Here is a 113,354-nt window from a genome sequence, read left to right as displayed (position 1 = left end):
CCCAGAACGGTTCGGTATTGATGCCCGGGCCGCTGGTAACACGGGTGATCTGACGCGAAGCCATGTTCATCACGTAGATATCCGGATTGCCATCTTTAGACAGCACAAACGCCAGGCGCGAGCCATCCGGTGACCAGGCAGGCGCGCCGTTAAGGCCTTCGAAGTTGGTGATCTGCTCACGGCGACCGGTATCGATATGCTGCACAAAGATACGTGGGCGCTTCTGTTCGAAGGACACATAGGCAATACGCTTGCCGTCCGGTGCAAAGCGCGGCGACAGGATCGGCTCGCGCGATTGCAGCAAGGTCACTGCCCGCGCACCGTCGTAGTCCGAACGTTGCAGGGTGTAGCGAGTGTTATCTACCGAGAAGCGTTCAGCCGTTACATAGAGCAGACGCGTAGAGAAAGCACCTTTGATGCCGGTGAGCTTTTCAAACGACTGGTCCGAAATGTAGTGGGCCATGTCACGCAATTGTTCGGTGGTGCCCGACACGCTGCCGGTCAGGACCTGCTGCTCGGTGGCCACGTTGAACAACGCGTAGGTGATTTGCAAGCGGCCGCCAGCCGGCACAATGTTGCCGACCATCAGGTACTGGGCGCCAACGGCTTTCCAGTCACGGAACACGACTTCGCTGGCCTGGTTTGGCTGGCTGATCATGTTGCCTTTTGGAATTGGCGCGTAATAACCGGAGTTGCGCAGGTCGTCACTGACGATCTGTGCCATGTCGTCCGGCAATACACTGCCGCCTTGCCAACCGAACGGCACTACCGCGATCGGAGTGGCCCGATCGCTACCGCTGGTAACCAGGATGTTCTTTTCATCCGCCGTCGCTATCCCTGCCATACAGCAAATAACGACAAGCATTCCTCGAAGAAGGTTTCTCACAAGGCTAGATCCTCAGGTGTGAATGTCATCTTGAATGAACGATAGGGAGCGAAGTCGCTTGGTTTCATTCCCTGCATCTCGGTCAACCGGCCAATGTTCTTGACCGCGGCAACCGCCGAACTGTCGAACGAACCGTCACCACTGGACTTGGCTACGCTGACCGAAGTCACCGTACCGTCCGGCAACATGCCGATCTGCAGCACTACTGTCATGCCTTTGCGTGCCGAAGGTGGACGTGTCCAGCCTTCCGCCGCCCGCGCCCGAATCAGGTCGTCGAAACTGCCCGCGACTTCATCGCCACGCTCATCGGCCAAGGCTTGCTGACGCTGCGGCGTGTCGGAAAGCAAATCTGCCAAGGCCTGGGCCTTTTTCTCTTCGGCGGATTTACGCGCTGCTTCCTGAGCCTTTTTCTTCTGGGCATCGGCGGCAGCTTTCTTCTTCGCGTCGTCGGCGACTTTCTTCTTCGCCTCGTCTGCTTCAGCTTTTTTCTTGGCGTCTTCGGCGGCTTTCTTCTTCGCGTCCTCGACTATCTTCTTCTTAGCTTCCTCAGCGGCCTTTTTCTTGGCCTCTTCTTCGGCAGCTTTTTTGGCTTCTTCTTCAGATTTCTTCTTGGCTATATCAGCCAATTGTTTCTCTTCAGCCTTTTTAGCTTCGGCAGCTTTCTCGGCTTTCTTGGCTTCATCAGCCTTTTTCGCCTCGTCGGCCTTCTTGGCTTCGTCAGCCTTTTTCGATTCCTCGGCCTTTTGAGCCGCCTCTTCTTTCTTTTGTTCCGCAGCAGCCTTCACCGCTTCCTGCTCGACCTTCTTCTGTTCCATCTGCTCGACTTCAGTCTGGCGCGCAGCCGACTTCTGAGCCTCACCCGCAATCTTCTGATTGGTCTGGGTAGTGGCCTGACTTTTCGATTTCAGCTGATACAGGGTCGCCTGCACGATCGGCTTGGCTGGCGGCAGGTCCGGGGTCATGGCAAAGCTGACGAACAACATGCCAAACACCAGCACATGCAGGGCAATCGCCCAAACGCTAGGCCAGAAGTAGCTTTCCGAGGCGGACGGCTCTCGCTGTTGGTGCATCAGGGCGCCTCGGTAATCAAGCCAACATTACCGACGCCGGCCTTCTGCAGCCCGCCCATGGCACCCATGACGGAGCCATAGTCGACTGCTTTGTCACCGCGGATGAATACTTGGGTGTGCTTGCCACCTTCGTTACCGGCGCGAATGATCTTGGTCACCGCATCGGTCATCGCCGGCAACGTCAGGGCCTTGTCCTGTTGCTTCTGAGTGTCGACTTCGCTGCCAAGGTTCCAGTAATAGGTCTTGTCGGACTTGATCGAAATGGTCAGCACCTGAGTGTTGTTGTCTTGCGGCAAGGCTTCGCTGGAAACCTTGGGCAGATCAACCTTCACACCCTGGTTGAGCATCGGCGCGGTCACCATGAAGATCACCAGCAGCACCAGCATCACGTCGATGTAAGGCACTACGTTCATCTCGGCGACCGGCTTGCGCTTGGTTCGAGCTCGAGTGATTAAAGCCATCGGGAGGTACCTGCTTATTCTTCGCTGGTGTGCACTTTACGGTGCAGGATCGCCTGGAATTCATCGGCGAAGGTGTAGTAACGGCCAATCAGGTTCTCGCCGCGTGCGGCAAAGCGGTTATAGGCGATCACCGCAGGGATGGCGGCAAACAGACCGATCGCAGTGGCGATCAGGGCTTCGGCGATACCGGGAGCCACGGTGGCCAGGGTCGCTTGCTGAGCCTGGGCCAGACCACGGAAGGAGTTCATGATCCCCCACACCGTACCGAACAGGCCGATATACGGGCTGACGGAGCCAACGGTGGCAAGAAAAGGCAGGCTCTGCTCAAGCTTCTCTTCTTCGCGGGAAATGGCGACGCGCATGGCGCGGGCCACGCCTTCCATCACCGCTTCCGGGTCTACACCAGGCTGCTGGCGCAGACGGGAGAATTCCTTGAAGCCGGCACGGAAGATCTGCTCCACACCCGAATCCGGGTCCGGATTGCTGCCGGCCTGGCGATAGAGCTTGGACAGGTCGATACCCGACCAGAAGCGCTCTTCAAAGCTCTCCAGGGCACGTCGACCGGCACGCAGCAGGTTGCTGCGCTGAAAAATCATGACCCAAGAGGTAACCGATGCGGCTACCAGGGTCAGCATGACCAGTTGAACCACAACACTGGCATTGCTGACCAGGCTCCACATGGAGGAATGGTCGACGACGGTAGGTTCCACGCTAAATCTCCTGCTTTGATTGTTTACCCGCGCCGCTCACGGCGGCAAAGGCCACACGTAGAGTTTCGGGAATGGCCCGAGGTTTCAAACTGTTGGTGCGTACACACGCCACCAAAAACTGCCCCTCACAGAGCAGCGTTGCATCCGTTGCCCGCCTGACCTGCTGTTTGAAGCGCAGGCTGGCACGGTTCAATTCGATGACTTCAGCGCTAACCAGCAGTTCATCATCCAGTCGCGCCGGGGCGTGATAACGCGCCTCGCTGGAATGCACGACGAATAACAGGTCCTCCCCTGCCAGCTGGGATTGGGCAAAGCCCAGCTCCCGTAGCCGCTCGGTTCGAGCCCGCTCCATGAACTTAAGGTAATTGACGTAATAAACGATGCCGCCGGCATCGGTGTCCTCGTAATAAACGCGACAGCGATGTGCGAACGACTGATCCCCGTTTTGCGCGCGCATACTCTAGTGCTTACTCCTGAGGTTGCCAATCCGGCCAGGCAACTGTTTTTTCATTCTCTGAAACATTTTCACTGACAGAATGACGACGCCAGTCACTGGGACAGCACAAACCTCGAATAAATCGTCGAGCCAAGCGCTTTTAATCGTCCACTGCATCGAGGAATTCGTCTACTACGGGCATTTCGCCCAATCGTGACGGAATGTTTAATCCAAAATGCAGATAAGCATGACGCGTCACCACCCGCCCCCTTGGCGTGCGCATGATATAGCCCTGCTGGATCAGGTACGGTTCAAGCACATCCTCGATGGTATGGCGCTCCTCGCTGATGGCAGCGGCCAGGCTGTCCACGCCTACCGGGCCACCGTCGAACTTCTCGATCATGGTCAAGAGTAGACGCCGATCCTGATGATCGAAGCCATGTTCGTCCACATCCAGCAGGTTGAGCGCCAGGTCAGCCACCGCCTTGGTAATGTGCCCCTTGGCGCGCACTTCGGCGAAGTCACGCACACGACGCAGCAAACGGTTGGCGATACGCGGTGTGCCCCGGGCACGCCGCGCGATTTCAAACGAGCCTTCAGGGTCCAGCGGCAAGCCAAGGATGCTCGCCGAACGACTGACGATCGTGGCCAGATCCGCCGTGCTATAGAACTCCAGACGTTGAACAATCCCAAAACGGTCTCGCAGCGGATTGGTCAGCATCCCCGCTCGCGTGGTGGCGCCCACCAGAGTGAACGGCGGCAAATCGAGCTTGATCGAGCGAGCCGCCGGGCCTTCGCCAATCATGATGTCGAGTTGGAAATCCTCCATTGCCGGGTAAAGTACTTCCTCGACGATCGGCGAAAGCCGGTGGATTTCGTCGATAAACAGCACATCATGCGGCTCTAGGTTGGTCAACAACGCTGCCAGATCACCGGGACGTTCCAGCACCGGACCGGAGGTGGACTTAATAGACACCCCCATTTCCTGGGCAATGATGTTGGCCAGGGTGGTCTTGCCCAGCCCCGGCGGACCGAAGATCAACGTGTGGTCCAGGGACTCACTGCGCCCGCGCGCCGCCTGGATGAACAGCTCCATCTGCTCGCGCACGGTGGGCTGGCCGATGTATTCAGCCAGGCTCAGGGGGCGGATGGCCCGGTCCTGGATTTCTTCACGGTCGCGCGGGCCGGTGGCCGCGATCAGACGATCAGCTTCAATCACTTAAATCATTCCCTTCAGGGCGCGGCGGATCATGTCTTCACTGCTCAGGTTCTTATCCTTGATGGCCGATACCGCTTTGCTCGCTTCCTGGGGTTTGTAGCCCAAGGAAATCAACGCGCTGACTGCATCGCTTTCGGCGCTGGCAACCTGGGACGCCGGCATATCAGGCTGGTTCGGCACCAAGGCAAACATGCTCGGCACCACTTCCCAGGCTTTGAAGCGGTCCTTGAGTTCCACCAGCAAGCGCTCGGCGGTCTTTTTGCCGACGCCTGGCACCTTGGTCAGGGCCGAGGTGTCCTGCGCCGAGACGGCACGCACCAGTTCATCCACCTCCAGGCTCGACATCAAGGCCAGCGCCAGTTTCGGTCCCACGCCATTGAGGCGGATCAGTTCGCGGAAGAAGTCACGGTCGCGCTTGCCAATGAAACCATAGAGCAATTGCGCGTCTTCGCGCACCACCAGATGGGTATGCAGCGTGAGCGGCTCGCCGACCGACGGCAGGCGATACAGAGTGGTCATGGGCACTTCCAGCTCATAGCCCAGCCCGTTGACATCCAAAATAAGGTGCGGCGGCTGTTTTTCAGCCAGGGTGCCGCGCAAACGTCCAATCACGGTACAGATCCTTAACACTTAGGGTCAGATCAAAGCCTGACCGGAAATCACGATTGCGCTGATGCTATCAGAGACGCAGGCGACCGCCACGACTGCGTGCCGTACCCAGGCCATGAGGCAGCAGGCTGGAACGGGTGTGCGCATGGCAGATGGCAATGGCCAGGGCGTCGGAGGCGTCGATTTGCGGTTTAGCCGTGAGTTTGAGCATGTGCATGACCATCATCTGCACCTGCTCTTTATTGGCACCACCAGTACCGACCACAGCCTGCTTGACTTGGGTCGCGGTGTATTCGGCGATCTCCATGCCCTCCTCCGCGCCAGCAACAATGGCCGCACCACGGGCCTGGCCGAGTTTGAGCGCCGAGTCGGCGTTCTTGGCCATAAACACTTTTTCGATACCCATGGTCACCGGCCCGTAGGTCTGGATCACTTCACGCACGCCGCGATAGACGATCTGCAAGCGCTCGGCCAACTCCCCCGAACCGGTACGAATACAACCCGACGCGACGTAGACGCAGCCACGCGGAGTCTGCTGCACCACGCCAAAACCGGTGATGCGCGAACCGGGGTCGATACCTAGGATTAAAGTCATAACGCCTGCGGGTTGGGTTAAACACATTTTTTGATACAGGGAAGATTCAATGTGGGAGGGGGCTTGCCCCCGATTGCAGAGTATCAGTCGCCACATACAGCGACTGATACACCGCTATCGGGGACAAGCCCCCTCCCACAATTAATCCACATCGTGCTTCAGCCTAGCTGTTCGGCCACTGACTCTGGAATATCGGCATTCGAATAGACGTTTTGTACATCGTCCAGATCTTCAAGCATATCCAGCAGCTTCAACACTTTCTGCGCGCCTTCCAGGTCCAATTCGGCACTGGTCGTCGGCAGCATCACGATTTCTGCGTCGGTGCCTTTGAAGCCGGCAACTTCCAACGCATTGCGCACAGCGTAGAAACTGGCAAACGAGGTGAAAACATCAATGGAACCGTCGTCGTTGGTGACCACGTCGTCGGCATCCGCCTCCATCGCCGCTTCCATCAGCGCGTCTTCATCGGTGCCCGGCGCGAAGGTGATCTGCCCCTTGCGCTCGAACAGGTACGCCACCGACCCGTCAGTACCGAGGTTGCCACCGCACTTGCTGAACGCATGGCGCACGGCAGCCGCGGTGCGGTTACGGTTATCGGTCATGCACTCGACCATCACCGCCACGCCGCCCGGGCCGTAGCCTTCGTAGGTCAGCTCGACCATGTCGTCGGTATCGGCAGCACCGGCACCACGGGCCACGGCGCGATCAATAATGTCGCGGCTCATATTGGCGCCCAGCGCCTTATCCAACGCCAGGCGCAGACGCGGGTTGGAGCCCGGATCACCGCCGCCCTGACGGGCAGCGACGGTCAATTCGCGAATCCACTTGGTGAAGATCTTGCCTTTCTTGGCATCCTGACGCTCTTTGCGGTGCTTGATGTTCGCCCACTTGGAATGGCCAGCCATAACACAACTCCGAATTCTCTAGAAACCTGATCAATCCCGCCCCAGGCCGGACCTTTCTCTTTAAAAACACAACCCTTGTAACGCAAAGGCGCATCCGAAGATGCGCCTTTTTAGACCGCGTAAACCTCAGTGCGCTTTCACGCAGCGGCTTTACTCAGCCTTCGGCGTCTCGCGCAGGCGGATATGCAGCTCGCGCAATGCCTTGGCATCCACTACGCCCGGCGCCTGGGTCATGACGTCCGCGGCACTCTGGGTTTTCGGGAAGGCGATCACTTCACGGATCGACTGGGCACCGGTCATCAGCATCACCAGACGGTCCAGACCGAAGGCCAGGCCACCGTGGGGCGGGGCCCCGTACTTCAAGGCGTCGAGCAGGAAGCCGAATTTCTCTTCCTGCTCCGTCTCATCAATGCCCAGCAGACGGAAGACCGCTTGCTGCATCTCTTTACGGTGGATACGGATCGAACCGCCACCCAGCTCAGTGCCGTTGAGCACCATGTCGTAAGCGCGCGACAGTGCGCCCGCCGGGTTGGCCTCCAACTCGGCCGGGGAGCATTTCGGCGCGGTGAACGGGTGGTGCAAGGCGCTGAAGCTGCCGTCGTCGTTCTCTTCGAACATCGGGAAGTCAACGACCCACATCGGCGCCCATTCGCAGGTCAGCAGGTTCAGGTCGTGGCCCAGCTTGATCCGCAGCGCGCCCAGCGCTTCGCTGACGATCTTGGCCTTGTCGGCACCGAAGAACACGATGTCGCCATCGACCGCACCCACGCGATCGAGGATCACGTTCAGGTTGGCTTCCGGGATGTTCTTCACGATGGGCGATTGCAGGCCATCAACGCCGTTGGCGCGCTCGTTGACCTTGATGTACGCCAGGCCCTTGGCACCGTAGATGCCGACGAACTTGGTGTAGTCGTCGATCTGCTTGCGCGGCATGCTCGCGCCGCCAGGCACGCGCAGGGCAGCGATGCGGCATTTAGGGTCGTTGGCCGGGCCGCTGAACACCTTGAAGTCGACTTCTTTCAGCTGATCGGCCACGTCCACCAGTTCCAGCGGGTTACGCAGGTCTGGTTTGTCGGAACCGTAGCGACGCATGGCTTCTTCGAAGGTCATGTGCGGGAATTCGCCGAATTCCAGGCCCAATACTTCTTTGAACAGGTTGCGGATCATCTGCTCGGTCAGGCCCATGATCTCTTTTTCATCGAGGAAACTGGTCTCGATGTCGATCTGGGTGAATTCCGGCTGACGGTCGGCGCGCAGGTCTTCGTCGCGGAAGCACTTGGCGATCTGGTAGTAACGGTCGAAGCCGGCCACCATCAGCAACTGTTTGAACAACTGCGGCGATTGCGGCAGGGCAAAGAAGCTACCGGCGTGGGTGCGGCTAGGCACCAGGTAGTCACGCGCGCCTTCCGGGGTGGCCCGGGTCAGGATCGGCGTTTCAACGTCGAGGAAGCCGTTCTCGTCGAGGAAGCGACGGATGCTGGTGGTCATGCGCGAGCGCAGACGCAGCTTCTCGGCCATTTCCGGACGACGCAGGTCCAGGAAGCGGTAGCGCAGGCGGGTTTCTTCGCCGACGTCGGAGTATTCGTTGAGTGGGAACGGCGGGGTTTCCGACTCGTTCAACACTTCCAGTTCGTAGCCCAACACCTCGATACCGCCGGAGGCCATGTTCTTGTTCACGGCACCTGCCGGACGCAGCCGCACCTTGCCGGTGATCTTCACCACGTACTCACTGCGCACGCGGTCGGCGGCGGCAAAGCTCTCGGCGCGGTCCGGGTCGAACACCACTTGGGCCAGACCGTCACGATCACGGATATCGAGGAAGATCACCCCGCCGTGGTCGCGGCGACGGTGAACCCATCCGCAAAGGGTAATTTCCTGACCTTCCAGGGTCTCGTTCAGTTGGCCGCAATAGTGGCTGCGCATCATGGTCGTGGTTTCACTTCTCGTAATTCGAAATTCGGTGGAGGCCTGCCTCGTCACCGTTCATATAAGCCAGGTGACGGATAATGCAGGAGCCTGCGCGTAGAGTTCAACTCAGTCTGCTTTGTCGCCGCCCGCCAGATTCTTCTTGGCGCCGGTCTTGAAATCGGTCTCGTACCAGCCGCTGCCACTGAGGCGAAAGCCCGGCATGGACAACATCTTCTTGAGTTCAGGAGCCTGACAGGCCGGGCAATCGACCAACGGCGCGGCGCTGATCTTCTGGATGGCTTCCAACTGATGACCACAGGAAGCACATTGATAGTCGTACATGGGCATGGCGATGTCTCGGCGAACAGATCGTTACTGCGCCACGCCTGCCCGAAGGGTAAGCCCCGGCCTGCGCAGCAAAGCGCGGGATTATATCTGGTAAATCGAGCCAGCGCAGCCGGCTTTCTGCCCGGGAGCCAGCCCGCCAACACAGCGAGCCGACCCTGGGCACCTTTGTTTACTCCGGGTCGGGCGCAGCCGTACGGCCTTTTAACAGGTGAACCACGCACACCACCCTGACCAGACCACTGAAGTTTTTCACACCTCCATAACGCAAGTGCACTTCCCGATCGACGTAAGACAGTAACGCACTGACTGAACAGGCGTTGATCCTGGCGATTTCCGTAAGGATATTCCAATAGATCTGCTCAAGCCGCAGGCACGTCGAAAACCCGTTGAGCCTGACTGATCGGGACAATGGCCTTGCCAACCCCATATCGAACCCTTTGGCAAAGGGATCGATCTTTATCTGATGAAAGCCACAGGATTCCATGACTCCATTACTCACTGCGCGTGACATACACCTGACACTCCATTGCCAAACAGCAGCCCATGGGTCGCTCCCATTGGACAGTGGGCTTATCAAACAGCAGGAAGCGCGGGCTCAGCCAGAAGACAGGGAGTTGATACCTGTAGGACAACGCCAGGAAGCGTGCAGAAACGAGCGAGCGACGCCAGGACGGCGCCGCTCAGACTCGACTTACTTGGCTTCGAGCAGGGAACGCAACATCCACGCGGTCTTTTCGTGGACCTGCATACGTTGGGTCAACAGATCCGCAGTCGGCTCATCGCTGACTTTGTCGAGCAACGGAAAGATGCCGCGGGCAGTACGCGTAACGGCCTCCTGGCCCGCCACCAGTTGCTGGATCATCTCTTCGGCGCTCGGCACGCCCTCCTCCTCCTTGATCGAAGAAAGACGAGCGTAGATCGAATAAGCGCCCGGCGCCGGGAAGCCCAATGCGCGGATACGCTCGGCAATGGAGTCCACCGCCAGCGCCAGCTCGTTGTACTGTTCCTCAAACATCAGGTGCAGCGTTCGAAACATGGGGCCCGTAACGTTCCAGTGGAAGTTGTGGGTCTTCAAGTACAGTACATAGGTATCGGAAAGCAGCCGCGAAAGCCCATCGACGATGGATTTACGATCTTCTTCACTGATACCGATATCGATTGCCATGTTTATCCCCTTCAATTGACAAGCATTCATTGATCAGGTGCAACACCACTCTAGCAAGCGCACAGGTGACGCGCAGCGAGCGAGGTGCGACAAATCGCCCTTGAGTGGTAATTCGCCAATCAAGGTAGGAAATATCCTAAAAAGCCATTCCAAAACAAGCACACCTGTCTAGGACAAGCGTTTGCCAAGGAAATGCCCCGCCCCTTGCAACACCCCGAAATGCTTGATTTGAGAAGGCACGGCCTTTGCTGTTAAATAGGCAGCGTGTCGCCATCGTTAATGTCTGCGATGGCCGGCATAGGCTGATACCCGCGCACGTGCCCAACGCCTCCCATTGTTCAGAAGCGAACCGTGCCAGTCAGCTCTTCCTAGTGATCCGTCTTAACGTGAGTTAATCAAAATGTTGAAAATCGTCCACCTGCTAACGGGCGTTGCAGCTTTGCTGCTGTCCTTTATACCGAGCCTGCAACCAGAGAGCCTGCCGTACCTGCAACAACACGACGCGCTGTACCTGGCACTGTTCGGCCTTCTTAACCTGACGTTGGCACCCGTGGTCCCTTACTGGAACAAGGGCACTCGTCATCAACTGCAAAACCTGGTCAGCGCGCTGTTGGTTCTGACCGTTGTCGTACAAACCCTCACCCTCCTGGCACCCATGCCTGAAGTGGGCGGCCACCCGGCCATCCTGCTCAGCCTGGTCATTGCTGTGGTCGCCATCGCTCTTCATCTGGCCATCAGCTTCTACCGTGCATCTCCGGCGGCCGCGTCGCAAACCTACGACATGACCAATCGGGATACCGGTACCGTCAAGTGGTTCAACACCTCCAAAGGCTTCGGCTTTATTTCCCGCGATTCGGGCGACGACATCTTCGTCCACTTCCGGGCCATTCGCGGCGAAGGCCATCGCGTCCTGGTGGAAGGCCAGCGCGTGGAGTTCTCCGTAATGAATCGCGACAAAGGCTTGCAAGCCGAAGACGTGATCGCTGCACTGCCGCGCCGCTGACTCCAGCCCTGGCAGCAAAAAAAACCGCGATCCAGCCTGGCTGAGTCGCGGTTTTTTCATGGCCCCTCTTTAATAGTGAGGCGGTGGCGCTTCCTCTTCGGACGTTTCGAACTGGCCGCCCATCTCTTCCTGACGCTTGAGCAGCGCGGCTATCTGCAGCTGCAGACGCTCGACCGCGCGTTGCTGGGTGACCAGGATGTCGTTAAGGGTCTCGATGGTGTCATCCTGAAAGGCCAGGCGGCTTTCCAGGTCGGTAACACGGTCTTGCAAGTCCATGATTCAGTCCTGGGCAAAATTGAAATCGGCAGGCAGCAGCTCGCGCAGACGCGCACGCAAGGCCACCACCTGTTCTTCCGTATAAGGACGAGCCGGATGCTTGCCCCATACCGGAGCAGGCCAGGCGGTGTCGTCGCGTTTGCGCACGATCACATGCACATGCAACTGGCTGACGACGTTACCCAGCGCGCCGATATTCATTTTATCCGCGCCCAGACCATCGTTGAGCAACTGCGCCAGACCGGTCGTCTCTTCCCAGAGCTTTTGTTGATCTGCGACATCCAGGTGAAACACCTCGCTGATACCGTTGATGCGTGGGACCAGGATAAACCAGGGGTAGTTCGAGTCATTGGACAGCAGCAGGCGGCATAACGGGAAGTCCCCGATGACCAGTGTGTCTTGTTGCAGGCGTTGATCTAGGGCGAACACCGCGGGCACTCCATTCGGCAAGTCAGAATCAGGCCCCAGCATACCTTCGAATGCCGGCCGCTTCACAACGATTGAAGATAAGCCCGCGAGGCAGCCGGCTAAAAAACCTGCACCCTTTCGATGCAGGTAAATATTTGAGCTACGCTAGAACGGGCCCTGCCGAGACGCACCAAAATGACCCACCCGTGCCTCAAAGGGATCCGCCGATTACCCACTTATCGGGGTGAACCGGTAACGCTTCACACATGAACGGATTTTTTACACCTGGCAACAGGCATTCCACAGAGAGGTCAAGCCCTAACCAAACGGCGTAAAAAGCCTGTGTTTATGCGGTTTTTACAGCTACGGAACTTTTTTCACGAAAAAATGACATTGGGTTACCGCTTTGAGCACGCTTGTTGCATTCACACCCACATCGTCGGCAACGGCACGGGTTCGGAGACCGGTGTTTCGCGATAAAAAACAACAGCGAGTCAGTACAAGGCAAGGATGCATTCGAACTTCGAAGGGAGTTTTGAAACAGTACTGAAGTTGTCAGTCCAGATACATTTTGGGCTGTGAATTTGCGACATGGAGCTAGCAATTTACGACAGCCTCGTAAAGAAGCTGAAAGGAAAGATGGGTAAGTATCGTCAATAGGGTCTGCGTGATATAACTTTGCGCCGACACAAAAAAGAAAGAGCCGCCCAGATAAAAATACAGGTGGGACGGCAGTACTCTTCCGAAAACCAAAGGAGCAAATCACGATGCGCGTGATGAAGTGGAGCATGATCGCACTGGCTGTTTCAGCCGGTACCTCGCAGTTCGCAATGGCGTCCGCCCAGGACGATTCCAAGGGTTTTATCGAAGACAGTACAGCAAGCATTCTGACGCGTGCTTTGTACTTCAGCCGTGACCGCCGTAACCACGATGCTGAGCAAAGCCGTATCGAAGAAACGGGTCTGGGCTTCCATGGTCTGTTCAGCTCAGGCTACACCCAAGGCACCATCGGTGTTGGTGTTGATGTCATCGGCCTGCTGGGCGTCAAGCTCGATAGCGGCAAAGGTCGTGCAGGTACCGGCCTTTTCCCAGAAGGGTCCGACGGTCGTTCGCAAGATGACTACTCCAAAGCCGGCGCTGCCGTGAAATTCCGTATTTCCAACACCGTCCTGAAGGTTGGTGATCAATACACTACCGCCCCAGTATTCGCCTCCGATGACAGCCGCCTGCTGCCGGAACTGCCGCAGGGCGTTTCCATCACCAGCAACGAAATCAAAGATCTGAAACTGGAAGCCGGTCATTTCACCTCGATCGTTGCGCAGGATCAAACCTATCGCGACAGTATCGCCAGCTCTGAACCAGGCTCGAAACGCGGCCTGCGCGATGCCAACTTCTTGGGCGGCGTGTACTCTTGGACCCCTGAGGTCACCACCAGCCTCTACTACTCCAAAGTGGAAGACTATTGGAAGAAGATCTACGCCAACGTGAACTGGACCCACGCGCTCAGCGACGACCAGTCCGTGGCTGTCGACTTCAACATCTACGACACCAAGAGCGACGGCGCCGGCCTGGTACGTGCTGACAAAGACAGCACCACCAAGCTCGACAACCGTGCGTTCAGCCTGCAAGGCGCGTACACCATTGGCGCTCACACCTTCACCCTGGCAGCACAGAAGGTCAGCGGCGACGGCCAGTACGGTTACGGCGTAGACGGCGGCGGCACGATTTTCCTGGCCAACTCCATCGCCCGTTCCGACTTCAACGCTGAAGACGAGAAGTCCTACCAGGCTCGCTATGACCTGAACATGGCGACCTTTGGCATCCCAGGCCTGAGTTTCATGACTCGTTATGTGAAAGGTACTGGCGCCAACACCTCGACCACTAACAATGGTAAAGAGTGGGAACGCGATATCGAAGCCAAATACGTGATCCAGAGCGGTCCAGCCAAAGACCTGAGCCTGCGCGTACGTCAAGCGACCTATCGCTCGTCTGATCAGGTTTACTCGGGCTCTCTCGACGAACTGCGTCTGATCGCGCAATACCCGCTGAACATCTTGTAATTGTCGGTTTAATTACAACGATGACTTAAGGCCTCGGCCGTAAAATAGAAAGCCGGCCTTCTGTTTCCAGAAGGCCGGCTTTTTTTTGCAAAATTATTACATCGGAAAAATAACTAGCAAGCTAACTAACGAGATTAAGGTGAGACGTTTAACCTGACCGAATGGCCAAGTTAAACTTTCGCTCTTTTTATTACTTCGGCGCCGCTTCCTGCATTACACGAATAACCCGCTGCGGAAATGGAATATCAATCCCCGCCGCTTTCAAACGGTCACGTGCGAATTCATTGAGCATAAACATCACATCCCAATAATCCGCCGTTTTAGTCCAGCAGCGCAGCGAAACGGTGATCGAGCTATCCCCCAAGGTGGAAACCACGGCTACAGCGGCTGGGTCTTCCAGTACGCGTGGGTCCTTGGCCAGCTCCAGCAGAACGTCGCGGGCTTTCTGCAGGTCGGCTTCATAGTCCACACCGACGTCGAACACCACCTTGCGGGTCGGTTGACGGTTGGTGTTGGTGATGATCCCGTTGGACAGGATGCCATTCGGCACGATGACAGTTTTGTTGTCGCCCGTACGCAGCACCGTGTGGAAAATCTGAATGCTGTCGACGGTGCCAGAGGTACCTTGGGCTTCGATCCAGTCGCCGATGCGGAACGGGCGGAACAGCAGAATCAGCACCCCACCGGCAAAGTTCGCCAGGCTGCCTTGCAACGCCAGACCAATGGCCAGGGTGGCGGCACCAATAGCGGCAACGAAGGAGGTGGTTTCTACACCGATCATCGAGGCCACGCTGACAATCAGCATCACCTTGAGCACGATGTTCGCCAGGCTGGTGATGAAATGCTGCAACGCCAGGTCAGCGTTGCGTACCGCCAGCAAACGGCCCACGCGATGGGTCAATTTATTGATCAGCCACCAGCCGATGGCCAGGGTGATAACGGCGAGCAGAACCCGGCTGCCGTATTCCATGATCATCGGGATCCAGGACTGGGAAGTCTTGACCAGACGATCCACTTCAGCGTTCAAGTCCATTGCTGTTCTCCTATTTATGGACGGTCGGCGCTTAAAGCAATTGAGCCCCGTAGGGCTCAAGAGTAGGCGCAATTATTGGGGGGTGGGACGTCCAAAACGCCCTTGGGTTCCCCAGGCAGCCATCAGTCGCGGAAGTTATTGAACTGCAGCGGCATGTCGAAGGACTTGGCGCGCAGGGCCGCGATGGCCTCTTGCAGGTCGTCACGCTTCTTACCGGTGACGCGTACCTGCTCGCCCTGGATGGCGGCCTGGACCTTGAGCTTGGCGTCCTTGATATGCGCGACGATTTTCTTCGCCAGCTCCTTGTCGATACCTTCTTTGAGGATGACTTCCTGCTTCATCAGCTTGCCAGAGGCGTAGGCGTCCTTGATTTCCAGGCACTGCGCGTCGATCTTGCGTTTGACCAGGGACAGCTTGAGGATCTCGATCATCGCTTCCAGCTGGAAATCGGCTTCAGCGGTCAGGTTGACGGTCAGTTCCTTTTCCTTGAATTCGAAGCTGCCCTTGCCCTTCAGGTCATAGCGACGGTCCAGCTCCTTGACGGCGTTCTCGACGGCGTTGGTGACTTCGTGTTTGTCCAGTTCAGATACCACGTCGAACGAAGGCATGTGATTTCTCCAATATAAGGGGCGGGTTCAGTAGAGATGGAGCGCGCCCGAGCTAAAATGCCGGGGCATTATAGCGGTTCTTTCGTCCCGTTCACTGTGAGCGACCTTGCGGAGTACAAACTGATGTCGACCACCTGGCATATTCTCGGCGCCGGCAGCCTGGGCACACTCTGGGCCACACGGCTGGCGCGCGCGGGCGTGCCTGTGCGCTTGATCCTGCGCGACGAGACGCGCCTGGCCAGTTATCAGGCGGGCAACGGGCTGACCCTGGTGGAGCATGGTGAAGCACATACCTACCCGGTGATTGGTGAAACGCCCGACAGCTCGACGCCGATCCATCGCCTTCTGGTGGCGTGCAAAGCCTACGACGCCCAAGCGGCAATCGCACAGCTGCAACCGCGCCTGGTACCGGATGCCGAGTTGATTCTGCTGCAGAATGGCCTGGGCAGTCAGGACGCGGTGGCCGCGCAGTTGCCCCTGGCGCGTTGCATCTTTGCCTCCAGCACCGAGGGTGCTTTCCGCGACGGCGACTGGCGCGTGGTATTCGCCGGCCATGGTTACACCTGGCTGGGAGACGCCCGCCACCCGACGCCCCCGCTCTGGCTGGATGACCTGCACATCGCCGGCATCCCCCACGCCTGGAGCACCGATATCCTGACGCGCCTGTGGCGCAAGCTGGCGCTCAACTGCGCGATCAACCCACTGACCGTGCTTTACCAATGCCGTAACGGCGGCCTGCAAAACCATCGCTGTGAAGTGGCAACCTTGTGCAGGGAGTTGAGCGAACTGCTGAAATGCGCTGGCCAGCCTGCCGCAGCCCTGGATTTACAGGATGAAGTGGAGCGGGTGATTCACGCCACTGCCGCCAATTATTCGTCCATGTATCAGGACGTCGCCAATGCCCGACGCACCGAAATCAGCTATCTGTTGGGCTATGCTTGCCAGGCGGCAGCCCGTCATCAATTGAACCTTCCTCACTTGCAGCAGTTGTACGAGCGTCTGGTCGACGAGCTGCGCGCGCGCGGATTGCCCCGCGACTGAACCACGCGCTACCCTGCCCGCCTGTCTATCTCCTGGAAAAAACCTGATGCCGCTGCGCCAGCGTCTAGAAAACCTACCAGTCGGGCAGAAACTGCTGGCGGCCTTGCTGGTGCTGCTGACCACCGTCCTGCTGGTGGCCAACCTGACCTTTATCAGCGCCGCCTACTGGATCTCCCAGGAAAGCATGGCCCCCCAGGCCTTGCAGGCTATCGGGCGACTGGTCTCCAACCCGGCGCTGGCCGCCGAAGCGCTCGAATCTCCAGAAAAGGCCAATGCCCTGCTCAATGAGTTGACCAGCTACTCACCTTTGCGCGCCGCCGCTTTATATGACAGCGCAGGCAACCGCCTGGCACAGATGCAACACGGTGATCGCCTGCACCTGCCGGACAATTACAGGCATATCGAAGCCTGGCGCGTGACTGAGTTTCGCACTAACCAAGTGATCACCCTGCCCCGCCCTGGGCAGCCATCCGGGCATCTGCTGCTGGTCGCCAGTAGCGAACTGCCTGTAGCGTTTTACACCGGCACGCTGACCGCCAGCCTGGGCATCCTGATTTTCAGTGTGCTGCTGTGGCTGGTCATCGCGCGTCAGATCAAACGCCTGATCACAAAACCGATCCACGAACTGGAAGAACTGTCGCGCCAAGTGACCCGGGAAGAGAACTATTCCCTGCGCGCCCGGCGTGGCAATCACGATGAGATCGGCAGCCTGGCCGAAGCCTTCAATACCATGCTTTCGCGCATCGAAGCCCGCGAGCAACAACTCAAGCGTGCCCGCGACGATTCCCAGGCCGCCTACGATCAAGCCCAAGGCCTGGCGGAAGAGACGCGTCATACCAATCGCAAACTGGAATTGGAAGTCCAGGTACGCAGCAAGATCGAGAAAAAACTCACCGGCTTCCAGAATTACCTCAACAGCATCATCGACTCGATGCCTTCGGCGCTGATTGCCCTGGACGAACAGCTCTACGTCACCCAGTGGAACCAGGAAGCCAGCGCACTTTCCGGTACGCGGCTGGATGAAGCCTTGAACCAGCCGATCTACCTGGCCTTTCAGCCGCTCAAACCGTTCCTGCCGCAGATCAAGGCCACGGTCGAGCAACACACCGTGGAGCGCATCGAACGGGTGACCTGGGTCAAGGACGATGAGCCCAAACATTACGCTCTGACCTTTTACCCGCTGACAGGCGGTGCCGGTCGTGGCGTCGTGATCCGTATCGATGACATCACCCAGCGCCTGTCCCTTGAAGAAATGATGGTGCAGTCGGAAAAAATGCTCTCCGTCGGCGGGCTTGCCGCCGGTATGGCCCACGAGATCAATAACCCGCTGGGTGCGATCCTGCATAACGTGCAGAACATCCGGCGCCGCTTGTCTGCGGACTTGCCCAAGAACCTGGAACACGCCGAACAGGTCGGCGTCGAGCTGGCCATGGTCAACCGTTACCTGCAAAGCCGCGAAGTGCCGCAGTTGCTCGATGGCATCCAGCAAGCGGGCGCGCGGGCGGCGAAGATCGTGACCCATATGCTCAGTTTCAGCCGCCGCAGCAATCGACAGATGGCCCCTTGCGATTTGCCGGCGCTGATCGATCAGGCCGTGGAAATTGCCGGCAATGACTTCGACTTGACCATCGGCTTTGACTTCAAGGGCCAGGCGATCATCCGTCAGTTCGATCCGCAACTGGGCCCGGTACCCGGTACTGCCAACGAACTGGAACAGGTGCTGCTCAACCTGCTGAAAAACGCAGCTCAAGCCATTCACCTGCGTGAGGATGACCGCGAGCCGGGCCGCATCATCCTGCGCACCCGCCTGAATCCGCCCTGGGCCGAGATCCAGGTGGAAGACAACGGCATCGGCATGAGCGAAAACGTGCGCAAACGCACGTTCGAGCCCTTTTTCACCACCAAGGAAATCGGCCAGGGCACCGGGCTGGGGCTGTCGGTGTCGTACTTCATCATCACCAACAACCACAAAGGCCAGATGGAAGTGCAGTCCACCCTTGGCCAAGGCACCTGTATTACCCTGCGCCTCCCCTTGGCCGGCAGCCAACTGCCGGCCCACGAACTGACCCCACTGGAGCAATGACCATGGGCTTTCGCCTGTCGAAAATCTATACCCGCACCGGCGACACAGGTGAAACCGGCCTGGGCGACGGCCGCCGCGTTCCCAAGGACCACCCACGTGTCGAAGCCATTGGCGAAGTCGATACGCTGAACAGCCAGTTGGGATTACTGCTGGCCGGCCTTGAAGAGCAGAGCGGGCAGCATCCGGCGCTCAATGATGTGATCGAAGTGCTCGCGCCGTGCCAGCATCGGCTGTTCGACCTGGGTGGTGAGCTGGCGATGCCGGTGTACAAAGCGCTGAATGCGGCGGAAGTGGATCGCCTGGAAGCGGCGATCGATCGCTGGAACGAGGAAGTCGGGCCGCTGGAAAACTTTATCTTGCCGGGTGGTTCCGCGCTGATTGCCCAGGCCCATATGTGCCGAAGCCTGGCCCGCAGTGCCGAGCGACGGTGTCAGCACCTGAATGCTATCGAGCCGCTGGAAGGCGTGGGGTTGGCGTATATCAATCGTTTGTCGGATCTGCTGTTTGTGGCAGCGCGGGTGATCGCCAAGCGCCAGGGTGTCGCGGAGGTTTTGTGGCAGGCTGCGGCGAAGCCCCATTGATCATGATTCGGTGACCGGGAGGGCCTTATCGGGGGCGAACCCCCTCCCACCTTTGATCTGTAAAAACATTCCAATGTGGGAGGGGGCTTGCCCCCGATAAGGCCCGCCGGAGCAACCTCAAGCCTGCGGCCAGAACGCCCTGATACCCGCCACACCCTGGGCACCGGCTTCCCAAGCCCGCTCCCGCTCCGCAGGCCCGACCCCACCCAGCAAAAATACCGGCTTGTTGAACCCACGGATCAATTCCATCGCCTGCTCCCAACCCAATGGCTGCGCATCGGGATGGGTCTGGGTCGGCTGAACCGGCGACAGGGTGACAAAATCCACGTCCATCAATTCAGCCAACGCCAGTTCTTCAGCGTTGTGGCACGAAGCCGCCAACCAGCGATCCTTCGGCAAAGGGCGGCCCTTGCTTGCATATTTGCGCAGTTGGGCCGAGGTCATGTGCCAGCCGGCGGAAGGGAAATCCCCCAGCCACTCGAACGGCCCTTTGAGCATCAATTGCGCCTTGCCGGCGCAAAGCCCCACCGCATCCACCGCCAGGTCACGGTATTTGGGGTCGTAGCCATTAGGCGCACGCAGTTGCACCAGCTTGATCCCACCGGCGATGGCTTTTTGGATACCGCGCAACAGGGGCGCTGCGTCCAGCTCGCCGGGGGTGATCAGGTATTCAGCCGGCAACCGTGCGGCCGCAACGATCGGCGCGTTGGCCGCCGGGAACTCATAGTTGAGCAGATCCCGCGGGGCCACCCACTCCAACGGTTGCCCTTCGGCGCCATGGGGCTCGCCGGTGAAGGCCGAGACTTCCCAGACATCCAGTAACACCTGCTTGTCCGGATAGTCATGTTGCACGTTGATCAGCGGACGCGCCGTGGTGACCTGGATACCCAACTCTTCCTGCAACTCGCGGGACAACGCGGCGGCGACCGATTCATCGGCCTCCACCTTGCCTCCGGGAAACTCCCAGAGGCCGCCCTGGTGTTGGGTGTCGGCACGTCGAGCCAGCAGGATTCTGCCGTCGCCGCCGCGGATCACCGCTGCTGCTACATGCACGCGTTTCACCGTGTGTGTCCTCCGGCTATCAGGTGCGGTATTCCGCGTTGATTTTCACGTATTCGTGGGACAGGTCGGTGGTCCAGATGGTTTCGCTGCAATCGCCGCGACCCAGCTCGATGCGGATGGTGATTTCTTCCTGCTGCATCACCGCCGAACCCTGGGCTTCGGTGTAGCTTTCAGCACGGGCACCACGGCTGGCGATGCACACGTCGCCGAGGAATACGTCGATCTTGCTCACGTCCAGGTCTGGCACACCGGCACGGCCAACAGCGGCCAGGATACGTCCCCAGTTCGGGTCCGAGGCGAACAGTGCGGTTTTGATCAGCGGCGAATGGGCCACGGTGTAGCCGACATCCAGGCATTCCTGGTGGTTGCCGCCGCCGTTGACTTGCACGGTGACGAACTTGGTAGCACCCTCGCCGTCACGCACGATGGCCTGGGCCACGTCCATGCACACTTCGAACACTGCTTGCTTGAGGGCGGCGAAATAAGCGCCGCTGGCCTCGATGATTTCCGGCAGATCAGCCTTACCGGTGGCGATCAGCATGCAGCAGTCGTTGGTCGAAGTGTCGCCATCGATGGTGATGCGGTTGAACGACTTGTTGGCACCGTCCAGCATCAGATTCTGCAGCACGCTGCGCGAAACCTTGGCGTCGGTGGCGATGTAGCCCAGCATGGTCGCCATGTTCGGTCGGATCATGCCCGCGCCCTTGCTGATACCGGTCACGGTTACGGTCACACCGTCGTGCACGAACTGACGGCTCGCGCCTTTTGGCAGGGTGTCGGTGGTCATGATGCCAGTGGCGGCCGCGGCCCAGTTATCCACAGACAGGTCATCCAGCGCCGCTTGCAGGGCACCTTCGATTTTTTCCACAGGCAGAGGCTCGCCGATCACACCCGTGGAGTACGGCAGCACCTGGCTGGCGTCCACGCCGGTCAGTTGGGCCAGCTTGGCGCAGGTGCGCGCGGCGGCCACCAGGCCAGGCTCACCGGTACCCGCGTTGGCGTTGCCGGTGTTGGTCAACAGGTAACGGATCGGCCCGGCAACGCGTTGCTTGGCCAGGATCACCGGCGCGGCGCAAAACGCATTGAGAGTAAACACACCTGCCACCGTCGAGCCTTCGGCGCAGCGCATCACCACCACATCCTTGCGGCCCGGGCGCTTGATACCGGCCGAAGCGATGCCGAGTTCAAAACCGGCAACCGGGTGCAATGTGGGCAAAGGACCAAGACCAACAGCCATGAATGCGCTCCTAAAATAAGGTGATGTCTGTGCCGTCGCTATCGACGGTGGGAATTAATGGCAAAACGCCGCGACGGCAAAGGCCGGTCGCGGCGCGGGGTGCTGCAGCGTCAGGCAAAAATCTTAGTTGATTTCGCCGTGGCAGTGTTTGAACTTCTTGCCCGAACCGCACCAGCACAGCTCGTTGCGGCCCAGCTTCTGCTCATTGCGAACCGGCGTTGGCGCCAAGGCCACTTCGACCTCTTCACCCAACGCTTCCGGCTGATCGAGGCCTGGCGCTTCGTCGTGCTGGAATTGCATGCGCGCGGCCAAGGCTTCCGCTTCCTGGCGCAGGCGTGCTTCTTCCTCGGCTGGGTCTTCGCGGCGTACCTGGACGTGGGAGAGCACGCGAATCGAATCGCGCTTGATCGAATCCAGCAGCTCGGAGAACAGGGTAAACGACTCGCGCTTGTACTCCTGCTTCGGGTTTTTCTGGGCGTAGCCACGCAGGTGGATGCCGTGACGCAGGTGATCCATGGTCGACAGGTGGTCTTTCCACAGGTCGTCCAGCACGCGCAATACGATTTGCTTCTCGAAGGTACGCAGTGCTTCGGCACTTGCCTGCTCTTCTTTCTCGTTGTACGCGGCGAGCAACTCGGCCATCAGTTTTTCGCGCAGGGTTTCTTCGTACAGGTGGTCGTCTTCGTCGAGCCACTGCTGGACCGGCAGATCCACACCGAAGTCGCTCTTCAATGCAGCTTCCAGACCGGCCACATCCCACTGTTCAGGCAGCGATTGTGGTGGAATGTGCGCGCTGACGGTGGCGTTGAGCACGTCCTGGCGGAAATCGGCGATGGTTTCGCCAATGTTGTCGGCGGCCAGCAACGTGTTACGCATGTGATAGATCACTTTACGTTGTTCGTTGTTGACGTCGTCGAACTCCAGCAGTTGCTTACGGATGTCGAAGTTGCGCCCTTCAACCTTGCGCTGTGCCTTCTCGATGGCATTGGTCACCATGCGGTGCTCAATGGCTTCACCGGACTGCATGCCCAGGGCCTTCATGAAGTTTTTCACCCGATCCGAAGCGAAAATGCGCATCAGGCTGTCTTCGAGGGACAGATAGAAACGGCTCGAACCGGCGTCACCCTGGCGACCGGCACGGCCACGCAGCTGGTTGTCGATACGGCGCGATTCATGACGCTCGGAAGCGATCACTTGCAGACCGCCAGACTCCAGTACCGCCTGATGGCGCTTCTGCCAATCGGCTTTGATCTGGGCGATCTGCTCAGGGGTTGGGTTGTCCAGGGATGCCACTTCCACTTCCCAGTTGCCGCCCAGCAGGATGTCGGTACCACGACCGGCCATGTTGGTGGCGATGGTCAGTGCGCCTGGGCGACCGGCCTGGGCGATGATTTCGGCTTCTTTTTCGTGGAACTTGGCGTTGAGCACCTTGTGTTCGATGCCTTCCTTATTGAGCAGGTTGGACACATGCTCGGAAGTCTCGATGGTGGCGGTACCCACCAGGATCGGACGGCCCTTGGCCATGCCGTCCTTGATGTCGTTGATGATCGCCGCGTATTTCTCTTCGGCGGTCAGGAACACCAGGTCGTTGAAGTCTTTACGTGCCAATGGCTTGTTCGGTGGAATGACCACCACCGAAAGACCGTAGATCTGGTGGAATTCGAACGCTTCGGTGTCGGCCGTACCGGTCATGCCGGACAGCTTGTTGTACAGACGGAAGTAGTTCTGGAACGTGGTGGACGCCAACGTCTGGCTTTCCGCCTGGATGTTGAGCATTTCCTTGGCTTCGATGGCCTGGTGCAAACCTTCGGACAAACGGCGACCCGGCATGGTACGGCCGGTATGTTCGTCAACCAGTACGACCTGGCCGTCCTGCACGATGTATTCGACGTTGCGGTGGAAGAGCTTGTGAGCACGCAGACCGGCGTAGACGTGAGTCAACAGGCCCAGGTTATGCGCCGAGTACAGGCTCTCGCCCTCGGCCAGCAGGCCGATCTGGGTGAGCATGTCCTCGACGAACTGGTGACCGGCTTCATTGAGTTCGACCTGGCGGGTCTTTTCGTCAATGGTGAAGTGACCTTCTTTGGTCACCACGCCTTCCACTTCTTCGATGTGCTGGGTCAGACGCGGAATCAGCTTGTTGATTTCGGTGTACAGGCGCGAGCTGTCTTCGGCCTGGCCGGAGATGATCAGCGGCGTACGGGCTTCGTCGATGAGGATGGAGTCGACTTCGTCGATCACGGCAAAATTGAGTTCGCGCTGGAATTTTTCTTCCATGCTGAACGCCATGTTGTCGCGCAGGTAGTCAAAACCGAATTCGTTGTTGGTGCCGTAGGTGATGTCGGCGGCATAGGCGGCGCGTTTTTCTTCCGGCGGCTGGAACGGCGTTACAACGCCGACGGTCAGGCCGAGGAATTCATACAGCGGGCGCATCCAGTTGGCGTCCCGGCGAGCCAGGTAGTCGTTCACCGTCACAACGTGCACGCCCTTGCCGGACAGTGCGTTGAGGTAAACGCCAAGGGTCGCTACCAGGGTCTTGCCTTCACCGGTACGCATTTCGGCAATCATGCCTTCGTGCAAGGTCATGCCACCGATCAACTGGACGTCGAAGTGGCGCATGCCCATGACGCGCTTACCGGCTTCACGGGCAACCGCAAAGGCTTCGGGCAGCAGTTTGTCGAGGGTTTCACCTTTGGCTATGCGGGCCTTGAACTCTTGGGTCTTGGCGCGCAATTGCTCGTCCGAAAGGGCAACCATCTGCTCTTCGAAGGCATTGACCAGCTGCACCGTCTTGAGCATGCGTTTGACTTCGCGCTCATTCTTGCTTCCAAAAAGTTTCTTTAACAAAGGCGCAAACATATCGGCAGGTTCTTCCACACATAGGGATGGAGGGCGCACCGTCAGTGGCCCGAGCAGCCCTCACGGCCGCATGCGAACGCGCATTCTACCCGGAATCGTGGGTGAGGAAAGTGGCGTTGTTCCCCGATGCAGGCATGGGGCGGTGAGAGGGCTTGTTTAAAATAAGGGCTTTTACGCGAACTTCAACCCATCGGGCGCAGAAGTTACCGACTGATTTCGTTGGCTAAGTGTCGTCGACGCAGGGCCTGAGGGCCGGCCGGCGCTTTCTGCTAAGATGGCGGCTCTGTTACTTTAGGTGTCCAATCATGGCATTTCGCCCTGTCGCCGCCCGCGCCCCCGGCGTGTTGCTTCGCGAAGCCAAACCGTTGAAAGCCATTTTCGGCCATGCCCAACGCTTGGGCCTGTTGCAACGTCTGCTGGAAAGCCAATTGCAACCGGCTGCGCGCGAGCACTGCCGTGTCGCCTCTTGGCGCGAAGGCAATCTGCTGCTGATCGTGACTGATGGCCATTGGGCCACTCGCTTGCGCTATCAGCAAAAACGCCTGCAGCGTCAGTTGATGGCGTTCGATGAGTTCGCCAACCTGACGCGCATCCAGTTCAAAGTACAACCGCCGACTGTCCAGCCAAGTACTGCCGTGCACTCGCACGACCTGTCGGTGAACGCGGCCGAGAGCATTCAGGCCACGGCCGAGGGGATCCGCGATCCGGGTTTGCGCGGCGCCCTTGAGCGGTTGGCTGCCCACGCCAAGCCCAAACCCTGACCGTCTATTTGCGTTTGCTGCCCCCCAGTAGCGAGCCGAGCAACCCTCGCACCAACTGCCGCCCCATCTGATTGGCCGCCTGCTGCATAGCCGATTTGAGCGCCTTACCTGCCGCCGTGCCGAGAAACGCCCCTGCCCTGTCGGTAAAACTCGGCGTTTCAGCGGCCTGGCCGGCGCCTTCGGTCGGGCCCAGCTCTTTGCGCGCCATCAGCACCTCATAGGCCGACTCGCGATCAATCGGTTTATCGTAGCGACCCTGTAGGGGCGACGCGGCGACCAGCGCTGCGCGCTCTACCTCGCTCAGTGGGCCGATCCGCGATTGCGGCGGCGCCACCAAGACGCGCTGGACGACTTCCGGCGTGCCTTTTTCCTGCAAGGTGCCTACTAATGCCTCACCCGTACCTAACTCGGTCAACACCGACAAAGCGTCAAACGCCGGGTTGGGTCGAAAGCCCTCCGCCACCGCCCGCAGGGACTTCTGCTCCTTGGTGGTGAACGCCCGCAATCCATGTTGAATCCGCAGGCCCAGTTGTGCGAGCACGGTGTCGGGCAGGTCGCCTGGGGATTGTGTGACAAAGTACACCCCTACCCCTTTGGAGCGAATCAGCCGCACCACCTGTTCCAAACGCTCTTGCAAGGCCTTGGGTGTGTCGGCGAACAGCAAATGCGCTTCATCGAAGAACAACGCCAGCAGCGGCTTGTCCGCATCGCCGCGCTCCGGCAGTTGCTCGAATAACTCGGCTAACAGCCACAGCAGGAATGTCGCGTACACCTTGGGCGCCTCATGCACCAGGCGGCTGGCATCCAATAGATGGATGCGGCCGCGCCCATCGGCATTGGGTTGCAGGATGTCTTCAAGCTGCAACGCCGGCTCGCCAAATAATGCTTCGGCACCCTGCTGTTCCAGCACCGCCAGACGCCTCAACAGGGCCTGGCTAGAGCCGGTGGTCAGCAGCGCCGCGTCTTCGCCCAACAGCTCGGGGTGATAGCGCAGGTGGTTGAGCAGCGCCTTCAGATCTTTCAGATCCAGCAGCAGCAAGCCTTCGCGATCCGCCACTTTGAACGCCGCGTATAACGCCGATTGCTGGCTGTCGGTGAGTTCCAGCAGGCTGCCGAGCAATAACGGGCCCATTTCGCTGATAGTGGTGCGCAAAGGATGACCGGACTGACCGTGGATGTCCCACAGCGTTACCGGATAAGCCTTAGCGGTGTAATTAAGGAAGGGCATGCCGGCGATACGCTCGGCCACCTTGCCCTGAGGGTTTGCCGCCGCGCCCAGGCCACACAGGTCGCCCTTAATGTCTGCGGCAAATACCGCAACCCCCGCATCACTGAAGGCTTCGGCCAAGCGCTGCAATGTGACGGTCTTGCCCGTGCCGGTAGCGCCGGCAATCAACCCGTGGCGGTTAGCCAGGCGCATGGCCTGGGCAATAGGATCGCCGGACAGGTCAGCGCCGATAAGAAGTTGCGTGGAGTCAGGCATTTCGTCACCCATGGTTAATCTTTAATGCGGCAAGGTCGATACAGACAGAGTGAGACCCATAAAGTCGAAAAATAGGTCAGATAGTTCCCACAGGGACCACGGAACTGCGACAACAAATAGCACACCTTTTTTCCTACTGTCATTTCGCGCATCCCATGAGGACGCGCTTTGGATATAAAGACCTTAGCGGACCCTACAAGCCATGAATAAAAATCTGCGTTTCAGCCACAAAATCCTGCTTGCGGCCTCCCTTATCGTCATCGCCGCTTTTGCATTATTCACGCTGTACAACGACTACTTGCAGCGCAACGCCATTCGCGACGATCTGAACAATTACCTGCATGAAATGGGCGATGTCACCGCCAGCAACATCCAAACCTGGCTGACCGGGCGCATTGCCCTGGTCGAAAACGCCGCCCAGAACATCGCGATCAACCCGGAACCGGGTGTCGTCGCCAGCCTGCTGGAACAGAAAGCCCTGACGTCCTCCTTCATGGCCACCTACGTGGGCGACAGCCAGGGCGCGTTCACCATCCGCCCCGACACCAAAATGCCAGATGGCTTCGACCCACGTGTGCGCCCCTGGTACAAAGGCGCGCAAAGCAGCAACGGTTCAACCCTGACTGAGCCTTATATCGACGCGGCGACCGGGCAATTGATCATTTCCATCGCCACCCCCAGCAGCAAGGGCAGCCAAAGCATCGGCGTGGTCGGCGGCGACCTGAGCCTGCAAACCCTGGTGGATACCATTGGCGCACTGGACTTCGGCGGCATGGGCTATGCCTTCCTGGTCAGCGCCGACGGCAAAGTGCTGGTGCACCCGGACAAAACCCTGGTGATGAAAACCCTGGCCGATCTGTATCCGAAAAATACACCCAAGATCAGCCGCGACTTCAGCGAAGTCCAAGCCAACGGCAAAGACAACATCGTGACCTTCACGCCGATCAAAGGCTTGCCGTCAGTGCAGTGGTACTTGGGTATCTCGGTGGATAAAGACAAATCCTTCGCCATGCTCAGCGAGTTCCGCACGTCGGCGGTGATCGCCACCCTCATTGCGGTGGCCATCATCATCGCTCTGCTTGGCATGCTGATCCGCGTGCTGCTGCAACCGCTGCATGTGATGACCCGCGCGATGCAGGATATCGCCGACGGCGAGGGTGACCTGACACGACGTCTGACCATCCAGAATCACGATGAATTCGGCACTCTGGGTAATGCATTCAACCGCTTCGTGGAGCGGATTCACACATCGATTCGCGAAGTGTCCTCGGCCACCGAACATGTCAACGAAGTGGCGCTACGGGTGGTCAGTGCCTCCAACTCATCGATGGTCAACTCCGACGAGCAGGCCAACCGCACCAATAGCGTAGCGGCCGCCATCAACCAGCTGGGTGCAGCCGCCCAGGAAATCGCCCGCAATGCGGCGCAGGCCTCTAGCCAGGCCAGCGATGCGCGGCAGTTGGCGGAAGACGGTCAGCAGGTGGTGGAACGGAACATCAAAGCCATGACTGACCTTTCTACGATGATCAGCGCATCCAGCAGCAATATCGAAGCACTTAACAGCAAAACCGTGAATATTGGTCAGATTCTTGAGGTGATCACCAGCATCTCTCAACAAACCAACCTGCTGGCGTTGAACGCCGCGATTGAGGCCGCCCGTGCCGGAGAGGCCGGGCGCGGGTTCGCCGTGGTAGCCGATGAAGTACGCAACCTGGCCCATCGCACCCAGGAATCGGCGCAACAGGTGCAAACCATGATCGAAGAGTTGCAAGTGGGCGCGCGGAATTCGGTGACCACCATGAGCGAAAGCCAGCGCCACAGCCATGACAGCGTGGAAATCGCCAACCTGGCCGGCGAGCGTCTCAACAGCGTGACCCAGCGCATCGGCGAGATTGATGGTATGAACCAATCGGTCGCCACCGCTACCGAGGAACAGACGTCGGTGGTGGAGTCGATCAATATGGACATCACCGAGATCAACACCCTCAACCAGGAAGGCGTGGAAAACCTGCAATCGACCTTGCGCGCCTGCGCCGACTTGGAGCAACAGGCCGCACGGCTCAAGCATTTGGTCGGTAGTTTCCGCATCTGACAGCTCTCGCCCTGGGCAGCGGCTCATACCGCCTCCCAGGGCGGCAGCAAGGCAAAACGCCGCACCCGACATCCCGACCGAACATCTATTCTTGCCTAATGTCCACGTTAGGAGAGCCTGGATAGGAGGGATGTTCATCGTGCATATCGCCGACATCACCATGTTCTACGCCCCGGCCAGTGGCGGCGTACGCACTTACCTGGACGCCAAGCACCGGCGCCTGACGCTCAAGCCGGGCATTCGCCACAGCCTGTTGATCCCTGGCGCCCACTTGAGCGAACAGGATGGGGTGTTCAAGGTACCCGCACCTGCCCTGCCCTTCGGCAAAGGTTATCGATTCCCGCTGCGGCTGACGCCATGGCGAAATGTCCTGCACGATTTACAGCCCGATCTGATCGAGGTCGGCGATCCCTATCTCACGGCCTGGGCCGCTCTGGATGCCAGGCGCCAGCTTGATGTTCCGGTTATCGGCTTTTATCACTCCGACTTGCCGTTGCTGGTAAGCAACCGTATGGGGCCGTGGTTCACGCCAAATGTTGAAGCCTATGTCAGCAAACTCTATGGGAGTTTTGACCGAGTACTGGCGCCTAGTCAGGTTATGGCCGACAAGCTCATGGGGTTGGGCGTCAGAAACGTCTTTGTACAGCCGCTGGGTGTGGACCTGCAGACGTTCACCCCGCAGGTACGCGACCCCGGCTTACGCGCTGAGTTGGGAATCGCTGAGGATACGCGACTGCTGATCTTCGCCGGGCGCGGTTCCAAGGAGAAGAACCTGCCGGTGCTGCTTAAGTGCATGAAGCGCTTGGGAGATCGGTATCACCTGTTGCTGGTAGGGTCCGGCATGCCGGCTAAGGTGCCGGAGAATGTCACCGTGGTCGACGGCTTCCAGCCGGCATCGCAAGTCGCGCGTTTAATGGCCAGTGCCGATGCCCTGCTGCATGGCGGCGATCAGGAAACGTTCGGCCTGGTCATCCTTGAGGCCATGGCTTGCGCCATACCAGTGGTCGCCGTGGCCGCCGGTGCCTTCACTGAAATCGTCGACGAGCATTGCGGCTTGCTCTGCGCGCCCAACAATCCACGAGCGATGGCCGATGCGGTGCGCGAGTTGTTCAGCCGCGATCCTCAGCGTCTCGGCGTACAGGCTCGACGCCATGTGGAGCAGCAGTATGCGTGGGACACCGTGGTCGAGAGCCTGCTGGGCCATTACTACGCAGTGCTCGATAGCCACAAACCGATGCTTGCCCATGGTTAAGCGCTCGGTAGTGCTGGTATTGCACGATGTGGCCCCGCAAACCTGGTCCGACTATCGCCCCTTTGTGGAGGCGGTGGACGCTCTGGGCGACATCCCCATCACTTGGTTGGTGGTTCCGGATTTCCATCATCGCGGCACCTTGGCCGACCACGCCGAATTTCGCCGCCTGTTGGACCGCCGCGTGGCCAAGGGCGATGAATTGGCCTTGCACGGCTATTTCCATAGCGACGACCAGCCGCCACCGCGTACGCCCAAAGATTGGTTCATGCGCCGCGTTTATACCCATGAGGGAGAGTTTTACCAGTTGTCAGAGGCCCAGGCTCTGCAGCGGTTAAGCGACGGCATCGAGGTCTTCCGAAGCAATGACTGGCCGCTGCATGGGTTCGTCGCTCCGGCCTGGCTGATGAGCCAGGGTACCAAGGACGCCTTGCGCCAGTTGCCGCTGAGCTATACCAGCGACCCGCAGCAGCTTTATCGGCTGCCCGACTTTACCCGCGTCGGCGCCCCAGGTTTGGTGTGGAGCGCCCGCAGCGCTTGGCGCCGAAGCCTGTCCAAACATCTCAGCGATCAAAGGCAACGGCGCTGGCGGTCGGCACCGGTCATTCGCCTAGGCGTGCATCCGGTCGACCTGCGTCACGAAGGTGCTCGTCGCTATTGGCTCGATACCTTGCAACACCTACTGCAGACGGGGCGTACGCCATTGACCAAAGTGGACTGGCTCGCAACCCAGCCGTAATGCCCCGCCATGGCGACGGGACGAGTGTTCAAGAATCTTGCTGATCAGAAGCGGGCAGCTTCTCTGCCTCCTGCATCTGTTCCCACAACTGAGCCGCCCCTGGAAACTCTGTACCGTCTTCGGCATCCAGCGCATCAGGATCGTAGCGACTCAAGCATCCCTCGCCCAACGTCGCAGGCGCTTTGGAGGTGGCTTTATCGAGTGGGTCGGTCATGGTGCAGTCCTGACGTGCGGATAAATAAAAAGGGCCTGGAACGATTTAACGCCCAGACCCTTCGATATTCAATCCGCGCGCTTGAATCAGAACACAACGGTCTTGTTGCCGTGCACCAATACGCGGTCTTCGAGGTGGTAGCGCAGGCCACGGGCCAGAACCATCTTCTCGACATCGCGACCAAACCGCACCATATCTTCAATGCTGTCGCTATGGCTGACGCGCACCACGTCCTGCTCGATGATCGGACCAGCGTCCAACTCTTCGGTGACGTAGTGGCAGGTTGCGCCAATCAACTTCACCCCCCGCAGGGACGCCTGATGGTAAGGCTTGGCCCCGACAAACGAAGGCAGGAAGCTATGGTGGATGTTGATGACTTTGCCGGCATATTCGCGGCACAGTTCCGGCGGCAGGATTTGCATGTAACGCGCCAGTACCACGACATCGGCGTCATGATGCTTGACCAGGCGCGACACTTCGGCGAACGCCGGCTCCTTGTCCTGCGGGTTGACCGGCACATGGTAATAAGGGATGCCATGCCACTCGACCATGCTGCGCAGGTCGTCATGGTTGGAGATCACACAAGCGATCTCGCAGTCCAGCTCGTCGCTGTGCCAGCGATGCAGCAGATCCGCCAGGCAGTGGGATTCGCGGCTGGCCATCAGCACCACGCGTTTCTTCTGCTCGGTGTCGGTGATCTGCCAAGTCATCGAAAACTCTTCTGCGATCGGCGCAAAGGCCTCGCGGAAGGCTTCAAGACCAAAGGGCAGCGTGTCGGCACGGATTTCGTGACGCATGAAGAACCAACCGCTGAGGTTATCCGAGTGATGGCTCGCCTCGGTGATCCAACCGTTATGGGAGGCCAGAAAGTTACTGACTTTGGCAACGATGCCGACCCGGTCCGGGCAAGCAATCACCAGCCGAAAAGTGCGCATTAGGGGGGAACTCCAGAACTTCGCAAAGGCCGCCATTCTAGCGATTGCGAAGAAAAACTGCAGTATTGGTTAACGTTTATTCTGATGGTCGGCCTGGCTTTGCCCCTTAATGCCCTATGGTTTTACCACCCTTATATGAATCAAGGGCTACATCTGGAGCGCCGTCAAGAATTCGCGGGATTGATATGTAGCATTGCGCCCTTGTAATTAAGTCGATTGCAGGGCATCACTACAAACATTCAAAGTAATTCACATAAATGCATGCTTAAATGTTTACTTGGACAAACCGCCTGACTATTATTGGGCCATTATCCCTGTCAATCAGCGCTCTACATAAGGTAGCCATATGTCTCTGATCACCCAATACCGTGCTAAAGAAGAAGCCATCAAAGAGCTGCAAGCCCAATTGGCAGCAATGGAAAAAGATGGCAGCCTGAAACGTGAAATGGAATTCGAAAGCAAGCTGCGCACCCTGATGGGCGAATACTCCAAATCCCTGCGTGACATCATCGCGCTGCTGGATCCGGATTCGAAAGTTAAAGCTCCTCGCGGCGCCGTGAAAACTACCGGCACCAAGCGTGCGCGCAAGGTCAAGCAATACAAGAACCCGCACAACGGCGAAGTGATTGAAACCAAAGGTGGCAACCACAAAACGCTGAAAGAGTGGAAAGCCAAGTGGGGCGGTGACGTGGTTGAAGGCTGGGCTACCCTGCTGGGCTAAGCTCACCGGGCCCGTGCCCTGCTACGCAGCACATTAAAACGCCAGCTTGCTGGCGTTTTTTATTGCCCGTGTTATTGCGCAAAATCGACTACAGGTTCACACGAGCCGCTAAAGAATCGGCATATTCCTGCCACTGTGCCAGCACCTGCTGCTGAAACGGTGTCGCACTAACAGCCAACTCCTGGCTGGCCTGCTTAAATGCCTCTAGGGTAATTGGCGCACTCCATTGTGGGTCAGACAAACGTTGCTGACAGAAAAGTTTCCAGCGCTGTTGCTCCTGATTGTTCAAGGTGTCGGGAAAGTTACGCGCACGGTAGCGGAACAATAATTCAGGCAAACGCTGATCATCGAACGGCCACTGCTGACGCGCTAATTGAGCAGGCTCAGCCAGGCGGACTTGTTCACATAACCGCCGATCACGATCACCGATAAAACCGTCATACAGCTGCTGTTCCGGATCTGTCGTCGAAGAAAATTCTTCCTGCGCATAAATGGCCGCCAACTTATCGCACCAAACTTCTTGTGCGTCAGATAGCCGCAGCGCCCGCGCCTGGCAGATCTCCAAGTCCAGTTGCAGGCGCTCACGGTCTTCGGCCCGCAGCACGCTCAGCGGAGCGACCACTGGACAGCGGTTGATGTGCACCAGCTTGAGCGGCACCGGCAGCTCACCTTCGGGCAACTCATCCCGGCGGGTGTAAAGGCGTTGACGCAAGGTCTCTGCATCCAGGTCCAGCAGCCCCTGCGGATCGAGCCCGAGGTCGCAGACGATCAACGCATTGCGGTTGCGCGGATGCCAGGCCAAAGGCAATACCACGCCCAAATAATGACGCTCGGCGGAGAACCGCCCGGAGATGTGCAGCATCGGCTGCAACAGGCGCACCTGATCCATCACCCGTTGCTTGCTGCGCAATTGGAAGAGCCAATCATAGAGCTTGGGCTGTTTCTCGCGGACCAACCGTGCCAGAGCAATAGTGGCGCGCACATCGGACAACGCATCGTGGGCCTGGCCATGATCGATTCCATTGGCTGCAGTCAGGCGTTCCAGCTTGAGCGTCACGCGCCCGTCCTGCTGCGGCCACTCGATACCGTCCGGGCGCAAAGCGTAAGCGGTGCGCACCACATCGATCAGGTCCCAGCGGCTGTTACCGCCCTGCCACTCGCGGGCGTAAGGGTCGAAAAAGTTGCGATACAAGCTGTAGCGCGTCATCTCATCATCGAAGCGCAACGTGTTGTAGCCGGCACCGCAGGTCCCCGGGGCCGCCAGCTCGGCGTGCACGCGGGTCATGAAGTCGGCCTCGGCCAAGCCCTTTTGCGCCAGGATCGCCGGGGTGATACCGGTGATCGCACAGGCGGCGGGATGAGGCAGGATATCGTCGGCGGGCTGACAATAAATATTGAGCGCAGAGCCGATCTCGTTGAGTTCGAGGTCCGTACGAATTCCGGCTACCTGAAGAGGGCGATCACTGCGCGGATTGATGCCGGTGGTTTCATAGTCGTACCAGAAAATGGAGGTCACGGGCTGTTCCTGTACTGAAGATCGACAAAGTCTAGGCGTGGAACCACATCCGCGGCCAGCAGCAATTTAACTGTATAAACATCCAGCAAAATCTTGAATGGTTGCTTCCATCGCCGACACTGCTAGCATCCGTCTCTCCCAGCCGCTCTGCACTGCCAAGGATCGCAATGCCATCAACCCCACTGGATACGCGCTACCAGATCGAAACCCCGGAAGGTATAGACCTACCGTTGCGCCCGGCCGGCCTGGTACCCCGGGTCTTGGCCTTTGCCTTCGACCTGGTGGCGCGCGGCGTGATCATGGGCGTGCTCATGGTGCCGCTGGCGTTGCTCGGCAATGTAGGTCTCGGCCTCGGCGCGTTGCTGCTGTTCCTGGTCAGTTGGTGGTACATGGTGCTGTTCGAAGTGCTTAACCAAGGGTGTTCGCCGGGTAAGCAAGTCATGGGATTGCGCGTGGTACAGGACGACGGTACACCCGTCGGCTGGTCGGCATCGCTGATCCGCAACCTACTCCGATTTGTCGACATGCTGCCTTTTGGCTACTTTCTTGGCGCCATCAGCTGCCTGCAACATCCCCATTTCAAACGCCTCGGCGACCTCGCCGCCGGCACACTGGTGGTCTACCGCGAACGCCCTCTACCACGTCCTCAGATTCCTCAGGCGGCAGCCCTGCGCCTGCCCTTTGCCCTGGACCTGAATGAACAACGGGCCATTCTGGGTTTTGCCGAACGCCAGGGTGAATTGTCCGCTGAACGGGTACACGAACTGGCCGCTATCCTCGCGCCGCCCCTGCAGGTTTCCCCAGCTCGCGCGGCCCAACAACTCAACGGCGTGGCCCGCGGCCTCCTGGGGCCAACATGAAGCAGAGCCTGTTCGAAAGCCGTCACCAGCCCCAATGGCAAGCTTTTGCCGAACAACTCAATCGGTTGGAACAAGGCACGGCTAAAGCGAGCGATGTTGCCGACTTCCCTCATCAATACCGGCGCCTTTGCCAGCACTTGGCGCTGGCTCAGGAGCGCGGCTACAGCAGCTATCTGGTGGACCCGCTGCAGCAACTGGCCCTGCGCGGACATCAGCAACTTTATCGTCATCGCAACCAACTGGGCGCCAGCGTGCTGGGTTTTGTCCTGGCCGGTTTTCCGCGGCTGGTACGCGAACAGTGGCGCTTTGTAGCGGTGGCCAGCGTGCTGTTCTTTGGCAGCCTGCTGGGCATAGCGCTGCTGGTCTACCTGTTTCCCGAACTGATCTACAGCATCATCAGCCCCCAGCAGGTGGCTGAGATGCAGGACATGTACGACCCCGATGCCAGTCGCCTGGGCCGCGCCGCCGAGCGCGCATCGAGCGAGGACTGGATGATGTTCGGCTATTACGTGATGCACAACATTGGCATCGCCTTCCAGACATTCGCCGCCGGCTTGCTGTTTGGCCTGGGCAGCGTGTTCTTCCTGATCTTCAACGGGCTGATCATCGGCGCGGTGTCCGGACACCTGACCGAGATCGGTTACGGGCAGACCTTCTGGTCATTCGTCGTCGGTCATGGTGCATTCGAGTTGACAGCCATTGCCCTCGCCGGGGCAGCGGGTTTGCAACTGGGCTGGGCACTGATCTCGCCGGGGCGACTGACGCGGGGCGAATCCTTGAGGCTCGCGGCACATAAGAGCGTGCAATTGCTCTGTGGTGTCATGGTCTTCCTGCTGATTGCCGCGTTCATTGAAGCCTACTGGTCGTCCACCACGGTCATTGCGGCATGGGTCAAATACCTGGTGGGCGCCGTATTGTGGCTGCTGGTCGCGGCGTACCTTATCTTTGCAGGGCGGACTCAACATGCGCCTGAGTGATGCCAGCGTGGCGATTCGTCCGCGTACCGCCTGGGAAGCCATGGACCTTGGTGTCCTGATGGCCAGGGAACATCGTTTATTACTAACGGCCAGTTGGGCGCTGGTGACCTTGCCGGTGTTCATTCTGCTCAGCGCAGCGCTGTGGAAATACCCCTCCACCGCCATATTCCTGTTCTGGTGGTTCAAGCCGGCATTCGATCGCCTGCCGCTCTATATCCTGTCAAAGGCGCTGTTCGGTGACACGCCCAGCCTTAAACAGGCGGTACGCCAGTGGCCGCGTCTGCTCAAGGGGCAATTGTTGGCCAGCCTGACCTGGCGCCGCCTCAGTCTCAGCCGCAGCTTCGTCATGCCGGTCACCCAGTTGGAAGGTCTGGATGGCCAGGCGCGTCAAAAGCGCCTGGGCGTTTTGCAACAGCGTGACGCCGGCGCCGCGCGCTGGCTGACCACCGTTGGAGTGCATCTGGAAATCGGGCTCTGGTTCGGTTGCATGGCCCTGTTCTATCTCTTCATTCCGCAAAACGTCGAACAGAGCTGGGATTGGCAGCGGCTGATACTGGCCACCAGCTCTGAAGGGCTGTGGCTGGAGCATCTGAGTAACGCGTTTTATGCCCTGATACTGGTGTTCTGGGAACCGATCTATGTGGCCTGTGGTTTCAGCCTCTATCTCAACCGCCGCACCGTGCTGGAGGCTTGGGATCTGGAACTGGTATTCAGGCGTCTGCGCCAACGGCTGAGCACAGCGACCCCTCTGCTATTGCTGGTGATCGGGCTGACATTGCTGCCCATCAATCCGCCCGCCATGGCCGATGAATCGACGCCGCTGAGCACTCAGAGTGCAAGCCAGTCAGTCAAGGCGCTGCTGGACAAGCCCCCGTTCAAGAACCCGGAAACCGTCACCCGTTATCGCTTTGGCGATGACAAACCCACCGTAAAGAACAAGGACCGTGGTGATAGCAAACTTCCAGCGTGGCTACAGACGCTTCTGGACAACCTTAACAGCGATACCTTCAAGCATTTTGCCCAGGCTTTGGAAGTACTGCTATGGAGCCTGCTGATTGGCGGCCTGGCCCTACTGGCGTGGCGCTATCGTGACTGGCTGCGCACTTTTGTCAGCCGGCGCGCGCCTGCCAGCCCCAAAGTCCTCAAGCCTGCCCCCACGCAACTGTTCGGCCTGGCGCTGGGCGCCGAGACCTTGCCCACGGATATTGCCAGCACCGCCGAGCAACTTTGGGCCACCCAGCCCAGGGAAGCTCTCGGTCTGCTTTATCGCGGCCTATTGAGCCGTTTACTGCATGATTTCAATCTCCCCCTTAAAAGTGCCGACACCGAAGGGCAAGTGCTGGAACGCGTTCACCAACTGGAACAGCCGCAATTGCTGGCCTTCAGTGATGAACTGACCCGGCACTGGCAGAACCTCGCTTACGGCCACCGCCTTCCACCCACCACGATCCAGCAAAAACTCTGCAGCGATTGGCGTGCCCTGTTCAGTTCGGGGGGAGCCCAATGAACCGGCTTTTAATGTGGGCAGGGCTACTGCTGGTGTGTTTACTCGCAGCGGCTGGTTTTTATGCCTGGAGCAAAGCCACGCCCTACGACGAGGTAATCGACCGCGGGCCTTCCCCTGAAGCGCAGGCCAACCCTTATCTGGCCGCCGAGCACTTTCTGCGTAAGCAGGGCCTGCCCGTGGACCATGCCTTTGGCCTTGATCGCCTGGCCGACCTCCCGTCTGAACACCATAGTCTTCTGCTACTGACGGAGCGCAGCAATATGTCTCCCCGTCAGGTTGAGCAGTTGCTGGACTGGACCCGCTCCGGCGGCCACCTGCTGGTGGTAGCAGAAGCCCTGTGGGATGAAGAAACCGGCAAAAGTGGCGATCTCTTACTCGACCGCCTGCAGATACGCCAAGTGCTCAGCGACGAGCCCGAAGAGCCCGCGCCAGCGCGCAAAGAGAAAACACCCGACCTGACCAGGCTCTATATCGATAATGAAACCGCCCCGGCCTATTTCGGTTTCGATACCGCTTTCAACCTCACCGACCCCAAGCATCTGGCGCAATTTTCCGCCAACAGCGCCCAGTCGAGTCATCTGATGCAACTCGACCTCGGAGAGGGTCGTGTGAGCGTGATCACCGACAGTGACCTGTGGAAAACCGCAAATATCGGTAAGCACGACAATGCCTGGCTGCTGTGGTACCTGACCCAGGGCACGGCTGTGACCCTTTTGGTCAACAGCGATGTGGACGATCTGCTCAGCCTGCTGCTGCGCTATTTCCCCCAGGCACTGGTAGCGCTGACGGCCTTGATCGCCCTGGCCCTGTGGCACGCGGCTATGCACCAGGGACCTATCCAGGCACCCGCGCCCAAGGCTCGTCGGCAACTGCAGGAACATCTGAAAGCCAGCGCCGACTTCCTGCTGCGCCGCAATGGCCAACGCACGCTGGTGCAGGCCTTGCAACGGGATATCCTGCGCGCCGCCAGGCGTCGCCATCCCGGCTTCGAACACCTTGATGATGCACAACAGTGGCAGGTGCTCGAACACCTGACGCATCAACCTTCTCATGTCATCAGCCAGGCCCTCGGCCCACTCCCGGAAAAGCGGCTTTCCAGCGCCGATTTCAGCCGGCAGGTGGCATGCCTGCAAACCCTCAGGAATGCCCTATGAGCGATTTTCCAAGCCCCACCGCCCTGACCGGCGAAACCCTGCATCGCGCCAGCCAACAGGCCCAGGCCTTACGCGTCGAACTGCGCAAGGCCGTTATTGGGCAGGATCAGGTCATTGATGATGTGCTCACCGCCCTGATCGCCGGCGGCCACGTATTGCTCGAAGGCGTACCCGGCCTCGGCAAGACCTTACTGGTACGTGCATTGGCACGCTGCTTCGATGGCGATTTCGCGCGTATCCAATTCACGCCGGACCTGATGCCCAGCGATGTCACCGGCCATGCCGTGTATGACCTGCACACCGAACAATTCAAGCTGCGCAAAGGCCCGGTCTTCACCCACCTGTTACTGGCCGACGAAATCAACCGCGCCCCGGCCAAGACCCAGGCCGCTCTGCTCGAAGCCATGCAAGAGCGGCAAGTGACCTTGGAAGGCGAGGCGCTGCCCATCGGTCAGCCCTTCATGGTACTGGCCACCCAGAACCCCATCGAACAGGAAGGGACTTATCCCCTGCCGGAGGCGGAACTGGATCGCTTCATGCTCAAAGTGCGCATCGACTATCCAGAAGCGCAGCAGGAATTGGATATGGTGCGCGAGGTTACGCGTTCATCCCGGGCCGATATGCTGGATGTGCAACCCTTGCGCACCGTGCTGCAGGCCGACGATGTCATGCAACTGCAACAGATCGCCAGCGAACTGGCCCTGGACGAACACGTACTCGACTACGCCGTGCGCCTGGCGCGAGCGACCCGAAGCTGGCCAGGGCTGGCCATCGGCGCGGGGCCGCGAGCCTCAATCGCGCTAGTGCGTGGCGCCCGTGCCCGAGCCTTGCTACGCGGCGGCGAGTTCGTCACTCCGGATGACATCAAAGGATGTGCCCTGGCGGTGTTGCGGCATCGGGTACGTATTGCGCCAGAACTGGATATCGACGGGCTGGAAGTCGACCAGGTACTCAAGCAACTGCTGGACCAGATCCCGGCTCCGCGGCAATGAATCGCCCATGAAACCGACCCGTCTGCTATTAACCTGGCTCAGCGTGCTGCTGGGCCTGAGCATTCTGCTGGGCGCCACGGCAGCGCTGCACCTGAAGGTGCCCGACACACTGCACTCGGTGGCCTGGGGCTTGCTCCTAGCATTGTTACTGCTGGCCGTGCTGGATGCCCTGCGCCTGCGCCACCGGCCTACTCCGCGATTGCAACGGCAAATGCCCGGCAGTCTGGCGCTAGGACGCTGGGGCGACGTTCGCCTGAGCCTGGAACACGCTTTTGCACAAACACTGAAGGTACAGGTGTTCGACCATGTTCCCGATGGGCTGAACGTCGATAACCTGCCGCAAACCATCGAACTACGTCCCGGCGAACGCAGTGAACTGGGGTATCGCCTGCGCCCCTTGCGCCGTGGCCACTTCCCATTCGACCGCTGTGAAATCCATATCCCCAGCCCTTTGGGGTTATGGTCGGCACGGCGCTTTATCGAAACCCAGGATGTCACCCGCGTATACCCGGATTTCGCCCGGTTGTACGGCGCCCAATTACTGGGTGTGGATAACTGGCTGAGCCAGCTGGGGGTTCGCCAGCGTCAACGACGCGGCCTGGGGTTGGAGTTTCATCAATTACGTGAATTTCGCGAAGGCGACAGCCTGCGTCAGATCGACTGGAAAGCCACCGCGCGACAACGCACACCGATCGCCCGGGAGTATCAGGACGAACGCGACCAGCAGATCGTGTTCATGCTCGATTGCGGCCGCCGCATGCGCAGCCAGGACGATGAACTGTCCCATTTCGACCATGCCCTCAATGCTTGCCTGCTGCTTAGCTATGTCGCCTTGCGCCAGGGCGATGCGGTGGGGATATGCACGTTTGCTGGCGATCAGCCCCGCTACCTGGCACCGGTTAAAGGCAGCGGCCAGTTGAGTCTGTTGTTGAACGCGGTATACGACCTGGACACAACTCGCCGGTCGGCCGACTACCTCGCAGCGGCGAACCAATTGCTGGCTCGGCAAAAGCGTCGGGCGTTGGTGATCATCGTCACCAACCTGCGGGATGAGGACGATGAAGCGCTGCTGGCGGCCGTCAAACGTATCGGCCGCCAACATAGAGTGCTGGTGGCGAGTTTGCGCGAGGAGGTATTGGACCAATTGCGGCAGTCCCCCGTGCAAACCTTACCTGAGGCCCTGGTTTACAGCGGCACGGTGGATTACCTCACCAGACGCGACGAATTGCATGACCGGCTGGGCGCACATGGCCTGTCAGTACTGGATACCTTGCCTTCGGAGATGGGCGCGGCCCTGGTGACTCGTTATCTGGGTTGGAAGAAAGCTGGTGTGTTCTAAAAGCTGAGCTCGGCACGACAGGGGCTCTGAAGCCCATGCCGAGTCGACAACGCTTGATGCTAGGCAGACGCCTGCAAAGGATCAAAGCTGAAGTAATGCACCAAAACGCTGATCAATTGCCCATATTCCTCACTGGCGCTGATGATGCGAAAGCCGGAATCGTAGTGCTGCGGGTTGATGTCTTCGTGACTCCACAAACACGTCGCGGTGAGATCAATGGCATGAAAGTCGCCATCCGCCGCAGGAATCTTTAACCGCAGCTCAAAATCCACATCAATCATCATGGGCAATAGGCTGATCAACATCAGTCCGTCTTCCGAGGCATTGCCCAGAAAACCAATGGGCTTGTCGGTAAGACGGTTAAACACTTGCAAGAAACTCGGTAATTGATGCCGCTCGATCCGTCGGTCGGTAAACATGGTGAGATCGCCATCCAGTGGCCATGACTCTGGCCGTGCCAGTGATTCGGAACGAGCATAAACGCTCGCTCTCCCTGGATCTCGGTGTGACAACACATTGCGTTGTACACTAGACAGCCGCCGAATCCGGGCCCCTCATTCGTTCGAATAGAAACTTGTACAAACGATCATCCAAAGGATAGCCCAAGACTGGCAACGGGCCAGTTAACCAATAGCAAATATCCTTATAAAGAGGCAGGACGTGGTTGAGCAGCGCTGGCGCCTCGGTAGTGCCCCAGTTGTTGCAGGGTGTCGAGACGCGCGCGGGCGCGGTAGGCGTACTCACTGGAGGGGTACTGGGTAATGATGAATTGATAGGTTTGCACCGCATCAACGAACAATTTCTGCCGTTCCAGACACTGCCCACGCAACATCGAGACCTCCGGCTGCACATACCGACGGCTGCGGCTTTCGCGGTCCACCTGGGACAATTCCAGGGTGACGCGCTGGCAATCACCGACCCCATAAGCCCGGTAGGCGTTATTCAAATGATGGTCCATCGACCAGCGGGTGCAGCCGACAACACTGACGGCCAGGGCAGCAACGAGCAAAATTCGCATGAGGGTTCTCCTGTCTTGTGGAGTGTATCGACCCTTCGTCGAAAATCTTCAAGGTCGTTCATCTTTTAGCCCGCCGCCAAAACAAGTGAATGTTCGATAAGTAGTGCAAACGAACAATGACTACAACGAAAGAGCATAGTAGCCTTCCTCAGCGCTTGAACTCAGGAGTCCGTGCATGTCCGTCCGTCGTACCAAAATCGTCGCCACCCTTGGCCCGGCCAGCAATTCGCCGGAAGTCCTCGAACAGCTGATTCTGGCTGGTTTGGACGTTGCCCGTCTGAACTTCTCCCACGGCACCCCCGACGAGCACAAGGCTCGCGCCAAGCTGGTGCGTGATCTCGCCGCCAAGCACGGCCGTTTCGTGGCGTTGCTGGGCGACCTGCAAGGCCCGAAAATCCGTATCGCCAAATTCGCCAACAAGCGAATCGAACTGAAGATCGGCGACACCTTTACCTTCTCCACCAGCCACCCGCTGACCGAAGGCAACCAGCAAGTCGTGGGTATCGACTATCCGGACTTGGTCAAAGACTGCGGCGTCGGTGACGAGCTGCTGCTGGATGATGGCCGCGTGGTCATGCGCGTCGACACCGCCACCAGCACTGAGCTGATCTGCACCGTGACCATCGGTGGGCCACTGTCCGACCATAAAGGCATCAACCGTCGCGGTGGTGGCCTGACCGCACCGGCCCTGACCGAAAAAGACAAAGCCGACATCAAGCTGGCCGCCGAAATGGAAGTGGACTACCTCGCAGTGTCCTTCCCACGCGACGCCGCTGACATGGAATACGCCCGTAAGCTGCGCGACGAGGCCGGCGGTACCGCCTGGCTGGTGGCGAAGATCGAACGCGCCGAAGCGGTGGCCGATGACGAAACCCTCGACGGCCTGATCAAGGCTTCCGACGCCGTGATGGTTGCCCGTGGCGACCTGGGCGTTGAAATCGGCGACGCCGAACTGATCGGTATCCAGAAAAAAATCATCCTGCACGCACGTCGCCACAATAAAGCGGTGATCGTCGCGACCCAGATGATGGAGTCGATGATCCAGAACCCGATGCCGACCCGCGCCGAAGTGTCCGACGTGGCCAACGCCGTGCTGGACTACACCGACGCCGTCATGCTGTCGGCCGAAAGCGCCGCCGGCCCGTACCCGCTGGAAGCCGTCCAGGCCATGGCGCGTATCTGTGTCGGTGCCGAAAAGCACCCGACCAGCAAGACCTCCAGCCACCGCATCGGCAAAGTGTTCGAAAGCTGCGACCAGAGCATCGCCCTGGCTGCGATGTACACCGCCAACCATTTCCCAGGCGTGAAAGCGATCATCGCTCTGACCGAAAGTGGCTACACACCGTTGATCATGTCGCGCATCCGTTCGTCGGTTCCGATCTACGCGTTCTCCCCGCACCGCGAAACCCAGGCCCGCGCGGCCATGTTCCGGGGTGTCTACACCGTACCGTTCGACCCGGCGTCGTTGCCACCCCATGAAGTCAGCCAGGCGGCCATCGACGAGCTGCTCAAGCGCGGCGTTGTGGAGAAAGGCGACTGGGTCATCCTGACCAAGGGCGACAGCTACAACACCATCGGCGGCACCAACGGCATGAAGATCCTGCACGTTGGCGACCCAATGGTCTGAGTGATCGATCGCTGAAAACAAAAGCCCTGTCATGCAAGTGACGGGGCTTTTTGCTTTTCGTGATAGAAGGCCTTGCTTACGATCAGCGTCGAGTGACGAACCCCGACAACGCCGCAATCGCCTCCGGCGACCTTAACCGTTGGGTAAACAACGCCCCCTCCTCTTCGATCACCTGACGCAACTGCTCGCGGTCCACGCTTTTCATCAGTTGCTTGGTGATCTGCACTGCCCCCGGCGCCAAGGTGTCGAAACGCTCAGCGATTTGCCTGGCTTTGGCCAACGTCGCCTCACCACTGCCCAAGGCTTCGGTGGCGATGCCCCATGCCGCGGCCTGCTCACCGGTAAAACCTTCGCCCAACAGCAACAGCTCGGCGGCTTTGGCGTGCCCTAACAATCGCGGCAGGATCAGGCTGGAACCGAACTCAGGGCACAGCCCCAGGTTGACGAACGGCATGCGCAAATGCGCATCACGACTGACGTACACCAGGTCGCAGTGCAGCAGCAGGGTCGTACCGATGCCTACCGCTGCTCCGGCCACGGCGGCGATCACCGGTTTGCGACAGTTGAGCAGGCTCTTCATAAAGTGAAACGGCGGGGTGTCCAAGTCGCTGGGCGGCTGGTCGAGAAAGTCGCCGATGTCGTTGCCGGCGGTAAAGCATTCGCTGCTGCCTTGGATCAGTACGGCATTGATCTGCGGGTCAGCATCGGCCTGTTCCAGCGCCTCGGCCAAGCGGGTGTACATGGCGCGGGTCAGGGCGTTCTTCTTGTCCGGGCGATTGAGCTGCAGGGTCAGCAGCCCGCCGTCACGTTGCTGGAGGATGGCGTCGGTCATGGCGAGTCTCGCGGCGGTGGAATTTAGCGCTCAACCACGGGGCAGGAACACATCGGCCAGCAGTTGATTGCGCGGCAGTCCGGCCAGGAACAGACGCTTGGAAAACGCTTCGACACTGGCAGGGCTCCCGCAGAGTAAGGCCAGGGTTTGCCGGGAAACAAGCCGCAGTTGCGCCAATGCCTGGGTCAACTCAGCCGCGGTCCACAGCTCCACGGTCAACTGCGGGTGACGGGCGGCCAGCGCCGCCAGGGGTTCGGCCAGATAATGGCCGGCGGCGTCATGGGCCAGGTGAATCACGCGGATGGGCCCTTGATGATCCTGGCGCAACGCCTCACGCAACACGCCCCACAAAGGGCCCAGCCCTGTCCCCGAGGCCAACAGCCATAGCGGCCGGGATTGCCAATCAGGGTCATAGTGCAAGGCGCCGCCGCGCAATTCGCCCAGGACCAAACGCTCGCCGACCTGCAACCGGCGGGCGATATCGCTGAATTGACCGGGCTGGCGGCAATCGAGATGAAACTCCAGGAACCCGTCCTCCTGGGGCAAGCTCGCCAGGGAATACGGCCGCGCCACCTGCCCCGCCCACAGCACCAGGTGCTGCCCGGCCCGATAACGCAGGTTGTGTTGCGCTTGCACGCGCAGGCGCAAAACGCTCGGGGTCAACCAATCCGTCGCCACGACCTCGGCCGTTACGCCATCGCGCAGCGGATCAAATGTCTCGACCTGCACGTCCCCGCTCACCTGACATTGGCACGCCAGGCGCCAGCCGTCCTGGCGTTGCGCAGGGCTCAAAGCCTCCGGCTGGCGATCATCCACCTCACCCTCGCACCGTACCAGGCACGCATGGCAACTGCCGGCCCGGCAACTGTAAGGCACGGCCACGCCCGCCTGGTTCAAGGCATCCAACAGGTTACTGCCGGTGGGTACCGACCAATGGCGTTCGCCGACATGCAGTTCAGGCATGGAACATCTCGCATCAAAAGGCGTGCACAGGGAATCACGCTCGGCACAGTTTGACCATAGTCGGGTGTATCGGCCACCGCGCCGGGTTATACTGCCGCGCCTTTTTAGCGTCGCGCCTGCACCACTTGGCGTGCCTTGGAAAGGTGGCCTCAGCCGACCGATGCACCCCACTGATGCCACCTTTATTGAATGTTCCCGTCTTATAGAGGAGCGCGACTCATGACCGTGATCAAGCAAGACGACCTGATTCAGAGCGTTGCCGACGCCCTGCAATTCATTTCCTACTACCACCCCGTGGATTTCATCCAGGCGATGCACGAAGCCTACCTGCGCGAAGAGTCGCCAGCGGCCCGTGACTCCATGGCCCAGATCCTGATCAACTCGCGCATGTGCGCCACCGGCCATCGCCCGATCTGCCAGGACACCGGTATCGTCACCGTGTTCGTGCGCGTGGGCATGGACGTACGTTGGGATGGCGCCACCATGGGCCTGGACGACATGATCAACGAAGGTGTGCGTCGCGCCTACAACCTGCCGGAAAACGTCCTGCGTGCCTCGATTCTCGCCGATCCGGCCGGCGCGCGTAAAAACACCAAGGACAACACCCCTGCGGTCATCCACTACTCCATCGTTCCGGGCAACACCGTGGAAGTGGACGTGGCGGCCAAAGGCGGCGGCTCCGAGAACAAGTCGAAAATGGCCATGCTCAACCCGTCCGACTCGATCGTCGACTGGGTGCTCAAGACCGTTCCGACCATGGGCGCCGGCTGGTGCCCACCTGGCATGCTCGGCATCGGCATCGGCGGCACCGCCGAGAAAGCCGCCGTGATGGCCAAGGAAGTGTTGATGGAATCCATCGACATCCACGAGCTGAAAAAACGCGGCCCGCAGAACCGTATCGAAGAGATGCGCCTGGAGCTGTTCGAGAAGGTCAACCAACTGGGCATTGGCGCCCAGGGCCTGGGTGGCCTGACCACCGTGCTCGACGTGAAGATCATGGATTACCCGACCCACGCAGCCTCGTTGCCGGTGTGCATGATCCCCAACTGCGCCGCCACCCGTCACGCGCACTTCGTGCTCGACGGTTCGGGCCCGGCGTCGCTGGAGGCACCACCGTTGGACGCCTACCCGGAAATCGTCTGGGAGGCCGGCCCGTCTGCCCGCCGCGTCAACCTCGACACCCTGACCCCGGAAGACGTGCAGAGCTGGAAACCGGGCGAAACCGTGTTGCTCAACGGCAAGATGCTCACCGGTCGCGACGCGGCGCACAAGCGCATGGTCGAGATGCTGAACAAGGGTGAAACCCTGCCAGTGGACCTCAAGGGTCGCTTCATCTACTACGTCGGCCCGGTTGATCCAGTGCGCGAAGAAGTAGTCGGCCCAGCCGGCCCGACCACCGCCACGCGGATGGACAAGTTCACCCGTCAGATCCTTGATCAGACCGGCCTGTTGGGCATGATCGGTAAATCCGAACGCGGCCCGACCGCCATCGACGCGATCAAGGACCACAAAGCCGTGTACCTGATGGCCGTGGGCGGCGCTGCCTACCTGGTGGCGCAAGCTATCAAGAAGTCCCGCGTGGTGGCCTTCGCCGAACTGGGCATGGAAGCGATCTACGAGTTCGAGGTCAAAGACATGCCGGTCACCGTGGCGGTGGACAGCAAGGGCGAATCCGTCCACATCACCGGTCCTGCCATCTGGCAGAAAAAGATCAGTGAAAGCCTGGCGGTAGAAGTGCAATAAGCACTGCCTGAGCGACAGAAAAAGCGACCGCTGCGATCAGCACGGTCGCTTTTTTATTGCCTGCCGATTTCTCAATGACGGGCTTGCCGCAAAACCTGCGCAACCTGCCCATTTACAATGACCTGGCGCACCCCAAGACCGCTGCTGCTCATGCTATGGTGCACTCCCCTTACCGTGCCTGTTCATCACCGTATGATCGTGATCCCTCGCCCCCTGCGTTTGACCTTCTACTCCCTGCTGATCATCGCCGGTGCGGTACTGGCCGCCGCCCTGGCCACGCGGCATGCCGAACGCCAAGCCCTGGTGGACGATGCCGCCCGTGCCAATCAGCAATTGGCGCTGTATGCCAACTCCCTGCACACCCTGATCGAACGCTACCGCGCCCTGCCTGCGGTGCTGGCGCTGGATTCGGAAATGATCAACGCCTTGAAAGGTCCGCTGGACGGCGCCACCCAGGACTTGCTCAACCGCAAGCTGGAACGCATCAACGGCGCCGCGCAGTCGTCCACCCTGGAATTGATGGATCGCACCGGTCTGGCCGTCGCGGCCAGTAACTGGAACTTGCCGAGCAGTTATGTTGGCCACAACTACGCATTCCGGCCTTATTTTAGCCAGACCCGCAGCCAGGGCACCGGGCGTTTTTATGCGGTGGGGGTGACCACGGGCATTCCCGGCTATTTCCTGTCCAGCGCGGTACTGGACGAGCACGAGCAGTTCCTCGGCGCCATGGTGGTCAAGTTGGAGTTTCCCGAGCTTGAGCGCGAATGGGCCCAGGGCAATGATCTGCTGCTGGTCAGCGATGCGCGTGGCATCGTATTTATCGCCAACCAGCCGGGCTGGCGCTACCGCAACCTGCGACCGCTGTCGGACAGCGACCTCGCCGAACTCAAGGCCACCCGCCAATACGATAAGAAACAGCTGCAGCCGCTGGACACTCAGCCCCTGCAACGCTTCGACGAAAACAGTCACCTGATGCGCGTCAACGGCCCAGACGGCAGTGCCAATTACATCTGGGAATCCCTGCCGCTGAAGGCCGAAGGGTGGACCTTGCACCTGTTGCGCAAACCCCAGTTCGCTTTCGAAGACCAACGCAATGCCGGTCTGGCTGCTGCCGGTTCGTGGCTGGCGCTGGTGTTTCTGGTGCTGTTCCTGACCCAGCGTTGGCGCCTGGCACGCCTGCGCCAGCGCAGTCGCGAAGAGCTGGAGCGCCTGGTGGAAGAGCGCACCCAAGCCCTGCGCACTGCTCAGGATGGCCTGGTGCAGTCCGCCAAGCTGGCGGCCCTGGGGCAGATGTCGGCGGCCCTGGCCCATGAAATCAACCAGCCGCTGACAGCCCAGCGCATGCAACTGGCCACCCTGCGCCTGCTGCTCGACCATGGCCGCGTGGACGACGCCTACAAGGCTCTTGCGCCGCTGGACGATATGCTCACGCGCATGGCCGCGCTCACTGGCCATCTCAAGACCTTTGCGCGTAAAAGCCCCAGCGGCCTGCGCGAACGCCTGGACCTGGCCACCGTGGTCGACCAATCCCTGCACTTGCTCGACGCGCGCCTGCGCGACGAGAACATCGGCACTGTGCTGGACCTGACCCGCCCTGCCTGGGTACGCGGCGACGCGATCCGCCTGGAACAGGTGCTGATCAACCTGCTGCGCAACGCTCTGGATGCCATGGCCGACAAACCGCGCAAGCGCCTGGAAATCCGCCTGCACGCCGACCAGCAGCTGTGGCAGTTGACCGTCAGCGACAGCGGCGGCGGCATTGCCGAAGAACACTTGAACAGTGTGTTCGACCCGTTTTTCACCACCAAACCGGTGGGCGACGGGCTCGGCCTGGGGCTGGCGGTGTCCTACGCCATCGTGCACGAACTCGGCGGACGCCTGATCGCCGCTAACCGAGGCGACGGCGCGGTATTCACCCTGACCCTGCCCATCGCGCTGGAGACGCCGGACCTATGTTGAACGCGGTAATTGTGGTCGACGACGAAGCCAGTATCCGCACGGCCGTCGAACAATGGTTGAGCCTGTCCGGTTTTGAGGTGCAATTGTTCAGTCGCGCCGAGGAATGCCTGGCACAACTGCCCAGGGACTTTGCCGGAGTCATCCTCAGTGACGTGCGCATGCCCGGGCTCAGCGGCTTGGAACTGCTGGCCGAAGTGCAGCGGCGCGATGCGGACCTGCCGGTGATTCTGCTCACCGGCCATGGCGATGTGCCGATGGCCGTGGAAGCCATGCGCGACGGCGCCTACGACTTCCTGGAAAAGCCCTTCAGCCCCGACGCCTTGCTCAACAGCCTGCGCCGCGCCCTGGACAAGCGCGGGCTGGTCCTGGAAAACCGCCGCCTGCACCAGCAGGCCGGGCAGCGCGCGCAGTTGGAATCGAGCTTGCTCGGCATGTCCCGCGCGTTACAGAACCTGCGCCGCCAAGTGCTGGATCTGGCGGCGCTGCCGGTCAATGTGCTGATCCGTGGCGAGACCGGCAGCGGCAAGGAACTGGTCGCGCGCTGCCTGCATGATTTCGGTCCACGGGCGAAAAAGCCGTTCGTGGCGCTCAACTGCGCGGCGATCCCCGAGCAGCTGTTTGAGGCCGAGCTCTTCGGACACGAAAGCGGCGCCTTTACCGGGGCCCAGGGCAAACGCATCGGCAAACTGGAATACGCCCACGGCGGTACGCTGTTTCTCGACGAAATCGAAAGCATGCCCCTGGCCCAACAAGTCAAACTGCTGCGGGTACTGCAAGAGCAGAAGCTGGAGCGCCTGGGCTCCAACCAGAGCATCCCTGTGGACCTGCGCATCATCGCCGCGACCAAACCCGATTTGCTGGAAGAGGCCCGCGCCGGACGCTTTCGCGAAGACCTGGCGTATCGCCTGAACGTCGCACAGTTGCGCCTGCCGCCGCTGCGCGAGCGGCGCGAAGACATTCCCCTGCTCTACGAGCACTTCGCCCAGAGCGCCGCCGAGCGCCTTGGGCGCCATGTTGAGCCCTTGAGCGGCGCGCAGTTGGGGCGTCTGCTCAGCCATGACTGGCCGGGTAATGTGCGAGAGTTGGCCAACGTTGCCGAACGCCAGGTGCTGGGCCTGGGCGAGCCGGAACCGGACACTGTCGAAACCGGGCAATCCCTGGCGGCGCAGCAGGAAGCCTTTGAAGCGCAGTGCCTGAAAGCTGCGTTGACCCGACACAAGGGCGATATCAAAGCGGTGCTCGCGGAACTGCAACTGCCGCGACGCACCTTCAATGAAAAAATGCAGCGCCACGGCCTGACCCGAGAAATGTTTCTGCCGGACGAGTGAGCGGATTTCCGCTCATCACCACCAAAATCATCAGCGACTTTTCGCTCAAAATTCTCCTCAAACCCTTCTAAACCGGGCCTTCATCCCCTTGGCACAGCTCATGCTATAGCCCCAGCCAGGCAACGCTCGCGCTGCTCCATAAAAACAACTAGATGAAGGATCCTTCGATGGATAACTCCAACACCCTGCCTGCGGGGTCGGCGGCTTCGCCGGCCAAAGAACGCACCACCACCAGCCGGATCAAATCGATCTTCAGCGGCTCGGTGGGCAACATGGTCGAGTGGTATGACTGGTACGTCTATGCCGCCTTCTCGCTGTATTTCGCCAAAGCCTTCTTCCCCAAAGGCGACACCACCGCCCAATTGCTCAACACCGCCGCGATCTTCGCCGTGGGCTTCCTGATGCGCCCGATCGGCGGCTGGCTGATGGGCTTGTATGCGGACTACAAAGGGCGCAAGGCCGCGCTGATGGCCTCGGTGCTGCTGATGTGCTTCGGCTCGCTGATCATCGCCCTCAGCCCCGGCTATGAAACCATCGGCGTCGGCGCGCCGATCCTGCTGGTGTTTGCCCGCTTGCTGCAAGGTTTGTCGGTGGGTGGCGAATACGGCACCTCGGCCACCTACCTCAGCGAGATGGCAACCAAGGAACGCCGTGGTTTCTTCTCAAGCTTCCAATACGTAACCCTGATCTCCGGCCAGCTCATCGCGCTGGCGGTGTTGATCGTGCTGCAACAAGTGCTGACCACCGAACAACTTTACGCCTGGGGCTGGCGTATTCCGTTCGCCATCGGCGCCCTGTGTGCCGTGGTTGCGTTGTACCTGCGTCGTGGCATGGAAGAAACCGAGTCGTTTACCAAGAAGGAAAAAGCCAAGGAAAGCGCCATGCGCACCTTGCTGCGTCACCCCAAGGAATTGATGACCGTGGTCGGCCTGACCATGGGCGGCACCCTGGCCTTCTACACCTACACCACTTACATGCAGAAGTACCTGGTGAATACCGTCGGCATGAGCATTTCCGACTCCACCACCATCTCGGCGGCGACACTGTTTCTGTTCATGTGCCTGCAACCTATCATCGGCGGGCTGTCGGACAAGATCGGTCGCCGCCCCATCCTGATCGCCTTCGGCATCCTCGGTACGCTGTTCACCGTGCCGATCCTCACCACCTTGCACACCATCCAAACCTGGTGGGGAGCGTTCTTCCTGATCATGGCGGCGCTGATCATCGTCAGCGGCTACACCTCGATCAACGCGGTGGTCAAAGCCGAACTGTTCCCCACCGAAATCCGCGCCCTGGGCGTGGGCCTGCCGTATGCACTGACCGTATCGATCTTCGGCGGGACTGCGGAATACATCGCGCTGTGGTTCAAGAGCATCGGCATGGAAACCGGTTACTACTGGTACGTGACTGCCTGCATCGCGGTGTCGCTGATGGTCTACGTGACCATGAAAGACACTCGCAAACATTCGCGGATTACTACGAACTAACGGTTGCGTGCAGTAACAAATGTGGGAGCGGGCTTGTCCCCTCCCACATCTAGGGTTCCCGCCTTTTCTGCAAGGTGACCATCTCATTATTTTGAGTCAGGACACCTCTGCTATTGGGCTCCGGCCATACCGCCGCTGTGCATACGACGCCCCAGCAATCATCACCACCAGCACCGCCGCCAATACCGCCGAGGCCCCAATGGTGCCGAAATCCAAGCCGCCTTTTTCATAGGGCTTGGTCAAGAAGTCGCCCAAGGTCGCACCAAACGGCCGGGTCAACACAAATGCCACCCAGAACAACAGCACCGACGAGATTTGGGTGAAGTACTTGAGCGCTACCACCGCTGCGATGGTCGAGCCAATCAGCAATGCTCCGCCAGCGAAGCCCAACCCCGAATCATCCGCCAGGAAGTCGCCCAGGGCCGTGCCCAGGGTGTTGGAAAACAGGATGGCCATCCAATAGAACAACTCGCCTCGGAACGTCTGCACCTTGTTCACGTTCAGTGAGTCGCCACTGAGGTGCCACAGGGCGAAGATGATCATCAGTATCACGATCAGAATCATCGAACCGGTGGCGTAACCCAGGCCCAGGGTGCGATCCATGAAGTCGGACATGGTAGTGCCTGCAGTGCTGGTGGATAAAATCACGATCCAATACAGCACCGGGTTGTAGGTTTTCGACCAAAGTTGTGTCACCAGAGTGACCAGGAACACGCTGATCAAAATCATCGAGCTAAGGGCGTAACCGACGTTGAGGGTCATCGATAGCAAGTCACCGGCGGTTTCGCCCAGGGTGGTTGCGCAGATTTTCATGACCCAGAACGCCAGGGTGATCTGAGGAAGTTTATTCATGCGGTAGAAGCTCCGAGGCTCAGTCTTATAAGGGGTGTCGACCTTGGCGCAGACTGAACGGGCCGCTGTGAAAAAGAGGTGGACGCTGAATGAAAATTCTATGGGCGGATGGAAATTCGTCGCTATGGATTGCACTATGGCTGCCTTCCAGAACCCCCGCAGCAGGAACCCGGCCATGCCTGACGATATCCACTTCTACGAACCCGCCAACGGCCACGGCCTGCCTCATGATCCGTTCAATGCCATCGTCGGTCCCCGGCCGATTGGCTGGATTTCGTCCCACGACCAAGCAGGCCGCCTGAACCTGGCGCCCTACAGTTTCTTCAATGCGTTCAATTACGTTCCGCCGATCATTGGGTTCTCCAGCGTTGGGCGCAAAGACAGCCTGAACAATATCGAACAGACCGGCGAGTTCGTCTGGAACCTGGCGACTCGCCCGCTGGCCGAGCAGATGAATCAGAGCTGCGCGGCGGTGGCGCCCGAGGTGGATGAATTTGCGTTATCCGGCCTGACACCGGTGGCGTCGAAGATCGTCAGCGTGCCACGGGTGGGTGAAAGCCCGGTGTCGTTCGAATGCAAAGTCACCCAGATCATCCAGCTGCAACGCGCCGATCAAACCCTGGTACCGAGCTGGTTGGTGCTGGGCGAAGTGGTTGCGGTGCACATCGCCAAATGGCTGCTCAAGGACGGCATCTATGACACCGCCGCGGCCGAGCCGATTCTGCGCGGCGGAGGCCCGGCGGACTACTTCCAGCTAGGGCCGGAGGCGCTGTTCAAGATGTACCGCCCAGGCGCCAGCAAACCCTGACTGAAATAACCGAAGGCCCCTGCCGCAGTTTCAGCTGGCGGCATTCGCCCAGGTCAGTTGACCCTCTTCATCGACATCGACCAACTGCTCAAGCTGCACGACGGCCGCATCATCGGCATCCGAAGCCGTCTTGAACGTTTGCCCGTCGAGGATCTTGTGAAACCGTGGGGCGCCCATGCCGTCCAGCGCCTTCACGGCGACGGCGGCGCTGTAGCCCCCTTCCCCCGGTACAACAGCGGAAACGGCTTCGTGATGGGCAAATTGTTTACGTGCCATATTGCAGGTCCTGGCCAATGAAAAGTCGGCCATTCTAAACCGCTTCAACCGGCGAGTTGCAGGTACTCGCCATAGGCGTGGGCGGCGGACGCATCGGTGAAGGTCTGGAAGTCCATGCTGCGCACGACCATGTCGTTCAACAGCTCGGTAAAGATCATCAGGGCCGGCGAGTTGAAGTAGGCGCTCATCGCCTGCTCACTGCTCCAAAAACCTGAGACCAGCCACACATCGGGGTCGACCTGGGAATGCTGCAAGGAGAATTGCAGACAACCCTGCGCCTGACGGCCCGGTTCAATCAAACTGCTCAAGCGTGCACCCAGTTCGGTGCTGCACCCGCTGCGGGCGCGGATAAAGGCCATATGGCTTGCGGGAATGGGGGTGGACATATTCGACTCTCCCGTTGAGAAGTGATGCTCGGCAAGCACCGTGAGGGGCGTGTTGCCACAGGATCAACAATAGCGGCGCGGGCGCGCAGTCGGTTAGTCGATTCCTGCCGGCTTATTGCACAATCCTGCGAGAAGCCTGAAACCGCTGTGCAGACCCGCGGTTTCAGGCAAAGCAAGAACGCCGTATTACAGGCCCGTGACCGGTAACGGGCTTGCCTGATTCACGACAGGCCGCAGGATCAGGCAAGGATTGTGCAGAATCGACCTAACACTTTTTCAATAGCCGCCACTAAGCTGAGCTCCATCCAAGCACCGCCCAGAGGACATCCCATGCCGTCGCTCGACCACCTCTCCCCGCCCCTCGATGCCGAGATGGAAAAACAGCGTGCCGAACTCGCCAGCATCGTGCATCGGCATACCTGGGAAGACGGCTCTTACGGCACGGCAATTACTTCGCTGTTCATGAACCGCCACAACACGCCGCGGGATTTCGCGCCGGTGCTGGTGGAGCCCGCGCTGTGCATCCTCGCCAGTGGCAGCAAGGAAGTGCGCCTGGCCGACGAGGTCTTCGCCTACGACCCCCTCAATTACTTGGTGTTCTCGGTGGCGATGCCAGTGGCCGGGCGGATCATCGACGCCACACCCGAGGACCCGAACCTGTCGGTGCGTATCAATATCGACCCGGCCCTGTTGACCGCCCTGATCGCCGAAGCCGGCCCCATGGGCGTGCCCACGCGCCCGACCTCCCGCGGGATGTACGTGGACCGCATCGACACCCAGCTGCTCGACGCCGTGCTGCGCCTGGCGCGTTTGCTGGACACGCCCAAAGATATCGCCATGCTCGCGCCGTTGATCAATCGGGAGATCCTCTACCGCTTGCTGCGTGGGCCGCAGGGCTATCGGCTGTATGAAATTGCCGTGGCCAACAGCCAGAGCCATCGAGTCAGCCAGGCGATCAAATGGCTCAACGGCAACTATGAGCAACCCCTGCGCATCGATGACCTGGCCAAGGAAGTGAACCTGAGCGTGTCGACCTTGCACCATCGCTTCAAGGCGATCACGGCAATGAGCCCGCTGCAGTACCAGAAGCAGCTGCGTTTACAGGAAGCGCGACGCCTGATGATCGCCGAAGGGTTGGAAGCGTCGGCGGCAGGCTATCGGGTGGGGTATGAAAGCCCATCGCAGTTCAGCCGCGAGTACAGCCGCTTGTTCGGCGCACCACCGCTGCGGGATCTGGCGCGGCTGCGCCAAAGCATCTGATACACCAGAGAAAACCATTGCAGCCGAGGGTGTGCTCGATAGCAGTGCGTCGGCGGCAAATGGGCTGACTGAGCCACTGCTATCGGGGGCCAGTCGAATCGTCGCACCGCCCCTCCCATATTTGTCCGATAGTCTTATCAGTCCAGGGTTCGGGGCAGTTGCAGGGTGACGCGCAAGCCGCCCTCGCGCAGGTTCTGCAAACTCACTTCGCCGCCATGGCTGTGGGCGATGTTGCGTGCGATACCCAACCCCAGGCCGTAGCCCTGTTGTTGGCCGGCGAGCCGAAAGTGCGGTTCGAAGACTTGCTCCAGACGCTGCTCCGGCACCCCGGGGCCTTCGTCGTCCACATGCAGGATGAACTGCACGCCATCGTCCTCGATATGCAGATGAGCGTTTTGCCCGTACTTCAACGCGTTGTCGATCAGGTTGCCGATGCAGCGCTTGAGGGCCAGCGGCTTGCCCGGGTACGTCGCCAGCGCCATGCCGTCCAGGGTTACGCGGCCGTTGCCGCTGGGCGCCACGTAGGGCTCCACCAGGCATTCGAGCACATGGTTGAGGTCCACCGGCTGGATGTTCTCGTGGATATCGGTGTCTTTCACGCATTGCAGCGCACCCTTGACCAGCAGTTCCAGCTCATCCAGGTCGCGACCGAACTTGGCTTGCAGGTTCTCATCTTCAAGCAGCTCCACGCGCAGGCGCAGACGTGTGATCGGCGTGCGCAGGTCGTGGGAAATTGCACTGAACAACTGGCTGCGCTCGGTCAGGTAGCGGCTGATGCGTTCGCGCATGGCATTGAATGCACGCCCCACTTCTACCACCTCGCTGCCGCCGCCTTCGGCTACCGGTTCGACGTCGGCGCCCAGGGACATGTCCCGCGCCGCCCGCGCCAAGCGTTTGAGGGGCCGGCTCTGCCAGTGCACCAACAAACCGATAAACAGCAGTAGAAGGCCGCTGGTCAACACGATGAACCACACCTGCTGAGACGGCAGGCCCTGTTCTTCGAGGCTGGTGTAGGGTTCGGGCAGCAGCGAAGCGATATACAGCCATTCGCCGGGCGCCAGTTGGATCTGGGTCACCAGCACTGGCGGGTTCACCGGCTCCAGGGTCAGCGCGTAATGGGCCCAGGACCGTGGCAATTCATCGAGCTTGAGGCCCGCGTTGAAAATCCGCAGGTCTTCGGCGCTGACGAATTCCACTGAGATGTGCACATCAGCGCCCAGGGTCTGGCGCAACACTTCATCCACCGCTACCAGCACCGCTTGTTTGCGCGGAGTTTCAGGCAGCACTTGCATGTCGAGGGGGCGATCGTTGAGGGTCACCACAAAGCGAGTGCCGCCCATGCTGCGCAGTTGGTCGAGCACCAATGGGCGATAGGCCACCGGCAGGGAACGGAAGTAACTCACGCTGGCGGTCATCGAATGCGCCAGGCTGCGCGCGCTGGTGACCAGGCCTTCGAGCTGGGTGGCGCGCAATTGCGAGACCCAGATCACGCTGGACAGCGCCTGGGCGAACATCACCACCAGCAACGTGAGCAACAACATGCGCCCCAATAGCGAGCGTGGCACCGGAAAGCGGCGGCGACGTTCGGCTACTGGTTCAGTGGGCATTGCCGGCAACCACGTTGGCTGCCAGTTGATAGCCGCTGCCGCGTACGGTGCGGATCAGCCGTGGAGGCTTTTCGGTATCGCGCAGGCGTTGGCGCAGACGGCTGACCGCCATGTCGACGATACGGTCCAGCGGCATCAGGTCGCGGCCACGGGTGGCGTTGCCGATGGTGTCGCGGTCGAGAATTTCCTGGGGATGATCGAGAAACAATTTGAGCAGGGCAAAGTCGGCGCCGGACAGAATCACTTCTTCGCCATCGACGTGAAACAGGCGGTGGCTGATCATGTCCAGGCGCCACTCGTCGAACACCACCACGTCGCCGCCAGTATTGCGCTCCTGGCCGAACTGACAACGGCGCAACAGCGCTTTGATCCGCGCTTGCAGCTCACGTGGGCTGAACGGCTTACCGATGTAGTCATCGGCGCCCAGCTCCAGGCCGATCACGCGGTCGGCTTCGTCGGAGCTGGCGGTGAGCATGATGATCGGCACCTGCGCCTGGCGCGGGTGCTGGCGAACCCAGCGACACAGGCTGAAACCGTCTTCGTCCGGCAACATCACATCAAGGATCACCAGATCGCACGGCGCGTCGTTCATCGCCTGACGGAACCCCGCGCCATCGGCCACGCCCCGCACCTGGAAGCCGGCGCGACTGAGGTAGGTTTGCAGCAATTCGCGGATTTCCTGGTCGTCGTCGACCAGGAGAATGGATTTACTGATAACGCTCACGAGGGGCCTCCTTGTTGTTATGGGGTGTTGTTGCTGGCCTCATCGGGGGCAAGCCCCCTTCCACACGGCTGAGGGTGGCTATCACTGCCTAAGCAAATGCCTGTTCTAACGCCACCCCCGCCCCGGTCAAGCCGGAATACGGCGCCGTCACCAGCCACACCGGAATACCGTTGAAGTACTCGCTCATGCAGCCTTTGTCACGAAAGCTCTTGGCAAAGCCGCTGTGGATAAAGAAGTCGGCAAATCTCGGAATCACCCCGCCCACGATATACACGCCACCGCGCGCGCCGGTGGTGAGCACGTTGTTACCGGCCACACGACCCAGCCAGATGCTGAACTGATCCAATACTTCCATGGCGATCGGATCGCCGGCCAGGCCCGCCGCCGTGATGGCTTCGGGCGTGTCCAGCACCGGCACATGGCCGTCCACCGCACAAATCGCCCGATACAGACGCGGCAAGCCGCCGCCGCTCAAGGCAGTTTCGGCGCTGACATGACCGATCTCGTTGCAGATGTGCTGCCACAGCTGGGTTTCCCGTGGGCTGCTCAGGGGCAGGTCGACATGGCCGCCCTCCCCCGGCAACGCCGCGAACCGGCCGGCGCCAAGGTCCAGCAAGGTGCCGACCCCCAGCCCGGTGCCTGGGCCGATCACCACCGCTGGGCGCAACGGCTCGGGCGTGCCTTCGCAAACCACGCGGAATTCGTCGGGTTGCAGGCGCGTCATGCCCAGAGCCATGGCCGAGAAATCGTTGACCAGCAGCAGTTCATCCACCTGCAACGTTTTGCAGAATGCGGTCTTGCTCAAGCGCCAGTGATTGTTAGTGAACTTGAACTCATCGCCACTCACCGGCCCCGCCACCGACAGGCACACCGCGCCGATGTCGCCGACGCTCAGGCCCTCTTCCTTGAGGTAGACCTGGATGGCCGCCTCAGGGCTGTCGTGATCCGCCGTGGCGTGCACGCGGATCGAATGCAGGGCTTGATCCCGCCACAACGCGAAACGGGCGTTGGTACCACCGATGTCACCGACCAGCGCTAACTTCACTTAAGCGTCTCCAGGGCAGAGGTAAAGGCGCTGGCGCCCTGCTCTGCGGAGCTTGCGGCCAAGCGCATAAATGCAAACAGCTCGCGACCGGCCCCCACGTTATTGCCCAACAGGCCCGTGGCAGGCGCTCGCGCTGCAAATTCTTCGGCGTCCACCTTAAGCTCCAGGGTGCCTTTGACGCCATCCACGCGAATGATATCGCCATCGCGCACGCGCGCCAGCGGCCCGCCGCTTTGGGCTTCGGGGTTCACATGGATCGCGGCGGGAATCTTACCCGACGCGCCGGACATGCGCCCATCTGTTACCAAGGCCACTTTGAAACCACGGTCCTGCAACACGCCAAGGAACGGCGTCATTTTGTGCAGTTCCGGCATGCCATTGGAGCGCGGGCCCTGGAAGCGCATCACCGCCACGAAATCTTTTTCCAACTCGCCGGCCTTGAACGCGTCGGCCAGGTCCTGCTGGTCCTGGAACACCACCGCCGGCGCTTCCACGATCTGGTGCTCAAGGGCCACGGCGGAGACTTTCATCACACCACGACCGAGGTTGCCTTCCATTACCCGCAGCCCGCCTTCGGGCGAGAACGCACGGGCCACCGGGCGCAGGATGGCTTCGTCGAGGCTTTCGATGGGGCCGTCGCGCCAGATCAGCTCGCCGTCGACCAGGAACGGTTCCTGGGTGTAGCGGCTCAGGCCTTTGCCGGCCACGGTGTTGACGTCTTCATGCAACAGCCCGGCTTCCAGCAGTTCACGGATCAGGAACGACATACCGCCCGCTGCCTGGAAGTGGTTGATATCGGCTTTGCCGTTTGGATAAACGTGGGACAGGGTCGGCACCACCTCGGAGAGGTCGGCCATGTCCTGCCAGGTCAGGATGATGCCCGCCGACATGGCGATGGCCGGCATGTGCAGGGTGTGGTTGGTGGAGCCACCGGTGGCATTCAGGGCCACGATGGAGTTGACGATGGATTTTTCGTCGACGATCTCGCCGATCGGTGTGAAGTTGCCGTTGGCCTTGGTCAGCCGCGTGACCTGGTGCGCGGCTTCGCGGGTCAACGCATCGCGCAGCGGTGTATACGGGTTGACGAACGACGCGCCCGGCAGGTGCAGGCCCATCACTTCCATCAGCAGTTGGTTGGTGTTGGCGGTGCCGTAGAAGGTGCAGGTGCCGGGGCTGTGGTAGGACTGCATCTCCGATTCCAGCAGCTCCTCGCGGCTGGCCTTGCCTTCGGCGTAGCGCTGGCGCACATCGGCTTTCTGTTTGTTGGAGATGCCCGACGGCATCGGCCCGCCCGGCACGAAGATCATCGGCAAATGCCCGTAGCGCAGCGCGCCCATCATCAGGCCAGGCACGATCTTGTCGCAGATGCCCAGCATCAGCGCCGCATCGAACATGTTGTGGGACAGCGCCACCGCCGTGGACATGGCGATGACTTCACGACTGAGCAGGCTCAGCTCCATGCCCGGTTCGCCCTGGGTCACACCATCGCACATCGCCGGAGTGCCGCCAGCGAATTGGCCGACCGAGCCCACTTCACGTAGGGCTTTCTTTATTTGTTCAGGGAAATGTTCGTAGGGCTGATGCGCCGAGAGCATGTCGTTATATGAAGAAACAATTGCCACGTTGGCAGCATTCATCATGCGCAGGCTCTGTTTGTCTTCGGTGCCGCACCCGGCCACGCCATGGGCGAAGTTGGCGCATTGCAGCTTACCGCGCATCGGACCGTCGCTGGCTGCGCCGCGGATGAGCGCAAGGTAAGCCTCGCGGGTGGCGCGGCTGCGGGCGATAAGCCGTTCGGTGACCTCAAGGACGCGGGGGTGCATGTGTAGAACTCCAGGCTAACGGATGTGGCGACCTGAGTGTCTATGCTGATCAAACGCCCACAGCGCATGGGATGGCAGGGTGTCGTTTGGATCATCGGACCAGTTGATTCAGGTCACTCGTTGTAGATTGAACAAAATATTGCCACTAAAAAGGCTTGTTTTCTATTTTTATGCGAATAATCTTGTAATTCTTACAACAAATCGACGACAGGCACTTTCCAATGACTCTTCGTATCGCAATCAATGGTTTTGGCCGTATCGGCCGCAATGTCCTGCGCGCACTGTATACCCAAGGCTACCGCCAGGATTTGCAGATCGTCGCCATCAATGATCTGGGCGACAGTTCGATCAATGCCCACTTGCTCAAATTCGATACCGTACACGGTACTTTCGATGCAGAGGTCGCCCACGATCAGGAAAGCCTGACCGTCAACGGTGACCGGATCGCCGTCAGTGCCATTCGCAACCCGGCCGAGCTGCCGTGGGCCGCGCTGAATATCGACGTGGTGTTCGAATGCACCGGTCTGTTCACCGACCGCGCCAAAGCCGCCGCCCATATCAGCGCCGGCGCGCGCAAGGTGATCATCTCCGCCCCGGCCAAGGGCGCGGACGCCACCGTGGTCTACGGCGTGAACCATGACATTCTGCGCCAATCCCACCAGATCATCTCCAACGCTTCGTGCACCACCAACTGCCTGGCGCCGGTGGCCCAGGTGCTGCACCGTGAGCTGGGCATCGAAAGCGGCCTGATGACCACGATCCACGCCTACACCAACGACCAGAACCTGACCGACGTTTACCACACCGACCCATACCGCGCGCGTTCGGCCACCCAGAACATGATCCCAAGCAAGACCGGCGCTGCCGAAGCGGTCGGCCTGGTGCTGCCGGAACTGGCGGGCAAACTGACCGGCATGGCCGTGCGCGTGCCGGTGATCAACGTGTCCCTGGTGGACCTCACCGTGCAACTGAAGCAAGAAGCCACGGCAGAGCAAGTCAACGCGCTGCTCAAGGACGCCAGCCAGCACTCCAAGATCCTCGGCTACAACACCCTGCCGCTGGTTTCCAGTGACTTCAACCACAACCCGCTGTCGTCGATCTTTGACGCCAATCACACCAAGGTCAGCGGTAAATTGCTGAAAGTGCTCGCCTGGTATGACAACGAGTGGGGCTTCTCCAACCGTATGCTGGATAACTGCCTGGCACTCTGCAACGCCGAGTAATGGGGGTTGTGCGGGAGGGGGCAAGCCTCCTCCCGCATTGGCTTTGTATTGAGCAACAGAGGAATAGCCACTTGCCATTTGCGTTGATGATAAGCATTATCATTAACTGCCTATCGGTCTGGTGTCACTGTGAGCCAATCTCGCTTCAACCACGTCTTCCTCACTCAACGGGCGATTCTGCTGCGCACCCTGCAACGCATGGTGCATAACCACAGCACCGCCGAAGACTTGCTGCAGGAAACCTACCTGCGCGTGACCCGGGCCCTGAACGAGCGGCCGATCGATCACCTCGAACCTTTCGTCTATCAAACAGCGCGCAATCTGGCGTTGGATCATCTACGCGCGCGCAAAATCCAGGCCCGCACCCTACAAGAAGACGTACCGCTGCAGATTCTGCAAAGCGTCGTCGCCCCCACCACCACCCCCGAGGACGCGACCCAGGCCGAGCAACTGCTGGAGCACCTGAGCGTCAGCCTGGGCCAATTGAGCGCGCGTCAGCAGCAGATTTTCATCCTCAGTCGCCTGCACGGTTGCAGCTATCAGGAGATTGCCGACCAGTTGGGTGTGTCCTTGAGCACGGTGCAGAAGGAACTGAAATTGATCATGGCCATCTGCGTAGGTGTGGCCGAACGGCTGGATCAGTCTTAAGCTGCATCCCACAGAAGTGTCGACGCAGGCCGTAGGAAAATTGAATAAAAACGTGGCGAAGACCCGAGGAACCCCGTGACCGACCCGAATAACCCGCGCCCCGAAGCGCTGGCGCATGAGGTGCTGCAAGACCCGGCGATGGACCAGGCCCTCGATTGGCTGATCGCCCTGCAGTGCCCGCAGCCCGGCCAGCAGGCTGAGTTCCAAGCCTGGCTGGCCCGCGATCCGGCCCATGCTCACGCCTTCGATAAAGCCCAAGCCGCCTGGGGCGGCGCGCCGGTACACAGCGCCGCCGTGGCCCTGGCCGCGCCGCGCAAACCGAGCGCCTGGCGCCGTATCCAACCGCACTGGAAACCCCTGGCTACCGCCGCCGTGCTGGTGATCGGGCTGTTCAGCTTCAGCAGTCTGCCGATGCGCCTGCAAGCCGACCACCTCACCGTGGTCGGTGAACGGCAGCGCCTGCAACTGGACGAAGGCGCCAACGTGTTGCTCAACACCAACTCGGCGTTTTCCAGCCGCGTTCAGAACCACCAGCGCATCGCCCGCCTCTATCAGGGCGAAGCGTTTTTCGACGTGGCGGCCACCCATGGCCTGCCCCTGGAAATCGATGCCGGCCCGGTGCGCGCCAGCGTAAGTGACACCGCGTTCGCCGTGCGCTACCTCAATGGCGAGGCACAAGTGCAGGTGCAACGCGGCGATGTGGACCTGAGCAACACCTTCGACGACGCCCGGGTGCGCCTGAGCGCAGGGGAAAGTATCCGCATCGGCCCCAAGGGCTTCGGCCAGCCGGCCAAGCTGGATGCCAACAAAGACCTGGCCTGGGTGCGGGGCCGGCTGATTTTCGAAAACTGCCCTTTGAGCGAGGTGCTTGCCGAACTACGTCGCTACTACCCCGGCTGGATCGTCAACACCAACGAGCAACTCGCCAGTGTGGCCGTCACCGGTAATTACCGCCTCGACCAACCTCTGGATGTTGTGCGCTCACTGGCCCACATCACTTCAGCCACGCTCTCGGAATACCCCGCCTTGGTGATATTGAACTAAATGAGAATTATTTTTACTCGATAGCCGGCGGTGGTACGTCTCGTCTTAGCCAATGCAACTAATTCCTATTTGGAAAGGTTTGCAACTATAAGATTCGTACCCCGGAGCGCTCTCGATGTCCTCTCGTTTCAACCGCCGGTCTTCTTCGCCCGTTCTGTCCTTGCTCACCGCCGCCATCCTGTTGGCCGGCATACCCGCCGTCAGCGCCACGGCCGCCGAACCGGCGCCGCGCAGCCACGGCAATTATCAATTCAGCATCGAACAACAGCCGCTGGTCTCGGCCCTCAATGCCTTTACCGCGGTGACTGGCTGGCAAGTGGGCCTGCCGGCGGAACTCGGCCAGGGCGTGTCCTCTCCGGGCGTGCGCGGCCCATTGCCGCCGGAAAAAGCCTTGGATCGGCTGTTGGTGGGGACCAACCTGAGCTATCGCAAACTGGGCAATAACAACATTGTTCTAGAGAGACGCGCCGCCGGCAGCACCCTCAACCTGCAACAGGTGACCATCAGCGCCACCCGCAACGCCCAGGACGTCGACAGCGTACCGAGCACCGTCAGCGTGCACGAGCGCGAGGAACTCGACCGCCAGAACGTCAACACCATTCGCGACCTGGCCCGCTATGAACCTGGGGTTTCGGTGGGCGGCGCCGGCACCCGTTCGGGCAATGCCGGTTTCAACATCCGCGGCATCGACGGCGACCGCATCCTCACCCAGGTGGACGGCGTGGAAGTGCCGGACAACTTCTTCAACGGCCCCTACGCCAAGACGCGCCGCAACTACGTCGATCCGGAAATCGTCAAGCGCGTGGAAATCCTGCGCGGCCCGGCCTCCGCCCTGTACGGCAGCAGCGCCATCGGCGGTGCCGTGAGTTACTTCACCCTCGACCCGGACGACATCATCAAGCCCGGCCAGGATGTCGGTGCGCGCCTGAAGACCGGCTACAGCTCCGCCGACGAGAGCTGGCTGACCTCCGGCACCTTCGCCGGCCGCGTGGGCGACGTCGACGGTTTGCTGCACCTGAGCCAGCGCAACGGCCATGAAACCGAATCCTACAACGGCAGCAACGCCACCGGCCTGGCCCGCACCGGCGCCAACCCGGAAGACGCACGCACCACCAACGTACTGGCCAAGCTCGGTTGGAACTACGGCGAGGATAACCGCCTGGGCCTGACCTACGAAAAGTACAAGGATGACCGCGACGTCAACTTGAAGAACGCCGTGGGTGGTCCGTTCATCGGTGGCCGAGGGTTCAACCTCTACCGTGATCGTCGAGGCAACGACACCATCACCCGCGAGCGTTTCGGCCTGGAAAACAGCTTCGCGCTTGAGTCGCCGATTGCCGATCGCATCAAGACCAGCCTCAATTACCAGATCGCCAAGACCGACCAGACCACCGCCGAGATCTATCAGTCAGGCCGTCGCGTCCTGCGCACGCGCGACACCCTGTACCAGGAAAAACAGTGGGTTTTCGATGCGCAGTTGGACAAAGCATTCAGCCTGGGTGCCACCGATCACCAAGTGACCTACGGCACCACCCTCAAGCAGCAGAAGGTCACCGGCTCGCGGGAGGGCAGCGCGACGTGCCTGGCCGTCGGCAGCGGTTGCACCGCCATCGGCGCGCCCAGCCCGATGGCCAGTGACAGCGTGAAGAAGTCCAGCGACTTTCCCGACCCGACCATCAACACCTACTCGCTGTTCGCCCAGGACCAGATCGCCTGGGACAAATGGACCTTCCTGCCGGCCGTGCGCTACGACTACACCCGGCTCAAGCCCAAGTTGACCCAAGAGTTCCTCAACACCGTCAACCCGACCGGCGCGGACCCGGTGAGTGACAAGGAAAAAACCTGGCACCGTATAACGCCCAAGTTTGGCCTGACGTACGCCCTGACCGATCAATACACCTGGTTCGGCCAATACGCCGAAGGTTTCCGTACACCGTCAGCCAAGGCCCTGTACGGGCGCTTTGAAAACCTCAACCTGGGCTACACGGTCGAACCGAACCCCGACCTCAAGCCAGAAACCAGCAAAGGCGTTGAAACCGGGATTCGCGGCAAGTTCGACGAGGGCTCTTTTGAAATCGCGTTGTTTTACAACAAATACCGCGACTTTATCGACGAAGACAATGCCGTCGTCGGGGGCACGGTTGAACAGTTCCAGGCGGTCAATATCAAGCGCGCCACCATCAAAGGTGCGGAAGCCAAAGGTCGCCTGAACCTGGATGCCTTCGGCGCCCCGCAAGGCCTCTATACCCAGGGTGCGGTTTCCTATGCCTACGGCCGCAACGACGATAACGGCGAGCCGCTGAACAGCGTCAACCCGCTTAAGGGCGTATTCGGCCTGGGCTATGACCAGGACAACTACGGTGGCCTGTTGAGCTGGACCCTGGTGAAAAAACAGAACCGCGTTGACAGCAGTACTTTCCACGCGCCGGACGGCGATACCAGCGGCCCGTTCAAAACCCCAGGATTCGGCGTGGTCGACCTGACGGCCTTCTACAAAGTGACTGACGACGTGACCATCAACGGCGGCGTCTACAACCTCACCGACAAGAAATACTGGAACTGGGATGACGTGCGCAGCTACGACAGCGTCGGCGAAGCGGCTGTGACCGGTCCGGCCAACCTCGACCGCCTGACCCAGCCCGGCCGCAACTTTGCCGTCAATGTGATCTGGGATATCTGACCGCATCGACCTCACTTCGCCGAAATGTCAGCGGCGAGGTGAGGATTTTTTACTGTGCTGCGTCTTCTTGTTCGTCTAGTTGATAACCACTCTCTTTAAGAACAACCCGGCGCCCCCCCTTTCAAGGACTTTCTCATGACCGCTTCCCCTACCGCAGAACGCCCAAGCCTGCGCTCCCAGCGTCTGAACCAGATCACCCACGCCCCGCACGCCAAGCTCGACGCGCTGGTCAAGGCCCATGCCCCATTCGAGACCCAGGCCAACTTCGCGCGGTTCGTGGTGGCGCAGTACCTGTTCCAATCGGAACTGGTGGCGCTGTACACCGATCCCGAGCTGATCAAGCTGGTGCCGGACCTGGCCGAACGCTGCCGCGCCGAAGCCGCCAGGCTGGACCTGGCCGACCTGGAGACCGACGTGCCAGCCCCGGTCCCGGGCGCACTGAAAAACCCAAGCAAGGCCGAAGCCCTGGGCTGGTTGTTTGTGTCCGAAGGCTCCAAGCTGGGCGCTGCGTTCCTGATCAAGCGTGCCGTGGGCCTGGGACTGAGCGACACCTTTGGCGCACGCCATTTGGGTGAGCCGGCCGGCGGACGCGCCGAAGGCTGGAAAAGCTTCACCCGCACTCTGGATGCACTGCAATTGAGCGCCGAAGAAGAAGCGGCAGCGGAAAAAGGCGCGATTGACGCGTTTGTACGCTTCACCGTTTTGCTGGAACAGGCGTACGCTAGCGCCCCAGAACTGGCCTGATCCCCCCTTTTGAAATGCAATCGACTGTGGGAGGGGGCTTGCCCCCGATGACGGCGGGTCAGTTTCCTATTTGTTGGCTGATGCACTGCAATCGGGGCCAAGCCCCCTCCCACCTTTGTCTTTGTTTTTTCCCGAATCTGCATATCCCATGACCCGCCAGACCCAATCCACCTCGAAAATCGCCCAGCTCCTCTTCGGCCTGCTGGCTTATGTGAGCCTGGGCATCGGCTTGATTGCGATTGTGGTGCCGGGGTTGCCCACCACCGAATTTATCCTGCTGGCCGCCTGGGCCGCGACCAAAAGCTCACCGCGCCTGAGCGCGTGGCTGGAGAACCACCGCCTGTTCGGACCTATCCTGTTCAACTGGCGCAACGGCAAGATCATCGCCCGTCGCGCCAAAATCAGCGCCACCGTGAGCATGTTGCTGTGCGCGATCCTGATGCTGGTGATGCTCGACCATGGCTGGCCGGTGTACCTGGCAATCGTCGGCATGAGCCTGGGCAACCTGTGGATCTGGTCGCGCCCCGAAAGGCTGCCAGCCCCCGCGTAACAAAGGCTGTAGTTGTTTTCCTACCGCTTATCGCCTTCTGCTCATGAATCGATCCGTTGCGCCGATGTTGCAGACATAGCGCTGAATGGACTTGGCCGTGCCTTGCCCACCACTACGTCCATTCGTGAGTGAACCTATGTTCGACACCCTCTCTATCCGCTTGAAAATCGTGCTGCTGTCCGGGCTTTGCCTGTTAGGGGTGATTGCGCTGGTGGTCAGCATCAACATTTACAACACCAACCAGAATGATCAACTGGTCAGTGACTCAAGCTCACGCATGCTCACTGACGGCGTGGAACAGTTGCTGCAGGCCAAGGCGGCCGAACAGGCGGTGCAGTTGCAGGAAACATTCGGCGACAGCCTGCTGGCGCTGACCGCACTGGCCGACCAGATCAAGGACCTGCGCATCATGGCCAACAAACGTGGCCTGGAAGCCGGTGCGCTGCGCGAGGACCTCAATCAGAGCATGAAAACCACGTTCGATCGCAACAGCAAAGTATTGGGTTTCTGGCTGTCGTTCGAACCCAACGCTCTGGACGGCAAGGACAGCGAATTCCTTGATGACAAGGCCCGCGCTTCCAATGAGAAAGGGCGCTTCTCCAGTTATTGGAGCCGTGCCGGCGGCGAAAGCTTGAACACCATCATGGTTGAAGAGGACCTGAACAAGACCACCGTCACCCTCAACGGTACGCCCTACAACATCTGGTACACGTGCCCACGCGACACCCGCAATACCTGCCTGCTGGAACCCTATGAAGATACGGTAGGTGGCAAAAAGGTACTGATGACCACCATCGCATCGCCGTTGATTGTAGAGGGCAAGCTTATCGGCGTCGTCGGCGTGGACATTGCGCTGACCGCCTTGCAGGAAACCACCGACGTCGCACAAAAAGACCTGTTCAACGGGGCTGCGCACCTGGAGATTCTCTCCAGCAGCGGTCTGATTGCGGCCTACAGCGGCGAACCGGCCAGGGTCGGCAAGAATTTGATCGACACCCTGGGTGAAGAAGGCAAGGAGATCGTGCAGTTGCTGGCAAGTGACAGCCGCATGATCCGCGAACAGGGCGACACCATCCGCGCGGTGTACCCGGTCAAACCACTCCCCGATGCCAAGCCTTGGGGCGTAGTGATCAAACTGCCCAAAAGCGTGATGCTGGCCGATAACGTCAAGCTCCAAGCGGTACTCGACGAAGCCCAGGCCAGCGGCACAATCAAGGCGCTACTGGTAGGGGCCGCTGCCGGCCTGCTGGGCCTGCTGCTGATCTGGCTCACCGCCACCGGCGTGACCCGCCCGATCAACAGCGTGGCGGCCATGCTCAAGAACATCGCCAGCGGTGAAGGCGACCTTACGCAGCGTCTGGCCTACGCCAAGAAGGACGAACTAGGCGAGTTGGTGAACTGGTTCAACCGCTTCCTCGACAAGCTGCAGCCGACCATTGCACAGATCAAGCAAAGCATCACCGAAGCCCGGGGCACAGCGGATCAATCGTCGGCCATTGCTCGCCAGACCAGTGAAGGCATGCAAGTGCAGTTCCGCGAAATCGACCAGGTGGCCACCGCCTCCAACGAGATGAGTGCCACGGCCCACGACGTCGCCAACAGCGCCTCCAACGCCGCCAGTGCGGCGCGCGGCGCCGACCAGTCGGCCCGTGAAGGCATGCAGATTATCGAGAAGAGCACCCGCGACATCACCACCTTGGCCGACGAAGTCAGCAAGGCGGTGGGTGAAGTCGAAGCGCTGGCGGTCAACAGCGAGCAGATCGGCTCAGTGCTGGAGGTGATCCGCAGCATCGCCGAGCAGACCAACCTGCTGGCGCTCAACGCGGCGATCGAAGCAGCGCGCGCCGGGGAAAGCGGACGCGGATTCGCGGTGGTGGCCGACGAAGTACGCAACCTGGCCAAACGCACTCAGGATTCGGTGGAGGAAATCCGCCAGGTAATCGAACGCATCCAGAGCGGCACCCGTGGCGTGGTGGCGACCATGCATTCCAGCCAAAGCCAAGCCCAGAGCAATGCCGGACAGATCCATCAGGCCGTGCAGGCTCTTGGCAAGATCAGCGACGCAGTTACGGTGATCAGCGACATGAACCTGCAAATCGCCAGCGCCGCCGAGCAGCAGAGCGCGGTGGCCGAAGAGGTCAACCGCAATGTCTCGGCGATCCGCACCGTGACCGAAACCCTTACCGGCCAGGCCACCGAATCGGCGGCCATCAGCAGCCAGCTCAATGCGTTGGCCAGCCAGCAGATGAAACTCATGGATCAGTTCAAGGTTTAACAAACACCACGGGGCCAATGTGGGAGGGGGCTTGAACTGGTCAAGTATTCTTGGACACCATTTAAGGTTCATGCCGCCAGTCTCTCCCTGATGACCGGCGACCGGTAATCGTTGTAACTGTGGGGCCTGGTGATGTTGTAGCGCGAGACATAACGCTGCACGTCTGCTCGGGCCTCATGTTCTGATGCGTAACCCGTCTCGGGCACCCACTCTGATTTCAAACTTCCAAAGAAACGCTCCATCGGAGCGTTATCCCAGCATTCACCTTTACGGCTCATGCTTTGCCGCAGGCCATGCGCCAGCAGCTCATTCCTGAACTTATGACTGGTGTACTGACAGCCTTGGTCTGAATGAAACAGCACCTCTTTAGGACGACCTCTGAGCTCAACCGCCATCCGCAAAGCCTCGCAGGTCAGCGTGGCATCGGAAATCATCGAAAACGACCAGCCCACGATCCGACGGGCGAACAAATCCAGAATCGCAGCGAAATACAGCCACCGCTTGCCGACCTTGATGTACGTCACGTCGCCACACCACACCTGATTGACCGCCGTGACATCAAACTCACGCTTGAGCACGTGCGGTGCCACCAAAGCTTCTACGCCGGACGATTTGTACTTATGGCGTCGGCGCTGGCGGCTGGCGATCCCCGCTTCGCGCATCAAACTGCGAGCCAAGTACCGGCCGATGCGATGCCCTTTCTCTTGCAGCTCCTTCGCCAAAGTCCTCGCTCCCGCAGAAGCTCGCGATGCCTTGTGATGCTTGACCAGCGCGGCTTTAAGCTGCTCTCGCTGAGGGTTAGCCTTACCTTGGCGCTGACGCCAAGCGTAAAAGCTGCTGCGGTTGACGCCGAACGCCCGGCAACACCGATTAACGCCGTACTGCTCGTCCAACTCATCGATCAGCGTGAATGATCTTTGGCGTCCAAAAGCAGGAGAGCACTGGCCTTTTTTAGGATTTCGATGTCCAGGTCTTTCTCCCTGAGCAGGGCTTTGAGCCTCTGAATTTCTCGCTGGTCGGCGGTAATCGCCTTGGCGCCTACCGGCGTCGAGCCCAAACGCTCTTTGCGTACCTGATCAACCCAACGACGCAAGGCGGTAGGGCCTATATCCAAACTGGCACACACCTCGGTAACCGGCTGGCCTTCGTCCAGCACCATGCTGGCAGCCTTGAGCTTGAACTCACTCGAATAAGATTTACGCATATCCAAACACCTCAGATTTGGGCGCCATCATAGCGCCCGATTGAAGTGTCCAAAATCATTAGGCCAGTTCAGCTTGCCCCCGATTGCAGTGTGTCAGTCAACTCATCTGTAGCTGACACATCGCTATCGGGGGCAAGCCCCCCCTCCCACATTGTCAAAGACCGGGCCAAGCCTGCACAAACGCCGCCACATCTTCCTTCGGTGCCGTACGCGGCGGGTTCTGCGGTGTGCCCAAATAGAGGAAGCCAATCACTTCCTCATTCGCCGCCAGCCCCAAGCCCTTGGCGACGTGGGCCGAGTAGGACAATTCACCAGTGCGCCACACCGCACCGATTCCCTGGGCATAAGCCGCCAGCAGAATGCCGTGGGCGGCGCAGGCGGCTGCCAGCAGTTGTTCGGATTTTGGCACCTTGAAATGCTCCTGCAGACGCGCGATCACCACCACCACCAGCGGCGCCCGCAACGGACCATTCTGGGCCTTGTCGATGGCGGCCTGCGGGGCTTGGGGGTCTTGCAGGCGCGCGGCTTCGGCCAGCAGCGTGCCCATTTGCTCACGCGCCGCGCCTTCAACGGTGAGGAAGCGCCACGGACGCAGTTGACCGTGGTCCGGCGCGCGCATGGCGGCGGCGAAGAGCACCTCGCGCTGCGCCGGGGTCGGTGCCGGCTCCAGCAAACGCGGCACGGAAACACGGTTGAGCAAAGCGTCGAGAGCCTGCATTGGCCACCTCCAGAAAAAAATGTGCGGTCATTCTAGCGGGAATGAACCGTGAGTCCATCAAACGATAATTGCTCTTATTCAATCCGCCCCGCCCTGTTAGACTTTGCGCCCACCTTTTTCGCATTCGTTCAGGAAACTCGATGTTCCGTTCGCTTTTTCGTCTGTCTGTCGCATGTATGGCCCTGGGCCTGACTGCGTGCGACAACGCCCCGCGCTTTACCCAGGCCGAGCCCGGTGAAGCGCGCGCCGGCGGTGCGACGACTGTAAACAAAGGCGACCAGAACGCGTTTTCCCTGCCCTCGGCCAACCTGTCACCCACGCGCCGCCTGGACTTCAGCGTCGGCAACAGTTTTTTCCGCAGCCCCTGGGTGATTGCACCGTCCACCACCACCGCCCGTGATGGCCTGGGCCCGCTGTTCAACACCAATGCCTGCCAGAACTGCCATATCAAGGACGGTCGCGGGCACCCGCCGCTGGCCGATGCGCCCAACGCAGTGTCCATGCTGGTGCGCCTGTCGATACCGGATGCACCGCCCTACGCCAAGCTGATCGAACAACTCGGCGTGGTGCCGGAGCCGGTGTACGGCGGGCAATTGCAGGACATGGCCGTACCGGGCGTGGTGCCGGAAGGCAAGGTGCGGGTCGACTACACCCCGGTCAAGGTGACATTCAAAGACGGCACCGTGGTCGAGCTGCGCAAGCCGAACCTGCAAATCACCCAACTGGGCTACGGCCCGATGCACCCCGACACGCGTTTCTCCGCCCGCATTGCGCCACCGATGATCGGCCTGGGCCTGCTCGAAGCCATCAGCGACGCGGATATCCTGCGCAACACCGACCCGAAAACCGCCGACAAAGACGCCATTGTCGGTCGGCCGAATTGGGTCTGGGACGACGCCCAGCAGAAAACCGTGCTGGGCCGGTTTGGCTGGAAAGCCGGGCAACCCACGCTCAATCAACAAAATGTTCACGCGTTCTCTGGTGATATGGGCCTCACCACCACCCTGAGACCTTTCGATGACTGCACCGACGCCCAAGTCGCCTGCAAACAGGCGCCCAACGGGAATGGCCCCGACGGCGAGCCGGAAGTCAGCGATAACATTCTGCGCCTGGTGCTGTTCTACACTCGCAACCTGGCCGTGCCGGTGCGCCGCGATGTCGACGCACCGCAGGTGCTGGCCGGGAAAAACCTGTTCTATCAGGCCGGTTGCCAGGGTTGTCACAAGCCGACGTTCACCACCGCCGCCGACGCCGCCGAGCCTGAATTGGCCAATCAAACCATCCGTCCATACAGCGATTTGTTGTTGCACGACATGGGCGAAGGCCTTGCCGACAACCGCAGCGAATTCAAGGCCGGTGGCCGTGACTGGCGCACGCCGCCGTTGTGGGGCATCGGTTTGACGCAAACCGTGAGTGGTCATACCCAGTTTCTGCATGACGGCCGCGCCCGCAACCTGCTCGAAGCCGTGCTCTGGCATGGCGGCGAGGCCCAGGCGGCGCAGCAGCATGTGCTGTCTTTCAATGCCGAGCAGCGCGCTGCGTTGCTGGCGTTTCTGAACTCTTTATAAGCTTCGCCCCAATTACAGAAGGGAGCTCGACATGTTCCGTCCCAAGTTGTTGTTCACCAGCCTGGCCGCCCTCGCCCTTGGCGCCTGTTCGCCCCAGGACCCGCAAGCCGTGACCTCGGCGGCCATCGCCAAGCAAGTGATCCTGCCTACCTACAGCCGCTGGGTCGACGCCGATCGCCAATTGGCGGTCAGCGCGCTGGCCTACTGCCAAGGCAAGGAAAGCCTGGACACCGCCCGCGCCGATTTCCTGCACGCACAAAAAGCCTGGGCCGAGCTGCAACCGCTGCTGATCGGCCCGTTGGCCGAAGGCAACCGCGCGTGGCAAGTGCAGTTCTGGCCGGACAAAAAGAACTTGGTGGGTCGCCAGGTCGAGCAACTGGTGGAAGCCCAGCCGCAGATCGACGGCGCCGCCCTGGCCAAGGCCAGCGTGGTTGTGCAAGGCCTGTCGGCCTACGAATACATCCTCTACGACGCCAAGACCGACCTCGCCGACAGCGCCCAGAAAGCCCGCTATTGCCCGCTGCTAATGGCCATCGGTGAGCGCCAGAAAGCCCTGGCTGAAGAGATCCTGGCCAGTTGGAACAGCACCGACGGTATGCTCGCGCAGATGAGCAAATTTCCGAACCAGCGTTATGCCGATTCCCACGAAGCGATCGCCGATCTGCTGCGTGTGCAAGTGACCGCGCTGGACACCCTGAAGAAAAAACTCGGCACGCCCATGGGCCGCCAGACCAAAGGCATCCCGCAACCGTTCCAGGCCGATGCCTGGCGTAGCCAGTCGTCGCTGCAAAGCCTGGAGGCCAGCCTCGCCGCCGCCCAGACCGTGTGGGTCGGCGTCGACAATAAAGGCTTGCGTGGCTTGCTGCCGTCGGATCAGAAAGCCTTGGCCGACAAGATCGACGCCGCCTATGCAGCGTCCCTGAAACTGTTCGCCAGCAACCAGCGCAGCCTCAACGAACTGTTGAACGACGACGCCGGGCGTCAGCAACTCAACGACCTCTACGACAGCCTCAACGTGGTGCATCGCCTGCATGAAGGTGAGCTGGCCAAGGCGCTGGGGATCCAACTGGGCTTTAACGCCAACGACGGTGACTGATGATGCTCAGGCGACAGGCTTTGGCGATTGGCAGCGTGCTGCTCAGCGCGCTCACTCTGGGCGGCTGGACGCTGTTCAAGCACAAGGACAACGGACCGTTGCTGCTGTCGGCGCGGGATGATGGGGACGGCAAGCACTACGCCGTGGGCTATCGCCTGGACGGCACGCGGGTGTTCGCCACCCAGGTCGGCCAGCGCTGCCACGACATCATCAACCACCCGACGCTGCCGATTGCGCTGTTTGTGGCCCGTCGTCCGGGCACCGAGAGCTACCTGATCGACCTGCGCGATGGCGCGCTGCTGCAAACCATCTCCTCAAACGCCAATCGCCACTTCTATGGCCACGCGGTCATCCACAAGAGTGGCGAGTGGCTATACGCCACCGAAAACGATACCTCCGACCCCGGCCGCGGCCTGCTCGGTGTGTACAAGTTCGAGGGTGAGCGCCTGGTGCATAGCGGCGAGCTGTCCACCCATGGCATCGGCCCGCACCAAGTGTCGTGGATGCCCGACGGCGAAACCCTGGTGGTGGCCAATGGCGGCATCCGCACCGAAGCGGAAAGCCGCGTGGAGATGAACCTCAACGCCATGGAGCCGAGCCTGGTGCTGATGCGTCGCGACGGCGCGCTGATCAGCAAGGAAACCCTGAGCCAGCAGATGAACAGCGTACGTCACATGGGTATTGCCAGCGATGGCACGATCCTTACCGGCCAACAGTTTATGGGCCCTTCCCAGGAGCGCTCCGAACTGTTGGCCATCAAGCGTCCCGGCCAACCGTTCGTGGCATTTCCGGTGGCCGATGCGCAGTTGCAAGCCATGGGGCATTACACCGCCAGCGTAGCCGTGCACAGCGAACTGCGCTTGGTCGCCTTGACGGCCCCGCGCGGCAATCGCTTCTTTATCTGGGACATGGACAGCGGTGAGCTGCGCCTGGACGGCCCACTGCCCGACTGCGCGGGCGTGGGAGCGGTGGCGGATGGGTTTGTGGTCACCTCGGGCCAGGGCCGTTGCCGCTTCTACGATTGCCGACAGAAACAGTTGGTCGCTAAACCGTTGGAATTGCCGGCCGGGCTTTGGGATAACCATCTGCATCTGGCATAAACGCCCGCTGACAGACTGAAAAATCCGCAAAAAAAAGGGCCTCGCATCGCAAGGCCCTGTTCGGGAGGTTTAAAGATTTCAACTTTGCGGCCTCATCCCTTGAGACATTCCGAACATGAACAGCAAAAGTTCATGATCGGGCTTGGCCGCGGTGCTCGCCTTGGCGACACGCGGCAACAGGCATTGCGCGCCGCCCTGCGACGCGCTGAGTACCTGGGTACGAGGCTGCTCCCAGGCGGCCAGCGCTAAGGCTGCTACGCCTAACGCTCCCACCAAAAAAAAACCTCGTGCTATTTCTAGCTTCATCTGGTTAAACCCTTGATAGCGCTGCCAAACGCCGTCTCGTAAAAGTAGCTGAGTTTTTCCCAGTCAGCGCTGCTCCACGACGAATGGCGCCGCAGTTGCAGCATGTCGTGGGAAGCCGCCCGATAAGCGGTCAGGCGCTGCCGACATTTTTCAAAATCCAGCAACGCCACTTCGACGGTGGCCGAGTCACCCTCGCCCGTCACGCGCGCAAAAATATGCTTGATGTACAGACAGCCGTGCTGCCAGCGCCCCTTGTGCATACGTGCCAGGGTGGTCGCCACTTCCTTGAGCAGACGCTCATGCACCTGTTCACCGTACTGCTCACGGCCGCCGGCGGCGTACCATTTTTCGATCTCGTCGAAACCATCCAAAGAAGCCGTCACCAATATGGCTTTCCACTGGTGTTCAGGATCACGACGCGCTTCGCAGAACACCATTTCCGGCACTCGCACATCCAGCAGGCGAAGCCCCTTGAGCGCATCACGCTCGCGCAGCACCGTAGGACGCCCGAACGGGTGCAGCCAACTGCGGTAAATATGCCCGGTCTGCCGCTTGCAATAGAGCAAACGCCCGCTGGCGCTCATGACCCGCTGTACACCGCTTTCGCCGCCGCGCCGACGATTGGGCTCTTCCACCCATTCGCCCTGCTGACGCCAGAAATAGTCGAATCGTTCTTCTGGAGCTACGTGACTGCCTGCTACGCACTCAACTGCCATCCTGTTACCTCTTGCGTAATACATATACTCGCCACATGGCGTAGAGCGGTATGAAGTCCAGAGCGTCCTGAACACGAAAACCCGCCTGCTCGAATTCTGCTTCTACAGTAGCAGCCGGTAACACAAACCTGTTTTGGTAACCGTCCTGCTCACCTTTCCTACGACGTCGATCTTCGGTGCGCTTGCGCTTCCACGCTTTGAAATTGCCATCGACCCACAGAGAAATAATCACACTGTCACGGGTAACTCGCTGAAACTCGCGCAATATCGCCAGACGATGGGCCGGATCACCAATATGGTGCAGCAGGCGCATACAGAAAATGCTGTCGACCGCGTTATCTGGCAAATCAATATCAAAGGCAGAGGTGTGCAAAGGACGTACCCGTTTCACCACCTCTGCCGGCTGCGCCTGGGTGGCCACCTTCAGCATCGACGCGGAATTATCGGCACCGATAATCACGCGGTTGGGCTTTTCCGCCAGCAGCGGCCAGAAACGACCGGCACCACACGGCAGGTCCAACACCAGCCCAGGCTCACCGGCCATGGCCAGCGCGCCACGGGCCAATTGCTCGTCGCGTTTGTGGGACAACCGGCGAGCCAGATTGTCCTGATGCTTGAGCAAATATTTCTCTGCGTGCTGATCGTCGTACTTTTCGGAAAATTCGAGCTTGATCGGGGTAGGCATCAACAGGTCTCCAATGACTGATGCCTACAAACTATTCAGCGCCGCGTGATCAATAGGTCAACTCGTTGTGAAAAACTTGTCCTGTCCAATCTCATACATTTCAAGACTTTACAAAGACAAATAGTATCAACGGGCCATATTCGCCGAATTACGGCGACCATTGGCAGGATAGCGGCAGGGGATGGAGTCAGGGTTTGACCTGACTCAACTCGACATGAAAGCGGCAACCATTGGGCTCCATGGTGCTGAGGCTGACGCTCCAGCCCTGGTTCTCGCAGATGCGCTGTACCAGCGACAGGCCCAGCCCCAGGCCCTCGCCACGTTTCTCACTACCGCGTACGAACGGCTCGAACATGGCTTCGCGTTTTTCTTCGGGAATGCCGACGCCGCTGTCTTCCACGACAAAACCGGTCGGTTCCAGCGTCAGGCGGATAAAGCCCTGCTCGGTGTAGTGCAACGCATTGCGCAGCAGGTTGCCCATTACCGCGTGCAGGAAGGTGGTGTTATAGCGCGCGTCCAGAGGGTTGCCCGGTTGATAGATCAGTTGCAGGCCCTTCTGCTCGATAGGCTCACGCCAGATTCCCAACAGGTCCTCCGCCACTTGAGTGAGGCTGACCTGAGGCGACATCACCGCATCGTTGTGCTGGGCCCGCGCCAGCATCAGGAAGGTTTGCACCAGCTCGCGCATTTCTTCGCAAGCCCTGGCAATGCGTAGCACCTGGTTACGCCCGCGCTGGTCGATGGCCGGGTTTTCCAGCAGCAGTTCGCAAGAACTGGCCAGCACCATCAACGGCGTGCGCAATTCGTGACTCACATCGCTGGTAAACAATTGCTCGCGGGACAATGCCTGGCGCAGACGGCCCAATGTGGCGTCGAATGCCACCGCCAATTCGCCCACTTCATCGGCCGCGTAGTCCGGCGCCAAAGGCGGCGCCAGGCCCAGCAACTGGTCACGATGGCGCACCTGGCGGGCCAGACGCACCACTGGGGCCATCACTTTGCGCGCCAGCACCCAACCGAGGAACACGGCCAGGGCCAGACTGAGCACGAAGCCCACCAGCACCACGGCGAACAGCACGCGCTCACGCTCTTCGAAGTCACTCTGATCCTGCAGCAGCACGTAGCGCCGCCCGTCTATGACTTCGACCATGGCGTGGTATGACAGCGACTCACGGAATACCTCGTGAAAGCCAGGCTCCAGGTGACGCAGATCTTTGGGTAATTCGAAATCGCCACGGCCGCCGCTGAAATAGAACAGCTGATCCGGCTCAGGTCGATGGCTCCAGTCTTCGACGCTGTCCATCAGCAGCAAGCGTTGCAAATCGCCGCCGAGGCCCGCCGAAATCAGCTTCTCTTCCACCAGATGCACCGTTGCCACGATGCCCATGGCGAAAGCCCCCGCCACCAGCGCACTCATCAAGGCAAAGGCAATGATGATCCGCTGGGCAAGGCTCTGCTTAAACTCCATCTCGACCCTCGGCCAGGCGATACCCCACACCGTGCACCGTGTGCAGCAGCGGTTTGGCAAAAGGTTTGTCGATCACTTGGCGCAACTGGTGGACATGGCTGCGCAGGCTGTCGCTGTCCGGGCAGTCATCGCCCCACAATGCCTCTTCGAGAATTTCTCGGCGCAGCACATGGGGGCTTTTTTGCATCAGCACCGCCAGCAGCTTCAGGCCGACCGGGTTGAGTTTGAGCAGGCGCCCTTCACGGGTCACTTCCAAGGTGTCGAGGTCGTAGCTCAGATCGCCCACTTGCAACGCCCGGCGCCCGCCGCCCTGGGCACGACGCAGCACCGCTTCGATGCGCGCGGCGAGTTCCGACAGGGCGAAGGGTTTGAGCAGGTAATCATCGGCGCCGGACTTGAAGCCTTGCAGCCGATCGTCCAACTGGTCGCGCGCGGTGAGCATGATCACCGGCGTATCGCGCCGCGCATCTTCGCGCAGGCGTTTGCACAAGGTGTAGCCATCTATGCCAGGCAGCATGATGTCGAGCACGATCAGATCGTAGTGTTCGGTTGCGGCCAGATGCAGGCCCGACAGACCGTCCTGCGCACAGTCGACGGTGTAGCCCTTCAGCCCCAAGTAATCGGCCAGGTTGGCCAGAATATCGCGGTTGTCTTCAACCAATAGAATTCGCATGGGCAGTATCTCCGTACGCGGTAACGGCCGTGTTGGCTCGCGCAGCTTAAGGCCAAGTGGGGCTCAGGGATAGACCTGAAAGGCCCGTGGATCAAGGTTTTCAATCAAATAGCCAGGGCAACGAGTTTTTCACTATAGCTTCACAAACTGACTACAGTGTCAGGACGAATATCGCCCCCCATTTATATAAGGAACATAGACATGGGTTTCGTCAAAACAGCGCCAATGCGCTATCTGCTGTTGATAACCGGTGCCTGGTTATTGATATTCCTGCTGACGCGCGCCGTGCTGCTGCTCACCCACCTAGACGAAGTCGGCGGCAATCTGCTGCCGGTGTTCGGGGTGGGCCTGGTTTACGACCTGGGTTTCCTGGCCTACGCAGCGTTACCGCTGGGCCTGTATGTGCTGCTTTGCCCGCCCGGTCTGTGGCGCCGTCGCGGCCACCGCTGGTTTTTGCAGGCGGTACTCACTGTCAGCGTTTTCGCGATGCTGTTTACCTCGGTGGCCGAATGGCTGTTCTGGGACGAGTTCGGTGTGCGCTTCAACTTTATCGCCGTCGACTATCTGGTGTACTCCGATGAAGTGTTGAACAACCTGCTGGAGTCTTACCCGATCGGCAAACTGCTCAGTTTGCTGGCGATGCTGGCCGTTGTGTTGAGCCTGGTGTTGCGCAAACCGTTCAACGCCGCCATCGACGCCCCGTTGCCGCCGTTGCGTGGCCGTTTGCTCAATGCACTGGTGCTGGTGCTGGCCGTCGGCCTCAGCCTGCAGTTGATTAGTCAGGACAGCCCCCGCACCCAAGGCGGTAACGCCTACAAAAACGAACTGGCCAGCAACGGCCCTTATCAGTTTTTCGCAGCCTTCCGTAACAACGAGTTGGATTACGCACAATTCTATAAAAGCCTGCCGACCGAAGTTGTCGCCAAGCAACTGCGCGCCGAACTCAGCGAGCCCAACGCGCGCTTCATCGGCCAGGACCCACTGGATATCCGTCGCGCCATCAGCCACCCGGGCCCGCTGCGCACGCCCAATATCGTGCTGGTGACCATCGAAAGCTTCAGCGCCAAATACATGGGCAGCAACGGCGACGGGCGTAACCTCACACCCAATCTGGACGCGCTGCGCCAACAAAGCCTGTACTTCAATAACTTTTACGCCACCGGTACCCGAACCGACCGCGGCCTGGAAGCGATCACCCTGGCGATTCCCCCTACACCCGGGCGCTCAATCGTCAAACGCATCGGTCGTGAAAGCGGTTTTGCCAGCCTCGGGCAACAGCTTTCCGCGGTCGGCTATGACAGCGTGTTCGTGTACGGTGGGCGCGGTTACTTCGATAACATGAACGCGTTTTTCAGCGGCAACGGCTATCGCCTGGTCGATCAGAGCAGCGTGCCCGAGACCGAAATCTCGTTTAAAAACGCCTGGGGCATGGCCGACGAGGATCTATACAAACAAACTCTGAAACTGGCCGATGCCGATTACGCTAAGCAGCAGCCATTCCTGCTACAACTGATGACCACCTCCAACCATCGCCCTTATACCTACCCGGATGGGCGTATCGATATCAAATCCGGCAATGGCCGCGACGGTGCGGTGAAATACACCGACCATGCCATCGGCGAATTCCTCGATGCGGCACGCCAGAAGCCTTGGTTCGATAACACGATCTTTGTGTTCGTCGCCGACCACACGGCCGGCAGCGCGGGCAAAGAGGACCTGCCCATCACCAACTACCAGATTCCATTGTTCATTTATGCCCCCAAGCTGATCGCCCCTCGGGAATCCGCGCAACTGGCGAGTCAGATCGACCTGGCGCCGACCCTGCTGGGCCTGATCAACCTGAGCTACGAATCGACGTTCTTCGGCCGCGACCTGCTTCAGGACAATCCGCTACCGCCGCGCGTGGTAGTCGGCAACTACCAGCACCTGGGGCTGTTCGACGGCAAGGACTTGGCCATTCTCAGTCCGCGCCTGGGCTTGCGTCGCCACGATCAGGCGTTGGCGGAGAGTCAGGAATCGCGAGTGGGCGGCGATGATCCGTTGATTCAGCGGGCGATCACCTACTACCAGGCCGCCAGCTATGATTTCAAACAGCAGTTATTGAGTTGGAAAGCGCCCAAGGAGGCAAGCCCACGGCTGACCGAGCGCTAGGTACGTTCTTTATCGAACGCGCAATAAAAAGCCCCGCCTGCATCACTGCAGGCGGGGCTTTTCAGTACGGGGGTAAGGCTGGCTTACATCATGCCGCCCATGCCACCCATGCCGCCCATGTCTGGCATACCGCCGCCAGCCGCGCCTTCAGCCTTCGGCTTGTCAGCAATGGCCGCTTCGGTGGTCAGGATCAGACCGCCGATGGAGGATGCTGCCTGCAGAGCGGAACGGGTAACCTTGGTTGGATCCAGGATGCCCATTTCGATCATGTCGCCGTAGACGCCAGTGGCGGCGTTGTAACCGTAGTTACCTTTGCCGTTCTTGACTTCGTTGACCACAACGCTTGGCTCGTCGCCGGAGTTGGCAGCGATCTGGCGCAGTGGTGCTTCTACAGCGCGACGCAGTACAGCAATACCGACGTTCTGGTCGGCGTTGTCGCCAGTCAGGCCAGTCAGGGCTTCCAGAGCACGGATCAGCGCAACGCCACCGCCAGGTACCACGCCTTCTTCAACGGCTGCACGGGTTGCGTGCAGGGCGTCTTCAACGCGGGCTTTCTTCTCTTTCATTTCAACTTCGGAACCGGCGCCAACCTTGATCACTGCAACGCCGCCGGACAGCTTGGCCAGACGCTCTTGCAGTTTTTCACGGTCGTAGTCCGAGGAAGTCTCGGCAACCTGGGCGCGGATCTGAGCGATGCGCGACTCGATGTCACCTTCAACGCCAGCACCGTCGACGATGATGGTGTTTTCCTTGGACAGGGTCACGCGCTTGGCGCTACCCAGGTTTTCCAGGGTGGCGCTTTCCAGGCTCAGACCGATCTCTTCGGAGATAACGGTACCGCCAGTCAGAACGGCGATGTCCTGCAGCATGGCCTTGCGACGGTCACCAAAGCCTGGCGCCTTGACGGCAGCGACTTTGACGATGCCACGCATGTTGTTCACAACCAGAGTCGCCAGGGCTTCGCCTTCGACGTCTTCGGCCACGATCAGCAGTGGGCGACCGGCTTTGGCAACCGCTTCCAGCACCGGCAGCATTTCGCGGATGTTGGAGATTTTCTTGTCGACCAGCAGGATCAGCGGGCTGTCCAGCTCGGCAACCATGGTGTCTGGCTTGTTGACGAAGTACGGGGACAGGTAGCCACGGTCAAACTGCATGCCTTCAACAACCGACAGTTCGTTTTCCAGGCCCGAGCCTTCTTCAACGGTGATCACGCCTTCTTTACCGACTTTTTCCATGGCTTCGGCAATGATGTCGCCGATGGAGTTGTCGGAGTTGGCCGAGATGGTACCCACCTGAGCGATGGCCTTGGTGTCGGCACATGGCTTGGACAGGTTCTTCAGCTCTTTAACGATGGCGATGGTCGCCTTGTCGATACCGCGCTTGAGGTCCATCGGGTTCATGCCGGCAGCGACGGCCTTGAGGCCTTCGTTGACGATCGACTGAGCCAGAACGGTGGCGGTGGTGGTGCCGTCGCCTGCGTCATCGTTGGCACGGGAGGCAACGTCTTTGACCAGCTGCGCGCCCATGTTTTCGAAACGGTCTTCCAGTTCGATTTCTTTGGCTACGGAAACGCCGTCCTTGGTGATGGTCGGAGCGCCGAAGCTCTTCTCGATGATCACGTTACGGCCTTTCGGGCCCAGGGTCGCTTTTACTGCATCAGCCAGGATGTTGACACCGGTGAGCATTTTCTTGCGGGCGGAATCGCCGAATTTAACTTCTTTAGCAGCCATGATCGATATTCCTTAAATACTTTGAAGTAACGGGAAAATGAGCGGGAAATCAGCCTTCCAGTACAGCGAGAATTTCGTTCTCAGCCATTACCAGCAGGTCTTCGCCGTCGACTTTCACAGTGTTGCTACCGGAGTAAGGGCCGAAAACAACCTTGTCACCCACTTTCACGGCCAGCGCGCGTACTTCACCGTTTTCCAGGGTTTTGCCTGGGCCAGCAGCGACGATCACACCGTGGTTGGCTTTTTCAGCAGCCGAACCTGGCAGCACGATGCCGCCGGCGGTTTTCTTTTCTTCTTCGCTGCGACGGATGACGACGCGGTCGTGCAGAGGACGAAGCTTGCTCATTGTCGATCTCTCCTAATTGTGTTTTTCATCGGCCGGTATCAATTCCGGCGGGTTAAATTCCGGCGGTGCCGGTCGCGGTTCGCTGAGCGAAACGCGGAAGTCTGTCTAGTGTCACCACCAGAAACCTTGCGGTGACCGTTACATAAGGGCGCCTGGGCTTATTACAAGGGGCGGCAAATGAAATTTTTTATGTCCGGGAGCGGGTAAACGCAGCACGCCACCCGAAGGTGCCGTGCCATTGGAGCGGTTATTTGCTGTCGCGGTGTTCGAACTCGCCTTCGATCACATCGCCTTCACGGCCCAGGGGCTGGCGCGGAGCCGGGCCGCCACGGGGTTGCAGGTCTTCGGCAAACGCGCGCTGACGAATAGCTGCCTCCTCGGCACGCTGGCGCATCTTGCCGGCCAGCAGCCTGCGGGTGACCGGCAGCAGCATCACCAGGCCCACCACGTCGCTGATGAAACCCGGCAGGATCAACAGGCCACCGGCCAGGGCCATCATCAGACCTTCGAGCATGGTCTGAGCGGGCAATTCGCCGCGATTCAGGCTTTCACGGGCACGCAGTGCCGTGGCCAGGCCCGCGACGCGCAGCACCAGAACGCCGAGCATCGAGCCCAGAATAATCAACAGCAATGCTGGGAAGAACCCGATCGCACCGCTGACTTGAACGAAGACGAACAGCTCCAACACCGGGAACAGCAGAAAGAGCAATAAAAAAGGGCGCATCAAATGTTTCCTCAACGCAAGAATGCCTTGCCAGTCCACCTTAGATGACGTCGCCGTTTCGTGAATTCAAGCGTCAGCCGCCGCTTTTTTCGGCCAGGCTGCGGCGTGAGCCAGTGAAACCAAGGCTTCGCGCACTTGTGTCGGCGTGTTGCAAGGCGCGGCAAATGGCAACCAATGTAGCGACTGGCCAATCCGCAGGTGCATGCCTTCACTGTCGATGCCGGCCAATTGCGCAGGCTCGTTGACGGGTAAACCGGCCAGGTCGACGTAATGGGCAATCGCCTTGGCATGGTCGCTGTTCATGTGTTCGACCATGCTGCGCTCTGCCGCGCCGGCGAAGGGGTTGGCCAGGGTCATTTGATCGAGCCAGTGGATCGCGCCGAATCCGCCTATGTAGCGGTGGCGAACCGGCTTGAGCACCCAGAAATCGAAATCGTGGGCCTTGTGGTAATTGGCCGATTCGGGGAAGTAGCGGTAATAGCGCTCGGCTGCGGCCTCGATGGCGGCATCGTCATGCAATTGCTCGGCTTCGGCCAGGTAGGTGAGACGCCCTACCGCCTGCACATCGTCCGCCCCACGCTCACCGACCAGCAGCGAGCATTTGGGCTCTTTTTGCAGGTTATGGGTGTGCTGGGCGATGCGGCTGATCAGGATCAGCGGGCGGCCCTGCTCGTCCAGGCAGTACGGCACCACCGATCCAAATGGAAAGCCAGGCATGGCTTTGGACAATGTGGAGAGAGCCCCACGGTATTCCTTGAGCAACAGCTCTCGGGCGTTCTTGGCAACCTGTGCGCTCAACGTATGACTCCTCGGGTATTCAGCCGCCCATAACGTATGGGAATGGATCTCAACACAAGGTAATCAATATAAGCAGCGGTTGCCAGGGACGCGACTACCAAGCCACCCCGAAACCGGCGGTATAACGGGTCTTGCTCAGGCTGCTCTCCGAATCGCCGCTGATCACGTCACGCTCGGCCTTGAGGTTGAGCGATGCCCACTCGGTGACTTTGTAGCGCAGACCCATTTCCGCATCCAGGGAGTACTCGGCTGGCGCATCGATAGGCTTGCCGAGTTCGCCATTGGTGAAGAACTCAATGGTCTTGCCCACCAGATAGCGGTTGTAGTTCCACTTCATGGCCAGGGAATAGAAGTTGTCCTTGCCGCCGTCGGCATATTCATAGTCGGTGCGGTTGACCAGCGAGCCGAGGGAGAAAGCGCCCAGCTCGTCATCCCAGAACTGGTAGCCAGGGCCAGTACCCACGGTGCGCTGACGCGCCAGGTCTTCGACTTTGTCGCGCTTGTAGGTCAGGCGCCCCTGCCAGAACCAGTGCTCGGTAATAAAGCGGTCCAGATCGTACTCCAGGGCCCAGTTGTCGGTGGTGGTCACGTCATCCTGGAATTCGCGGTTGTACTCGCCCTGCCCGGTATGGCGCCATTGGCCATGGCGGGCTGTGGTCTTGAAGTCGACGTCGTAGTCGTTGGTGTCTTTTTCGGCGCGCTTGTAGTCCAGCGCCAGATCGACATTGCCCTTCCACACCAGGTCCTCGATCACCGGTTTAGGCTTGATGATCTGTTGGATGCTTGCCAGTTCAACGGTCTTGGGCGCTTCGCCATTGGCCAGCACCACTTTGCCGTCTTCTGCCGCTTGGAGGGACTTGGCTTTCTCGCCACTGTAGGCATCCTGCTTAACCAGCAGCTCCTGGTCGCTTTCCAGGGTTTTGACTTGCTTCCAGTCCACTGGAATCGCACCGGCATACGCGGTCTGGATCAGCAATTTGCCGCCGTCGAAGACCTTGATTTTGCCGGTCAGGCGGTCACCGTTCTTCAACCAGACGGTGTCCGCAAGCAAGGGTGTGGAAGCGCTTAAAACAGCAAGGCACAGCAAGGTTCTGGACAACATAAGCGGATTCGAGGCTCGGGCTTGGCGAAAAAGAGGGCATTATCGTGTTAGATAACGTCTTAGCAAGGACTGACTCAGGGATCGCAGATGAGTTCAATTCTCACCGCCATGTTTACAGCCGTTTCTTGCAAAAATGCCGACATATTCAACGGATAGTCCCACAGTGAAATTGCCTGTCGATACACCACAAACCGCTGCCGATATGCGCCGCACCGCGCTGTACCTGACCTTGGCGCAAGTGCCCGAGGGCTGCGTGGTGAGCTACGGCGAGCTGGCGCACTTGGCCGGTCTCGGGCGGGCGGCGCGCTGGGTGGGGCGGACCTTGAGCCAGCTCCCAGAGGACACGCGGCTGCCCTGGCATCGCGTGCTGGGTGCCGGCGGTCGGATAAGTCTGCCGGCGGGCAGTGCATCGGGTGACGAACAACGTGCGCGTTTGCGCAGCGAAGGTGTCAGCATCCTGAACAATCGCGTTGATATTCAGCGCCATGGCTGGCGCCCGGTAGAGCACAGCGGTTAGAGTGCGCGCTTTGTTTCCGTGAATCTGAGGCAGACTCCAGCCCATGCCCCGTAAAACCTGGCGCGCCGCGCTCGCTGCCTATGCCAGCCCCTCGACGTTAGTGCTGTTGTTGCTCGGCTTCGCCGCCGGCATGCCTTACATGTTGGTGTTCTCGACGCTTTCGGTGTGGTTGCGCGAAGCCGGTGTGGCCCGCGAAACCATCGGCTATGCCAGCCTGATCGGGCTGGCCTACGCCTTCAAGTGGGTTTGGTCGCCGCTGCTCGACCAATGGCGCCTGCCGCTGCTGGGCAGGCTCGGGCGCCGCCGTTCCTGGCTGGTGCTCGCCCAGTCGCTGGTCATCCTGGGCTTGATCGGCATGGGGTTCTGCGATCCGCAGAAGCATTTGTCCTGGCTGATAGCCATTGCTGTGATCGTTGCCTTTGCCTCCGCCACCCAGGACATCGCGGTTGACGCCTATCGCCTGGAAATCGCCGACGACAGCCGCCAGGCGGCCTTGGCCGCCAGCTATATGTCCGGCTACCGGATCGCCGCGCTGCTGGCCACCGCAGGCGCGCTGTTCTTTGCCGAAGGTTTCGGCTCCACCGGTTTCAACTATAAACACTCGGCATGGACCGGCACTTACGTGCTGTTCGGCGTGCTGATGATCCCTGCCCTGCTGACCACGCTGTTCATGCGTGAGCCCAATGTGCCGCTGCGTACCCAATTGCAGGCGGGCCGCTACAGCTTCGTGCATCAACTGGCCTCGGTGTTCGTGCTGATCGTACTGCTGGTGTCAGTGCCGGCGATGTTCACTCAGCTGTACAACACCGATTTCGCCAGCGTGCTCTTCCAGGGCGTCAGCCTGTGGGATTTGCTGATGGAAGACCGCGCCTTCCTGCGCGCAATCCTCTATATCACCCTGACCTGCCTGTGCCTGTCGACCATGGGCCGCCGTGGCCTGGCGCCGGTGCTGACGCCAGTCAACGACTTTATCCTGCGCTACCGTTGGCAGGCCCTGCTGCTGCTCGGGTTGATCGCCACCTATCGCATGTCCGACACGGTGATGGGCGTGATGGCCAACGTGTTCTACATCGACCAGGGCTTTACCAAGGACCAGATTGCGGGCGTCAGCAAGATTTTCGGCCTGATCATGACCCTGCTCGGCGCCGGTATGGGCGGCTTGCTGATCGTGCGCTTTGGTATCCTGCCGATCCTGTTTATCGGCGGCGTCATGTCGGCCGGCACTAACCTGCTGTTCGTGATGCTCGCCGATATGGGCCCGGACCTGCAGATGCTGATTTTCACCATCTCCCTGGATAACTTCAGCTCGGGCATGGCCACGTCGGCCTTCGTGGCCTATCTGTCGAGCCTGACCAACCTCAAGTTCTCCGCCACCCAATATGCGTTGCTCAGCTCGATCATGCTGCTGCTGCCGCGCTTGATTGGCGGCTACTCGGGCGTGATGGTGGAGAAATTCGGTTACCACAACTTCTTCCTGATCACCTGCATGCTGGGTGTGCCGACGCTGCTGCTGATTGCGTTGCACTGGTTCCAGGAAAATCGGCGGATTCGGTTGAGTCCACCCGCTGAAGACTGACAATGTGGGAGGGGCATTGCGACGATTGGACTTGCCCCCGGTAGCTCAGTAACACATTAGCGCCTGACACCCTGCTATCGAGGGCAAGCCCCATCCCACATGCCCCTCTGCATTCTGATGCCTGTACTCCTGCAGCCCGCGCCCGTACAATCCCAAGTCATTTCAAGTCCAAGCAACCGACAACGGCCTACCATGCGTACCAGTCAATATTTGCTCGCCACACAGAAAGAAACGCCTTCCGATGCGGTCGTGATCAGCCACCAGCTGATGCTGCGCGCCGGCATGATTCGCAAGCTGGCCTCCGGCCTTTACACCTGGCTGCCCATGGGCTTGAAGGTGATGCGCAAGGTCGAAGCCATCGTTCGTGAAGAAATGAACGCCGCCGGCTCCCTGGAAGTGTTGATGCCGAGCACCCAACCGGCTGAACTGTGGCAGGAATCCGGGCGCTGGGAAGAGTACGGCCCTGAGTTGCTGCGCTTCAAGGATCGTCATGGCCGCGACTTCTGCGCTGGCCCGACCCATGAAGAAGTTATCACTGACCTGATGCGCAACGAGCTGAGCAGCTATAAACAGTTGCCGCTGAACCTGTATCAGATCCAGACCAAATTCCGTGATGAAATCCGCCCACGTTTCGGCTTGATGCGCGGCCGTGAATTCATCATGAAGGATGCCTATTCGTTCCACACCGACCACGCGTCCCTGCAGGTCACCTACGACCGCATGCACCAGGCCTACTGCAATGTGTTCACGCGCCTGGGCCTGAAATTCCGCCCGGTTGAAGCGGATAACGGTTCCATCGGCGGCGCCGGCTCCCACGAATTCCACGTACTGGCCGAGTCCGGCGAAGACGATATCGTGTTCAGCAACGGTTCCGACTACGCGGCGAACATCGAGAAAGCCGAGGCCGTGCCACGGGAAACCTCGCGCCCTGCCCCGACCGAAGAACTGCGCCTGGTGGACACGCCGGACACCAAGACCATCGCGGCCCTGGTGGAGAAATTCAATCTGCCGATTGAAAAGACCATCAAGACCCTGATCGTGCACGCTGAGGAAGCAGGCAAGCTTATCGCCCTGGTTATCCGTGGCGACCACGAACTCAACGAAATCAAGGCAGCCCAGCAGCCAGGCGTGGCCAGCCCACTGGTCATGGCCAGCGATGCCGAACTGCGCGACGCCATTGGCGCCGGCGCCGGTTCCCTGGGCCCGCTGAACCTGCCGCTGCCGATCATCATCGACCGCTCGGTCGAGCTGATGAGCGACTTCGGTATCGGCGCGAACATCGACGACAAGCACTACTTCGGCGTGAACTGGGAGCGTGACCTGCCGGTTCCGACCGTGGCCGACCTGCGCAATGTGGTGGCCGGCGACCCAAGCCCGGATGGCAAGGGCACCCTGGAAATCAAGCGCGGCATCGAGGTCGGGCACATCTTCCAGCTGGGCAACAAGTACAGCAAGGCGATGAAGTGCGAAGTGCTGGGCGAGAACGGCAAGCCGATCACCCTGGAAATGGGTTGCTACGGTATTGGCGTATCCCGCGTAGTGGCGGCTGCCATCGAGCAGAACAACGACGAGAAAGGCATCATCTGGAGCGACGCCCTGGCGCCATTCCAAGTGGCGCTGGTACCGCTGCGCTACGAAACCGAGCAAGTACGCGAAGCCACCGACAAACTGTATGCCGAGTTGACGGCCGCCGGTTTTGAAGTGCTGCTGGATGACCGGGACAAGAAAACCAGCCCTGGCATCAAGTTCGCCGACATGGAACTGATTGGCATCCCACACCGGATCGTGGTCAGCGACCGCGGCCTGGCCGATGGCAATCTGGAATACAAGAGCCGGACCGAAGCCGAAGCCCAACCGTTGCCGGTGGCTGACGTGCTGTCTTTCCTTCAGGCGCGTATTCGTCGCTGAAAACCAGATCAAGAGAAGTCATGTTCAAGCGAAACACCAGAGCCCTGGGGGGCGCCGCCTTGTGCGGCGCCCTGCTGGTCAGCGGCTGCGCCAATCATATGTCGCAACGCAGTGAGCACGAGGAGCGAGTCGAGCGCAAATTGCTCGATCACAGTCTGCAGATTGATGTAGGCGAACCCAAAGTGCTGGAACTGCCGCAACGCCGGGTTCGCATTCACGAGCAGAAGACCTTCGAGGTCACCGAGTTCGAAGTCACCCGGCGTTACGACCGCTACACCCCCTATCAGCCCTGGCGCAAAGTCTACGAGATGCCCCTGGGCGCGGTGGCACTGGTGGCGGGCGCGGGCGCCAATGTGGCGAACATCTTCGCCCTCGGCAACCTGCCTTCAAGCATGACCCACGACTGGCTGATCTACGGCATAGACGGGCTTAACCCGTTCATGAACGTGCAATCCCATGGACGCGCGCAACAGAACCTGGCGGGTATCGATGAAGTTCAGCGCGACAAGCGCCTGGAGTATTCAAGCCTGCCGTGGAGCGAGCGTCCCGTGCAAGTCACCGCCGGCAAACACACCCACGAGCTGACTACCGACCGTAACGGCGTGCTGCGCCTGAACCTATTGGACAGTCCGTTCGCCGAGCAGGACCTTAACCATGTCACCACCTTGAAGATCAGCGTGGAGGATGGCCAGGACGACGTGCACTCGGACTCGACCCTGGCCATCAGCAACACCCTGCGCGGTAAGTTGCTCGAAGCCCATGGCCTGATCTACGACGATCTGGAAGATGACGAAGTCAGCCAGTGGGTACACCGGGTCAAGCGCCTGTCGGAGCTGGGTCTGGAAGAAGAAGCCAGCGAGCTGGAACAAAGCCTGATCGAACTGACCCGCAATGATCCGGAGTTGCAGCAGGAATTCCTGCAAGCGCTAACCAAGGATGCGGGGCGACTCGTAGCGGATCCAGGCGCACGCTGAGACGCTCAAAGGGTTGGAGATCGAATGTGGGAGGAGCCCCTTCCACATTTTGATTGGCGGTTTCTACCAGGCGAACTCTAGTTGTTCGTTACCGCCACTAAGGTCCAACAACCGTACCCCGATCCCCAGCAGACGCACCGGCTTGCCGCCGCGATTGAACGCTTGGGTCATCAATTGTTGATAACTCTCCAGATCCCGCCCTGCCCCGGCCTGCTCCAAGGTGGTCTGGGTAAAGTCATGAAACTTCACCTTCACGAACGGCTTGCCCGCGCGATAACTGCTGTCGATGCGTGCCATACGCCCGGCCAGGGTTTCCATCAGTTCGGGCAATTTAGCCAGGCAGCTTGAGAGATCCGGCAGATCCACATCGTAGGTATTTTCCACACTGATGGATTGCCGACGGCTGTCGTTCTGTACCAAGCGATCATCGATGCCACGGGCCAGACTCCAGAGTCGCTCGCCAAAACTGCCGAATTCCCGCACCAGCGCCAGCTTGTTCCATTCGCGCAGTTGCAGGCAGTCTTCAATGCCCAAGCGCGCCAGTTTGTCAGCGGTAACTTTGCCCACGCCGTGGAGCTTGCTGACGCGCAACTGCGAGACAAACGCTTCGACCTGATCCGGCGTAATCACAAACAGGCCATTGGGCTTCTTCCAATCGCTGGCGATCTTGGCCAGGAACTTGTTCGGTGCCACGCCAGCGGACACGGTGATGTGCAATTGGTTTGAGACGCGACGACGGATGTCCTGGGCAATGCGTGTGGCGCTACCGCCAAAATGCGGGCTGTCGGAAACGTCCAGATAGGCTTCATCCAGCGACAACGGTTCGATCAGGTCGGTGTAGTCGCGAAAGATGGTCTGGATTTCCTTCGACGCCTCTTTATAAGCGTCCATGCGCGGCTTGACGATGGTCAGGTCCGGGCATAGCTTCAAGGCATGCCGTGACGACATCGCCGATCGCACCCCGTAGGCCCGCGCTTCATAGTTACAGGTGGCAATCACCCCTCGACGCTCGGCTGAACCACCGACCGCCAGAGGCTTCTGCGCCAGACTTGGGTCATCGCGCATCTCGATGGCGGCGTAGAAGCAATCACAGTCAACGTGGATGATTTTGCGCTGCGTCATAAATAGAAGGGGCAATTCAACGGGCGATCAGTATCGCATTCACCCCTGTATATAGCACCAGTAGTTTGAATCTTCCGTCTGAACGGTAGGAATTCTCCTCTATGGATTTATTTTCTTAATCGAATTTACCACCTCGATAGAGCTGAAAGCCTCGGCCTGACTGGGCCCGCGGTGTTTGCGGCGCACCTCACAGAACGCTAACCAATTGAACCCAAAGCGCTTTTCTTGGACTTACGGGTTGACACACTCGCGTTCCTCTGTAGAATGCCGCCACACAGACGCGGGATGGAGCAGTCTGGTAGCTCGTCGGGCTCATAACCCGAAGGTCGTCGGTTCAAATCCGGCTCCCGCAACCAAACATCAAAAAAGGCTACTCGAAAGAGTGGCCTTTTTTGTGCGCGTCTGTTTTGACATGTATGGAAATTGTAAGACAAAAAAATCTTTACCCACCGTAGACTTACCGTGCGAAGCGCAGGCAAGGCCATCGATTCACACTTATTTGACCCATTAGGTCATTAACGGTTGACACCTCGCCGTCTGACTGTAGAATGCCGCCCACAGACGCGGGATGGAGCAGTCTGGTAGCTCGTCGGGCTCATAACCCGAAGGTCGTCGGTTCAAATCCGGCTCCCGCAACCAAACATCAAGAAAGGCTACTCGAAAGAGTGGCCTTTTTTGTATCTGGCGAAAAAGTTCTTCTGAAACAATGACATGGCATCTTTCATGAAACCGTACAGGGTTTGTGGAGTCCATCTCAGCACACGCTATGCTTACTCCTCTACGACCCATGGTCGCAGTCGCCGCCCCCGGTGATACGCGTTAATATTTGTAATTATTTTGTCCATAGGGATTGGTAACTTGGCTGGATACCCCCATCCTGTCGCGCACAATCCTAGAGGTGATTGATGCGCGCCAACTCGTCTGAACCACAAGACTCCGTGACTGCAACCCAACCGATCGCCCCCACCCGTTTGCGTTGGCTCGATCTATTGAGCAAATACCGACAGCCGATCGGCCTGGCCGTTACGTTGTTGCTGTTTGCAATCGCCCTGATCGCCTGTCGACACCTGTTGCTGGAGCTGGATCTCTACGCTCTCCACGACTCCATCCTGGAAGTGCCCAAGCCAGCTTTGCTGGGAGCCTTCGCCGCGGCCGTTGCCGGCTTTGTGATCCTGCTGGGCTATGAATTTTCCGGCGCCCGCTATGCAGGGGTGAACCTGCCCGCCAAGACTCTGGCCCTCGGCGGCTTTACCGCATTCGCCATCGGCAACGCCATTGGCCTGTCGATGCTCTCGGGCGGGTCGGTGCGTTACCGTCTCTATGCCCGCCACGGCATCGGGGCCTCGGAAGTGGCTCGAATGACGGTGTTTGCCAGCCTGGCCCTGGGCACTGCCCTGCCACCGTTGGCCGCTCTGGCGACCTTGAGCAACCTGCCGGCCGCCGCCACCTACCTGCATCTGCCGCAGATACTGCTCGGCGGCATAGCCGGCGCCGTGCTGTTGCTGTCGACGGTGCTGTGCATCGGCATTTATCGCCGTCGCCTGCCGGAACAACCGTTTGCTGACAACCTGCTGGTCAAAGTCGGCCGCCGCACGCTGCGGCTTCCCGGGCGTCGCCTGACCTTCCTGCAACTGATCATCACCGCGCTGGACGTCGCCGCCGCAGCCACCGTCCTTTATATGTTGCTACCGGAAGCGCCGCCTTTCGGGCCGTTCCTGCTGGTGTACCTGTTGGCCCTGGCCGCGGGCGTGCTCAGCCATGTACCGGGCGGTGTGGGGGTGTTCGAGGCGATCCTGCTCGCCGCCTTCGCTGATAAGCTCGGCGCCGCGCCATTGGCGGCCGCGCTGCTGCTGTATCGCATGATCTATGTGGTACTGCCGCTGTTGATTGCCTGTGTGTTCCTGCTGGTCAACGAGGCCCAGCGCCTGTTCCAGACCCAGCAGAGCCTGCGGGTTGCCTCGGGTCTGGCGGCACCGGTGTTGGCCGTACTGGTTTTTTTGTCCGGCGTGGTCCTGCTGTTTTCCGGCGCCACGCCGGAAATCGATTCACGCCTGGAAAACATCGGCTTCCTGATTCCCCACCGCCTGATTGACGCGTCCCACTTCGGCGCCAGCCTGATCGGCGTGCTGTGCCTGCTGCTCGCTCAAGGGTTGCGTCGACGTTTGTCGGCCGCCTGGATGCTGACCATGGTGCTGCTGCTGGTGGGCGCCCTGCTCTCGCTGCTTAAAGGCTTCGACTGGGAAGAAGCCACCCTGATGACCATGACTGCGGTGCTGCTGGCGATCTTCCGGCGCTCGTTCTACCGCGCCAGCCGACTGACCGAGCTACCGTTTTCGCCGCTATACCTGGTGGCCAGCGTCTGCGTGCTGGGGGCTTCAATCTGGCTGCTGCTGTTTGCCTATCAAGATGTCCCCTACAGCCATCAACTGTGGTGGCAGTTCACCCTCGACGCCAACGCGCCGCGTGGCCTGCGCTCGTTGCTGGGCGCAGCGGTGTTGCTGGTGATTGTGTCGCTGACCTGGCTGCTGCGCACCGCGCGTCCGGTGATCCATTTACCGACGCCGGAAGAGCTGGAGCGCGCCACCAAGATTTTAATGGCTTCGTCCCAACCCGACGGCGGCCTGGCGTTGACCGGCGACAAAGCCCTGCTGTTTCACCCCAACGACGAAGCGTTTCTGATGTACGCCCGACGCGGGCGCAGCCTGGTGGCTTTGTACGACCCGATCGGCCCGACCCAACAACGGGCCGAGATGATCTGGCAGTTCCGCGACCTGTGCGACATCCACCATGCGCGTCCGGTGTTCTACCAAGTGCGGGCGGAGAACCTGCCGTACTACATGGACATCGGCCTGACCGCGATCAAGTTGGGCGAAGAAGCCCGCGTCGACCTCAAGCGCTTTGACCTGGAAGCCAAGGGCAAAGAGATGAAGGATCTGCGCTACACCTGGAACCGCGGCACCCGGGACGGTTTGTCCCTGGAGATCTGCGAACCGGGCACGGCGCCGATGGACGAGCTAAAGGTCATTTCCGATGCCTGGCTGACCGGTAAGAACGTGCGGGAAAAAGGCTTTTCCCTGGGGCGCTTCAGCGACGATTACCTTAAGCACTTTCGCATTGCGATTATTCGCTTCGAAGGGCGCCCGGTGGCCTTTGCCAACCTGCTCGAAACGTACAGCCACGACCTGGCCAGCCTGGACCTGATGCGCGCGCACCCGGACGCGCCCAAATTGACCATGGAATTTATGATGGTCGGCCTGATTCAACACTACAAAACCCACGGCTACGCCCGCTTCAGCCTCGGCATGGTGCCGCTGTCGGGCCTGCAACCGCGACGCGGCGCTCCGCTGACCCAGCGCTTGGGCTCGATGGTGTTCCGCCGTGGCGAGCAACTGTATAACTTCCAAGGTTTGCGCCGCTTCAAAGACAAGTTCCAGCCCGACTGGGAACCTCGTTACATGGCCGTGCCCGCAGGACTCGATCCGCTGGTGGCATTGGCCGATACCGCCGCCCTGATTGCGGGCGGCTTGACTGGATTGGTGAAACGCTGATGATTCGACGCTCCTGGCGGTATGTATTGGCCTTTGTAGTGCTGCTCGCCCTGATCCTGGGTGGCGGCTTTTGGTACTGGAACCGCCCTGCCCCGCAGCCCACCCTGGAGCAGTTGCCCCAGGCCGATGGCGCGGCGATGACCCGCGTGACCCCGAACGGCAATGCCAAAGCCCGTGTGATCGTGGCGGTGATGGCCGACGACATGTTGGCCGACAGTCAATTGCTTGCCCTGAGCCAGGGCGGTAAAGCGCAGATCGTGCAGGTGGTGCTGCCCAAGGACGACTGCAAGCTACAAGAACAAGCCTTGCAAGGCGCTCTGGCGCAGCTCAAAGGCCCAGCGACCCTGGTCAGCGGCATCGGCCCCGGCGCAGCCCTCGCGTGGCGCTGGCTGGCCACACAGAACGACGATAAGGCCAATGCCATCTCCGTAGGCTTTGCCCTGGTGCAGGAAGGTTGCAAGGATCCGCTGCCGAAGACCGCCGCCCACGGCAACTGGCTGGTGGCCTGGAATGACAACCCTGACGACGAAAGCGCCAGTTTCGTACGCGATACGCCGCGCGCCACTACCAGCATCAGCGACTACGACATTCATTACCCGCAGGTGCTGAACAACGAGCTGCGCAAGCAATTGGTGGGGTCGGACAACGGCGGCCTGGCGATCCCGGTGGTTGAAGTGCCGGCCGGGCAAGCCAAGGACACCGTCACGCTGTTTCTCTCCGGTGACGGCGGCTGGCGCGACCTGGACCGCGATGTGGCCAGCGAGATGGCTAAGATCGGTTACCCGGTGGTCGGCATCGACACCCTGCGCTACTACTGGCAGCACAAGACCCCGGAACAAAGCGCCAAGGACCTCACCGAGCTGATGCAGCACTACCGGCAGAAATGGGGCACCAAACGTTTCGTATTGACCGGCTACTCATTCGGCGCCGACGTCCTGCCCGCTATCTACAACCGCCTGCCGGAAAACGAGCAACAGCGGGTCGATGCGATCATCCTGCTGGCCTTCGCCCGCACCGGCAGCTTTGAAATCGAAGTGGAAGGCTGGCTGGGTAACGCCGGCAAAGAGGCCGCCACCGGGCCGGAAATGGCCAAGTTGCCAGCGGACAAAGTGGTATGCATCTACGGTGCCGAAGAAGTCGATGAGAGCGGCTGCACCGATAAGACTGCCGTGGGCGAAGCCTTGAAGCTGCCGGGCGGCCATCACTTCGACGAGAACTACCCGGCACTGGCCAAACGCCTGGTGGATATCATCGTCAAGCACCAGGCCAAGTCCGAGTAATTCCGGGCTGTACGCCAAACAAACTGTGGGAGGGGGGCTTGCCCCCCTCCCACAGTTGTTTTGCGGTCTTAGTAAAATCTAGCGCGGTTCGATATGGGCAATCATCAGTTGCACGGTTTCATTCCCACGAAACTCGTTCACATCCAGCTTGTAGGCCAATTCCACCCAACGCACCGTCGGGTTCGGCCAGACTTCCCGATCCACCCCGAACGCGATGCCGTCGAGCTTCACCGAACCGCACTCACTCTTGAGCACCACCTTCAGGTGCCGCTCCCCCACCACCCGCTGCTCTACCAACTGGAACACCCCGTGAAACAACGGCTCGGGAAAGTGCTGGCCCCAAGGGCCGGCATGCCGCAGAGCACGGGCCAGTTCCAGGTGGAATTCCTCCACCGCCAAGGTGCCATCGGACAGCAGGCGCCCGGTGAGGTCTTCTTCACGCAATTGCCGACGCACTTCGGCATCGAAAGCTTCGGCGAACAGCGGGAAATTTTCCTCAGGCAACGTCAGCCCCGCCGCCATGGCGTGTCCGCCGTATTTCGCGATCAGCGTGGGATGCTGGCTAGCGACTACGGCCAGCGCGTCACGGATATGGAAACCCGGCACAGATCGCCCTGAGCCTTTAAGCAGGCCGTCACCGGCGTCGGCAAAGGCGATGGTCGGGCGGAAATAGCGTTCTTTCATGCGCGACGCCAGGATGCCGATCACCCCCTGATGCCACTCCGGATCGAACAGGCACAGGCCATAGGGCATGGAGTCCACTGGCAAGTCCTTGAGCTGGGCCAGGGCCTCGCGCTGCATGCCCTGCTCGATGGATTTACGGTCTTGGTTCATGCCGTCCAGTTGCGCGGCCATCTCACGCGCCGCAGCGAAATCGCGAGTCAGCAGGCACTCGATACCCAGGCTCATATCGTCCAGGCGCCCGGCGGCGTTGAGCCTTGGCCCGAGGATAAAGCCCAGATCGGTGGAGGTGATTCGCGCCGCATCGCGCTTGGCCACTTCCAGGATTGCCTTGATCCCCGGTCGCGCGCGCCCGGCGCGAATACGCTCCAGCCCCTGATGGACGAGGATGCGATTGTTGGCGTCCAGGGGCACCACGTCGGCGACGCTGCCCAGGGCTACCAGATCAAGCAGGTCGCCGATATTGGGCTGTGGTGTGTTCGCGTACCACCCCAACTCGCGCAGGCGCGCGCGCAGGGCCATCAATACGTAGAAAATCACGCCGACACCGGCCAGGGCTTTGCTGGGGAACGTGCAGCCAGGCTGGTTCGGATTGACGATGGCGTCCGCCGCTGGTAGCTCATCCCCCGGCAAGTGGTGATCGGTCACCAGTACCTTGAGCCCCGCCGCTTTTGCCGCCGCCACGCCTTCGACGCTGGAGATACCGTTGTCTACGGTGATCAGCAATTGCGGCTCGCGCTGCAGGGCCACGGCGACGATTTCCGGCGTGAGGCCATAACCGTATTCGAAGCGGTTGGGCACCAGATAATCGACATGGGCCGCGCCCAGCAACCGCAGGCCCAGGGTGCCGACGGCGCTGGCCGTGGCGCCATCGGCATCGAAGTCGCCCACGATCAGGATGCGCTGGCGTTGCTCCAGCGCAGTCACCAGCAAGTCCACCGCGGTATCGATACCCTTAAGCTGCTGGTAGGGAATCAACCGCGCCAGGCTCTTGTCCAGCTCGGCCTCGGACTGCACCCCGCGCGCGGCGTAAAGGCGGGTCAACAGGGGCGGCAATTCACCGAGAAACGGCAGGACGGCGGGCAACGGACGAGGATCGATACGCATGGGGTGAAGGAAACTTCTCTTTAATAAGACGGTTAAACGGCAAGGCTGAAATCAACTGACAGGCAACGTGGGAGGGGCAGGCCCCTTCCGACCGTTTCAACCACGCTCGCCGACCAGCCACTGCAGCTGCACTTCATGCTGGCCACGGTCGTCGGTGACGAACATCGTGCCTTCGCTGATCATCACATCCCACTTGATCACCCGGGGCATGTCCTTGGCCAGGGTTTCGAGGACTTCCTGCGGCACAGCAGCGATGTGCACGTTCTTCAGGTTAGCGGCGACCGGCACCACTTTGCCTTCCCAAACGCGCAGGCTGCCGTAGGCCAGCAGGCTGGTGCGCTCGGTGCGGCGCGAGCACCAGGTCAGGCGATCGGCATCGGGTTGGCCGACTTCAATCCAGTGCAAAACCCGGTCATCCAGGCTTTTTTCCCACAGGGCCGGTTCGTCTACATCTGACAAACCACGCCCAAACGACAACTGCTCGTTGTACCAGAGGGCATAAGCCAGCAAACGCACGGTCATGCGCTCTTCGGTCTCCGACGGGTGGCGGGCGATGGTCTGTTTGACGCTCTCGTACACCGAACGGTCGAGGTCGGTGAGGTTGAGTTCGAATTTGTATGTCGTGGACGGCTGGGCCATGAACGGGCTTCTAGAGACAAGGAAAGGCGGCCAGTCTAACCGATGGCGAGGCCAATCAACGAATCCTGCGCTGCATCACCCTTATCCCTGGGCCCCTCGCCTATGTTAAAAGGCATCACACACCTGTTCTGCGCAGCCAAGGATCCCCATGTCGTTTAATGCCAAACCGCTTGCCGGCCTGAAAGTCATCGAACTCGGCACCCTGATCGCGGGCCCGTTCGCCTCACGTATCTGCGCAGAATTCGGCGCCGAGGTCATCAAGGTCGAATCCCCGGACGGCGGCGATCCGCTGCGCAAATGGCGCAAGCTGTATGAAGGCACATCGCTGTGGTGGTTCGTGCAGGCGCGCAACAAGAAATCCCTCACGCTGAACCTCAAGCACCCGGATGGCCTGGCCATTCTTAAGCAACTGCTGGCGGACGCCGACATCTTGATCGAAAACTTCCGTCCCGGCGTGTTGGAAAAACTGGGCCTGAGTTGGGAAACCCTGCACGCGCTCAACCCGAAACTGGTCATGGTGCGCCTCTCGGGCTTTGGCCAGACCGGGCCGATGAAGGACCAGCCAGGGTTTGGCGCCGTGGGCGAGTCCATGGGCGGGCTGCGTTACATCACCGGTTTCGAGGACCGCCCGCCGGTGCGTACCGGGATCTCCATCGGAGATTCCATTGCAGCGCTATGGGCGGTGATCGGTGCGCTGATGGCGCTGCGGCATCGTGAGGTTAACGGCGGCCTGGGCCAGGTGGTCGATGTCGCGCTGTATGAAGCCATTTTCGCCATGATGGAAAGCATGATTCCCGAGTTCGACGTGTTCGGGTTTATCCGCGAACGCACCGGCAACATCATGCCGGGTATCACGCCCTCCTCGATCCATACCAGTGCGGACGGCAAGCATGTGCAGATCGGCGCCAATGGCGATGCGATCTTCAAGCGCTTCATGGCCGCCATCGGCCGCGAAGACCTGGCTAACGATCCACAACTGGCCAGCAATGACGGGCGCGACAGCCGCCGTGACGAGCTGTACGGCGTAATCGATCGCTGGGTCAATTCGCTGCCACTGGAGCAGGTGATCGAGCAATTGAATGGCGCCGAGGTGCCCGCCAGCCGCATCTACAGCGCTGAGGACATGCTGGGCGACCCGCAATTTCTGGCCCGCGAGATGTTCCTCAAGGCGCAGCTTCCGGGTGGCAAGGATTTCAAGATGCCCGGCATCGTGCCCAAACTGTCGGATACCCCCGGCAGTTGCGAGTGGGTGGGCCCGCAACTGGGCGAGCATAGCGGCGCTGTACTGGGTGAGCTGGGCTATGACGCCGCAGCGATTGTACGCTTGCGTGAGGCAGGCGCAATCTGATGCGCCATCGGTGCAAACAGTGGCTGGTGCAGCTCTGCCTGGCGACAACAGTGGCCGGTGGGTGGCCTGCATCGGCTCACGCGCAAGACACCTTGATCTGGCTGCTGCGTGATTTGCCGCCACTGACGATTTTCGACGGCCCCGGCAAAGGCCAGGGCGCCTTGGATCAGTTGCTGCCGCTGCTGATCGAGCGCCTGCCGGACTATCGCCACGAAGTGCTGCACGTCAATCGCGCACGCGGAACGCAAATGCTGCGCGAGGGGACGCTCATCTGCGATCCCTCGTTGCTATGGACAGCGAAGCGTGCGGCATACGTTGCGTTTTCCAAACAGGCCTTTGTCGTCGCCAGCAATGGCGCGGCCATTCGCAGCAGCCAGGGTGAGCAACTGGCGCGATTTATCAGCCACGGTCAGTTGGACCTGCAGGCGTTTCTGGCTGCCCATGAAGCTCGGGTAGGCGCTGTTGCGGAACGAAGCTATGGACCAAATATCGATGAAGCACTCAAGCAGACCGACACCCAGCACCTGGCCCTGCACTACGGCAACGATGCCATGGGCAGCCTGCTGCAAATGCAACGTCTGGGCAGACTGGAAGCGGTGCTCGGCTATTGGCCGGAGATCCGCTATCACGCCCAGCAACAAGGCATTGCCCCTGACAATTTGAGTTTCTACCCGATCAAAGGCGCCCCACCCTATCAGCACACCCATATCGGCTGCTCGAACACCCCCCAAGGGCGCCAGGCCATCACCCGCATCAATCAAGCGGTGCGTGACATCCCGCAGGAGCAGATACAACAAGCCTACGCCGCCTGGCTGGACCCACTGATGCGTCAGGATTACCTGCGCGACAACCCGGTATTTTTTCAAGACTGGAACGAGCCCTGACAAATCGCAGGCAAAAAGAAACCCCGAAGAGTGGGGAGACACTTCGGGGTTAAACGTGGCCTATCTAAAGACCAGTACAGCAAGCCACAAACACCGGAGCACAATGTTCGCTCTTGCTGTTACGAAATCTGACCGGGCATGCAGTAGGAAGTTTCCATGAGTGAATAATTCTTCATGCGCAGGCAGCGCCCCGGGTTTGGGCGGCATTGCGAAGAGCAGCGATCACGGAAGGTTCCAAGCGGCCTTCAGCGATTTTCAGGTCACGCAGCAGGCAATCGACCACATCCACCAGCACCCGCTTATCCATCAACTGAGCGCGGTCGACTTCACGTTCCACCACGATAGCGCCGGCAGGATTCTTCACGGTTACCAGGCATTCGCCTTGCACGCCAACGGTGGTCAGCGTAACCCGGTAAGGGCTCAGTGCTTCTTCGAGCAATAGGCTGATACTTTCCATCTCGATCACCATTCAATAGTTCGGGAACAATCGTTTCAACGAGCGCTGCGTCTTTTCTAAATGACCGATTGCCATGTAGGAAAGTTCGCTTTTTTCGTCGCTATGGACATCCGGGGTGTTCAGTTCAGCTTGCGCTTGGAACATGACAGACAAAAAACGGCGGCTCATCGCTGATCACGCGATGGCGGGTGTTGGCGGGTTCATCGGAGGCGAACGAAAAAAAAACGCCGCTGCCCCAAGAATGGGAAAGCGGCGTTTCTACGCGGGCAAATCTGCCTTACAGCGGCTTGCCTCGGTTACCGTGTTGGCTGACAAACGCCTGCACGGTCTTCAGGTCATTGGCCAGCACGGTGCAGCGTTCTTCACGCTCGAAGAGGTCCGCCAGGTGCGTCGGCAATTCCAGTGCCTTGCCAACGCCTGCCTTTTCCACCGCTTCCGGGAACTTGACCGGGTGGGCGGTGCCCAGGATCACCATCGGGATGTCCAGGCTGCGACGGCACTCCCGTGCGGCCTTCACGCCGATGGCAGTGTGCGGGTCGAGCAGCTCGCCGGTCTGGGCATAGACTTCAGCGATGGTTTCGCAGGTCTGTGCATCGTCCACGGCCAGGGAATCGAACAACTTGCGGGTTTCGGTCCAGCGCTCTTGCTCGACGCTGAAACCGCCGCCTTGCTTGAAGTTGTCCATCAAACCGGCAATAGCCGCACCGTTGCGACCGTGCATGTCGAACAGCAGACGCTCGAAGTTCGACGACACCATGATGTCCATGGACGGCGACAAGGTCGCGTGCAGGGTTTCCTTGACGTACTGGTTGCCGCTCATAAAGCGGTGCAGGATGTCGTTGCGGTTGGTGGCGACGATCAACTGGTTGATCGGCAGGCCCATGTTGCGCGCCAGGTAACCGGCGAAGATGTCGCCGAAGTTGCCGGTCGGCACCGAGAACGACACCGAACGCGCTGGGCCGCCCAACTGCAGGGCTGCGTGGAAGTAGTAGACGATCTGAGCCATGATCCGCGCCCAGTTGATCGAGTTCACCGCCACCAGACGCGTGCCCTTGAGGAAGCTCTGGTCGGCGAAGCTGTTCTTGACCATTTCCTGGCAGTCATCGAAGTTACCTTCGATGGCGATGTTGTGGATATTGTCGCCGAAGATAGTCGTCATCTGACGGCGCTGCACTTCCGACACCCGCTTGTGCGGATGCAGGATGAAAATGTCGACGTTTTCGCAGTGCTTGCAGCCTTCAATCGCCGCCGAACCGGTATCACCGGAGGTGGCACCGATGATCACCACGCGCTCGCCACGCTTGGCCAGCACGTAATCCAGCAGGCGACCCAGCAGTTGCAGCGCAAAGTCCTTGAACGCCAGGGTCGGGCCGTGGAACAGCTCCAAGACCCACTCGTTGCTGTTCAACTGACGCAACGGTGCGATGGCGCTGTGGGAAAACACGCCGTAGGTTTCTTCTAGAATCTTTTTGAAGTCCGCATCCGGAATGCTGCCGGTGACGAACGGGCGCATCACCCGAAACGCCAGCTCGTGGTACGGCAGGCCAGCCCAGGAGGCTATTTCTTCCTGGGTAAAACGTGGCAGGTTTTCCGGCACGTACAGACCGCCGTCGGTGGCAAGACCTGCCAGCAGAACGTCTTCGAAATTCAGGGCCGGTGCCTGGCCGCGGGTGCTGATGTAGCGCATAAAAGCAAACCTTTGGTTTGAGCTTCAAGCTTCAAGCTACAAGCGGCAAGTTAAAGCTGATCGGCTTTTACTTGCAGCTTGCAGCTAATAGCTTGCAGCTGGATTAATTCAAATGTTCGACGCGAATCCGTACAACCGGCCCAACTACACCCTGGAGCGCTTCCAGTGCCTGGATGGCATCGTTAATGTGTTGTTCGAGCACACGGTGGGTCAGCAGGATCATTGGCACTTGGCCGTTTTGCTCCTCGACTTCCTTCTGCATGATCGACTCGATGTTGATGCCCCGCTCCGACAGGATGCTGGCCACCTGAGCCAACACGCCCGGGTGATCCTGGGCCTGGATGCGCAGGTAGTAGGCGCTTTCGCAAGCCTCGATCGGCAGAATCGGGTGGGCCGACAGCGAGTCCGGCTGGAAGGCCAGGTGCGGCACACGGTTTTCCGGATCGCTGGTCATGGCGCGAACCACGTCCACCAGGTCGGCGATCACTGACGAAGCCGTAGGCTCCATGCCGGCGCCGGCGCCATAGAACAGGGTCGAACCTGCGGCGTCACCGTTGACCATCACCGCGTTCATCACGCCATTGACGTTGGCGATCAGGCGGTCGGCCGGGATCAGCGTCGGGTGCACACGCAACTCGATACCCGCCGGCGTGCTGCGAGCCACGCCCAGGTGCTTGATGCGATAGCCCAAGGCTTCGGCGTAATTCACGTCGGCGGTGGTCAGCTTGGTGATGCCTTCGGTGTAGGCCTTGTCGAATTGCAGCGGGATACCAAAGGCGATGGACGCCAGGATGGTCAGCTTGTGCGCCGCGTCGATGCCTTCCACGTCGAAGGTCGGATCGGCTTCGGCGTAGCCCAGAGCCTGGGCTTCGGCCAGCACGTCTTCGAAGGTGCGGCCCTTCTCGCGCATTTCGGTGAGGATAAAGTTACCGGTGCCGTTGATGATGCCGGCCACCCAGTTGATACGGTTGGCAGACAAGCCTTCACGGATCGCCTTGATCACCGGGATACCGCCGGCCACTGCGGCTTCGAACGCCACGATCACGCCCTTCTCGCGGGCCTTGGCGAAAATTTCGTTGCCATGCACGGCGATCAGCGCCTTGTTGGCGGTGACCACATGCTTGCCGTTCTCAATGGCTTTGAGCACCAGCTCGCGGGCCACGGTGTAGCCCCCGACCAGCTCGATGACGATATCGATTTCAGGGTTGGTGGCCACGGCGAAGACATCGTTGGTAATCGCAATACCGGTCGTTTGGAACTGAGGCTTTGGCGAACGCGTGGCAATTTGCGCCACTTCAATTCCACGCCCTGCACGGCGCGAAATTTCTTCAGCGTTACGCTGAAGGACGTTGAAGGTGCCGCCACCGACGGTCCCTAACCCACAGATGCCTACTTTGACCGGTTTCACTGAAGAACTCCCCATGAAACGGCCGACGCTAGGTCGGCCGTGGAAAACAGCCGCACAACTGCGGCTTTCAATTAATGGTCCGTCGACTCATCGGCGGACCACGATCGTCAAAGATTCGACGATGCTGGTTTATTTGGCACTCAGCGCCAGTTTGGCAACTTGTGGTGCCGGCTGGTAGCCCGGAATCACTTGACCGTCCGCCAATACGATGGCCGGTGTACCGTTCACGCCAATGGACTGGCCGAGAGCGAACTGCTTGGATACCGGGTTGGCGCATTTGGCGGCCTTGATTTCCTTACCGTCGACCATCTTGTCCATCGCCGCCTTCTTGTCGGCTGAACACCACACGGCCTGCAATTGTTCATCGCCCGGCGAGCCCAGCCCCTGACGCGGGAACGCGACGTAGCGCACTTCCACACCCAGCTTGTTCAGCTCAGGCACTTCGGCGTGCAATTTGTGGCAGTACGGGCAGGTGGTGTCAGTAAACACGGTGATGTGGGTCTTGGTTTCGCCGATGGCCGGGTAGACCACGGTTTCAGCCACGGGAATGCCATTGATCAGCTTGGACACGCCCAGGCGCTCGGCTTTCTCGGTCAGGTTGACGGGCTTGCCGTCCTTGAGCTGGAACAGGTAGCCCTGGACGATGTACTGACCATCGGCGCTGGCGTACAGCACGCGGCTGCCCTTGAGCTTGACCTCGTACAGACCGGCCATGGGGCTGGCGCTGATGCTTTCGATCGGTGTGTCGAGCTGCAGATTGGCCAGGCTCTTGCGAATGGTCTGCTCGGCAGCATCATCAGCGAAGGCAAACGAGGAAACCAACGCAATGGCTGCGGCGGCAATAATCTGGGTCAAGCGCATGGGAACTCCTGAAGGCAGATGCAGGGACGGGAAGGAACACCGATCTGGAAACACGGGCCGGGACCGTCCCCTTTGCTAACCGGCAAAGCCTACCACAGTTGGGCCGCAGGGCAGCCCGTGGCGGAATAAATTGGCGGTTTTCAGCCGCGCGGATGGTGCTTGGCGTGCATATCCTGCAAGCGCGCACGCGCCACATGGGTGTAGATCTGGGTTGTGGATAAATCGCTGTGGCCGAGCAGCATCTGCACCACGCGCAAATCCGCACCATGATTGAGCAAATGCGTGGCGAAAGCATGGCGCAACGTGTGGGGCGACAACGCCTTGCCGATCCCGGCGACCTTGGCCTGGTGCTTGATACGGTGCCAGAACGTCTGACGGGTCATCTGTTCGCCACGCTGACTGGGGAACAGCACATCACTGGGCCGCCCGCCGAGCAGTTCACTGCGCGCGTCACGCATGTAGCGCTCGACCCACACAATCGCCTCCTCCCCCATCGGCACCAAGCGCTCCTTGCTGCCCTTGCCCATCACCCGCAACACGCCCTGGCGCAAGTTGACCTGCTCTAAGGTCAGACTGATCAGCTCGGTCACCCGCAGACCGCAGGCGTAAAGCACCTCCAGCATCGCGCGGTCGCGCTGGCCGATGGCTTCGCTCAGATCAGGAGCATTGAGCAAGGCCTCCACGTCGGCTTCCGACAGGGATTTAGGCAGCGGCCTACCCAACTGCGGCATATCGATTTGCAAGGTCGGGTCGAGAGCGATGAGTTTTTCCCGCAGCAGATAGCGATAGAAACCTCGCACGCCCGAGAGAAATCGCGCCGTGGAGCGCGGCTTGTAGTTCTGCTCCAAGCGCCAGGCCAAATGATCAAGGATCAATTCACGCCCGGCGTTGATCAGTTCGAGGTTCTTTTCCTGCAGCCAGCCATTGAACAGAGCCAGGTCACTGCGGTAAGCCTGACGAGTGTTATCCGACAGGCCTTTTTCCAACCAAAGGGCGTCGAGGAAACGGTCGATCAGAGGGTGGTCAATGGCAGACATGGGGGCTCGAACAGGAAAATAGATAGAAAAGAGATCCTAGCGCGGACCTTAAATCGCAGGCACAAAAAAGCAGCCCGTAGGCTGCTTTTTTCTGCATCGGAAGCTGGACTTAAGCCAGTTTTTCCTTGATGCGAGCTGCTTTACCGGACAGGTCACGCAGGTAGTACAGCTTGGCTTTACGTACGTCACCGCGACGCTTAACGGCCATGCTGTCGATCTGCGGGCTGTAGGTCTGGAAAGTACGCTCTACGCCAACACCGTTGGAGATTTTACGAACAGTGAAAGCACTGTTCACACCACGGTTACGCTTGGCGATTACCACGCCTTCGAACGCTTGCAGACGCGAACGGTCGCCTTCCTTCACTTTCACCTGAACGACAATGGTGTCGCCCGGGGCAAAGGTAGGGATCTCTTTGGTCATCTGCTCTGCTTCGAGTGCAAGGATGATTTTGTTAGTCATGCTGTGCTCCTAAGGTAAGTCAATGGACCTACCATCGATACGTTGTTAACTATCGTCCCGCGCGAGGATGTATTCCTCGAGCAGCTTCTTCTCTTCTCCAGAAAGCGAGCGGCTTTCCAGAAGATCGGCGCGTCGTTCATAGGTCCGACCAAGGGACTGCTGTAAACGCCAACGCCGGATGTGTGCGTGATTGCCACTTAGCAATACGTCGGGAACACGCTGATCCGCATACACCTCCGGTCGGGTGTAGTGCGGGCAATCCAGCAAACCATCCGTGAAGGAATCTTCCTCCGCGGAGTCCGCATGCCCTAAAGCTCCAGGCAGCAGTCGTGTAACCGCATCTATCAGGACCATCGCCGGCAGCTCGCCGCCAGACAGAACATAGTCCCCAATCGACCACTCTTCATCGACATGAGCTTCAATAAACCGCTCGTCAATGCCTTCATAGCGACCGGCAATCAGGATCAATGCTTCCTCATTCGCCAGTTCGCGTACCGCCGCCTGTTTCAGCTGACGGCCTTGAGGGGACAGGTAAATTACCTTCGCCTTCTCCCCGGCTGCTGCCTTGGCCTGAACCAACGCGTCTTCCAGGGGCTTGATCTTCATCACCATGCCCGGGCCACCGCCAAATGGGCGATCGTCCACAGTGTGATGTCGATCCGTCGTGTAGTCTCGCGGGTTCCAACAGGTAAGCTGCAACAGCCCCTGTTTCACCGCCCGACTGGTGATGCCGTACTCGCTGATGGCGGAAAACATCTCGGGAAACAAACTGATCACTTCAATGCGCAAATTAGCCACGCTTAGAAGTCCGCGTCCCATTCCACCTTCATCTCGCCCGCTGCCAGGTCGACGGCCAACACGCATTGCTCGGTATAGGGCAATAGGCGTTCGCGATCATCCAGGCTGCCAGCGCAAGGCTTGACCACCATTACATCATTGGCGCCGGTTTCCAGAAGATGATCGATTTTCCCGAGCATTTGCCCCAGTTGATCAATAACCTTCAGACCTTCCAGCTGGTACCAGTAGTACTCGCCGTCGGTCAATTCAGGGAACAGGTTGCGCGGCACGCAGATCTCATAACCGGCCAGAAGACGCGCTTCTTCACGATCATCAAGACCCTTGAGCTTTGCGACCAGGAACTTATCGCTCCCGCGTCCACTGACCAGCTCGACCTGTTTCACACTACCTTCGCGCTTGAGCGTCCAGGTCTTGTACTGCAACAGGTTTTCAGTCGGATCAGTAAAGGAATACACCTTCACTTCGCCGCGAACGCCATGAACAGAATAAATCTTGCCGATAACGATCAAATCATCAGCAACCGCTGGCGTCGCGCTCATATTGCTCAGGCTGCGGCCTTAGCCGAGTCCTTCAACAACTTGGCAACACGCTCAGAAGGCTGTGCACCAACGCTCAGCCAGTAGGCTACGCGCTCTTGGTTCACGGACAGGCGGACTTCTTGACCACGAGCGATCGGGTTGAAGAAGCCAACTTGTTCCTTGTGAGAGCCGTCACGTGGGTTGCGGCTGTCAGTTACGGTCAAGTGGTAAAACGGGCGCTTTTTGGAGCCGCCAAGGGCAAGACGGATTGTTAGCATGTGAACATCGTTCCTGTAGTCGGTGCTGCAAATCTAAATGCACAGCGGGCATAGGTGCCCGAAAGGCCGCATATTCTAAGGAATATCCGGACTTTTGCAAATGTCTTTTTCTGGCGCCTATGGGCGTACCACTCAGATCTGCTGGAGAGCCGTCGGTTAAAACAGCGAGTCAGCACCCGCCAACGGCGGGTTTGCTGGAGATCCCACATCCCTGTGGGGCGGAGCAAGAGCGAGCCCTTGCTCGAATTCTTTACATTTTCGGCATGCCGCCGCCGGGCAACATACCGCCCATGCCGCGCATCATCTTGGCCATGCCGCCTTTGGCGGAGAACTTCTTCATCATCTTCTGCATCTGCTTGTGCTGCTTGATCAAGCGGCCGATGTCCTGCACCTGAGTGCCGGAACCCATGGCGATCCGACGCTTGCGCGAACCGCTGATCAGCTCAGGGTCGCGGCGCTCGGCCGGGGTCATGGAGTTGATGATGGCTTCCATCTGCTTGAACTGCTTCTCTGCCGCGCCCTGGGCATTGCCCATCTGCGCCAGGTTCACACCACCGATGTTCGGCAGCTTGTCCATCAGGCCGCCGAGGCCGCCCATGTTCTTCATTTGTTGCAGCTGGTCGCGGAAGTCTTCGAGGTCGAAGCCCTTGCCCTTCTTCAGTTTCTTGGCGAGCTTGTCGGCCTTGTCCTTGTCGAGAGTGGCTTCGGCCTGCTCGATCAGGCTGAGCACGTCGCCCATGCCGAGGATGCGCGAGGCGATACGCTCAGGGTGGAACGGTTCGAGCGCTTCGCTCTTCTCGCCCATACCGATGAACTTGATCGGCTTGCCGGTAATCGAGCGCACCGACAAAGCAGCACCGCCACGGGCATCGCCGTCGACCTTGGTGAGGATCACGCCCGTCAGTGGCAGCGCATCGCCGAATGCCTTGGCGGTGTTCGCCGCATCCTGGCCGGTCATGGCGTCAACCACGAACAGCGTTTCGACCGGGTTGATCGCGGCATGCAGCGCCTTGATCTCGCCCATCATCTCTTCGTCGATATGCAGACGACCGGCAGTATCGACGATAACCACGTCGATGAACTTCAGCCGGGCTTCTTTAATAGCAGCGTTGGCGATGTCGACCGGCTTCTGGCTCAGGTCGGACGGGAAGAAGGTCACGCCCACTTCGCCGGCAAGCATTTCCAACTGTTTGATGGCCGCCGGACGGTACACGTCGGCCGACACCACCATCACCGACTTCTTCTTGCGCTCTTTAAGGAAGCGCGCCAGCTTGCCGGCGGTAGTGGTCTTACCCGCGCCTTGCAGACCGGCCATCAGCACGACGGCCGGTGGCACGGCGCTGAGGTTGAGGTCTTCGTTGGCAGCGCCCATCAGGCTTTCGAGTTCGGCCTGGACGATTTTCACAAACGCCTGGCCCGGAGTCAGGCTGCGGGACACTTCGGTGCCGACTGCGCGCTCCTTGACCGAGTTGACGAAGTCCTTGACCACAGGCAAGGCGACGTCGGCTTCCAGCAGTGCCATGCGCACTTCGCGCAGGGTGTCTTTAATATTGTCCTCGGTCAGCTTGGCCTTGCCGGTAACGTGGCGCAGCGTCTGCGAGAGACGGTCAGTCAAGTTTTCAAACATGCGCGATCCTTTCAGGCCCTATGGTAGACCGAGGTAATGGCGGCCCAGGCTGTGGTAAATCGCTATTAGAAACAGCGGCCGGCGAGCCTGCGGCGGGGGCAGGTCGCGGATTATAGCGAAGACTGCGCCCATGCACACCCGCTGTCTGGCGCGGGAGTCTTTCGTGGAACGCAGGTGTATGCCAAACTCAGCGCCTTTCGGGCTTGCCTAACAGGATTTATGCTCCCTTTGCCACCCAGTTTGCTACCCAGCCTCGCCGCCGCCCTTTTGTATGCCGCTGCGACTCTCTACCAGGGCACCCGCCTGGCCCAATGCGCCAAGGCCGACAAACGCCTGCTGGTCGGCCTGGGCGTCCTCGCCCTGCTGGCACATGCCGCGAGCCTGTTCACCCATTTGATGACGCCGGTCGGCCTGGGCCTGGACTTCTTCAGCGCCGCCAGCCTGATCGCCGCCGCGGTGATTGCCCTGACGCTGCTCGCCTGCTCCCGCATTCCCGTAGAAAACCTGCTGGTGCTGCTCTTCCCGCTGGGCATGTTGACGGTGCTGCTGGCGCAGTTCGCACCCACCGGCACCGTGCAGGTGATCGACGAAGAACCCGGCATTCTCGCCCACATCCTGCTGTCGATCCTGGCCTACGGCATGTTCACCATTGCCGTGTTCCAGTCCCTGCTCCTGCTGTTGCAGGACCACCAGCTCAAGCACAAACACCCATTGGGCCTGATCAAGAACTTCCCACCGCTGCAAACCATGGAGAGCCTGCTGTTCGGCTTCCTGTGGGCCGGTTGGACGCTGCTGTCGCTGTCGCTGATTTCCGGCTGGCTGTTCGTCGAGAACCTGTTCGCCCAGCACCTGGTGCACAAAACCCTGCTGGCCTGCCTGGCGTGGGTGGTGTTCAGCGTGTTGTTGTGGGGCCGCAACCGTCTCGGTTGGCGCGGGCATAAGGCAATCCGCTGGACCCTGGCCGGTTTCTGCTTGCTCATGCTGGCCTATTTCGGCAGCAAGCTGGTTCGCGAATACATCCTGCATATCTGACGGGCAGCGATCATGGACAATTTGCCCCTGGGGCCGATGCTCGCGGTAATCGCCCTGCTGGTGTTATGGGCCGGGCTGTTTACCGCCATAGAAGCCGCCCAGCAACACCTGCTGGCCCTGCGCCCTGGCACGCGCCAGGGCGACAAGGCCGCCGCCCGCCTGAATTTCCCGCGTGACAGCCTGATCCTGTGCAATACGCTGTGCCGTGGGGTGGTGGTCATCCTGTGTACGCTGCTGGCGATTTACGCCTGGGCGGCAAACGGTCCCTGGCTGGGCTGGCTGATTTCTTGCGCGGTCCTCCTGGTGCTGGCCGACTACCTGCCCCGCGCCCTGGCTACCCGTCATCCGCAAGCGGTGCTCGGCTTTGGCAATACGTTGCTGGGCGTGCCACTGAAGCTCCTCTATCCCCTGGCCTGGCTGCTCAATGGCATCAGCCTGATGCTATTGCGTCCCTTCGCCCGCAAGACTGGCGCAGTCAAAAAAAGCGACGAGCCGCTGCCCGATCACGATGACGAACCGGAGCAGGCAACCGATAAAAGCCAAGCCCACGGCATGCCCGGCATCCACGCCCTGGACAACATCACGGTCAATGACATCCTGGTGCCGCGCAGTGAAGTCGACGGCATCAACCTGGACGAACCGATCGAAGCGATCATCGAACAACTGCGCGCCTCCGAGCGTACGCGCTTGCCGGTGTTCCACAGCGATATCAACCAGGTGCAGGCGGTGTTGAATACGCGGCAGATCCAGCATTTGCTGCCCGACGCCAGCCTGACCAAAGAGGCGTTGCTCGCCGCCTGCCACGACCCCTACTTCGTTCCGGAAAGCACGCCGCTGCAGTTGCAACTGCTGAACTTCCACAAGCAGCAGCGTCGTCTGGGCATGGTGGTGGACGAGTACGGCGAAGTGCTGGGGATTGTCACCCTGGAAGACATCCTCGAAGAAATCGTCGGCGAATTCGAAAGCGAGCAAAACGCGGATAACCCGCACATCCAGGCCCAGCCGGATGGTCGTTACATCATCGACGGCGCCGCTTCGATCCGTGAGCTGAACAAAAGCCTGGGCTGGCACTTACCCAGCGACGGCCCCAAAACCCTCAACGGCCTGGTGACCGAAGCACTGGAGACCATCCCGGATTGCGCGGTGTGCCTGAAGATCGGGCGTTACCGCCTGGAAATCCTCGAGACCGAAGATAACCGCGTGAGCAAGGTGTTGATC

The 113,354-nt window shown here is 60.0% G+C and carries 106 protein-coding genes, 2 tRNA genes and 1 pseudogene (2 of these 109 cut by a window edge); 47 read left to right on the top strand and 62 right to left on the bottom strand.

The features are described 5' to 3' along the window. The 13 genes from tolB to K1567_RS22165 form a co-directional block, all read right to left on the bottom strand. On the bottom strand, window positions 1-865 hold the 5' portion of the coding sequence (tolB, locus tag K1567_RS22225) for a Tol-Pal system beta propeller repeat protein TolB (RefSeq protein ID WP_034100158.1). 416 nt of this gene lie to the left of the window's left edge; 865 of the gene's 1,281 nt are visible here — the first part of the coding sequence; the start codon lies at window positions 863-865; its stop codon lies beyond the left edge, outside the window. A 17-nt stretch (window positions 866-882) separates the two neighbouring features. Beyond that, window positions 883-1,956 (bottom strand): cell envelope integrity protein TolA, encoded by a 1,074-nt coding sequence (gene tolA / locus K1567_RS22220; protein WP_034100160.1) that lies wholly within the window; start codon window positions 1,954-1,956, stop codon window positions 883-885. Further along, entirely contained in the window at window positions 1,956-2,408 is a 453-nt protein-coding gene (tolR, locus tag K1567_RS22215) for a protein TolR (protein ID WP_162276712.1), read from the bottom strand. Before tolR ends, tolA begins: the two co-directional genes overlap by 1 nt. A gap of 23 nt (window positions 2,409-2,431) precedes the next feature. After that, on the bottom strand, window positions 2,432-3,127 hold the full coding sequence (tolQ, locus tag K1567_RS22210; RefSeq protein WP_010208111.1) for a protein TolQ: 696 nt from the start codon (window positions 3,125-3,127) through the stop codon (window positions 2,432-2,434). 1 nt (window position 3,128) lies between these two features. Continuing rightward, complete coding sequence (gene ybgC, locus K1567_RS22205; RefSeq protein ID WP_034100165.1) at window positions 3,129-3,584, bottom strand: tol-pal system-associated acyl-CoA thioesterase; 456 nt, start codon at window positions 3,582-3,584, stop codon at window positions 3,129-3,131. 139 nt (window positions 3,585-3,723) lie between these two features. Then, window positions 3,724-4,782: a Holliday junction branch migration DNA helicase RuvB gene (gene ruvB / locus K1567_RS22200; protein ID WP_034100167.1), complete on the bottom strand. Its 1,059-nt coding sequence runs from the start codon at window positions 4,780-4,782 to the stop codon at window positions 3,724-3,726. Continuing rightward, complete coding sequence (gene ruvA, locus K1567_RS22195; RefSeq protein WP_034100169.1) at window positions 4,783-5,394, bottom strand: Holliday junction branch migration protein RuvA; 612 nt, start codon at window positions 5,392-5,394, stop codon at window positions 4,783-4,785. Between the two features lie 67 nt (window positions 5,395-5,461). Next, window positions 5,462-5,986 (bottom strand): crossover junction endodeoxyribonuclease RuvC, encoded by a 525-nt coding sequence (gene ruvC, locus K1567_RS22190; protein WP_034100171.1) that lies wholly within the window; start codon window positions 5,984-5,986, stop codon window positions 5,462-5,464. A gap of 158 nt (window positions 5,987-6,144) precedes the next feature. Then, complete coding sequence (locus tag K1567_RS22185) at window positions 6,145-6,891, bottom strand: YebC/PmpR family DNA-binding transcriptional regulator (RefSeq protein ID WP_220698860.1); 747 nt, start codon at window positions 6,889-6,891, stop codon at window positions 6,145-6,147. 150 nt (window positions 6,892-7,041) lie between these two features. Further along, the gene (aspS, locus tag K1567_RS22180) at window positions 7,042-8,817 is read right to left on the bottom strand and encodes an aspartate--tRNA ligase (RefSeq protein ID WP_220698859.1); all 1,776 of its coding nucleotides are present in this window, start codon (window positions 8,815-8,817) and stop codon (window positions 7,042-7,044) included. Window positions 8,818-8,925: 108 nt separating this feature from the next. Next, a complete protein-coding gene (locus tag K1567_RS22175) occupies window positions 8,926-9,147 on the bottom strand; it encodes an FmdB family zinc ribbon protein (protein WP_003193872.1) in 222 nt (73 codons plus the stop codon). 169 nt (window positions 9,148-9,316) lie between these two features. Continuing rightward, entirely contained in the window at window positions 9,317-9,658 is a 342-nt protein-coding gene (locus tag K1567_RS22170; RefSeq protein ID WP_034100178.1) for a ribbon-helix-helix domain-containing protein, read from the bottom strand. Window positions 9,659-9,838: 180 nt separating this feature from the next. Next, the gene (locus K1567_RS22165; RefSeq protein WP_034100180.1) at window positions 9,839-10,312 is read right to left on the bottom strand and encodes a Dps family protein; all 474 of its coding nucleotides are present in this window, start codon (window positions 10,310-10,312) and stop codon (window positions 9,839-9,841) included. Between the two features lie 400 nt (window positions 10,313-10,712). Here K1567_RS22165 and K1567_RS27795 point away from each other — a divergent pair, with 400 nt between their 5' ends. Then, entirely contained in the window at window positions 10,713-11,315 is a 603-nt protein-coding gene (locus K1567_RS27795) for a cold-shock protein (protein WP_034100182.1), read from the top strand. Between the two features lie 69 nt (window positions 11,316-11,384). Here K1567_RS27795 and K1567_RS22155 read toward each other — a convergent pair whose 3' ends face one another. Beyond that, window positions 11,385-11,591 (bottom strand): SlyX family protein, encoded by a 207-nt coding sequence (locus tag K1567_RS22155; protein ID WP_034100184.1) that lies wholly within the window; start codon window positions 11,589-11,591, stop codon window positions 11,385-11,387. 3 nt (window positions 11,592-11,594) lie between these two features. Continuing rightward, window positions 11,595-12,020, bottom strand: a complete 426-nt coding sequence (locus K1567_RS22150) for an HIT domain-containing protein (RefSeq protein ID WP_047881985.1) — start codon at window positions 12,018-12,020, stop codon at window positions 11,595-11,597. 746 nt (window positions 12,021-12,766) lie between these two features. Here K1567_RS22150 and K1567_RS22145 point away from each other — a divergent pair. After that, window positions 12,767-14,059, top strand: coding sequence for an OprD family porin (locus K1567_RS22145; protein WP_034100188.1), 1,293 nt, complete (start codon window positions 12,767-12,769; stop codon window positions 14,057-14,059). Between the two features lie 190 nt (window positions 14,060-14,249). Here K1567_RS22145 and K1567_RS22140 read toward each other — a convergent pair whose 3' ends face one another. Both K1567_RS22140 and K1567_RS22135 read right to left on the bottom strand, forming a co-directional pair. Further along, window positions 14,250-15,092, bottom strand: a complete 843-nt coding sequence (locus K1567_RS22140) for a mechanosensitive ion channel family protein (protein ID WP_034100190.1) — start codon at window positions 15,090-15,092, stop codon at window positions 14,250-14,252. 122 nt (window positions 15,093-15,214) lie between these two features. Next, window positions 15,215-15,700, bottom strand: a complete 486-nt coding sequence (locus K1567_RS22135) for a YajQ family cyclic di-GMP-binding protein (protein ID WP_034100192.1) — start codon at window positions 15,698-15,700, stop codon at window positions 15,215-15,217. A 123-nt stretch (window positions 15,701-15,823) separates the two neighbouring features. On the opposite strand from K1567_RS22135, the gene K1567_RS22130 reads away from it, so the two are divergent. From K1567_RS22130 to K1567_RS22120, 3 genes are read left to right on the top strand one after another with little or no spacing between them, the layout of a single operon-like run. After that, entirely contained in the window at window positions 15,824-16,741 is a 918-nt protein-coding gene (locus K1567_RS22130) for a putative 2-dehydropantoate 2-reductase (protein ID WP_220698858.1), read from the top strand. A 46-nt stretch (window positions 16,742-16,787) separates the two neighbouring features. Further along, the gene (locus tag K1567_RS22125) at window positions 16,788-18,824 is read left to right on the top strand and encodes a PAS domain-containing sensor histidine kinase (RefSeq protein ID WP_034114978.1); all 2,037 of its coding nucleotides are present in this window, start codon (window positions 16,788-16,790) and stop codon (window positions 18,822-18,824) included. 2 nt (window positions 18,825-18,826) lie between these two features. Further along, the gene (locus K1567_RS22120; protein WP_034100196.1) at window positions 18,827-19,405 is read left to right on the top strand and encodes a cob(I)yrinic acid a,c-diamide adenosyltransferase; all 579 of its coding nucleotides are present in this window, start codon (window positions 18,827-18,829) and stop codon (window positions 19,403-19,405) included. 117 nt (window positions 19,406-19,522) lie between these two features. Here the strand turns inward: K1567_RS22120 and K1567_RS22115 are convergent, their stop codons facing one another. The 3 genes from K1567_RS22115 to secA form a co-directional block, all read right to left on the bottom strand. Continuing rightward, entirely contained in the window at window positions 19,523-20,467 is a 945-nt protein-coding gene (locus K1567_RS22115) for a Nudix family hydrolase (protein ID WP_220698857.1), read from the bottom strand. 19 nt (window positions 20,468-20,486) lie between these two features. Then, complete coding sequence (gene argJ, locus K1567_RS22110; RefSeq protein ID WP_220698856.1) at window positions 20,487-21,704, bottom strand: bifunctional glutamate N-acetyltransferase/amino-acid acetyltransferase ArgJ; 1,218 nt, start codon at window positions 21,702-21,704, stop codon at window positions 20,487-20,489. A 123-nt stretch (window positions 21,705-21,827) separates the two neighbouring features. Continuing rightward, complete coding sequence (gene secA, locus K1567_RS22105) at window positions 21,828-24,563, bottom strand: preprotein translocase subunit SecA (RefSeq protein WP_034100202.1); 2,736 nt, start codon at window positions 24,561-24,563, stop codon at window positions 21,828-21,830. A gap of 305 nt (window positions 24,564-24,868) precedes the next feature. Here secA and K1567_RS22100 point away from each other — a divergent pair, with 305 nt between their 5' ends. Next, window positions 24,869-25,324 carry a DUF721 domain-containing protein gene (locus tag K1567_RS22100; RefSeq protein ID WP_034100204.1) on the top strand — a complete coding sequence of 152 codons (456 nt, stop codon included), beginning with the start codon at window positions 24,869-24,871 and terminating at the stop codon, window positions 25,322-25,324. A gap of 4 nt (window positions 25,325-25,328) precedes the next feature. On the opposite strand, the gene K1567_RS22095 is transcribed toward K1567_RS22100, so the two are convergent. Further along, entirely contained in the window at window positions 25,329-26,807 is a 1,479-nt protein-coding gene (locus K1567_RS22095) for a helicase HerA-like domain-containing protein (RefSeq protein WP_047882010.1), read from the bottom strand. A gap of 202 nt (window positions 26,808-27,009) precedes the next feature. Between K1567_RS22095 and K1567_RS28075 the strand changes: the two are divergent. The 4 genes and pseudogenes from K1567_RS28075 to K1567_RS22080 form a co-directional block, all read left to right on the top strand. Further along, a pseudogene (locus K1567_RS28075) lies at window positions 27,010-28,041 on the top strand (cache domain-containing protein); the annotation flags it as partial. Between the two features lie 93 nt (window positions 28,042-28,134). Beyond that, window positions 28,135-28,899, top strand: coding sequence for a methyl-accepting chemotaxis protein (locus K1567_RS28070; RefSeq protein ID WP_371263989.1), 765 nt, complete (start codon window positions 28,135-28,137; stop codon window positions 28,897-28,899). A gap of 130 nt (window positions 28,900-29,029) precedes the next feature. After that, window positions 29,030-30,151, top strand: coding sequence for a glycosyltransferase family 1 protein (locus K1567_RS22085; protein WP_034114980.1), 1,122 nt, complete (start codon window positions 29,030-29,032; stop codon window positions 30,149-30,151). Then, a complete protein-coding gene (locus tag K1567_RS22080) occupies window positions 30,144-30,887 on the top strand; it encodes a DUF2334 domain-containing protein (protein ID WP_169868228.1) in 744 nt (247 codons plus the stop codon). The genes K1567_RS22085 and K1567_RS22080 overlap by 8 nt, the downstream gene beginning before the upstream one ends. 28 nt (window positions 30,888-30,915) lie before the next feature. On the opposite strand, the gene K1567_RS22075 is transcribed toward K1567_RS22080, so the two are convergent. Together K1567_RS22075 and purU are read right to left on the bottom strand one after the other, a co-directional pair. Beyond that, window positions 30,916-31,101, bottom strand: coding sequence for a hypothetical protein (locus K1567_RS22075; RefSeq protein WP_034100212.1), 186 nt, complete (start codon window positions 31,099-31,101; stop codon window positions 30,916-30,918). Window positions 31,102-31,187: 86 nt separating this feature from the next. Next, window positions 31,188-32,036: a formyltetrahydrofolate deformylase gene (gene purU / locus K1567_RS22070; RefSeq protein WP_034100214.1), complete on the bottom strand. Its 849-nt coding sequence runs from the start codon at window positions 32,034-32,036 to the stop codon at window positions 31,188-31,190. Between the two features lie 346 nt (window positions 32,037-32,382). On the opposite strand from purU, the gene mvaT reads away from it, so the two are divergent. Continuing rightward, entirely contained in the window at window positions 32,383-32,757 is a 375-nt protein-coding gene (gene mvaT / locus K1567_RS22065) for a histone-like nucleoid-structuring protein MvaT (protein WP_034100216.1), read from the top strand. A gap of 88 nt (window positions 32,758-32,845) precedes the next feature. Here mvaT and sbcB read toward each other — a convergent pair whose 3' ends face one another. Beyond that, complete coding sequence (gene sbcB / locus K1567_RS22060) at window positions 32,846-34,273, bottom strand: exodeoxyribonuclease I (RefSeq protein ID WP_169868226.1); 1,428 nt, start codon at window positions 34,271-34,273, stop codon at window positions 32,846-32,848. A 167-nt stretch (window positions 34,274-34,440) separates the two neighbouring features. Here sbcB and K1567_RS22055 point away from each other — a divergent pair, with 167 nt between their 5' ends. From K1567_RS22055 to K1567_RS22030, 6 genes are read left to right on the top strand one after another with little or no spacing between them, the layout of a single operon-like run. After that, window positions 34,441-35,133 (top strand): RDD family protein, encoded by a 693-nt coding sequence (locus K1567_RS22055; protein WP_169868224.1) that lies wholly within the window; start codon window positions 34,441-34,443, stop codon window positions 35,131-35,133. Continuing rightward, a complete protein-coding gene (locus K1567_RS22050; RefSeq protein ID WP_169868222.1) occupies window positions 35,130-36,110 on the top strand; it encodes a stage II sporulation protein M in 981 nt (326 codons plus the stop codon). Before K1567_RS22055 ends, K1567_RS22050 begins: the two co-directional genes overlap by 4 nt. After that, window positions 36,097-37,617 (top strand): DUF4129 domain-containing protein, encoded by a 1,521-nt coding sequence (locus K1567_RS22045; RefSeq protein WP_169868220.1) that lies wholly within the window; start codon window positions 36,097-36,099, stop codon window positions 37,615-37,617. Before K1567_RS22050 ends, K1567_RS22045 begins: the two co-directional genes overlap by 14 nt. Then, window positions 37,614-38,771, top strand: coding sequence for a DUF4350 domain-containing protein (locus K1567_RS22040; protein WP_220698855.1), 1,158 nt, complete (start codon window positions 37,614-37,616; stop codon window positions 38,769-38,771). Before K1567_RS22045 ends, K1567_RS22040 begins: the two co-directional genes overlap by 4 nt. Then, window positions 38,768-39,763 carry a MoxR family ATPase gene (locus K1567_RS22035; protein ID WP_034100226.1) on the top strand — a complete coding sequence of 332 codons (996 nt, stop codon included), beginning with the start codon at window positions 38,768-38,770 and terminating at the stop codon, window positions 39,761-39,763. Before K1567_RS22040 ends, K1567_RS22035 begins: the two co-directional genes overlap by 4 nt. 7 nt (window positions 39,764-39,770) lie before the next feature. Further along, entirely contained in the window at window positions 39,771-41,102 is a 1,332-nt protein-coding gene (locus K1567_RS22030) for a DUF58 domain-containing protein (protein WP_047881977.1), read from the top strand. A 59-nt stretch (window positions 41,103-41,161) separates the two neighbouring features. Here K1567_RS22030 and K1567_RS22025 read toward each other — a convergent pair whose 3' ends face one another. Together K1567_RS22025 and K1567_RS22020 are read right to left on the bottom strand one after the other, a co-directional pair. Further along, complete coding sequence (locus tag K1567_RS22025) at window positions 41,162-41,521, bottom strand: pilus assembly protein PilZ (protein ID WP_034100229.1); 360 nt, start codon at window positions 41,519-41,521, stop codon at window positions 41,162-41,164. Window positions 41,522-41,745: 224 nt separating this feature from the next. After that, window positions 41,746-42,120, bottom strand: a complete 375-nt coding sequence (locus K1567_RS22020; RefSeq protein WP_169868216.1) for a tol-pal system YbgF family protein — start codon at window positions 42,118-42,120, stop codon at window positions 41,746-41,748. 175 nt (window positions 42,121-42,295) lie between these two features. On the opposite strand from K1567_RS22020, the gene pyk reads away from it, so the two are divergent. Further along, window positions 42,296-43,747 (top strand): pyruvate kinase, encoded by a 1,452-nt coding sequence (gene pyk, locus K1567_RS22015; RefSeq protein ID WP_034100233.1) that lies wholly within the window; start codon window positions 42,296-42,298, stop codon window positions 43,745-43,747. 82 nt (window positions 43,748-43,829) lie between these two features. On the opposite strand, the gene K1567_RS22010 is transcribed toward pyk, so the two are convergent. Further along, on the bottom strand, window positions 43,830-44,579 hold the full coding sequence (locus K1567_RS22010) for an enoyl-CoA hydratase-related protein (RefSeq protein ID WP_034114988.1): 750 nt from the start codon (window positions 44,577-44,579) through the stop codon (window positions 43,830-43,832). 30 nt (window positions 44,580-44,609) lie between these two features. Then, window positions 44,610-45,542, bottom strand: a complete 933-nt coding sequence (locus K1567_RS22005) for an iron-sulfur-binding ferredoxin reductase (RefSeq protein WP_169868214.1) — start codon at window positions 45,540-45,542, stop codon at window positions 44,610-44,612. A 219-nt stretch (window positions 45,543-45,761) separates the two neighbouring features. Between K1567_RS22005 and K1567_RS22000 the strand changes: the two genes are divergently transcribed. The 4 genes from K1567_RS22000 to K1567_RS21985 all read left to right on the top strand — a co-directional run bounded on the left by K1567_RS22000 (window position 45,762) and on the right by K1567_RS21985 (window position 52,059). Then, complete coding sequence (locus tag K1567_RS22000) at window positions 45,762-47,285, top strand: fumarate hydratase (protein ID WP_034100239.1); 1,524 nt, start codon at window positions 45,762-45,764, stop codon at window positions 47,283-47,285. A 192-nt stretch (window positions 47,286-47,477) separates the two neighbouring features. Continuing rightward, on the top strand, window positions 47,478-49,244 hold the full coding sequence (locus tag K1567_RS21995) for an ATP-binding protein (protein WP_034100241.1): 1,767 nt from the start codon (window positions 47,478-47,480) through the stop codon (window positions 49,242-49,244). Then, on the top strand, window positions 49,238-50,572 hold the full coding sequence (locus K1567_RS21990) for a sigma-54 dependent transcriptional regulator (RefSeq protein ID WP_034114990.1): 1,335 nt from the start codon (window positions 49,238-49,240) through the stop codon (window positions 50,570-50,572). The genes K1567_RS21995 and K1567_RS21990 overlap by 7 nt, the downstream gene beginning before the upstream one ends. Before the next feature lie 167 nt (window positions 50,573-50,739). After that, window positions 50,740-52,059, top strand: coding sequence for an MFS transporter (locus tag K1567_RS21985; RefSeq protein ID WP_034100245.1), 1,320 nt, complete (start codon window positions 50,740-50,742; stop codon window positions 52,057-52,059). A gap of 96 nt (window positions 52,060-52,155) precedes the next feature. On the opposite strand, the gene K1567_RS21980 is transcribed toward K1567_RS21985, so the two are convergent. Beyond that, window positions 52,156-52,911, bottom strand: a complete 756-nt coding sequence (locus K1567_RS21980) for a hypothetical protein (protein WP_213547929.1) — start codon at window positions 52,909-52,911, stop codon at window positions 52,156-52,158. Between the two features lie 175 nt (window positions 52,912-53,086). On the opposite strand from K1567_RS21980, the gene K1567_RS21975 reads away from it, so the two are divergent. Beyond that, entirely contained in the window at window positions 53,087-53,719 is a 633-nt protein-coding gene (locus K1567_RS21975; RefSeq protein ID WP_034114995.1) for a flavin reductase family protein, read from the top strand. A gap of 30 nt (window positions 53,720-53,749) precedes the next feature. Here K1567_RS21975 and K1567_RS21970 read toward each other — a convergent pair whose 3' ends face one another. Together K1567_RS21970 and K1567_RS21965 are read right to left on the bottom strand one after the other, a co-directional pair. Then, entirely contained in the window at window positions 53,750-53,995 is a 246-nt protein-coding gene (locus K1567_RS21970; protein ID WP_034100250.1) for a hypothetical protein, read from the bottom strand. A 44-nt stretch (window positions 53,996-54,039) separates the two neighbouring features. After that, complete coding sequence (locus K1567_RS21965; RefSeq protein ID WP_034100252.1) at window positions 54,040-54,381, bottom strand: antibiotic biosynthesis monooxygenase family protein; 342 nt, start codon at window positions 54,379-54,381, stop codon at window positions 54,040-54,042. 330 nt (window positions 54,382-54,711) lie between these two features. Here K1567_RS21965 and K1567_RS21960 point away from each other — a divergent pair, with 330 nt between their 5' ends. Then, the gene (locus K1567_RS21960) at window positions 54,712-55,641 is read left to right on the top strand and encodes an AraC family transcriptional regulator (protein ID WP_169868208.1); all 930 of its coding nucleotides are present in this window, start codon (window positions 54,712-54,714) and stop codon (window positions 55,639-55,641) included. 137 nt (window positions 55,642-55,778) lie between these two features. Here the strand turns inward: K1567_RS21960 and K1567_RS21955 are convergent, their stop codons facing one another. From K1567_RS21955 to edd, 4 genes are all read right to left on the bottom strand, one after another. After that, entirely contained in the window at window positions 55,779-57,248 is a 1,470-nt protein-coding gene (locus K1567_RS21955) for an ATP-binding protein (protein WP_259445013.1), read from the bottom strand. Beyond that, window positions 57,238-57,972 (bottom strand): response regulator, encoded by a 735-nt coding sequence (locus K1567_RS21950; protein ID WP_034100258.1) that lies wholly within the window; start codon window positions 57,970-57,972, stop codon window positions 57,238-57,240. The genes K1567_RS21955 and K1567_RS21950 overlap by 11 nt, the downstream gene beginning before the upstream one ends. A gap of 88 nt (window positions 57,973-58,060) precedes the next feature. After that, window positions 58,061-59,017, bottom strand: coding sequence for a glucokinase (locus tag K1567_RS21945; protein WP_220698854.1), 957 nt, complete (start codon window positions 59,015-59,017; stop codon window positions 58,061-58,063). Continuing rightward, entirely contained in the window at window positions 59,014-60,840 is a 1,827-nt protein-coding gene (gene edd, locus K1567_RS21940) for a phosphogluconate dehydratase (protein WP_034100262.1), read from the bottom strand. The genes K1567_RS21945 and edd overlap by 4 nt, the downstream gene beginning before the upstream one ends. 221 nt (window positions 60,841-61,061) lie before the next feature. Between edd and gap the strand changes: the two genes are divergently transcribed. From gap to K1567_RS21905, 7 genes are all read left to right on the top strand, one after another. Next, a complete protein-coding gene (gene gap / locus K1567_RS21935) occupies window positions 61,062-62,063 on the top strand; it encodes a type I glyceraldehyde-3-phosphate dehydrogenase (RefSeq protein ID WP_034114997.1) in 1,002 nt (333 codons plus the stop codon). Between the two features lie 129 nt (window positions 62,064-62,192). Next, entirely contained in the window at window positions 62,193-62,711 is a 519-nt protein-coding gene (locus K1567_RS21930) for an RNA polymerase sigma factor (protein WP_034114998.1), read from the top strand. 75 nt (window positions 62,712-62,786) lie between these two features. Beyond that, the gene (locus K1567_RS21925) at window positions 62,787-63,755 is read left to right on the top strand and encodes a FecR domain-containing protein (RefSeq protein ID WP_220698853.1); all 969 of its coding nucleotides are present in this window, start codon (window positions 62,787-62,789) and stop codon (window positions 63,753-63,755) included. A gap of 115 nt (window positions 63,756-63,870) precedes the next feature. Continuing rightward, entirely contained in the window at window positions 63,871-66,435 is a 2,565-nt protein-coding gene (locus K1567_RS21920; protein WP_220698852.1) for a TonB-dependent receptor, read from the top strand. Between the two features lie 135 nt (window positions 66,436-66,570). Beyond that, on the top strand, window positions 66,571-67,179 hold the full coding sequence (locus K1567_RS21915) for a biliverdin-producing heme oxygenase (protein ID WP_034100272.1): 609 nt from the start codon (window positions 66,571-66,573) through the stop codon (window positions 67,177-67,179). A 148-nt stretch (window positions 67,180-67,327) separates the two neighbouring features. Further along, window positions 67,328-67,729, top strand: coding sequence for a YbaN family protein (locus K1567_RS21910; protein WP_034100274.1), 402 nt, complete (start codon window positions 67,328-67,330; stop codon window positions 67,727-67,729). Between the two features lie 136 nt (window positions 67,730-67,865). Then, complete coding sequence (locus K1567_RS21905) at window positions 67,866-70,004, top strand: methyl-accepting chemotaxis protein (RefSeq protein ID WP_034100276.1); 2,139 nt, start codon at window positions 67,866-67,868, stop codon at window positions 70,002-70,004. Between the two features lie 68 nt (window positions 70,005-70,072). Here K1567_RS21905 and K1567_RS21900 read toward each other — a convergent pair whose 3' ends face one another. The 3 genes from K1567_RS21900 to K1567_RS21895 all read right to left on the bottom strand — a co-directional run bounded on the left by K1567_RS21900 (window position 70,073) and on the right by K1567_RS21895 (window position 71,926). Continuing rightward, window positions 70,073-70,897: an IS3 family transposase gene (locus tag K1567_RS21900; protein ID WP_040267328.1), complete on the bottom strand. Its 825-nt coding sequence runs from the start codon at window positions 70,895-70,897 to the stop codon at window positions 70,073-70,075. An 8-nt stretch (window positions 70,898-70,905) separates the two neighbouring features. Next, window positions 70,906-71,208: a transposase gene (locus K1567_RS28065; protein WP_040267329.1), complete on the bottom strand. Its 303-nt coding sequence runs from the start codon at window positions 71,206-71,208 to the stop codon at window positions 70,906-70,908. 154 nt (window positions 71,209-71,362) lie between these two features. Continuing rightward, window positions 71,363-71,926: a nitroreductase family protein gene (locus K1567_RS21895; protein WP_034115003.1), complete on the bottom strand. Its 564-nt coding sequence runs from the start codon at window positions 71,924-71,926 to the stop codon at window positions 71,363-71,365. 140 nt (window positions 71,927-72,066) lie between these two features. On the opposite strand from K1567_RS21895, the gene K1567_RS21890 reads away from it, so the two are divergent. From K1567_RS21890 to K1567_RS21880, 3 genes are read left to right on the top strand one after another with little or no spacing between them, the layout of a single operon-like run. Next, window positions 72,067-73,494: a di-heme oxidoredictase family protein gene (locus K1567_RS21890; RefSeq protein WP_040269339.1), complete on the top strand. Its 1,428-nt coding sequence runs from the start codon at window positions 72,067-72,069 to the stop codon at window positions 73,492-73,494. A gap of 31 nt (window positions 73,495-73,525) precedes the next feature. Continuing rightward, window positions 73,526-74,590, top strand: a complete 1,065-nt coding sequence (locus K1567_RS21885) for an imelysin family protein (RefSeq protein WP_034100282.1) — start codon at window positions 73,526-73,528, stop codon at window positions 74,588-74,590. A gap of 2 nt (window positions 74,591-74,592) precedes the next feature. Then, complete coding sequence (locus K1567_RS21880; protein WP_034100615.1) at window positions 74,593-75,690, top strand: DUF1513 domain-containing protein; 1,098 nt, start codon at window positions 74,593-74,595, stop codon at window positions 75,688-75,690. Between the two features lie 78 nt (window positions 75,691-75,768). Here K1567_RS21880 and K1567_RS21875 read toward each other — a convergent pair whose 3' ends face one another. From K1567_RS21875 to colR, 5 genes are all read right to left on the bottom strand, one after another. Beyond that, the gene (locus K1567_RS21875; protein WP_034100283.1) at window positions 75,769-75,996 is read right to left on the bottom strand and encodes a hypothetical protein; all 228 of its coding nucleotides are present in this window, start codon (window positions 75,994-75,996) and stop codon (window positions 75,769-75,771) included. Next, window positions 75,993-76,712 (bottom strand): lipopolysaccharide kinase InaA family protein, encoded by a 720-nt coding sequence (locus K1567_RS21870; RefSeq protein ID WP_034100285.1) that lies wholly within the window; start codon window positions 76,710-76,712, stop codon window positions 75,993-75,995. The genes K1567_RS21875 and K1567_RS21870 overlap by 4 nt, the downstream gene beginning before the upstream one ends. Before the next feature lie 4 nt (window positions 76,713-76,716). Then, window positions 76,717-77,397 (bottom strand): class I SAM-dependent methyltransferase, encoded by a 681-nt coding sequence (locus K1567_RS21865; protein WP_034100287.1) that lies wholly within the window; start codon window positions 77,395-77,397, stop codon window positions 76,717-76,719. Window positions 77,398-77,584: 187 nt separating this feature from the next. Continuing rightward, window positions 77,585-78,865, bottom strand: coding sequence for a HAMP domain-containing sensor histidine kinase (locus tag K1567_RS21860; RefSeq protein WP_167416651.1), 1,281 nt, complete (start codon window positions 78,863-78,865; stop codon window positions 77,585-77,587). Next, window positions 78,855-79,538 (bottom strand): two-component system response regulator ColR, encoded by a 684-nt coding sequence (gene colR / locus K1567_RS21855; protein WP_034100290.1) that lies wholly within the window; start codon window positions 79,536-79,538, stop codon window positions 78,855-78,857. Before colR ends, K1567_RS21860 begins: the two co-directional genes overlap by 11 nt. 201 nt (window positions 79,539-79,739) lie before the next feature. Here colR and K1567_RS21850 point away from each other — a divergent pair, with 201 nt between their 5' ends. Continuing rightward, window positions 79,740-81,689 carry an LTA synthase family protein gene (locus tag K1567_RS21850; RefSeq protein WP_220698851.1) on the top strand — a complete coding sequence of 650 codons (1,950 nt, stop codon included), beginning with the start codon at window positions 79,740-79,742 and terminating at the stop codon, window positions 81,687-81,689. 83 nt (window positions 81,690-81,772) lie between these two features. Here K1567_RS21850 and groL read toward each other — a convergent pair whose 3' ends face one another. The 5 genes from groL to K1567_RS21825 all read right to left on the bottom strand — a co-directional run bounded on the left by groL (window position 81,773) and on the right by K1567_RS21825 (window position 86,389). Next, window positions 81,773-83,419 (bottom strand): chaperonin GroEL, encoded by a 1,647-nt coding sequence (gene groL, locus K1567_RS21845; RefSeq protein WP_034100295.1) that lies wholly within the window; start codon window positions 83,417-83,419, stop codon window positions 81,773-81,775. A gap of 49 nt (window positions 83,420-83,468) precedes the next feature. Then, window positions 83,469-83,765, bottom strand: a complete 297-nt coding sequence (gene groES, locus K1567_RS21840) for a co-chaperone GroES (RefSeq protein ID WP_017846112.1) — start codon at window positions 83,763-83,765, stop codon at window positions 83,469-83,471. Between the two features lie 247 nt (window positions 83,766-84,012). After that, window positions 84,013-84,489 carry an FxsA family protein gene (locus tag K1567_RS21835; protein WP_034100298.1) on the bottom strand — a complete coding sequence of 159 codons (477 nt, stop codon included), beginning with the start codon at window positions 84,487-84,489 and terminating at the stop codon, window positions 84,013-84,015. A 66-nt stretch (window positions 84,490-84,555) separates the two neighbouring features. Continuing rightward, a complete protein-coding gene (locus tag K1567_RS21830; RefSeq protein ID WP_034100300.1) occupies window positions 84,556-85,287 on the bottom strand; it encodes a HugZ family protein in 732 nt (243 codons plus the stop codon). 94 nt (window positions 85,288-85,381) lie between these two features. Continuing rightward, a complete protein-coding gene (locus tag K1567_RS21825) occupies window positions 85,382-86,389 on the bottom strand; it encodes a DUF481 domain-containing protein (protein WP_220698850.1) in 1,008 nt (335 codons plus the stop codon). Between the two features lie 133 nt (window positions 86,390-86,522). On the opposite strand from K1567_RS21825, the gene K1567_RS21820 reads away from it, so the two are divergent. From K1567_RS21820 to K1567_RS21805, 4 genes are all read left to right on the top strand, one after another. Continuing rightward, window positions 86,523-86,906, top strand: coding sequence for an MGMT family protein (locus tag K1567_RS21820; RefSeq protein ID WP_169868193.1), 384 nt, complete (start codon window positions 86,523-86,525; stop codon window positions 86,904-86,906). Between the two features lie 43 nt (window positions 86,907-86,949). After that, window positions 86,950-88,482 (top strand): AmpG family muropeptide MFS transporter, encoded by a 1,533-nt coding sequence (locus K1567_RS21815; RefSeq protein WP_034115007.1) that lies wholly within the window; start codon window positions 86,950-86,952, stop codon window positions 88,480-88,482. Window positions 88,483-88,674: 192 nt separating this feature from the next. Next, complete coding sequence (locus tag K1567_RS21810) at window positions 88,675-90,390, top strand: proline--tRNA ligase (RefSeq protein ID WP_220698849.1); 1,716 nt, start codon at window positions 88,675-88,677, stop codon at window positions 90,388-90,390. A gap of 20 nt (window positions 90,391-90,410) precedes the next feature. Beyond that, the gene (locus K1567_RS21805) at window positions 90,411-91,364 is read left to right on the top strand and encodes a hypothetical protein (protein WP_034115008.1); all 954 of its coding nucleotides are present in this window, start codon (window positions 90,411-90,413) and stop codon (window positions 91,362-91,364) included. A 63-nt stretch (window positions 91,365-91,427) separates the two neighbouring features. Here K1567_RS21805 and dinB read toward each other — a convergent pair whose 3' ends face one another. Then, on the bottom strand, window positions 91,428-92,486 hold the full coding sequence (gene dinB / locus K1567_RS21800; protein ID WP_034100312.1) for a DNA polymerase IV: 1,059 nt from the start codon (window positions 92,484-92,486) through the stop codon (window positions 91,428-91,430). 279 nt (window positions 92,487-92,765) lie between these two features. On the opposite strand from dinB, the gene K1567_RS21795 reads away from it, so the two are divergent. The 4 genes from K1567_RS21795 (at window position 92,766) to K1567_RS21780 (ending at window position 97,314) form a co-directional block, all read left to right on the top strand. Continuing rightward, a tRNA-Met gene (locus K1567_RS21795) sits at window positions 92,766-92,842 on the top strand. 206 nt (window positions 92,843-93,048) lie between these two features. Then, window positions 93,049-93,125, top strand: a tRNA-Met gene (locus tag K1567_RS21790). Window positions 93,126-93,391: 266 nt separating this feature from the next. Beyond that, the gene (mprF, locus tag K1567_RS21785; RefSeq protein ID WP_034100314.1) at window positions 93,392-96,034 is read left to right on the top strand and encodes a bifunctional lysylphosphatidylglycerol flippase/synthetase MprF; all 2,643 of its coding nucleotides are present in this window, start codon (window positions 93,392-93,394) and stop codon (window positions 96,032-96,034) included. After that, window positions 96,034-97,314: a virulence factor family protein gene (locus K1567_RS21780; RefSeq protein WP_220698848.1), complete on the top strand. Its 1,281-nt coding sequence runs from the start codon at window positions 96,034-96,036 to the stop codon at window positions 97,312-97,314. Before mprF ends, K1567_RS21780 begins: the two co-directional genes overlap by 1 nt. Window positions 97,315-97,392: 78 nt before the next feature. Here K1567_RS21780 and recJ read toward each other — a convergent pair whose 3' ends face one another. Together recJ and K1567_RS21770 are read right to left on the bottom strand one after the other, a co-directional pair. Continuing rightward, the gene (gene recJ, locus K1567_RS21775; RefSeq protein ID WP_220698847.1) at window positions 97,393-99,102 is read right to left on the bottom strand and encodes a single-stranded-DNA-specific exonuclease RecJ; all 1,710 of its coding nucleotides are present in this window, start codon (window positions 99,100-99,102) and stop codon (window positions 97,393-97,395) included. Window positions 99,103-99,198: 96 nt separating this feature from the next. After that, window positions 99,199-99,741 carry a YaeQ family protein gene (locus K1567_RS21770; protein ID WP_034115010.1) on the bottom strand — a complete coding sequence of 181 codons (543 nt, stop codon included), beginning with the start codon at window positions 99,739-99,741 and terminating at the stop codon, window positions 99,199-99,201. Between the two features lie 148 nt (window positions 99,742-99,889). Here K1567_RS21770 and K1567_RS21765 point away from each other — a divergent pair, with 148 nt between their 5' ends. Further along, window positions 99,890-101,089 (top strand): CaiB/BaiF CoA-transferase family protein, encoded by a 1,200-nt coding sequence (locus tag K1567_RS21765; RefSeq protein ID WP_034115011.1) that lies wholly within the window; start codon window positions 99,890-99,892, stop codon window positions 101,087-101,089. Continuing rightward, the gene (locus K1567_RS21760; RefSeq protein WP_034100323.1) at window positions 101,089-101,973 is read left to right on the top strand and encodes a TIGR02285 family protein; all 885 of its coding nucleotides are present in this window, start codon (window positions 101,089-101,091) and stop codon (window positions 101,971-101,973) included. The genes K1567_RS21765 and K1567_RS21760 overlap by 1 nt, the downstream gene beginning before the upstream one ends. Window positions 101,974-102,145: 172 nt before the next feature. Here the strand turns inward: K1567_RS21760 and K1567_RS21755 are convergent, their stop codons facing one another. The 11 genes from K1567_RS21755 to ffh all read right to left on the bottom strand — a co-directional run bounded on the left by K1567_RS21755 (window position 102,146) and on the right by ffh (window position 111,104). After that, window positions 102,146-102,442, bottom strand: coding sequence for a DUF3509 domain-containing protein (locus tag K1567_RS21755; protein ID WP_034100324.1), 297 nt, complete (start codon window positions 102,440-102,442; stop codon window positions 102,146-102,148). After that, window positions 102,443-102,598 carry a hypothetical protein gene (locus K1567_RS21750; RefSeq protein ID WP_220698846.1) on the bottom strand — a complete coding sequence of 52 codons (156 nt, stop codon included), beginning with the start codon at window positions 102,596-102,598 and terminating at the stop codon, window positions 102,443-102,445. A gap of 109 nt (window positions 102,599-102,707) precedes the next feature. Then, on the bottom strand, window positions 102,708-104,117 hold the full coding sequence (gene thrC, locus K1567_RS21745) for a threonine synthase (protein WP_034100326.1): 1,410 nt from the start codon (window positions 104,115-104,117) through the stop codon (window positions 102,708-102,710). 103 nt (window positions 104,118-104,220) lie between these two features. Continuing rightward, a complete protein-coding gene (locus tag K1567_RS21740) occupies window positions 104,221-105,525 on the bottom strand; it encodes a homoserine dehydrogenase (RefSeq protein WP_034100328.1) in 1,305 nt (434 codons plus the stop codon). Between the two features lie 129 nt (window positions 105,526-105,654). Beyond that, a complete protein-coding gene (gene dsbC, locus K1567_RS21735; protein WP_034100330.1) occupies window positions 105,655-106,386 on the bottom strand; it encodes a bifunctional protein-disulfide isomerase/oxidoreductase DsbC in 732 nt (243 codons plus the stop codon). Window positions 106,387-106,526: 140 nt separating this feature from the next. Further along, complete coding sequence (xerD, locus tag K1567_RS21730; RefSeq protein WP_034100332.1) at window positions 106,527-107,423, bottom strand: site-specific tyrosine recombinase XerD; 897 nt, start codon at window positions 107,421-107,423, stop codon at window positions 106,527-106,529. Window positions 107,424-107,532: 109 nt separating this feature from the next. Next, window positions 107,533-107,883 (bottom strand): 50S ribosomal protein L19, encoded by a 351-nt coding sequence (gene rplS / locus K1567_RS21725; RefSeq protein ID WP_003175895.1) that lies wholly within the window; start codon window positions 107,881-107,883, stop codon window positions 107,533-107,535. A gap of 45 nt (window positions 107,884-107,928) precedes the next feature. Further along, on the bottom strand, window positions 107,929-108,702 hold the full coding sequence (gene trmD / locus K1567_RS21720; RefSeq protein WP_024077235.1) for a tRNA (guanosine(37)-N1)-methyltransferase TrmD: 774 nt from the start codon (window positions 108,700-108,702) through the stop codon (window positions 107,929-107,931). Further along, window positions 108,684-109,220 carry a ribosome maturation factor RimM gene (rimM, locus tag K1567_RS21715; RefSeq protein ID WP_034100333.1) on the bottom strand — a complete coding sequence of 179 codons (537 nt, stop codon included), beginning with the start codon at window positions 109,218-109,220 and terminating at the stop codon, window positions 108,684-108,686. Before rimM ends, trmD begins: the two co-directional genes overlap by 19 nt. Before the next feature lie 5 nt (window positions 109,221-109,225). Beyond that, the gene (rpsP, locus tag K1567_RS21710; RefSeq protein ID WP_003238923.1) at window positions 109,226-109,477 is read right to left on the bottom strand and encodes a 30S ribosomal protein S16; all 252 of its coding nucleotides are present in this window, start codon (window positions 109,475-109,477) and stop codon (window positions 109,226-109,228) included. A 250-nt stretch (window positions 109,478-109,727) separates the two neighbouring features. After that, window positions 109,728-111,104: a signal recognition particle protein gene (gene ffh, locus K1567_RS21705; protein ID WP_034100336.1), complete on the bottom strand. Its 1,377-nt coding sequence runs from the start codon at window positions 111,102-111,104 to the stop codon at window positions 109,728-109,730. A gap of 219 nt (window positions 111,105-111,323) precedes the next feature. On the opposite strand from ffh, the gene K1567_RS21700 reads away from it, so the two are divergent. Together K1567_RS21700 and K1567_RS21695 are read left to right on the top strand one after the other, a co-directional pair. Next, the gene (locus K1567_RS21700) at window positions 111,324-112,136 is read left to right on the top strand and encodes an inner membrane protein YpjD (protein WP_034100338.1); all 813 of its coding nucleotides are present in this window, start codon (window positions 111,324-111,326) and stop codon (window positions 112,134-112,136) included. A gap of 12 nt (window positions 112,137-112,148) precedes the next feature. After that, window positions 112,149-113,354, top strand: the 5' portion of a protein-coding gene (locus tag K1567_RS21695) for a transporter associated domain-containing protein (protein ID WP_169868183.1). 33 nt of this gene lie beyond the right edge of the window; the window shows 1,206 of its 1,239 coding nt (coding positions 1-1,206); it begins with the start codon at window positions 112,149-112,151; its stop codon lies beyond the right edge, outside the window.

The sequence above is a fragment of the Pseudomonas sp. S5F11 genome, assembly GCF_019641515.1.
Lineage (GTDB): Bacteria > Pseudomonadota > Gammaproteobacteria > Pseudomonadales > Pseudomonadaceae > Aquipseudomonas > Aquipseudomonas rhodesiae.
Note: the sequence above shows the minus strand (reverse complement) of the source record. Positions and strands in the feature narration are given on the sequence as shown.

What these genes read in the sequence shown, in the direction of transcription:
- dinB (WP_034100312.1), bottom strand. Translation starts at nt 92,486, where the DNA reads ATGACGCAGCGCAAAATCATCCACGTTGACTGTGATTGCTTCTACGCC.
- trmD (WP_024077235.1), bottom strand. Translation starts at nt 108,702, where the DNA reads ATGGGACGCGGACTTCTAAGCGTGGCTAATTTGCGCATTGAAGTGATC.
- K1567_RS21965 (WP_034100252.1), bottom strand. Translation starts at nt 54,381, where the DNA reads ATGTCCACCCCCATTCCCGCAAGCCATATGGCCTTTATCCGCGCCCGC.
- K1567_RS22075 (WP_034100212.1), bottom strand. Translation starts at nt 31,101, where the DNA reads ATGACCGACCCACTCGATAAAGCCACCTCCAAAGCGCCTGCGACGTTG.
- K1567_RS22080 (WP_169868228.1), top strand. Translation starts at nt 30,144, where the DNA reads ATGGTTAAGCGCTCGGTAGTGCTGGTATTGCACGATGTGGCCCCGCAA.
- K1567_RS21995 (WP_034100241.1), top strand. Translation starts at nt 47,478, where the DNA reads ATGATCGTGATCCCTCGCCCCCTGCGTTTGACCTTCTACTCCCTGCTG.
- K1567_RS21880 (WP_034100615.1), top strand. Translation starts at nt 74,593, where the DNA reads ATGCTCAGGCGACAGGCTTTGGCGATTGGCAGCGTGCTGCTCAGCGCG.
- K1567_RS21980 (WP_213547929.1), bottom strand. Translation starts at nt 52,911, where the DNA reads ATGAATAAACTTCCTCAGATCACCCTGGCGTTCTGGGTCATGAAAATC.
- K1567_RS22040 (WP_220698855.1), top strand. Translation starts at nt 37,614, where the DNA reads ATGAACCGGCTTTTAATGTGGGCAGGGCTACTGCTGGTGTGTTTACTC.
- pyk (WP_034100233.1), top strand. Translation starts at nt 42,296, where the DNA reads ATGTCCGTCCGTCGTACCAAAATCGTCGCCACCCTTGGCCCGGCCAGC.
- K1567_RS22175 (WP_003193872.1), bottom strand. Translation starts at nt 9,147, where the DNA reads ATGCCCATGTACGACTATCAATGTGCTTCCTGTGGTCATCAGTTGGAA.
- K1567_RS22020 (WP_169868216.1), bottom strand. Translation starts at nt 42,120, where the DNA reads ATGCGAATTTTGCTCGTTGCTGCCCTGGCCGTCAGTGTTGTCGGCTGC.
- K1567_RS21960 (WP_169868208.1), top strand. Translation starts at nt 54,712, where the DNA reads ATGCCGTCGCTCGACCACCTCTCCCCGCCCCTCGATGCCGAGATGGAA.
- K1567_RS21915 (WP_034100272.1), top strand. Translation starts at nt 66,571, where the DNA reads ATGACCGCTTCCCCTACCGCAGAACGCCCAAGCCTGCGCTCCCAGCGT.
- mvaT (WP_034100216.1), top strand. Translation starts at nt 32,383, where the DNA reads ATGTCTCTGATCACCCAATACCGTGCTAAAGAAGAAGCCATCAAAGAG.
- K1567_RS21895 (WP_034115003.1), bottom strand. Translation starts at nt 71,926, where the DNA reads ATGCAGGCTCTCGACGCTTTGCTCAACCGTGTTTCCGTGCCGCGTTTG.
- rimM (WP_034100333.1), bottom strand. Translation starts at nt 109,220, where the DNA reads ATGAGCGCGACGCCAGCGGTTGCTGATGATTTGATCGTTATCGGCAAG.
- K1567_RS28065 (WP_040267329.1), bottom strand. Translation starts at nt 71,208, where the DNA reads ATGCGTAAATCTTATTCGAGTGAGTTCAAGCTCAAGGCTGCCAGCATG.
- thrC (WP_034100326.1), bottom strand. Translation starts at nt 104,117, where the DNA reads ATGCGCTACATCAGCACCCGCGGCCAGGCACCGGCCCTGAATTTCGAA.
- K1567_RS22055 (WP_169868224.1), top strand. Translation starts at nt 34,441, where the DNA reads ATGCCATCAACCCCACTGGATACGCGCTACCAGATCGAAACCCCGGAA.
- groES (WP_017846112.1), bottom strand. Translation starts at nt 83,765, where the DNA reads ATGAGCAAGCTTCGTCCTCTGCACGACCGCGTCGTCATCCGTCGCAGC.
- K1567_RS22030 (WP_047881977.1), top strand. Translation starts at nt 39,771, where the DNA reads ATGAAACCGACCCGTCTGCTATTAACCTGGCTCAGCGTGCTGCTGGGC.
- K1567_RS21765 (WP_034115011.1), top strand. Translation starts at nt 99,890, where the DNA reads ATGTCGTTTAATGCCAAACCGCTTGCCGGCCTGAAAGTCATCGAACTC.
- K1567_RS21805 (WP_034115008.1), top strand. Translation starts at nt 90,411, where the DNA reads ATGTTCAAGCGAAACACCAGAGCCCTGGGGGGCGCCGCCTTGTGCGGC.
- K1567_RS21920 (WP_220698852.1), top strand. Translation starts at nt 63,871, where the DNA reads ATGTCCTCTCGTTTCAACCGCCGGTCTTCTTCGCCCGTTCTGTCCTTG.
- K1567_RS21835 (WP_034100298.1), bottom strand. Translation starts at nt 84,489, where the DNA reads ATGCGCCCTTTTTTATTGCTCTTTCTGCTGTTCCCGGTGTTGGAGCTG.
- K1567_RS22045 (WP_169868220.1), top strand. Translation starts at nt 36,097, where the DNA reads ATGCGCCTGAGTGATGCCAGCGTGGCGATTCGTCCGCGTACCGCCTGG.
- K1567_RS22125 (WP_034114978.1), top strand. Translation starts at nt 16,788, where the DNA reads ATGCCGCTGCGCCAGCGTCTAGAAAACCTACCAGTCGGGCAGAAACTG.
- K1567_RS22095 (WP_047882010.1), bottom strand. Translation starts at nt 26,807, where the DNA reads ATGCCTGACTCCACGCAACTTCTTATCGGCGCTGACCTGTCCGGCGAT.
- K1567_RS21820 (WP_169868193.1), top strand. Translation starts at nt 86,523, where the DNA reads ATGCCGACATATTCAACGGATAGTCCCACAGTGAAATTGCCTGTCGAT.
- K1567_RS21750 (WP_220698846.1), bottom strand. Translation starts at nt 102,598, where the DNA reads ATGAGCCGCCGTTTTTTGTCTGTCATGTTCCAAGCGCAAGCTGAACTG.
- ybgC (WP_034100165.1), bottom strand. Translation starts at nt 3,584, where the DNA reads ATGCGCGCGCAAAACGGGGATCAGTCGTTCGCACATCGCTGTCGCGTT.
- mprF (WP_034100314.1), top strand. Translation starts at nt 93,392, where the DNA reads ATGCGCGCCAACTCGTCTGAACCACAAGACTCCGTGACTGCAACCCAA.
- K1567_RS22170 (WP_034100178.1), bottom strand. Translation starts at nt 9,658, where the DNA reads ATGTCACGCGCAGTGAGTAATGGAGTCATGGAATCCTGTGGCTTTCAT.
- K1567_RS21905 (WP_034100276.1), top strand. Translation starts at nt 67,866, where the DNA reads ATGTTCGACACCCTCTCTATCCGCTTGAAAATCGTGCTGCTGTCCGGG.
- K1567_RS21885 (WP_034100282.1), top strand. Translation starts at nt 73,526, where the DNA reads ATGTTCCGTCCCAAGTTGTTGTTCACCAGCCTGGCCGCCCTCGCCCTT.
- K1567_RS22000 (WP_034100239.1), top strand. Translation starts at nt 45,762, where the DNA reads ATGACCGTGATCAAGCAAGACGACCTGATTCAGAGCGTTGCCGACGCC.
- colR (WP_034100290.1), bottom strand. Translation starts at nt 79,538, where the DNA reads ATGCGAATTCTATTGGTTGAAGACAACCGCGATATTCTGGCCAACCTG.
- dsbC (WP_034100330.1), bottom strand. Translation starts at nt 106,386, where the DNA reads ATGCGCTTGACCCAGATTATTGCCGCCGCAGCCATTGCGTTGGTTTCC.
- K1567_RS28070 (WP_371263989.1), top strand. Translation starts at nt 28,135, where the DNA reads ATGGTCAACTCCGACGAGCAGGCCAACCGCACCAATAGCGTAGCGGCC.
- aspS (WP_220698859.1), bottom strand. Translation starts at nt 8,817, where the DNA reads ATGATGCGCAGCCACTATTGCGGCCAACTGAACGAGACCCTGGAAGGT.
- K1567_RS21970 (WP_034100250.1), bottom strand. Translation starts at nt 53,995, where the DNA reads ATGGCACGTAAACAATTTGCCCATCACGAAGCCGTTTCCGCTGTTGTA.
- argJ (WP_220698856.1), bottom strand. Translation starts at nt 21,704, where the DNA reads ATGGCTGTTGGTCTTGGTCCTTTGCCCACATTGCACCCGGTTGCCGGT.
- rpsP (WP_003238923.1), bottom strand. Translation starts at nt 109,477, where the DNA reads ATGCTAACAATCCGTCTTGCCCTTGGCGGCTCCAAAAAGCGCCCGTTT.
- ffh (WP_034100336.1), bottom strand. Translation starts at nt 111,104, where the DNA reads ATGTTTGAAAACTTGACTGACCGTCTCTCGCAGACGCTGCGCCACGTT.
- xerD (WP_034100332.1), bottom strand. Translation starts at nt 107,423, where the DNA reads ATGTCTGCCATTGACCACCCTCTGATCGACCGTTTCCTCGACGCCCTT.
- K1567_RS21780 (WP_220698848.1), top strand. Translation starts at nt 96,034, where the DNA reads ATGATTCGACGCTCCTGGCGGTATGTATTGGCCTTTGTAGTGCTGCTC.
- K1567_RS22165 (WP_034100180.1), bottom strand. Translation starts at nt 10,312, where the DNA reads ATGGCAATCGATATCGGTATCAGTGAAGAAGATCGTAAATCCATCGTC.
- K1567_RS21850 (WP_220698851.1), top strand. Translation starts at nt 79,740, where the DNA reads ATGGGTTTCGTCAAAACAGCGCCAATGCGCTATCTGCTGTTGATAACC.
- K1567_RS22185 (WP_220698860.1), bottom strand. Translation starts at nt 6,891, where the DNA reads ATGGCTGGCCATTCCAAGTGGGCGAACATCAAGCACCGCAAAGAGCGT.
- K1567_RS22035 (WP_034100226.1), top strand. Translation starts at nt 38,768, where the DNA reads ATGAGCGATTTTCCAAGCCCCACCGCCCTGACCGGCGAAACCCTGCAT.
- K1567_RS22130 (WP_220698858.1), top strand. Translation starts at nt 15,824, where the DNA reads ATGTCGACCACCTGGCATATTCTCGGCGCCGGCAGCCTGGGCACACTC.
- K1567_RS21825 (WP_220698850.1), bottom strand. Translation starts at nt 86,389, where the DNA reads ATGTTGTCCAGAACCTTGCTGTGCCTTGCTGTTTTAAGCGCTTCCACA.
- ruvC (WP_034100171.1), bottom strand. Translation starts at nt 5,986, where the DNA reads ATGACTTTAATCCTAGGTATCGACCCCGGTTCGCGCATCACCGGTTTT.
- tolA (WP_034100160.1), bottom strand. Translation starts at nt 1,956, where the DNA reads ATGCACCAACAGCGAGAGCCGTCCGCCTCGGAAAGCTACTTCTGGCCT.
- gap (WP_034114997.1), top strand. Translation starts at nt 61,062, where the DNA reads ATGACTCTTCGTATCGCAATCAATGGTTTTGGCCGTATCGGCCGCAAT.
- K1567_RS21770 (WP_034115010.1), bottom strand. Translation starts at nt 99,741, where the DNA reads ATGGCCCAGCCGTCCACGACATACAAATTCGAACTCAACCTCACCGAC.
- K1567_RS22005 (WP_169868214.1), bottom strand. Translation starts at nt 45,542, where the DNA reads ATGCCTGAACTGCATGTCGGCGAACGCCATTGGTCGGTACCCACCGGC.
- rplS (WP_003175895.1), bottom strand. Translation starts at nt 107,883, where the DNA reads ATGACTAACAAAATCATCCTTGCACTCGAAGCAGAGCAGATGACCAAA.
- groL (WP_034100295.1), bottom strand. Translation starts at nt 83,419, where the DNA reads ATGGCTGCTAAAGAAGTTAAATTCGGCGATTCCGCCCGCAAGAAAATG.
- K1567_RS27795 (WP_034100182.1), top strand. Translation starts at nt 10,713, where the DNA reads ATGTTGAAAATCGTCCACCTGCTAACGGGCGTTGCAGCTTTGCTGCTG.
- K1567_RS22085 (WP_034114980.1), top strand. Translation starts at nt 29,030, where the DNA reads ATGTTCATCGTGCATATCGCCGACATCACCATGTTCTACGCCCCGGCC.
- K1567_RS21985 (WP_034100245.1), top strand. Translation starts at nt 50,740, where the DNA reads ATGGATAACTCCAACACCCTGCCTGCGGGGTCGGCGGCTTCGCCGGCC.
- K1567_RS21810 (WP_220698849.1), top strand. Translation starts at nt 88,675, where the DNA reads ATGCGTACCAGTCAATATTTGCTCGCCACACAGAAAGAAACGCCTTCC.
- K1567_RS21860 (WP_167416651.1), bottom strand. Translation starts at nt 78,865, where the DNA reads ATGGAGTTTAAGCAGAGCCTTGCCCAGCGGATCATCATTGCCTTTGCC.
- K1567_RS21700 (WP_034100338.1), top strand. Translation starts at nt 111,324, where the DNA reads ATGCTCCCTTTGCCACCCAGTTTGCTACCCAGCCTCGCCGCCGCCCTT.
- edd (WP_034100262.1), bottom strand. Translation starts at nt 60,840, where the DNA reads ATGCACCCCCGCGTCCTTGAGGTCACCGAACGGCTTATCGCCCGCAGC.
- K1567_RS21760 (WP_034100323.1), top strand. Translation starts at nt 101,089, where the DNA reads ATGCGCCATCGGTGCAAACAGTGGCTGGTGCAGCTCTGCCTGGCGACA.
- K1567_RS21870 (WP_034100285.1), bottom strand. Translation starts at nt 76,712, where the DNA reads ATGGCAGTTGAGTGCGTAGCAGGCAGTCACGTAGCTCCAGAAGAACGA.
- purU (WP_034100214.1), bottom strand. Translation starts at nt 32,036, where the DNA reads ATGCGCACTTTTCGGCTGGTGATTGCTTGCCCGGACCGGGTCGGCATC.
- K1567_RS21910 (WP_034100274.1), top strand. Translation starts at nt 67,328, where the DNA reads ATGACCCGCCAGACCCAATCCACCTCGAAAATCGCCCAGCTCCTCTTC.
- K1567_RS21865 (WP_034100287.1), bottom strand. Translation starts at nt 77,397, where the DNA reads ATGCCTACCCCGATCAAGCTCGAATTTTCCGAAAAGTACGACGATCAG.
- K1567_RS21955 (WP_259445013.1), bottom strand. Translation starts at nt 57,248, where the DNA reads ATGCCCACTGAACCAGTAGCCGAACGTCGCCGCCGCTTTCCGGTGCCA.
- recJ (WP_220698847.1), bottom strand. Translation starts at nt 99,102, where the DNA reads ATGCGTATCGATCCTCGTCCGTTGCCCGCCGTCCTGCCGTTTCTCGGT.
- K1567_RS21890 (WP_040269339.1), top strand. Translation starts at nt 72,067, where the DNA reads ATGTTCCGTTCGCTTTTTCGTCTGTCTGTCGCATGTATGGCCCTGGGC.
- K1567_RS21875 (WP_034100283.1), bottom strand. Translation starts at nt 75,996, where the DNA reads ATGAAGCTAGAAATAGCACGAGGTTTTTTTTTGGTGGGAGCGTTAGGC.
- K1567_RS22155 (WP_034100184.1), bottom strand. Translation starts at nt 11,591, where the DNA reads ATGGACTTGCAAGACCGTGTTACCGACCTGGAAAGCCGCCTGGCCTTT.
- K1567_RS22025 (WP_034100229.1), bottom strand. Translation starts at nt 41,521, where the DNA reads ATGTTTACCGACCGACGGATCGAGCGGCATCAATTACCGAGTTTCTTG.
- secA (WP_034100202.1), bottom strand. Translation starts at nt 24,563, where the DNA reads ATGTTTGCGCCTTTGTTAAAGAAACTTTTTGGAAGCAAGAATGAGCGC.
- K1567_RS21990 (WP_034114990.1), top strand. Translation starts at nt 49,238, where the DNA reads ATGTTGAACGCGGTAATTGTGGTCGACGACGAAGCCAGTATCCGCACG.
- K1567_RS22120 (WP_034100196.1), top strand. Translation starts at nt 18,827, where the DNA reads ATGGGCTTTCGCCTGTCGAAAATCTATACCCGCACCGGCGACACAGGT.
- K1567_RS21975 (WP_034114995.1), top strand. Translation starts at nt 53,087, where the DNA reads ATGCCTGACGATATCCACTTCTACGAACCCGCCAACGGCCACGGCCTG.
- K1567_RS22135 (WP_034100192.1), bottom strand. Translation starts at nt 15,700, where the DNA reads ATGCCTTCGTTCGACGTGGTATCTGAACTGGACAAACACGAAGTCACC.
- K1567_RS22140 (WP_034100190.1), bottom strand. Translation starts at nt 15,092, where the DNA reads ATGGACTTGAACGCTGAAGTGGATCGTCTGGTCAAGACTTCCCAGTCC.
- K1567_RS21755 (WP_034100324.1), bottom strand. Translation starts at nt 102,442, where the DNA reads ATGGTGATCGAGATGGAAAGTATCAGCCTATTGCTCGAAGAAGCACTG.
- K1567_RS22010 (WP_034114988.1), bottom strand. Translation starts at nt 44,579, where the DNA reads ATGACCGACGCCATCCTCCAGCAACGTGACGGCGGGCTGCTGACCCTG.
- K1567_RS22145 (WP_034100188.1), top strand. Translation starts at nt 12,767, where the DNA reads ATGCGCGTGATGAAGTGGAGCATGATCGCACTGGCTGTTTCAGCCGGT.
- K1567_RS21815 (WP_034115007.1), top strand. Translation starts at nt 86,950, where the DNA reads ATGCCCCGTAAAACCTGGCGCGCCGCGCTCGCTGCCTATGCCAGCCCC.
- K1567_RS22100 (WP_034100204.1), top strand. Translation starts at nt 24,869, where the DNA reads ATGGCATTTCGCCCTGTCGCCGCCCGCGCCCCCGGCGTGTTGCTTCGC.
- K1567_RS22050 (WP_169868222.1), top strand. Translation starts at nt 35,130, where the DNA reads ATGAAGCAGAGCCTGTTCGAAAGCCGTCACCAGCCCCAATGGCAAGCT.